This window comes from Pseudomonas sp. B21-012, from assembly GCF_024749305.1.
In the GTDB taxonomy this organism is placed as follows: domain Bacteria; phylum Pseudomonadota; class Gammaproteobacteria; order Pseudomonadales; family Pseudomonadaceae; genus Aquipseudomonas.
Genome location: NZ_CP087197.1, coordinates 5025370 through 5137793, shown reverse-complemented (window position 1 = coordinate 5137793; position 112424 = coordinate 5025370). Strand labels below are relative to the sequence as shown.

106 protein-coding genes, 9 tRNA genes and 3 rRNA genes (2 of these 118 only partly in view) are annotated in these 112424 nt (G+C 61.3%); 85 read left to right on the top strand and 33 right to left on the bottom strand.

What is annotated here, in order from left to right; genetic code table 11:
* Window positions 1-252: the 3' portion of an RnfH family protein gene (locus LOY37_RS23525; protein WP_258715839.1), read on the top strand. It extends 66 nt beyond the left edge of the window; the window shows 252 of its 318 coding nt (coding positions 67-318); its start codon lies beyond the left edge, outside the window; it ends in the stop codon at window positions 250-252.
* 56 nt (window positions 253-308) lie between these two features.
* Here LOY37_RS23525 and LOY37_RS23520 read toward each other — a convergent pair whose 3' ends face one another.
* The gene (locus LOY37_RS23520) at window positions 309-833 is read right to left on the bottom strand and encodes an outer membrane protein assembly factor BamE (RefSeq protein WP_258715838.1); all 525 of its coding nucleotides are present in this window, start codon (window positions 831-833) and stop codon (window positions 309-311) included.
* 97 nt (window positions 834-930) lie between these two features.
* Here LOY37_RS23520 and fur point away from each other — a divergent pair, with 97 nt between their 5' ends.
* The gene (gene fur / locus LOY37_RS23515; RefSeq protein ID WP_045199750.1) at window positions 931-1335 is read left to right on the top strand and encodes a ferric iron uptake transcriptional regulator; all 405 of its coding nucleotides are present in this window, start codon (window positions 931-933) and stop codon (window positions 1333-1335) included.
* A gap of 89 nt (window positions 1336-1424) precedes the next feature.
* Here the strand turns inward: fur and recN are convergent, their stop codons facing one another.
* Window positions 1425-3098, bottom strand: coding sequence for a DNA repair protein RecN (recN, locus tag LOY37_RS23510; RefSeq protein ID WP_195885067.1), 1674 nt, complete (start codon window positions 3096-3098; stop codon window positions 1425-1427).
* A gap of 231 nt (window positions 3099-3329) precedes the next feature.
* Here recN and grpE point away from each other — a divergent pair, with 231 nt between their 5' ends.
* The 8 genes from grpE to LOY37_RS23470 all read left to right on the top strand — a co-directional run bounded on the left by grpE (window position 3330) and on the right by LOY37_RS23470 (window position 13727).
* Entirely contained in the window at window positions 3330-3884 is a 555-nt protein-coding gene (gene grpE / locus LOY37_RS23505) for a nucleotide exchange factor GrpE (RefSeq protein WP_045199745.1), read from the top strand.
* A gap of 101 nt (window positions 3885-3985) precedes the next feature.
* Complete coding sequence (dnaK, locus tag LOY37_RS23500; RefSeq protein WP_258715837.1) at window positions 3986-5905, top strand: molecular chaperone DnaK; 1920 nt, start codon at window positions 3986-3988, stop codon at window positions 5903-5905.
* A gap of 210 nt (window positions 5906-6115) precedes the next feature.
* Entirely contained in the window at window positions 6116-7240 is a 1125-nt protein-coding gene (dnaJ, locus tag LOY37_RS23495) for a molecular chaperone DnaJ (protein ID WP_045199742.1), read from the top strand.
* A 13-nt stretch (window positions 7241-7253) separates the two neighbouring features.
* Window positions 7254-8057, top strand: a complete 804-nt coding sequence (dapB, locus tag LOY37_RS23490) for a 4-hydroxy-tetrahydrodipicolinate reductase (RefSeq protein WP_038998653.1) — start codon at window positions 7254-7256, stop codon at window positions 8055-8057.
* Between the two features lie 302 nt (window positions 8058-8359).
* Window positions 8360-9496 carry a glutamine-hydrolyzing carbamoyl-phosphate synthase small subunit gene (gene carA, locus LOY37_RS23485; RefSeq protein WP_045199740.1) on the top strand — a complete coding sequence of 379 codons (1137 nt, stop codon included), beginning with the start codon at window positions 8360-8362 and terminating at the stop codon, window positions 9494-9496.
* Between the two features lie 106 nt (window positions 9497-9602).
* Window positions 9603-12824 carry a carbamoyl-phosphate synthase large subunit gene (gene carB / locus LOY37_RS23480; RefSeq protein WP_045199739.1) on the top strand — a complete coding sequence of 1074 codons (3222 nt, stop codon included), beginning with the start codon at window positions 9603-9605 and terminating at the stop codon, window positions 12822-12824.
* Window positions 12821-13303, top strand: coding sequence for a transcription elongation factor GreA (gene greA / locus LOY37_RS23475; RefSeq protein ID WP_176794211.1), 483 nt, complete (start codon window positions 12821-12823; stop codon window positions 13301-13303). Before carB ends, greA begins: the two co-directional genes overlap by 4 nt.
* A gap of 28 nt (window positions 13304-13331) precedes the next feature.
* Complete coding sequence (locus LOY37_RS23470; RefSeq protein ID WP_045199737.1) at window positions 13332-13727, top strand: hypothetical protein; 396 nt, start codon at window positions 13332-13334, stop codon at window positions 13725-13727.
* Window positions 13728-13739: 12 nt separating this feature from the next.
* On the opposite strand, the gene yhbY is transcribed toward LOY37_RS23470, so the two are convergent.
* The gene (gene yhbY, locus LOY37_RS23465) at window positions 13740-14048 is read right to left on the bottom strand and encodes a ribosome assembly RNA-binding protein YhbY (RefSeq protein WP_038606752.1); all 309 of its coding nucleotides are present in this window, start codon (window positions 14046-14048) and stop codon (window positions 13740-13742) included.
* 100 nt (window positions 14049-14148) lie between these two features.
* On the opposite strand from yhbY, the gene rlmE reads away from it, so the two are divergent.
* The 16 genes from rlmE (at window position 14149) to LOY37_RS23385 (ending at window position 30085) form a co-directional block, all read left to right on the top strand.
* Window positions 14149-14772, top strand: a complete 624-nt coding sequence (rlmE, locus tag LOY37_RS23460; RefSeq protein ID WP_010222974.1) for a 23S rRNA (uridine(2552)-2'-O)-methyltransferase RlmE — start codon at window positions 14149-14151, stop codon at window positions 14770-14772.
* Window positions 14773-14985: 213 nt separating this feature from the next.
* A complete protein-coding gene (gene ftsH, locus LOY37_RS23455) occupies window positions 14986-16884 on the top strand; it encodes an ATP-dependent zinc metalloprotease FtsH (protein WP_038998658.1) in 1899 nt (632 codons plus the stop codon).
* Window positions 16885-16892: 8 nt separating this feature from the next.
* Window positions 16893-17744 (top strand): dihydropteroate synthase, encoded by an 852-nt coding sequence (gene folP / locus LOY37_RS23450; protein WP_258715836.1) that lies wholly within the window; start codon window positions 16893-16895, stop codon window positions 17742-17744.
* A gap of 16 nt (window positions 17745-17760) precedes the next feature.
* Window positions 17761-19101 carry a phosphoglucosamine mutase gene (glmM, locus tag LOY37_RS23445; RefSeq protein WP_045199725.1) on the top strand — a complete coding sequence of 447 codons (1341 nt, stop codon included), beginning with the start codon at window positions 17761-17763 and terminating at the stop codon, window positions 19099-19101.
* Between the two features lie 66 nt (window positions 19102-19167).
* Window positions 19168-19923 carry a triose-phosphate isomerase gene (gene tpiA / locus LOY37_RS23440; RefSeq protein WP_045199723.1) on the top strand — a complete coding sequence of 252 codons (756 nt, stop codon included), beginning with the start codon at window positions 19168-19170 and terminating at the stop codon, window positions 19921-19923.
* A gap of 3 nt (window positions 19924-19926) precedes the next feature.
* Entirely contained in the window at window positions 19927-20313 is a 387-nt protein-coding gene (gene secG, locus LOY37_RS23435; protein ID WP_038998663.1) for a preprotein translocase subunit SecG, read from the top strand.
* A 19-nt stretch (window positions 20314-20332) separates the two neighbouring features.
* Window positions 20333-20418: transfer RNA gene (locus LOY37_RS23430), tRNA-Leu, on the top strand.
* 97 nt (window positions 20419-20515) lie between these two features.
* Window positions 20516-20592, top strand: a tRNA-Met gene (locus LOY37_RS23425).
* 129 nt (window positions 20593-20721) lie between these two features.
* Window positions 20722-21180 (top strand): ribosome maturation factor RimP, encoded by a 459-nt coding sequence (gene rimP, locus LOY37_RS23420; protein ID WP_045200046.1) that lies wholly within the window; start codon window positions 20722-20724, stop codon window positions 21178-21180.
* 59 nt (window positions 21181-21239) lie between these two features.
* On the top strand, window positions 21240-22721 hold the full coding sequence (nusA, locus tag LOY37_RS23415; protein WP_010222981.1) for a transcription termination factor NusA: 1482 nt from the start codon (window positions 21240-21242) through the stop codon (window positions 22719-22721).
* Between the two features lie 27 nt (window positions 22722-22748).
* Window positions 22749-25253, top strand: coding sequence for a translation initiation factor IF-2 (infB, locus tag LOY37_RS23410; protein ID WP_045199720.1), 2505 nt, complete (start codon window positions 22749-22751; stop codon window positions 25251-25253).
* A gap of 121 nt (window positions 25254-25374) precedes the next feature.
* A complete protein-coding gene (rbfA, locus tag LOY37_RS23405) occupies window positions 25375-25776 on the top strand; it encodes a 30S ribosome-binding factor RbfA (protein ID WP_045199718.1) in 402 nt (133 codons plus the stop codon).
* Window positions 25777-25779: 3 nt separating this feature from the next.
* A complete protein-coding gene (truB, locus tag LOY37_RS23400) occupies window positions 25780-26697 on the top strand; it encodes a tRNA pseudouridine(55) synthase TruB (protein WP_010222984.1) in 918 nt (305 codons plus the stop codon).
* A gap of 153 nt (window positions 26698-26850) precedes the next feature.
* Window positions 26851-27120: a 30S ribosomal protein S15 gene (gene rpsO / locus LOY37_RS23395; protein ID WP_010222985.1), complete on the top strand. Its 270-nt coding sequence runs from the start codon at window positions 26851-26853 to the stop codon at window positions 27118-27120.
* A gap of 250 nt (window positions 27121-27370) precedes the next feature.
* A complete protein-coding gene (gene pnp / locus LOY37_RS23390) occupies window positions 27371-29476 on the top strand; it encodes a polyribonucleotide nucleotidyltransferase (protein WP_038998668.1) in 2106 nt (701 codons plus the stop codon).
* A gap of 258 nt (window positions 29477-29734) precedes the next feature.
* Window positions 29735-30085: a BON domain-containing protein gene (locus LOY37_RS23385; RefSeq protein ID WP_045199715.1), complete on the top strand. Its 351-nt coding sequence runs from the start codon at window positions 29735-29737 to the stop codon at window positions 30083-30085.
* A 127-nt stretch (window positions 30086-30212) separates the two neighbouring features.
* Here LOY37_RS23385 and LOY37_RS23380 read toward each other — a convergent pair whose 3' ends face one another.
* The 15 genes from LOY37_RS23380 to dksA all read right to left on the bottom strand — a co-directional run bounded on the left by LOY37_RS23380 (window position 30213) and on the right by dksA (window position 50940).
* Window positions 30213-33149: a DUF748 domain-containing protein gene (locus LOY37_RS23380; RefSeq protein ID WP_258715835.1), complete on the bottom strand. Its 2937-nt coding sequence runs from the start codon at window positions 33147-33149 to the stop codon at window positions 30213-30215.
* Between the two features lie 91 nt (window positions 33150-33240).
* Window positions 33241-34257 carry a class I SAM-dependent rRNA methyltransferase gene (locus LOY37_RS23375; protein ID WP_258715834.1) on the bottom strand — a complete coding sequence of 339 codons (1017 nt, stop codon included), beginning with the start codon at window positions 34255-34257 and terminating at the stop codon, window positions 33241-33243.
* A gap of 79 nt (window positions 34258-34336) precedes the next feature.
* Window positions 34337-35515: an acetyl-CoA C-acetyltransferase gene (locus LOY37_RS23370; protein ID WP_258715833.1), complete on the bottom strand. Its 1179-nt coding sequence runs from the start codon at window positions 35513-35515 to the stop codon at window positions 34337-34339.
* Window positions 35516-35627: 112 nt separating this feature from the next.
* Window positions 35628-36497 carry an oxygenase MpaB family protein gene (locus tag LOY37_RS23365; RefSeq protein WP_045199709.1) on the bottom strand — a complete coding sequence of 290 codons (870 nt, stop codon included), beginning with the start codon at window positions 36495-36497 and terminating at the stop codon, window positions 35628-35630.
* Window positions 36498-36536: 39 nt separating this feature from the next.
* Complete coding sequence (gene acs / locus LOY37_RS23360; RefSeq protein ID WP_258608102.1) at window positions 36537-38471, bottom strand: acetate--CoA ligase; 1935 nt, start codon at window positions 38469-38471, stop codon at window positions 36537-36539.
* A gap of 90 nt (window positions 38472-38561) precedes the next feature.
* Window positions 38562-40226, bottom strand: a complete 1665-nt coding sequence (gene pgi / locus LOY37_RS23355) for a glucose-6-phosphate isomerase (protein WP_258715832.1) — start codon at window positions 40224-40226, stop codon at window positions 38562-38564.
* Between the two features lie 126 nt (window positions 40227-40352).
* The gene (gene panC / locus LOY37_RS23350; protein WP_258715831.1) at window positions 40353-41210 is read right to left on the bottom strand and encodes a pantoate--beta-alanine ligase; all 858 of its coding nucleotides are present in this window, start codon (window positions 41208-41210) and stop codon (window positions 40353-40355) included.
* Window positions 41207-42007 (bottom strand): 3-methyl-2-oxobutanoate hydroxymethyltransferase, encoded by an 801-nt coding sequence (gene panB / locus LOY37_RS23345; RefSeq protein ID WP_045199705.1) that lies wholly within the window; start codon window positions 42005-42007, stop codon window positions 41207-41209. The genes panC and panB overlap by 4 nt, the downstream gene beginning before the upstream one ends.
* A 252-nt stretch (window positions 42008-42259) precedes the next feature.
* A complete protein-coding gene (folK, locus tag LOY37_RS23340; RefSeq protein WP_258715830.1) occupies window positions 42260-42736 on the bottom strand; it encodes a 2-amino-4-hydroxy-6-hydroxymethyldihydropteridine diphosphokinase in 477 nt (158 codons plus the stop codon).
* A 3-nt stretch (window positions 42737-42739) separates the two neighbouring features.
* The gene (locus LOY37_RS23335) at window positions 42740-44128 is read right to left on the bottom strand and encodes a polynucleotide adenylyltransferase PcnB (protein ID WP_045199703.1); all 1389 of its coding nucleotides are present in this window, start codon (window positions 44126-44128) and stop codon (window positions 42740-42742) included.
* Between the two features lie 708 nt (window positions 44129-44836).
* Complete coding sequence (locus tag LOY37_RS23330) at window positions 44837-46273, bottom strand: sigma-54 dependent transcriptional regulator (RefSeq protein ID WP_258608100.1); 1437 nt, start codon at window positions 46271-46273, stop codon at window positions 44837-44839.
* A gap of 22 nt (window positions 46274-46295) precedes the next feature.
* Window positions 46296-49250 carry a sensor histidine kinase gene (locus tag LOY37_RS23325; protein WP_176794212.1) on the bottom strand — a complete coding sequence of 985 codons (2955 nt, stop codon included), beginning with the start codon at window positions 49248-49250 and terminating at the stop codon, window positions 46296-46298.
* Window positions 49234-49410 carry a hypothetical protein gene (locus tag LOY37_RS23320; RefSeq protein ID WP_003250005.1) on the bottom strand — a complete coding sequence of 59 codons (177 nt, stop codon included), beginning with the start codon at window positions 49408-49410 and terminating at the stop codon, window positions 49234-49236. Before LOY37_RS23320 ends, LOY37_RS23325 begins: the two co-directional genes overlap by 17 nt.
* A gap of 137 nt (window positions 49411-49547) precedes the next feature.
* Window positions 49548-50435, bottom strand: a complete 888-nt coding sequence (gluQRS, locus tag LOY37_RS23315; RefSeq protein WP_258715829.1) for a tRNA glutamyl-Q(34) synthetase GluQRS — start codon at window positions 50433-50435, stop codon at window positions 49548-49550.
* Window positions 50436-50496: 61 nt separating this feature from the next.
* Window positions 50497-50940 carry an RNA polymerase-binding protein DksA gene (gene dksA / locus LOY37_RS23310; RefSeq protein ID WP_195885061.1) on the bottom strand — a complete coding sequence of 148 codons (444 nt, stop codon included), beginning with the start codon at window positions 50938-50940 and terminating at the stop codon, window positions 50497-50499.
* Between the two features lie 245 nt (window positions 50941-51185).
* Between dksA and LOY37_RS23305 the strand changes: the two genes are divergently transcribed.
* Together LOY37_RS23305 and sfsA are read left to right on the top strand one after the other, a co-directional pair.
* A complete protein-coding gene (locus LOY37_RS23305; RefSeq protein WP_045199695.1) occupies window positions 51186-52358 on the top strand; it encodes a pyridoxal phosphate-dependent aminotransferase in 1173 nt (390 codons plus the stop codon).
* Window positions 52358-53071, top strand: a complete 714-nt coding sequence (gene sfsA, locus LOY37_RS23300; protein WP_258715828.1) for a DNA/RNA nuclease SfsA — start codon at window positions 52358-52360, stop codon at window positions 53069-53071. The genes LOY37_RS23305 and sfsA overlap by 1 nt, the downstream gene beginning before the upstream one ends.
* On the opposite strand, the gene LOY37_RS23295 is transcribed toward sfsA, so the two are convergent.
* Entirely contained in the window at window positions 53061-53378 is a 318-nt protein-coding gene (locus LOY37_RS23295; RefSeq protein WP_258715827.1) for a Rieske 2Fe-2S domain-containing protein, read from the bottom strand. The two genes, sfsA and LOY37_RS23295, sit on opposite strands and share 11 nt — an antisense overlap.
* Window positions 53379-53531: 153 nt before the next feature.
* Between LOY37_RS23295 and LOY37_RS23290 the strand changes: the two genes are divergently transcribed.
* Genes LOY37_RS23290 through LOY37_RS23275 form a run of 4 tightly spaced genes read left to right on the top strand, consistent with a single transcriptional unit; the run spans window position 53532 to window position 57107 of the window.
* Window positions 53532-54398, top strand: coding sequence for a hemin ABC transporter substrate-binding protein (locus LOY37_RS23290; protein ID WP_195885059.1), 867 nt, complete (start codon window positions 53532-53534; stop codon window positions 54396-54398).
* 50 nt (window positions 54399-54448) lie between these two features.
* Window positions 54449-55432: an iron ABC transporter permease gene (locus tag LOY37_RS23285; RefSeq protein ID WP_176794317.1), complete on the top strand. Its 984-nt coding sequence runs from the start codon at window positions 54449-54451 to the stop codon at window positions 55430-55432.
* Window positions 55432-56199, top strand: a complete 768-nt coding sequence (locus LOY37_RS23280; protein WP_045199685.1) for a heme ABC transporter ATP-binding protein — start codon at window positions 55432-55434, stop codon at window positions 56197-56199. The genes LOY37_RS23285 and LOY37_RS23280 overlap by 1 nt, the downstream gene beginning before the upstream one ends.
* 11 nt (window positions 56200-56210) lie before the next feature.
* Window positions 56211-57107 (top strand): ChaN family lipoprotein, encoded by an 897-nt coding sequence (locus tag LOY37_RS23275; protein WP_258715826.1) that lies wholly within the window; start codon window positions 56211-56213, stop codon window positions 57105-57107.
* 169 nt (window positions 57108-57276) lie between these two features.
* On the opposite strand, the gene LOY37_RS23270 is transcribed toward LOY37_RS23275, so the two are convergent.
* The 3 genes from LOY37_RS23270 to LOY37_RS23260 form a co-directional block, all read right to left on the bottom strand.
* A complete protein-coding gene (locus LOY37_RS23270; RefSeq protein ID WP_045199681.1) occupies window positions 57277-57561 on the bottom strand; it encodes a TfoX/Sxy family protein in 285 nt (94 codons plus the stop codon).
* Window positions 57562-57727: 166 nt separating this feature from the next.
* Window positions 57728-58072 (bottom strand): pentapeptide repeat-containing protein, encoded by a 345-nt coding sequence (locus LOY37_RS23265; RefSeq protein WP_258715825.1) that lies wholly within the window; start codon window positions 58070-58072, stop codon window positions 57728-57730.
* Between the two features lie 104 nt (window positions 58073-58176).
* Window positions 58177-59739, bottom strand: a complete 1563-nt coding sequence (locus LOY37_RS23260; RefSeq protein WP_258715824.1) for a bifunctional aminoglycoside phosphotransferase/ATP-binding protein — start codon at window positions 59737-59739, stop codon at window positions 58177-58179.
* A gap of 115 nt (window positions 59740-59854) precedes the next feature.
* Between LOY37_RS23260 and mrcB the strand changes: the two genes are divergently transcribed.
* From mrcB to LOY37_RS23175, 17 genes are all read left to right on the top strand, one after another.
* Window positions 59855-62176 carry a penicillin-binding protein 1B gene (mrcB, locus tag LOY37_RS23255; protein WP_093379365.1) on the top strand — a complete coding sequence of 774 codons (2322 nt, stop codon included), beginning with the start codon at window positions 59855-59857 and terminating at the stop codon, window positions 62174-62176.
* 24 nt (window positions 62177-62200) lie between these two features.
* Window positions 62201-62962, top strand: a complete 762-nt coding sequence (locus tag LOY37_RS23250; protein ID WP_258715823.1) for a hypothetical protein — start codon at window positions 62201-62203, stop codon at window positions 62960-62962.
* Window positions 62962-63291, top strand: coding sequence for a YqcC family protein (locus tag LOY37_RS23245; RefSeq protein ID WP_258715822.1), 330 nt, complete (start codon window positions 62962-62964; stop codon window positions 63289-63291). The genes LOY37_RS23250 and LOY37_RS23245 overlap by 1 nt, the downstream gene beginning before the upstream one ends.
* Window positions 63292-63713: 422 nt before the next feature.
* Window positions 63714-65438 (top strand): acetolactate synthase 3 large subunit, encoded by a 1725-nt coding sequence (locus tag LOY37_RS23240; protein WP_195885054.1) that lies wholly within the window; start codon window positions 63714-63716, stop codon window positions 65436-65438.
* Window positions 65439-65440: 2 nt separating this feature from the next.
* On the top strand, window positions 65441-65932 hold the full coding sequence (gene ilvN, locus LOY37_RS23235; RefSeq protein WP_010223016.1) for an acetolactate synthase small subunit: 492 nt from the start codon (window positions 65441-65443) through the stop codon (window positions 65930-65932).
* A gap of 50 nt (window positions 65933-65982) precedes the next feature.
* Window positions 65983-66999, top strand: coding sequence for a ketol-acid reductoisomerase (ilvC, locus tag LOY37_RS23230; RefSeq protein ID WP_045199667.1), 1017 nt, complete (start codon window positions 65983-65985; stop codon window positions 66997-66999).
* 146 nt (window positions 67000-67145) lie between these two features.
* Window positions 67146-68003, top strand: a complete 858-nt coding sequence (gene pssA / locus LOY37_RS23225; RefSeq protein WP_010223018.1) for a CDP-diacylglycerol--serine O-phosphatidyltransferase — start codon at window positions 67146-67148, stop codon at window positions 68001-68003.
* A gap of 63 nt (window positions 68004-68066) precedes the next feature.
* Window positions 68067-69080 (top strand): protein-methionine-sulfoxide reductase catalytic subunit MsrP, encoded by a 1014-nt coding sequence (msrP, locus tag LOY37_RS23220; protein WP_258715821.1) that lies wholly within the window; start codon window positions 68067-68069, stop codon window positions 69078-69080.
* On the top strand, window positions 69080-69691 hold the full coding sequence (gene msrQ, locus LOY37_RS23215) for a protein-methionine-sulfoxide reductase heme-binding subunit MsrQ (protein ID WP_258715820.1): 612 nt from the start codon (window positions 69080-69082) through the stop codon (window positions 69689-69691). The genes msrP and msrQ overlap by 1 nt, the downstream gene beginning before the upstream one ends.
* Before the next feature lie 499 nt (window positions 69692-70190).
* A 16S ribosomal RNA gene (locus tag LOY37_RS23210) occupies window positions 70191-71727 on the top strand.
* 124 nt (window positions 71728-71851) lie between these two features.
* A tRNA-Ile gene (locus LOY37_RS23205) sits at window positions 71852-71928 on the top strand.
* Window positions 71929-71938: 10 nt separating this feature from the next.
* Window positions 71939-72014: transfer RNA gene (locus LOY37_RS23200), tRNA-Ala, on the top strand.
* A 220-nt stretch (window positions 72015-72234) separates the two neighbouring features.
* A 23S ribosomal RNA gene (locus LOY37_RS23195) occupies window positions 72235-75125 on the top strand.
* 137 nt (window positions 75126-75262) lie between these two features.
* Window positions 75263-75378, top strand: a 5S ribosomal RNA gene (gene rrf, locus LOY37_RS23190).
* Together the 16S, 23S and 5S rRNA genes with 2 tRNA genes alongside form the textbook arrangement of a ribosomal RNA operon.
* Window positions 75379-75563: 185 nt before the next feature.
* A complete protein-coding gene (locus LOY37_RS23185) occupies window positions 75564-76223 on the top strand; it encodes a paraquat-inducible protein A (RefSeq protein WP_045200780.1) in 660 nt (219 codons plus the stop codon).
* Window positions 76210-76833, top strand: a complete 624-nt coding sequence (locus LOY37_RS23180) for a paraquat-inducible protein A (RefSeq protein ID WP_010220589.1) — start codon at window positions 76210-76212, stop codon at window positions 76831-76833. Before LOY37_RS23185 ends, LOY37_RS23180 begins: the two co-directional genes overlap by 14 nt.
* Window positions 76826-79126: a PqiB family protein gene (locus LOY37_RS23175; protein WP_123566550.1), complete on the top strand. Its 2301-nt coding sequence runs from the start codon at window positions 76826-76828 to the stop codon at window positions 79124-79126. Before LOY37_RS23180 ends, LOY37_RS23175 begins: the two co-directional genes overlap by 8 nt.
* A gap of 140 nt (window positions 79127-79266) precedes the next feature.
* Here LOY37_RS23175 and rpsT read toward each other — a convergent pair whose 3' ends face one another.
* Window positions 79267-79545, bottom strand: a complete 279-nt coding sequence (rpsT, locus tag LOY37_RS23170) for a 30S ribosomal protein S20 (RefSeq protein WP_010220592.1) — start codon at window positions 79543-79545, stop codon at window positions 79267-79269.
* A 251-nt stretch (window positions 79546-79796) separates the two neighbouring features.
* Here rpsT and murJ point away from each other — a divergent pair, with 251 nt between their 5' ends.
* From murJ to ispH, 6 genes are all read left to right on the top strand, one after another.
* Complete coding sequence (murJ, locus tag LOY37_RS23165) at window positions 79797-81335, top strand: murein biosynthesis integral membrane protein MurJ (RefSeq protein WP_213603220.1); 1539 nt, start codon at window positions 79797-79799, stop codon at window positions 81333-81335.
* A 118-nt stretch (window positions 81336-81453) separates the two neighbouring features.
* The gene (ribF, locus tag LOY37_RS23160) at window positions 81454-82404 is read left to right on the top strand and encodes a bifunctional riboflavin kinase/FAD synthetase (protein ID WP_258608077.1); all 951 of its coding nucleotides are present in this window, start codon (window positions 81454-81456) and stop codon (window positions 82402-82404) included.
* Window positions 82401-85232 carry an isoleucine--tRNA ligase gene (gene ileS / locus LOY37_RS23155; RefSeq protein WP_258715819.1) on the top strand — a complete coding sequence of 944 codons (2832 nt, stop codon included), beginning with the start codon at window positions 82401-82403 and terminating at the stop codon, window positions 85230-85232. The genes ribF and ileS overlap by 4 nt, the downstream gene beginning before the upstream one ends.
* Window positions 85225-85740: a signal peptidase II gene (gene lspA / locus LOY37_RS23150; RefSeq protein WP_045200792.1), complete on the top strand. Its 516-nt coding sequence runs from the start codon at window positions 85225-85227 to the stop codon at window positions 85738-85740. Before ileS ends, lspA begins: the two co-directional genes overlap by 8 nt.
* On the top strand, window positions 85733-86170 hold the full coding sequence (gene fkpB, locus LOY37_RS23145; protein WP_045200794.1) for an FKBP-type peptidyl-prolyl cis-trans isomerase: 438 nt from the start codon (window positions 85733-85735) through the stop codon (window positions 86168-86170). The genes lspA and fkpB overlap by 8 nt, the downstream gene beginning before the upstream one ends.
* Before the next feature lie 14 nt (window positions 86171-86184).
* Window positions 86185-87132 carry a 4-hydroxy-3-methylbut-2-enyl diphosphate reductase gene (gene ispH / locus LOY37_RS23140; RefSeq protein ID WP_093379392.1) on the top strand — a complete coding sequence of 316 codons (948 nt, stop codon included), beginning with the start codon at window positions 86185-86187 and terminating at the stop codon, window positions 87130-87132.
* Here ispH and LOY37_RS23135 read toward each other — a convergent pair.
* Window positions 87121-87597, bottom strand: coding sequence for a GspH/FimT family protein (locus tag LOY37_RS23135; RefSeq protein WP_258608075.1), 477 nt, complete (start codon window positions 87595-87597; stop codon window positions 87121-87123). The two genes, ispH and LOY37_RS23135, sit on opposite strands and share 12 nt — an antisense overlap.
* A gap of 142 nt (window positions 87598-87739) precedes the next feature.
* Here LOY37_RS23135 and LOY37_RS23130 point away from each other — a divergent pair, with 142 nt between their 5' ends.
* Genes LOY37_RS23130 through thiO form a run of 5 tightly spaced genes read left to right on the top strand, consistent with a single transcriptional unit; the run spans window position 87740 to window position 90651 of the window.
* Complete coding sequence (locus LOY37_RS23130; protein WP_258715818.1) at window positions 87740-87943, top strand: prepilin-type N-terminal cleavage/methylation domain-containing protein; 204 nt, start codon at window positions 87740-87742, stop codon at window positions 87941-87943.
* Window positions 87940-88599, top strand: coding sequence for a PilW family protein (locus LOY37_RS23125; protein ID WP_258715817.1), 660 nt, complete (start codon window positions 87940-87942; stop codon window positions 88597-88599). Before LOY37_RS23130 ends, LOY37_RS23125 begins: the two co-directional genes overlap by 4 nt.
* A complete protein-coding gene (locus tag LOY37_RS23120; RefSeq protein WP_258715816.1) occupies window positions 88592-89101 on the top strand; it encodes a PilX N-terminal domain-containing pilus assembly protein in 510 nt (169 codons plus the stop codon). The genes LOY37_RS23125 and LOY37_RS23120 overlap by 8 nt, the downstream gene beginning before the upstream one ends.
* 20 nt (window positions 89102-89121) lie before the next feature.
* A complete protein-coding gene (locus LOY37_RS23115; RefSeq protein ID WP_093387269.1) occupies window positions 89122-89520 on the top strand; it encodes a type IV pilin protein in 399 nt (132 codons plus the stop codon).
* A 27-nt stretch (window positions 89521-89547) separates the two neighbouring features.
* Window positions 89548-90651 carry a glycine oxidase ThiO gene (gene thiO / locus LOY37_RS23110; RefSeq protein WP_093379411.1) on the top strand — a complete coding sequence of 368 codons (1104 nt, stop codon included), beginning with the start codon at window positions 89548-89550 and terminating at the stop codon, window positions 90649-90651.
* A 74-nt stretch (window positions 90652-90725) separates the two neighbouring features.
* On the opposite strand, the gene LOY37_RS23105 is transcribed toward thiO, so the two are convergent.
* The gene (locus LOY37_RS23105) at window positions 90726-90956 is read right to left on the bottom strand and encodes a PP0621 family protein (protein WP_038998721.1); all 231 of its coding nucleotides are present in this window, start codon (window positions 90954-90956) and stop codon (window positions 90726-90728) included.
* A 93-nt stretch (window positions 90957-91049) separates the two neighbouring features.
* A complete protein-coding gene (locus tag LOY37_RS23100) occupies window positions 91050-92072 on the bottom strand; it encodes an outer membrane protein assembly factor BamD (protein WP_045200810.1) in 1023 nt (340 codons plus the stop codon).
* Window positions 92073-92222: 150 nt separating this feature from the next.
* Between LOY37_RS23100 and rluD the strand changes: the two genes are divergently transcribed.
* The 8 genes from rluD to LOY37_RS23060 all read left to right on the top strand — a co-directional run bounded on the left by rluD (window position 92223) and on the right by LOY37_RS23060 (window position 97962).
* A complete protein-coding gene (gene rluD, locus LOY37_RS23095; protein ID WP_038998723.1) occupies window positions 92223-93185 on the top strand; it encodes a 23S rRNA pseudouridine(1911/1915/1917) synthase RluD in 963 nt (320 codons plus the stop codon).
* Window positions 93182-93922, top strand: coding sequence for a peptidoglycan editing factor PgeF (pgeF, locus tag LOY37_RS23090; protein WP_258715815.1), 741 nt, complete (start codon window positions 93182-93184; stop codon window positions 93920-93922). Before rluD ends, pgeF begins: the two co-directional genes overlap by 4 nt.
* 124 nt (window positions 93923-94046) lie before the next feature.
* A complete protein-coding gene (clpB, locus tag LOY37_RS23085) occupies window positions 94047-96611 on the top strand; it encodes an ATP-dependent chaperone ClpB (protein ID WP_045200814.1) in 2565 nt (854 codons plus the stop codon).
* 303 nt (window positions 96612-96914) lie between these two features.
* Window positions 96915-96990, top strand: a tRNA-Asn gene (locus LOY37_RS23080).
* Window positions 96991-97000: 10 nt separating this feature from the next.
* A tRNA-Pro gene (locus LOY37_RS23075) sits at window positions 97001-97077 on the top strand.
* Window positions 97078-97082: 5 nt separating this feature from the next.
* Window positions 97083-97158: transfer RNA gene (locus tag LOY37_RS23070), tRNA-Lys, on the top strand.
* A gap of 100 nt (window positions 97159-97258) precedes the next feature.
* A tRNA-Pro gene (locus LOY37_RS23065) sits at window positions 97259-97335 on the top strand.
* Between the two features lie 96 nt (window positions 97336-97431).
* Window positions 97432-97962: a dihydrofolate reductase family protein gene (locus LOY37_RS23060; RefSeq protein WP_258715814.1), complete on the top strand. Its 531-nt coding sequence runs from the start codon at window positions 97432-97434 to the stop codon at window positions 97960-97962.
* 134 nt (window positions 97963-98096) lie between these two features.
* Here the strand turns inward: LOY37_RS23060 and LOY37_RS23055 are convergent, their stop codons facing one another.
* From LOY37_RS23055 to LOY37_RS23045, 3 genes are all read right to left on the bottom strand, one after another.
* Window positions 98097-99392 (bottom strand): NAD(P)/FAD-dependent oxidoreductase, encoded by a 1296-nt coding sequence (locus tag LOY37_RS23055; protein ID WP_045200816.1) that lies wholly within the window; start codon window positions 99390-99392, stop codon window positions 98097-98099.
* Between the two features lie 84 nt (window positions 99393-99476).
* A complete protein-coding gene (locus LOY37_RS23050) occupies window positions 99477-99650 on the bottom strand; it encodes a DUF3094 family protein (RefSeq protein WP_045200819.1) in 174 nt (57 codons plus the stop codon).
* A gap of 168 nt (window positions 99651-99818) precedes the next feature.
* Window positions 99819-100448, bottom strand: a complete 630-nt coding sequence (locus tag LOY37_RS23045; protein ID WP_010220617.1) for a DUF1780 domain-containing protein — start codon at window positions 100446-100448, stop codon at window positions 99819-99821.
* A gap of 122 nt (window positions 100449-100570) precedes the next feature.
* Here LOY37_RS23045 and LOY37_RS23040 point away from each other — a divergent pair, with 122 nt between their 5' ends.
* Together LOY37_RS23040 and LOY37_RS23035 are read left to right on the top strand one after the other, a co-directional pair.
* Complete coding sequence (locus tag LOY37_RS23040) at window positions 100571-101032, top strand: hypothetical protein (protein WP_213603237.1); 462 nt, start codon at window positions 100571-100573, stop codon at window positions 101030-101032.
* Window positions 101033-101077: 45 nt separating this feature from the next.
* The gene (locus LOY37_RS23035) at window positions 101078-101767 is read left to right on the top strand and encodes an energy-coupling factor ABC transporter permease (protein ID WP_258715813.1); all 690 of its coding nucleotides are present in this window, start codon (window positions 101078-101080) and stop codon (window positions 101765-101767) included.
* Between the two features lie 4 nt (window positions 101768-101771).
* Here the strand turns inward: LOY37_RS23035 and yacG are convergent, their stop codons facing one another.
* Genes yacG through LOY37_RS23015 form a run of 4 tightly spaced genes read right to left on the bottom strand, consistent with a single transcriptional unit; the run spans window position 101772 to window position 104672 of the window.
* Window positions 101772-101972, bottom strand: a complete 201-nt coding sequence (gene yacG, locus LOY37_RS23030; RefSeq protein ID WP_195885042.1) for a DNA gyrase inhibitor YacG — start codon at window positions 101970-101972, stop codon at window positions 101772-101774.
* Window positions 101969-102592 (bottom strand): dephospho-CoA kinase, encoded by a 624-nt coding sequence (gene coaE, locus LOY37_RS23025; RefSeq protein WP_258715812.1) that lies wholly within the window; start codon window positions 102590-102592, stop codon window positions 101969-101971. Before coaE ends, yacG begins: the two co-directional genes overlap by 4 nt.
* Window positions 102592-103461: an A24 family peptidase gene (locus LOY37_RS23020; RefSeq protein ID WP_258594917.1), complete on the bottom strand. Its 870-nt coding sequence runs from the start codon at window positions 103459-103461 to the stop codon at window positions 102592-102594. The genes coaE and LOY37_RS23020 overlap by 1 nt, the downstream gene beginning before the upstream one ends.
* A gap of 2 nt (window positions 103462-103463) precedes the next feature.
* A complete protein-coding gene (locus LOY37_RS23015; protein ID WP_258715811.1) occupies window positions 103464-104672 on the bottom strand; it encodes a type II secretion system F family protein in 1209 nt (402 codons plus the stop codon).
* 217 nt (window positions 104673-104889) lie between these two features.
* On the opposite strand from LOY37_RS23015, the gene LOY37_RS23010 reads away from it, so the two are divergent.
* From LOY37_RS23010 to LOY37_RS22940, 15 genes are all read left to right on the top strand, one after another.
* Window positions 104890-105300: a pilin gene (locus LOY37_RS23010; protein ID WP_258715810.1), complete on the top strand. Its 411-nt coding sequence runs from the start codon at window positions 104890-104892 to the stop codon at window positions 105298-105300.
* A gap of 70 nt (window positions 105301-105370) precedes the next feature.
* Window positions 105371-105446 (top strand) — tRNA-Thr (locus LOY37_RS23005).
* Window positions 105447-105607: 161 nt separating this feature from the next.
* Entirely contained in the window at window positions 105608-106921 is a 1314-nt protein-coding gene (locus tag LOY37_RS23000; protein WP_258715809.1) for a phage integrase central domain-containing protein, read from the top strand.
* A gap of 177 nt (window positions 106922-107098) precedes the next feature.
* Window positions 107099-107992, top strand: a complete 894-nt coding sequence (locus tag LOY37_RS22995) for a DUF6387 family protein (RefSeq protein WP_258715808.1) — start codon at window positions 107099-107101, stop codon at window positions 107990-107992.
* Window positions 107993-108156: 164 nt separating this feature from the next.
* A complete protein-coding gene (locus LOY37_RS22990; protein ID WP_258715807.1) occupies window positions 108157-108417 on the top strand; it encodes an AlpA family transcriptional regulator in 261 nt (86 codons plus the stop codon).
* Window positions 108417-108719, top strand: coding sequence for a helix-turn-helix domain-containing protein (locus LOY37_RS22985; RefSeq protein ID WP_258715806.1), 303 nt, complete (start codon window positions 108417-108419; stop codon window positions 108717-108719). The genes LOY37_RS22990 and LOY37_RS22985 overlap by 1 nt, the downstream gene beginning before the upstream one ends.
* A complete protein-coding gene (locus tag LOY37_RS22980; RefSeq protein ID WP_258715805.1) occupies window positions 108716-109363 on the top strand; it encodes a KilA-N domain-containing protein in 648 nt (215 codons plus the stop codon). The genes LOY37_RS22985 and LOY37_RS22980 overlap by 4 nt, the downstream gene beginning before the upstream one ends.
* Window positions 109364-109680: 317 nt before the next feature.
* Entirely contained in the window at window positions 109681-109908 is a 228-nt protein-coding gene (locus LOY37_RS22975) for a hypothetical protein (RefSeq protein ID WP_232531808.1), read from the top strand.
* A gap of 145 nt (window positions 109909-110053) precedes the next feature.
* Entirely contained in the window at window positions 110054-110386 is a 333-nt protein-coding gene (locus LOY37_RS22970) for a hypothetical protein (protein ID WP_258715804.1), read from the top strand.
* A gap of 68 nt (window positions 110387-110454) precedes the next feature.
* Window positions 110455-110688, top strand: coding sequence for a hypothetical protein (locus tag LOY37_RS22965; RefSeq protein WP_236066298.1), 234 nt, complete (start codon window positions 110455-110457; stop codon window positions 110686-110688).
* Window positions 110685-110900, top strand: coding sequence for a hypothetical protein (locus tag LOY37_RS22960; protein WP_210014866.1), 216 nt, complete (start codon window positions 110685-110687; stop codon window positions 110898-110900). The genes LOY37_RS22965 and LOY37_RS22960 overlap by 4 nt, the downstream gene beginning before the upstream one ends.
* Entirely contained in the window at window positions 110897-111241 is a 345-nt protein-coding gene (locus LOY37_RS22955; RefSeq protein ID WP_254285660.1) for a hypothetical protein, read from the top strand. Before LOY37_RS22960 ends, LOY37_RS22955 begins: the two co-directional genes overlap by 4 nt.
* 4 nt (window positions 111242-111245) lie before the next feature.
* Complete coding sequence (locus LOY37_RS22950; RefSeq protein WP_258715803.1) at window positions 111246-111533, top strand: hypothetical protein; 288 nt, start codon at window positions 111246-111248, stop codon at window positions 111531-111533.
* Entirely contained in the window at window positions 111526-111753 is a 228-nt protein-coding gene (locus LOY37_RS22945) for a hypothetical protein (RefSeq protein ID WP_258715802.1), read from the top strand. Before LOY37_RS22950 ends, LOY37_RS22945 begins: the two co-directional genes overlap by 8 nt.
* A protein-coding gene (locus tag LOY37_RS22940; RefSeq protein ID WP_258715801.1) for a toprim domain-containing protein crosses the window boundary here: on the top strand, window positions 111750-112424 show its 5' portion. The gene runs 216 nt beyond the window's last position; only the first 675 of its 891 coding nucleotides appear in the window; its start codon is at window positions 111750-111752; its stop codon lies off the right edge, out of view. The genes LOY37_RS22945 and LOY37_RS22940 overlap by 4 nt, the downstream gene beginning before the upstream one ends.

The following is a 112424-nucleotide window of genomic DNA, read 5'->3' as shown; positions in this document are numbered from 1 at the left end:
GTTGAGGTGCCGGCGGGTGCGACTATCAATGAAGCAGTAAAACTGTCGGGGATCGCCGCGCATTTTCCCGAGGCCGATTTTCAGGCCTGCCCGGTCGGGGTCTTTGGCCGGGTGATCGCCAATCCTGAAGCGCACAAGGTTGAGGCGGGTGATCGCATCGAGCTTTATCGGCCTTTGCTGGCGGACCCGAAAGAGGTGCGCAAGCAGCGCGCGGCCAAGGTTGCAAGGGTCTTCAAGAAAGCCAAGCGCTGAATTTCAGGCAATAAAAAGCCCGGACGGGTCCGGGCTTTTTTGTACGCGCTGCAGGCTTACTGCGGCGAGGTATCCAGCGGCTCTGGCACCGGCACCGGGATGACCTCAATGGTATCGACGTCTCTCTGGATGGTGTCTTCTAGCGAGCCTGGCTTGGCAGGTTTTTCCTGCACAGCGGGTTCGGTGCTGCCGGTCGGGCTGACAGTCGTATCGCCGCTGCCACCGAGGATTTCCTGGTCGCGGCTGACACCCGGCATGAAGTCGCCGGACAGGCTGCTGAGCTGATCGTTCTCGTTGAAGAAGATGCTCATGCGTTCCTGTTGGCGCTCACCGCCGCCAGGCTGCAGGCTGTACAGGTAATCCCAGCGATTGGTGTGGAACGTATCCTGGATCAGCGGGTTGCCCATGATAAACCGTACTTGCCGACGGGTCATTCCGGGGCGCAATTGGTCTATCATGTCTTGCGTGACGACATTGCCCTGCTGGATGTCGATTTTGTAAACCCCGGGGAACGAGCAACCGGCGAGTGCGAGCAGTCCCACGAAGGTGAGGCTGGTTAGCAAGAGCTTGGTGTTTTGCATCGGTGGGCGACTTCCACTATCTTGGCTGGACAACGTAAACCCCGATCATACCCGTATTCAGAGAAGCTGCGAAGCAGCATCGGCGAGAAAGCTGACCATGGTTGAAAATAGCGAACTGCGCAAAGCCGGTCTCAAGGTGACACTGCCTCGAGTGAAAATTCTACAGATGCTCGACTCTACCGAGCAGCGTCACATGAGTGCTGAGGATGTCTACAAAGCGCTGATGGAGGCAGGCGAGGACGTCGGTCTGGCCACGGTTTACCGTGTTCTGACCCAGTTCGAAGCCGCAGGCCTGGTCGTGCGCCACAACTTCGATGGCGGCCACGCCGTGTTCGAGCTGGCTGACGGTGGTCATCACGATCACATGGTCAACGTCGATTCCGGCGAAGTCATCGAGTTCTTCGACAGTGAAATCGAGAAGCGCCAGAAGCAAATCGTGGAAGAGCACGGTTTCGAGCTGGTGGACCACAATCTGGTCCTGTACGTACGCAAGAAAAAGTAAGCAATTATTACATTGCTGCATATGTACTGAAGGCGACCCTGGGGTCGCCTTCGTGCTTTCTGGCTGGCAGCTTTTTATAGCTGCGCGCTTCAGGCCTTGCTGGTGACCACCATCTTGCGGGCGTGGGCCAGGGACTCTTTGGTCAGGTCGATGCCGCCGAGCATGCGTGCAACCTCTTCAACGCGCTCGCGCTTGCCCAGGTTGGCCACTGCGGTGTGGGTGGCATCGCTGTCGCGCACCTTGTGCACGAACAGATGGTGATGGCCCTGGGCTGCTACTTGCGGCAAGTGAGTGACGGTCAGCACCTGGCCGCGTTCACCCAGGCGGCGCAGCAGCTGGCCGACGATCTCTGCCGTTGGCCCGCCGATGCCCACGTCGACTTCGTCGAACACCAGGGTCGGGATGCGCGAGGTCTGCGCAGTAATCACCTGGATTGCCAGGCTGATCCGCGACAGCTCGCCACCGGAAGCCACCTTGGCCAGGGCCTTGAGCGGCTGCCCGGGGTTGGCGCTGACCAGTAGCTCGACCTGCTCCAGGCCCTGGGGTTGCAGTTCGTCGCTGCTGTTGGGCCGCAGCTCGATGCTGAAACGTCCGCCCGGCATGCCCAGGCGCTGGATTTCCTGCTCCACTGCACTGGCCAGCTGGCTGGCGGCTTGCTGGCGCAGGGCGCTCAGTTCGCCGGCCTTGTCCTGGTAGTGGCGGGCATAGGCGGCCAGTTCTTCACCCAGGCGCTCGATCGATTCGTCGTTGGCGTTGAGGTTCTCCAGCTCTTCCATCAGGCGCTGCTGCAGGCCAGCCAGCTCGGTCGGGTGCACCCGGTGTTTGCGGGCGAGGGTATAGATGGTGTCGAGGCGCTCTTCGAGCTGTTGCAGGCGCGCCGGGTCGGCGTCGAAGTTGTCGAGGAAGCGGTTCAGCTCGCCAACTGCTTCTTCTACCTGGATCTGCGCACTGGCGATCATGCTGGCTGCCTCGCCCAGGGCCTTGGGCGCGTTGTGCACGGCGGTCAGGCGGTTGAGGCTGGCGGTCAGGGCATTTAGCACGTTGCCCGAGTCGTTCTCGCTGCAGTGGTCGATGACCTGGCGGCAGATCCCGAACAGTGCTTCGGCGTTGGTCAGGTTCTTGTGTTCCTGCTCCAGCAGTTCCAGCTCGTTCTCGCCCAGGCCAAGGTTGTCGAGTTCTTCGAGCTGATAGCTGAGCAATTGGTGCTGCGCGCGCTGCTCATCGCCGGAATTGGACAGCCGCTCCAGCTCCTGGCGGGTCTGGCGCCAGCGCTGGGCGGCAAGCTGGACCTGGCGGGCGAGGTCGGTGGCGCCGGCGTATTCATCGAGCAGGCGCCGATGCGTGTCGGTTTTCAGCAGTGACTGGTGTTCGTGCTGGCTGTGGATGTCGATCAGCAGCTCGCCCAGGGCCTTGAGGTCGCCGAGCGGGCAGGGCGTGCCGTTGATATAGCCACGGCTACGGCCTTCGGCGGTGATCACCCGGCGCAGGATGCAAGGGCCGTCGCTGTCGAGGTCGCGTTCGGCGAGCCAGCTGCGCGCCTCGGGGATGTCGACCAGGTCGAAGGTGGCAAGGATGTCGGCCTTGTCGGCCCCTGGGCGCACCACGCCACTGTCGGCGCGATCGCCCAGGGTCAGGCCCAGGGCGTCGAGCATGATCGATTTGCCGGCCCCGGTTTCACCGGTGATGACGCTCATCCCGCGGGCGAGCTCGAGGTCCAGGTGTTCGACGATGGCGTAGTTGTGTACGGACAGGTGCACCAGCATTGGGGCGGCTCCCAGGCGTTAGGTCTGGTTATTTATACAGTGTTTTTAAATCCACTGACAATGCTGATGTTTAGTTCAATTTGGTAATCGCGGCGCGGTTCTGATTGCGCTGGGTTATGAGCGAATGTGTACAAGCTGTGTTGCCGGCCCTTGAACCTGGGTTTTGCGACCCCATATAGCCGGCAGACGCGCGAGTAATGCTCGCAGACCTTATTCGAGAGGAGAGATTTTATGGCTGACGAACAGCTGGATGAACAGAATCTGAACGCCGAAGCGACTGGCGACCAAGAGCTGAGCGCCCGCGTGCAGGTGCTCGAAGAGCAGCTGGCGGCGGCCCAGGATCAATCCCTGCGCACCGCCGCCGACCTGCAGAACGTGCGCCGCCGCGCCGAGCAGGACGTAGAAAAGGCGCACAAGTTCGCCCTGGAAAAATTCGCCGGTGACCTGCTGCCGGTCATCGACAGCCTCGAGCGCGGCCTGGAACTGTCCAGCCCCGACGACGAGAGCATTCGCCCGATGCGCGAAGGTATCGAGCTGACCCTGAAGATGTTCCATGACACCCTCAAGCGCTACAACCTCGAGGCCATCGACCCGCACGGCGAACCGTTCAATGCCGAGCACCATCAGGCGATGGCCATGCAGGAAAGCGCCGAGGTCGAGCCCAACAGCGTGCTCAAGGTGTTCCAGAAGGGCTACCAGCTCAACGGTCGCCTGCTGCGCCCGGCCATGGTCGTGGTCAGCAAGGCCCCGGCAGCGGTTTCGCCGTCGATTGACGAGCAGGCTTGAAATCGTTTTCGGCGCCCCCATCTAGGTGTCAAGCATTCAAGTATTACCGCAGTTAGCCACCACTGCTGCGGCAACCAAATTCAAGTTTCGGGAGAGTTAACATGGGTAAAATCATCGGTATCGACCTGGGGACCACCAACTCCTGTGTCTCCATTCTGGAAAACGGCAACGTCAAGGTCATCGAGAACGCCGAAGGCGCTCGTACCACGCCGTCGATCATCGCCTACGCCAACGACGGCGAAATCCTGGTTGGCCAGTCGGCCAAGCGCCAGGCGGTCACCAACCCGCACAACACCCTGTACGCGGTAAAACGTCTGATCGGTCGTCGCTTCGAAGAAGAAGTGGTGCAGAAAGACATCCAGATGGTTCCGTACAAAATTGTCAAAGCTGACAACAACGACGCCTGGGTTGAAGTGAACGGCCAGAAAATGGCGCCGCCACAAATCTCGGCTGAAATCCTGAAAAAAATGAAGAAGACCGCCGAAGACTACCTCGGCGAGCCAGTGACCGAAGCGGTGATCACCGTTCCGGCCTACTTCAACGACAGCCAGCGCCAGGCCACCAAAGACGCCGGCCGTATCGCCGGTCTGGACGTCAAGCGGATCATCAACGAGCCGACCGCGGCTGCGCTGGCCTATGGCATGGACAAGGCCAAGGGCGATCACACCGTGATCGTTTATGACCTGGGTGGCGGTACCTTCGACGTTTCGGTAATCGAAATCGCCGAAGTCGATGGCGAGCACCAGTTCGAAGTTCTGGCCACCAACGGTGACACTTTCCTCGGTGGTGAAGACTTCGACATCCGCCTGATCGACTACCTCGTCGACGAGTTCAAGAAAGAAAGCGGCATGAACCTCAAAGGTGACCCGCTGGCCATGCAGCGCCTGAAAGAAGCCGCTGAAAAGGCCAAGATCGAGCTGTCTTCGAGCCAGATGACCGACGTCAACCTGCCGTACATCACTGCAGACGCCACCGGTCCTAAGCACCTGAACGTGAAGATCTCCCGCGCCAAGCTGGAATCGCTGGTAGAAGACCTGGTTCAGCGCACCATCGAGCCATGCCGCATCGCCATGAAAGACGCCGGTATCGACGTCAGCAAGATCGACGACGTGATCCTGGTCGGCGGTCAGACCCGTATGCCGCTGGTGCAAAAAGCGGTTACCGACTTCTTCGGCAAAGAAGCGCGTAAAGACGTCAACCCGGACGAAGCGGTTGCCATGGGTGCTGCCATCCAGGGTGCGGTACTGGCCGGTGACGTCAAGGACGTACTGCTGCTGGACGTCAGCCCGCTGACCCTGGGTATCGAAACCATGGGCGGCGTGATGACCGCGCTGATCGAGAAGAACACCACTATTCCGACCAAGAAGTCGCAAGTGTTCTCGACTGCCGATGACAACCAGGGCGCCGTGACCATTCACGTGCTGCAAGGTGAGCGTAAGCAGGCTGCTCAGAACAAGTCCCTGGGCAAGTTCGACCTGGCCGACATTCCACCTGCTCCACGTGGTGTGCCACAAATCGAAGTGACCTTCGACATCGACGCCAACGGCATCCTGCACGTCGGCGCCAAAGACAAGGCCACTGGCAAGACCCAGTCGATCGTGATCAAGGCCAACTCCGGCCTGTCTGATGAAGAAATTCAGCAGATGATCCGCGACGCTGAAGCGAACTCGGAAGAAGACCGCAAGTTCGAAGAGCTGGCCGCTGCCCGTAACCAGGGTGATGCACTGGTTCACTCGACTCGCAAGATGGTCGTTGACGCTGGTGACAAGGTCACTGCCGACGAGAAAACCGCCATCGAAGCGGCCGTGGTTGCCCTGGAAGCCGCCATCAAGGGCGACGACAAGGCTGCCATCGACGCTAAAGTCGAAGAGCTGTCGAAGGTCTCGGCTCCGGTTGCCCAGAAGATGTACGCCGAGCAGTCGGCTGAACAGCCTCAGGGTGGCGCTCAGCAAGCTGAGCCGCAAGACAAGCACGACGACGTCGTCGATGCCGAGTTTGAAGAAGTCAAAGACAACAAGTAATTGCTACAGGTTGTCGGCCAGTTGACTGTTTATTGATGGTTGGCTGGTAGGATGTCGCCGCGCGGGGGCTTGCTCCCGCGTTGGCGTGTCTGCAATACCCGAATTTTTACAGCATCTGTCAGCCGCCCGTGGGGCAGGTGAGGCGGGTGCTGGCGGCACAGCGCGGAATGCGCAGAGGTTTGCCGAACGTCCTCAAGAGTGCAAAGACTTATGGCAAAGCGTGACTATTACGAAGTTCTGGGAGTTGAGCGCGGCTCCAGTGAAGCGGACCTGAAGAAGGCCTATCGCCGCCTGGCGATGAAGCATCACCCGGACCGTAATCCTGATGACAAGGACTCGGAAGAGAAATTCAAGGAAGCCAACGAGGCTTACGAAGTGCTCTCCGATGCCAGCAAGCGTGCGGCCTATGACCAGTATGGTCATGCCGGCGTGGATCCGAGCATGGGTGGCGGCGGTGCCGGTTTCGGCGGCGCGAACTTCTCGGATATCTTCGGCGATGTGTTCAGCGATTTCTTCGGCGGTGGCCGTGGTGGTTCGCGCGGTGGCGCCCAGCGTGGCAGCGACCTGCGCTACACCCTGGAACTGAACCTGGAAGAAGCCGTGCGCGGCACCACGGTCAATATCCGTGTGCCGACGCTGGTCAACTGCAAGCCGTGCGACGGTTCCGGGGCCAAGAAAGGCTCGTCGCCGTCGACCTGCCCGACCTGCGGTGGTATCGGCCAGGTGCGCATGCAGCAGGGCTTCTTCTCGGTCCAGCAGACCTGCCCGCGCTGCCACGGCCAGGGCAAGATCATCACCGACCCGTGCGATTCGTGCCACGGCGAAGGGCGCATCGAAGAGTACAAGACGCTGTCGGTCAAGGTCCCGGCTGGCGTTGATACTGGCGACCGTATTCGTCTGTCCGGTGAAGGTGAAGCCGGTTCGCACGGCGGCCCGACTGGCGACCTGTACGTTGTCATCAACGTGCGTGAGCACCCGATTTTCCAGCGCGACGGCAAGCACCTGTACTGTGAAGTGCCGATCAGCTACACCGACGCTGCCCTGGGTGGCGAGCTGGAAGTGCCGACCCTCGATGGTCGGGTCAAGCTGAAGATCCCGGAAGGCACCCAGACCGGCAAGCAGTTCCGTCTGCGCGGCAAAGGTGTGGCACCGGTTCGCGGTGGTGGTGCCGGTGACCTGATGTGCCGGGTCGCGGTGGAAACCCCGGTCAACCTCAGCCGTCGCCAGCGTGAGCTGCTCGAAGAGCTGCGTGATTCGCTGGAAGGCGACAGTTCCCACTCGCCGAAAGCCAATGGCTGGTTCGAAGGCGTGAAACGCTTCTTCGGCGATCTGTAAGAAGGAATAGGGCATGCGACGTATAGCGGTAATGGGCGCTGCAGGGCGCATGGGCAAGACCCTGATCGAAGCGGTGCAGCAAACCCCGGGTGCCGGGCTGACCGCAGCGATCGATCGCCCGGACAGTTCGCTGGTCGGCGCTGATGCCGGTGAACTGGCGGCTCTGGGCCGAATCGGTGTGTTGCTGTCGGACGACCTGGCCAAGGTTGCCGACGAGTTCGACGTGCTGATCGACTTCACTCACCCCTCGGTGACCCTGAAGAACCTGGCGTTCTGCCGCAAGGCAGGCAAGGCGATGATCATCGGCACCACCGGTTTCTCGGTCGAAGAAAAGCAACTGCTGGCCGAGGCGGGCAAGGACATTCCTATCGTCTTCGCCGCCAACTTCAGCGTTGGCGTCAACCTCAGCCTCAAGTTGCTGGACATGGCGGCGCGGGTGCTGGGCGATGATGTCGATATCGAGATCATCGAGGCGCACCACCGGCACAAGGTCGATGCGCCGTCGGGTACCGCGCTGCGCATGGGTGAAGTGGTTGCCAATGCCCTGGGCCGTGACCTGCAGGAAGTGGCGGTATATGGCCGTGAAGGCCAGACCGGCGCCCGTGATCGCAAGACCATCGGTTTTGCCACTGTGCGCGCTGGCGACGTGGTCGGTGATCACACCGTGCTGTTCGCTGCCGAAGGTGAGCGCCTGGAGATCACCCACAAGGCCTCCAGTCGCATGACCTTCGCCAAGGGTGCGGTACGTGCCGCGCTGTGGCTGGACGGGCGCGAGCCTGGTTTGTACGACATGCAGGACGTGCTCGACCTGCGTTGACCTGCGCTGTATCCCCTGTGGGAGCGGGCTTGACCCGCGATTGCGGTTTGTCTGTCACGCCGCAATCGCGGGTCAAGCCCGCTCCCACAAGACCCTCCCAGTGCGCCCTGTCGCATTCCTGCGCCTTTCAGGCACATCAGTGGTAGACCAAAAAAGCGTTTTTCTGTAAGCTACAGCTTTAGTGTGTCCACTAAAAGCGCGCAGATAATTCGACGAAGAAAGCGGGGTGACGTGTCTATACGTCATTCCGCTTTTTTGCAACCTGCGATCGCCCCTTCAGGCTTGATTTACGGGAGGTCTTCTTGACTAAGCCAGCCATACTCGCCCTTGCCGATGGCAGCATTTTTCGCGGTGAAGCCATTGGAGCCGACGGACAAACCGTTGGTGAGGTGGTGTTTAACACCGCAATGACCGGCTATCAGGAAATCCTGACTGACCCTTCCTATGCGCAGCAAATCGTTACCCTGACTTACCCGCACATCGGCAACACCGGTACCACGCCGGAAGACGCCGAGTCCGACCGCGTCTGGTCGGCGGGCCTGGTGATTCGCGACCTGCCTCTGATCGCGAGCAACTGGCGCAACAAGCAATCCCTGCCTGATTACCTCAAGGCCAACAACGTAGTGGCGATCGCAGGTATCGACACCCGTCGCCTGACCCGCATCCTGCGTGAGAAGGGCGCGCAGAACGGCTGCATCCTCGCCGGCGACAACATCAGCGAAGAGGCTGCAATCGCCGCCGCTCGCGGTTTTCCGGGCCTGAAGGGCATGGACCTGGCGAAAGTCGTCAGCACCAAGAGCAGCTACGAATGGCGCTCCAGCGTCTGGGAGCTGAAGACCGACAGCCACGCCACAATCGAGGCGTCCGAGCTGCCTTACCACGTGGTTGCCTACGACTTCGGCGTCAAGCTGAACATCCTGCGCATGCTGGTTGCCCGCGGTTGCCGCCTGACCGTAGTGCCGGCGCAAACCCCGGCCAGCGAAGTTCTGGCACTCAACCCTGATGGCGTGTTCCTGTCCAACGGCCCTGGCGATCCGGAGCCTTGCGACTACGCGATCCAGGCGATCAAGGACATCCTCGAAACCGAGATCCCGGTATTCGGCATCTGCCTGGGCCACCAGTTGCTGGCCCTGGCCTCCGGTGCCAAGACCGTGAAAATGGGTCATGGTCACCACGGCGCCAACCACCCGGTCCAGGACCTGGACACCGGCGTGGTCATGATCACCAGCCAGAACCACGGCTTTGCGGTTGACGAAGCGACCCTGCCGGGCAACGTGCGCGCCATCCACAAGTCGCTGTTCGACGGTACCCTGCAGGGTATCGAGCGCACCGATAAGAGCGCGTTCAGCTTCCAGGGCCACCCTGAAGCCAGCCCGGGCCCGACCGACGTCGCGCCACTGTTCGACCGTTTCATCGATGCCATGGCCAAGCGCCGCTGAGCATCTGGCGAGAAGGCCCTGGACCGGTGCAAGCCGCGTTCAGGTGCCGCCCCCAAGATTGTTCAATGCGGCTTGCCGACTGACCTGCGGAATTGAGTGACAACCCATGCCAAAACGTACAGACATCAAAAGCATCCTGATTCTCGGCGCTGGCCCGATCGTGATCGGCCAGGCCTGCGAATTCGACTACTCCGGCGCCCAGGCCTGTAAAGCCCTGCGCGAAGAGGGCTACCGCGTCATCCTGGTGAACTCCAACCCGGCCACCATCATGACCGACCCGGCCATGGCCGACGCCACCTACATCGAGCCGATCAAGTGGCAGACCGTTGCCAAGATCATCGAGAAGGAGCGTCCTGACGCGCTGCTGCCGACCATGGGTGGCCAGACTGCCCTGAACTGCGCCCTGGACCTGGAGCGCGAAGGCGTTCTGGAAAAGTTCGGCGTAGAGATGATCGGCGCCAACGCCGACACCATCGACAAGGCTGAAGACCGTTCGCGCTTCGACACCGCCATGAAGGCCATTGGCCTTGAGTGCCCGCGCTCCGGCATCGCCCACAGCATGGAAGAGGCCAACGCGGTGCTCGAGAAGCTCGGCTTCCCGTGCATCATCCGTCCGTCCTTCACCATGGGCGGCACCGGTGGCGGCATCGCCTACAACCGTGAAGAATTCGAAGAAATCTGCGCCCGTGGTCTGGACCTGTCGCCAACCAAAGAGCTGCTGATCGACGAATCGCTGATCGGCTGGAAAGAGTACGAGATGGAAGTGGTCCGCGACAAAAAGGACAACTGCATCATCGTCTGCTCGATCGAGAACTTCGACCCGATGGGCGTGCACACCGGTGACTCGATCACCGTGGCGCCAGCTCAGACCCTGACCGACAAGGAATACCAGATCATGCGCAACGCCTCGCTGGCGGTGCTGCGTGAAATCGGTGTCGAGACTGGCGGGTCCAACGTGCAGTTCGGTATCTGCCCGGACACCGGCCGCATGGTCGTGATCGAGATGAACCCGCGGGTTTCCCGTTCCTCGGCGCTGGCCTCGAAAGCCACCGGCTTCCCGATCGCCAAGATCGCCGCCAAGCTGGCCGTCGGTTACACCCTCGACGAGCTGCAGAACGACATCACCGGCGGCCGTACCCCGGCGTCCTTCGAACCGTCGATCGACTACGTCGTCACCAAGCTGCCGCGTTTCGCCTTCGAGAAATTCCCGAAAGCCGACGCCCGCCTGACCACCCAGATGAAATCCGTGGGTGAAGTCATGGCCATCGGCCGGACCTTCCAGGAATCGCTGCAGAAAGCCCTGCGCGGCCTGGAAGTTGGCGTTTGCGGCCTGGACCCGAAAGTCGACCTGGCCAGCCCTGACGCTGCCAGCATCCTCAAGCGCGAGCTGACCGTGCCGGGCGCCGAGCGCATCTGGTACGTCGCCGACGCCATGCGTTCGGGCATGACCTGCGACGAAATCTTCGCCCTGACCGGTATCGATCACTGGTTCCTGGTGCAGATGGAAGACCTGATCAAGGAAGAAGAGAAGGTCAAGACCCTGGCCCTGTCGGCGATCGACAAGGACCTGATGCTGCGTCTGAAGCGCAAGGGCTTCTCTGACCAGCGTCTGGCCAAGCTGCTGGGTATCACCGACAAGAACCTGCGTCGTCACCGCCACAAGCTGGAAGTGTTCCCGGTCTACAAGCGCGTCGACACCTGCGCCGCCGAGTTCGCCACCGACACCGCCTACCTGTACTCGACCTATGAGGAAGAGTGCGAGGCCAAGCCGTCGACCCGTGACAAGATCATGATCCTCGGTGGCGGTCCTAACCGTATCGGCCAGGGTATCGAGTTCGACTACTGCTGCGTGCACGCGGCACTGGCCCTGCGTGAAGACGGTTACGAGACCATCATGGTCAACTGCAACCCGGAAACCGTCTCCACCGACTACGACACTTCCGACCGCCTGTACTTCGAGCCGCTGACCCTGGAAGACGTGCTGGAAGTGGTTCGCGTCGAGAAGCCCAAAGGCGTGATCGTCCATTACGGCGGCCAGACCCCGCTGAAACTGGCCCGCGCCCTGGAAGAAGCCGGCGTGCCGATCATCGGTACCAGCCCGGACGCCATCGACCGCGCCGAAGACCGCGAGCGTTTCCAGCAGATGGTTCAGCGCCTGAACCTGCTGCAGCCGCCAAACGCCACCGTGCGCAGCGAAGACGAAGCGATTCGTGCTGCTGGCGTGATCGGTTACCCGCTGGTGGTGCGCCCGTCCTACGTACTGGGCGGCCGCGCCATGGAGATCGTCTACGAGCTGGACGAGCTCAAGCGCTACCTGCGTGAAGCGGTGCAAGTGTCCAACGACAGCCCGGTGCTGCTCGACCACTTCCTCAACTGCGCCATCGAGATGGACGTGGATGCGGTCTGCGACGGCACCGATGTGGTGATCGGCGCGATCATGCAGCACATCGAACAAGCCGGCGTTCACTCCGGTGACTCGGCGTGCTCGCTGCCACCGTACTCGCTGCCGGCCCATGTGCAGGACGAAGTCCGCGAACAGGTCAAGAAAATGGCCCTGGAGCTGGGCGTTGTCGGCCTGATGAACGTGCAGCTGGCCCTGCAGGGCGACAAGATCTACGTGATCGAAGTCAACCCGCGCGCCTCGCGTACCGTACCGTTCGTCTCCAAGTGCATCGGCACCTCGCTGGCGATGATTGCCGCGCGCGTCATGGCTGGTAAATCGCTGAAGGAAATCGGCTTCACCAAGGAAATCATTCCTAACTTCTACAGCGTCAAGGAAGCGGTGTTCCCGTTCGCCAAGTTCCCGGGTGTTGACCCGATCCTCGGCCCTGAGATGAAATCCACCGGTGAAGTCATGGGTGTCGGCGACAGCTTCGGTGAAGCCTTCGCCAAGGCCCAGATGGGTGCCAGCGAAGTGCTGCCGACTGGCGGTACCGCGTTCATCAGCGTGCGTGACGACGACAAGCCACAAGTGGCCGGCGTTGCCCGCGACCTGATCGCCCTGGGCTTCGAAGTGGTTGCCACCGTCGGTACCGCCAAGGTCATCGAAGCGGCTGGCCTGAAAGTGCGTCGCGTGAACAAGGTGACCGAAGGTCGTCCGCACGTGGTCGACATGATCAAGAACGACGAAGTGTCGCTGATCATCAACACCACCGAAGGTCGTCAGTCGATCGCCGACTCCTACTCGATTCGTCGCAATGCGTTGCAGCACAAGATCTACTGCACCACCACCATTGCGGCCGGTGAAGCCATCTGCGAAGCGCTGAAATTTGGTCCGGAAAAGACCGTTCGCCGCTTGCAGGATCTGCATGCAGGACTCAAAGCATGAGCATTACCAAGTACCCGATGACCGTCCAGGGCGCTCGCGCCCTGGAGGAAGAGCACCTGTTCCTGAGCAAGACCGAGCGTCCGCGCCTGAGCCAGGCCATTGGTGAGGCCCGTGAGCTGGGCGACCTCAAGGAAAACGCTGAGTACCACGCTGCCCGTGAAGAGCAGGGTATGGTCGAGGCGCGTATCCGCGATATCGAAGGCCGTCTGCAGAACTCGGTGGTGATCGACGTCACCACCATTGCCCATACCGGCAAAGTGATTTTCGGCACCACCGTAGTGTTGGCCAACACCGAAACCGACGAAGAGGTGACCTACCAGATCGTTGGCGAGGACGAGGCGGACGTCAAGAACGGCAAGCTCTCGGTCGGTGCGCCGATCGCCCGCGCCATTATCGGCAAGGAAGAGGGCGATACCGTGGTGATCAAGACGCCAAGCGGTACGGTCGAGTACGAGATTGTCGAAGTCAAACACATCTGACCGACGCCGCGGCTTTGCCGCGGCCGCGGTGATCTGGCAACTGACCCAGGTGTTCTGGGTTGGCGGCCTGTGGATGTTGCATTTCGGTTTGCTGCCGGCGTTGGGCAAGATCGGCCTGGCGCCGCTGCTGATCGAGGATATCGGCAGCCTGATGGCATCGTTGCTGGTCGCGTTTGCGGCGTTTTGCGCAGGCGTGCAGGCATTGGTGCTGATGCAGGCTCAGGGCCTGGCCAGTCTGTGGCGGGATATGCGGGGGCAATTGCTGTCGATGGCGATGCTGGCGTGCGTGGTGTATTTCGCCTTGCGCGTGGGCATGCCGGAGGAGTTGCGCTGGCAGCTGTTCTGCTACCTGGTGCTGGGCCTGACCGGCCTGCTGCTGGTCATGCAACCCGTGCCGGGCAGGGCGCGCAAGGCGCGCCACTGACCGCGGCGAACATCACTTGTAACGGTGGATGTTCGACAGCTGTTTGTTCGGCTGTGGATTGCGGCGATAGATCAGCGCCTTCTTGCCGATGGTCTGTACCAGTTCGGCGCGGCCGGCCTTGCACAGCGCGGCGATTGCGGCGGCACGTTCTTCGCGGTCTTCGGAGCGAATTTCGACCTTGATCAGCTCGTGATCGGCCAGGGCGCGTTCGAGTTCGGCGATAACCCCTTCAGTCAGTCCATTGCCTGCCACAATCAGAACTGGTTTCAGATCGTGGCCAATGGATTTGTACTGTTTCTTCTGCTCGTTATTGAGCGGCATAATCTGACCCTTTGTCTGATTCTGTAAAAATGGCGGCCATTTTACCCGAGGGCCCGTGGATCCGCCCAGTTAATCACGACCCTTATCATCGAGGTGCCCAATGGCGCGTTCCAAGACAAGCCTTGGCTGGCTGAAAGAACACTTCAACGATCCTTACGTTAAAAAAGCGCAAAAGGATGGTTATCGCTCGCGTGCGAGCTATAAATTGCTGGAAATCCAGGAAAAGTACCGGATTATCCGCCCCGGCATGAGCGTCGTCGATCTCGGCGCGGCACCGGGTGGCTGGTCGCAGGTGACCAGTCGTCTGATCGGCGGTCAGGGCCGCTTGATCGCCTCCGACATCCTCGAAATGGACAGCATTCCCGACGTTACCTTCATCCAGGGCGACTTTACCCAGGATGAAGTGCTGGCGCAGATTCTCGAAGCAGTGGGTAATTCACACGTAGACCTTGTGATTTCCGATATGGCCCCCAATATGAGTGGTACGCCTGCCGTGGATATTCCCAAGGCCATGTTTCTCTGTGAGCTGGCCCTTGATCTGGCGACCCGGGTACTCAAGCCGGGTGGTGATTTTTTGATCAAAATTTTCCAGGGCGAAGGGTTTGACGTATACCTCAAGGACGCTCGTCAGAAATTCGACAAGGTCCAGATGCTCAAGCCTGATTCTTCGCGGGACCGCTCCCGCGAGCAGTACTTGCTGGCGCGGGGGTATCGCGGCGAGTAGGGGCGTCAGGCCGGCGGCTTCCAGGGTATCCGATAGTTTTTTCCAATCGGCTCTCCTGCCTGACCTGGATGTACTTCGTGTAGTCTAGGTTTCACAAAGGGTTACAGACGGCGCCTGCAGATGTGTAGGTTATGTAGTAAGTTAAGCCGGTGAATATCATGCGAGGCACGGCTGCGCCGTCAGCCGGCTTCAGAGGGTAGCTAATTGAACGATATGGCAAAGAACTTGATCCTGTGGTTGATCATCGCGGCTGTCCTGGTGACGGTGATGAACAACTTCTCCAGCCCGAATGAGCCGCAGACCCTCAACTATTCCGACTTCATTCAGCAGGTCAAGGATGGCAAGGTCGAGCGCGTTGCGGTCGACGGCTACGTCATTACCGGTAAACGCACCGATGGCGACAGCTTCAAGACCATCCGTCCGGCCATTCAGGACAACGGCCTGATCGGTGATCTGGTCGACAACCACGTCGTGGTTGAAGGCAAGCAGCCAGAGCAACAGAGCATCTGGACCCAGCTGCTGGTCGCCAGCTTCCCGATCCTGGTCATCATTGCCGTATTCATGTTCTTCATGCGCCAGATGCAGGGCGGCGCCGGTGGCAAGGGCGGGCCGATGAGCTTCGGCAAGAGCAAGGCGCGCCTGCTCTCCGAAGACCAGGTAAAAACTACCCTGGCCGATGTTGCCGGTTGCGACGAAGCTAAAGAAGAAGTCGGCGAGCTGGTTGAGTTCCTGCGCGATCCGGGCAAATTCCAGCGCCTGGGCGGGCGTATTCCGCGCGGCGTGCTGATGGTCGGCCCGCCAGGTACCGGTAAAACCCTGCTGGCCAAGGCCATTGCCGGCGAAGCCAAGGTGCCGTTCTTCACCATCTCCGGTTCCGACTTCGTCGAGATGTTCGTCGGTGTCGGTGCCAGCCGTGTTCGCGACATGTTCGAGCAGGCCAAGAAACACGCACCGTGCATCATCTTCATCGACGAAATCGACGCCGTCGGTCGCCATCGTGGCGCCGGCATGGGTGGCGGTCACGACGAGCGCGAGCAGACCCTCAACCAGTTGCTGGTAGAGATGGACGGCTTCGAAATGAACGACGGCATCATCGTCATCGCCGCGACCAACCGTCCGGACGTACTCGACCCGGCGCTGCTGCGTCCAGGCCGTTTCGACCGCCAGGTTGTCGTTGGCCTGCCGGATATCCGCGGTCGTGAGCAGATCCTCAAGGTGCACATGCGCAAGGTGCCGATTGGCGACAACGTCAATCCAGCCGTTATTGCCCGTGGTACCCCGGGCTTCTCCGGTGCCGACCTCGCCAACCTGGTCAACGAAGCCTCGTTGTTCGCTGCCCGTGGCGGCAAGCGCGTGGTCGAGATGAAAGAGTTCGAGCTGGCCAAAGACAAGATCATGATGGGCGCCGAGCGCAAGACCATGGTCATGTCCGAGAAAGAGAAGCAGAACACTGCTTATCACGAAGCTGGCCATGCCATTGTCGGTCGCGTCGTGCCCGAGCACGATCCGGTCTACAAGGTGTCGATCATCCCTCGCGGCCGGGCACTGGGTGTAACCATGTTCCTGCCTGAGGAAGACCGTTACAGCCTGTCCAAGCGCGCGCTGATCAGCCAGATCTGCTCGCTGTACGGCGGTCGTATCGCCGAAGAGATGACCCTGGGCTTCGATGGCGTCACCACCGGTGCCTCGAACGACATCATGCGGGCCAGCCAGATTGCCCGCAACATGGTCACCAAGTGGGGGCTGTCGGAAAAACTGGGTCCTTTGATGTATGCCGAAGAAGAGGGCGAGGTGTTCCTCGGTCGCAGTGCCGGTTCCCAGCACGCCAGTGTCTCCGGTGAAACCGCCAAGCTGATCGACTCCGAAGTGCGCAGCATCATTGACCAGTGCTATGCCACGGCCAAGCAGATCCTCACCGAGAACCGCGACAAGCTCGACGCCATGGCCGACGCGCTGATGAAGTACGAGACCATCGATGCCGATCAGATCGACGACATCATGGCCGGTCGCGAGCCACGCGAGCCGCGTGACTGGGAAGGTGGATCAGGCACTCCAGATGCCTCGGCTCCACGCCCAGAGTCGCCGATCGGCGGTCCAGCGGCGCAAGTCTAAGGGCATATATGACCTCACAGCAGTACCCGACCCGGTTGCCTTGCGGCAACCGGGTTCTTGATTTGTCCCGTACCCATGTCATGGGTATCCTCAATATCACCCCCGATTCCTTCTCAGATGGCGGTCGCTTCACCCAGCGTGATGCGGCCTTGCGCCACGCCGAGGCGATGGTGGCTGCCGGCGCAACCCTGGTCGATGTCGGTGGCGAGTCCACTCGCCCAGGCGCTCGCGCGGTGTCGGCACTGGAAGAGCTGGAGCGTGTCGCGCCTATCGTCGAAGCGATCAATCGCGAACTCGATGTGATCATCTCGGTCGATACCTCGACGCCAGCCGTAATCCGCGAGTCGGCCAGGCTTGGTGCCGGGTTGATCAACGATGTGCGCTCGCTCAGTCGTGATGGCGCCCTGGATGCTGCGGCAGCCACTGGTTTGCCGGTGTGCCTGATGCACATGCGCGGTGAGCCCGGCGACATGCAGGACGATCCTCAATACCAGGATGTCACCGCCGAGGTGGCGAGCTATCTTGAAGAGCGAATGGCGGCGTGTGCGACCGTGGGCATCGAGGCCGAACGGATCATCCTTGATCCGGGTTTCGGCTTTGCCAAGACCCTCGGGCACAACCTCAGCCTGTTCAAGCACATGGACGCGCTCTACCGCTTGGGGCGTCCGTTGCTGGTGGGCGTTTCACGCAAGAGCATGATCGGTCTGGCCTTGGGCCGTCCGGTCGGTGAGCGGCTCTATGGCAGCCTGGCCCTGGCTGCGCTGGCGATGACCAAGGGTGCGAGCATACTGCGCGTTCACGATGTCGCCGAAACCGCCGATGTAGTGCGGATGATTGCTGCGGTGCAAGCCGCCGAATAAGAGTGATGGAGCATCTATGAGCAGAAAATATTTTGGTACCGACGGTATTCGTGGCCGTGTCGGCGAATACCCCATCACCCCTGACTTCATGCTCAAGCTCGGCTGGGCGGCTGGCATGGCCTTTCGCAAGCAGGGTGCCTGCCGGGTGTTGGTGGGTAAAGACACGCGCATTTCCGGCTACATGTTCGAGTCGGCTCTGGAAGCAGGCCTTTCCGCCGCCGGCGCCGATGTGATGCTGCTGGGGCCGATGCCGACCCCGGCCATCGCCTACCTGACCCGTACCTTCCATGCCGAAGCGGGCATCGTCATCAGTGCCTCGCACAACCCCCATGACGACAACGGCATCAAGTTCTTCTCCGGCCAAGGCACCAAGCTGCCGGATGAAGTCGAGCTGATGATCGAAGAGTTACTCGACCAGCCGATGACCGTGGTCGAATCGAGCAAGCTGGGCAAGGTCTCGCGCATCAACGATGCGGCCGGTCGCTACATCGAGTTCTGCAAGAGCAGCGTGCCGAGCAGCACCGATTTCGCCGGCCTCAAGCTGGTGGTCGACTGCGCCCATGGCGCTACCTACAAGGTGGCGCCAAGCGTGTTCCGCGAGCTGGGTGCCGATGTCACCGTGCTATCGGCGCAGCCTGACGGCCTGAACATCAACGAGAACTGCGGCTCGACCCATATCGAGTCGCTGCAGGCGGCGGTGCTGGTTGGTCATGCCGATCTGGGTATTGCCTTCGATGGCGACGGCGATCGGGTGCTGATGGTGGACCACACGGGCACCATCGTCGATGGTGACGAACTGCTGTTCATCATCGCCCGTGACCTGCACGAGCGCGGCAAGCTGCAGGGCGGGGTGGTGGGTACCCTGATGAGTAATCTTGGCCTGGAGCTGGCCCTGAAGGACCTGGACATTCCGTTCGTGCGCGCCAAGGTCGGTGACCGCTACGTGATGGCCGAGCTGCTGGAGCGCGATTGGGTGATCGGTGGCGAGAACTCCGGGCACGTGGTGTGCTGCAACCACACCACCACCGGTGATGCGATCATCGCCGCGCTGCAGGTGCTGATGGCCCTTAAACGCCGTGAGGAAACCCTCGCCCAGGCTCGCCAGGCCCTGCGCAAATGCCCGCAGGTGCTGATCAATGTGCGCTTCGGTGCGAGCAAGGTCGACCCGCTTGAGCATCCGGCCGTTCAGGAGGCCAGTGCCAAGGTTACCGAGGCCCTGGCCGGTCGTGGCCGTGTGCTGCTGCGCAAGTCCGGGACAGAGCCTCTGGTGCGGGTAATGGTCGAAGGCGAGGACGAAAGTCAGGTGCGCGGCCACGCCGAAGCCCTGGCAAAACTGGTAAGTGAAGTTTGCGTTTGAAATAGGCTTGCCAGAGGTGATCGGGTTGGGTAACATCTGCGCCCTCTTTGACCGACGAGGTACAGCATGCGTCGCCCTATGGTAGCTGGTAACTGGAAGATGCACGGTACCCGCGCCAGCGTCGCTGAGCTGATCAAGGGCTTGAGTAATCTCGCCCTGCCGAGCGGTGTCGAGGTCGCGGTGTTTCCCCCCGCCCTGTACATCAATCAGGTAATTGATGGCGTACAAGGCAAGGCGATCGCCGTCGGCGCTCAGAATTCTGCGGTACAGCCTGAGCAAGGCGCACTGACCGGTGAGATTGCACCGAGTCAACTGGCCGAGGCAGGTTGCGAGCTGGTACTGATTGGGCACTCCGAACGCCGCCAGATCATTGGCGAGAACGACGAAGTCCTCAATCGCAAGTTCGCTGCGGCACAGGCTTGCGGTTTGAAGCCGGTGCTCTGTGTAGGGGAAACCCTCGAAGAGCGCGAAGCGGGTAAAACGCTTGAGATTGTCGGGCGTCAGCTGGACAGCGTCATCGAAGCGTTCGGTGTCGAAGTCTTCGCCAGTGCGGTGATTGCCTATGAGCCTGTATGGGCCATCGGTACAGGGCTGACGGCCTCGCCACAGCAGGCTCAGGATGTGCATAAAGCCATTCGCGAGCAGCTGGCGGCAAAGAACCCGGAAGTCGCGGCGAATGTGCGGCTTCTATACGGCGGCAGCGTGAAGGCGGCCAATGCGGCTGAACTGTTCGGCATGCCGGATATCGATGGGGGCCTGATTGGTGGGGCTTCCCTGAACGCAGACGAATTCGGTGCAATTTGTCGCGCCGCAGGAAACTGAAAAATGCTGGAAACAGTGATCGTTGTTTTGCATCTGTTGGGCGCGCTGGGTTTGGTAGTGCTGGTGTTGCTGCAACAGGGTAAAGGTGCGGAAGCGGGTGCATCTTTCGGCGCAGGTGCTTCAAATACTGTGTTCGGAAGCCAAGGTTCTGCTACCTTTCTGAGTAAGTTTACTGCTATACTAGCTGCCTCTTTCTTCTTAACTGCTCTTGGGTTAGGATACTTTGCTAAGGAGAAAGCTCACGAGCTGACTCAAGTAGGGTTGCCAGATCCAGCGGTCTTGGAAGTGAAGCAGCAAAAGCCGGCAACAGATGATGTACCGGTGCTCCAGGAGCAGAAGAGCGAAGCCACTAACACTGGCGATGTTCCTCCCGCTCAAGAGCAGAAGTAACGGGTTTCAAAGTAGTATTGCCGAGGTGGTGGAATTGGTAGACACGCAACCTTGAGGTGGTTGTGCCCATAGGGTGTAGGGGTTCGAGTCCCCTTCTCGGTACCAATTGAAACAAGACAGCCCGCTACAGCGGGCTTTCTTGTAGGTGGAGGTTAGATTGACCCTGTCGGGGTTCGGTCGTATACTTTCGCCCCAGCTTTGTCGCGGGGTGGAGCAGTCTGGTAGCTCGTCGGGCTCATAACCCGAAGGTCGTTGGTTCAAATCCAGCCCCCGCAACCAGTTTCAGCGGAGCCCCTTTTGCAGGGGCTTTTTCTTGGCTGAACAGTCATAACGCCGGTATTCAACGGCGTATCAGGGATGGGCGCTTTGCCCATTTTTTATTTGCATAGCATGCACGAGGGGGTTCAGGTGTCGAGCAAGCTAGAACAGTTGCAGGCCTTGTTGGCCCCGGTGGTCGAGGCTCTTGGCTATCAATGCTGGGGGATCGAATTCATCTCTCAAGGCAAACATTCGGTACTGCGTATCTATATCGATAAAGAGGATGGAATCCTGGTTGATGACTGCGCGATTGTCAGTCGTCAAATCAGCGGTGTTCTCGATGTCGAAGATCCGATCAGTTCCGAGTACACCCTTGAAGTGTCCTCTCCTGGCATGGAACGCCCACTGTTCACCTTGGAACAGTTCGCTTCGCATGCCGGTGAACAAGTGAAGATCAAGCTGCGTACGCCCTTTGAAGGTCGTCGTAACTTTCAGGGCCTTCTCCGTGGCGTGGAGGAGCAGGATGTTGTGGTCCAGGTGGATAACAACGAATTCCTGTTGCCGATCGACTCGATCGACAAGGCCAACATTATTCCCAGTTTTGACTGAGACGTGCCGGATCCCGCGGACCGCGCGGATCCAATGGCTTGCGAAAGGCGAGGCGTACGATGAGCAAAGAAGTACTGCTGGTTGTTGAGTCGGTATCCAACGAAAAGGGCGTACCGGCCGGCGTAATTTTTGAAGCGCTGGAAGTGGCCCTGGCCACTGCAACCAAAAAACGTTTTGACGACGAAGTCGACCTGCGTGTGGAAATCAACCGCCACACCGGTAGCTACGAAACCTTCCGTCGCTGGACTGTCGTCGAAGAAAAGGATCTGGACGATCCGGCGATCGAAGTGTGGCCAGCGAAGATTCAGGACACCCATCCTGAAGCCAAGGTCGGTGACGTGATCGAAGAGAAGATCGAGTCGATCGAGTTCGGCCGCATTGCCGCCCAGACCGCCAAGCAAGTCATCGTCCAGAAGGTCCGTGAAGCCGAGCGCGCTCAAGTGGTAGATGCCTACCGCGAGCGTCTGGGCGAGATCATCTCCGGCACCGTCAAGAAGGTCACCCGTGACAACGTCATCGTTGACCTGGGCAACAACGCCGAAGCGTTGCTGGCCCGTGAAGACATCATCTCCCGCGAGACTTTCCGTGTCGGTGTGCGCCTGCGTGCACTGCTCAAGGAAATCCGCACCGAGAACCGCGGCCCGCAGTTGATCCTGTCGCGTACCGCGCCACAGATGCTGATCGAACTGTTCCGCATCGAAGTGCCGGAAATCGCCGAGGGCCTGATCGAAGTCATGGCCGCGTCCCGTGATCCGGGTTCGCGCGCCAAGATCGCCGTGCGCTCCAAGGACAAACGCATCGACCCGCAAGGTGCCTGTATCGGCATGCGCGGTTCGCGTGTCCAGGCGGTGTCCGGTGAACTGGGTGGCGAGCGTGTGGACATCGTCCTCTGGGACGACAACCCTGCACAGTTCGTCATCAACGCCATGTCGCCGGCTGAAGTCGCGGCGATCATCGTCGATGAAGACGCCCACGCCATGGACATCGCCGTGGGTGCCGACAACCTGGCCCAGGCGATTGGCCGTGGTGGCCAGAACGTGCGCCTGGCCAGTCAGTTGACCGGCTGGACCCTGAACGTGATGACCGAATCGGACATCCAGGCCAAGCAGCAAGCTGAAACCGGTGACATCCTGCGCAACTTCATCGACGAGCTGGAAGTCGACGAAGAGCTGGCACAGGTGCTGGTCGATGAAGGCTTCACCAGCCTGGAAGAGATTGCCTACGTACCGCTGGAAGAAATGCTCAACATCGACGGCTTTGACGAAGACATCGTCAACGAGCTTCGTGCTCGCGCCAAGGATCGCCTGTTGACCAAAGCCATCGCTACTGAGGAAAAGCTGGCAGACGCCCATCCGGCCGAAGACCTGCTCTCGCTTGAGGGTATGGACAAGGATTTGGCGATGGAACTGGCGGTGCGCGGCGTAGTTACCCGCGAAGACCTGGCCGAGCAGTCGATTGATGACCTGCTCGACATCGACGGCATCGACCAAGAGCGTGCCGGCAAGTTGATCATGGCCGCCCGAGCCCACTGGTTCGAGTAATTAGGCGCGGCCTGAGGAGAGAAGTGCATGACGCAAGTCACGGTGAAAGAATTGGCCCAAGAGGTCGCTGCACCGGTAGAGCGCCTGCTGCAGCAGATGCGTGAGGCAGGTCTGCCGCACACCGACGCCGGTCAGGTAGTGACCGACAATGAGAAGCAGGCATTGCTGGCTCATTTGAAGAGCAGCCACAAGGCAAAAGTGGAAGAGCCGCGCAAGATCACCTTGCAGCGCAAAACCACCAGCACCCTGCGTGTCGCCGGTAGCAAGAGCATCAGCGTAGAAGTACGCAAGAAGAAAGTATTCGTTCAGCGCAGCCCGGAAGAAATCCAGGCCGAGCAGAAGCGCGAGCTGGAAGAGCGCCGTGCAGCGGAAAACGCTGCCCGCGAAAAGGCCGATGCCGAAGCACGTCAGCGTGCCGAGGAAGAGTCCCGTCGCCAGCCAGCCGCTGCCAACGCCGCACCGGCTGCTGCCGCTGCGCCGGCTCCAGCGCCTGTAATCGAAGCCGCAGCCGCCGATGCTCCGGCACCGGTTGCCGAGCGCAAGAAAGACGACGTGCGTCGCAGCGACAAGTCGCGTGACGACGAGCGTCGTGGCGGCGAGCGCCGTAACGAAGCGCCGCGTGTTTCGGTCAAGGTCAAGGAAAAGGAAAAGGCGCCTACCCCGCGTGCCGCTCCGCGTACCACCGACGAAGAAAGCGATGGCTTCCGTCGTGGTGGCCGTGGCAAGGGCAAGCCGAAGAAGCGTAACGCCCACGGTTTCCAGAACCCGACCGGTCCGGTTATCCGCGACGTGCAGATCGGCGAGACCATCACGGTTTCCGACCTGGCCAACCAGATGTCCGTCAAGGGCGCTGAAGTGGTCAAGTTCATGTTCAAACTGGGCACTCCGGTGACCATCAACCAGGTGCTCGACCAGGAGACAGCTCAGCTGATCGCCGAAGAGCTGGGCCACAAGGTCACCCTGGTCAGCGACACCGCCCTGGAAGATTCCCTGGCCGAGTCGTTGAAGTTCGAAGGCGAGACCTTCTCCCGTGCACCAGTCGTGACCGTAATGGGCCACGTTGACCACGGTAAGACCTCGCTGCTCGACTACATCCGTCGTGCCAAGGTTGCTGCTGGCGAAGCCGGTGGTATTACCCAGCACATCGGTGCGTACCACGTGGAAACCGACCGCGGCATGGTCACCTTCCTCGACACCCCTGGCCACGCCGCGTTTACCGCCATGCGTGCCCGTGGTGCCAAGGCGACCGACATCGTGATCCTGGTGGTTGCGGCGGACGACGGCGTGATGCCGCAAACCCGCGAAGCGGTCCAGCACGCCAAGGCTGCCGGTGTTCCGCTGGTGGTTGCGGTGAACAAGATCGACAAGCCAGGTGCCGACCTCGATCGCATCCGTAACGAACTGGCCGTCGAAGGCGTCACTTCCGAGGACTGGGGTGGAGATACCCCGTTCGTCAAGGTGTCGGCGAAGATGGGTACCGGTGTCGACGAACTGCTCGAAGCGGTCCTGCTGCAAGCCGAGATCCTCGAACTCAAGGCCACTCCATCGGCCCCGGGTCGTGGTGTGGTGGTTGAATCGCGTCTGGACAAGGGCCGCGGCCCGGTGGCTACCGTGCTGGTTCAGGACGGTACCCTGCGTCAGGGCGACATGGTCCTGTGCGGTTCGAACTACGGTCGCGTACGGGCCATGCTCGACGAGAACGGCAAGCCTGTTAAGGAAGCCGGCCCGTCGATCCCGGTCGAGATCCTCGGCCTGGATGGCACCCCGGACGCCGGTGACGAGCTGTCGGTAGTGGCTGACGAGAAGAAAGCCCGTGAAGTTGCCCTGTTCCGTCAAGGCAAGTTCCGCGAGGTCAAACTGGCTCGCGCTCACGCCGGCAAACTCGAGAACATCTTCGAGAACATGGGCCAGGAAGAGAAGAAGACTCTCAACATCGTGCTCAAGTCCGATGTTCGTGGTTCTCTCGAGGCCCTGCAGGGCTCCCTGAGCGGCCTGGGCAACGACGAAGTGCAGGTTCGCGTGATTGGCGGCGGTGTCGGTGGTATCACCGAGAGCGATGCCAACCTGGCCCTGGCGTCCAATGCAGTACTGTTCGGCTTCAACGTGCGTGCCGATGCCGGCGCGCGCAAGATCGTCGAGCAGGAAGGTCTGGATATGCGTTACTACAACGTGATCTACGACATCATTGAAGACGTCAAGAAAGCCCTGACCGGCATGCTCGGCAGCGATGTTCGCGAGAACATCCTGGGTATCGCCGAAGTGCGTGACGTGTTCCGTTCGCCGAAGTTCGGCGCCATCGCCGGCTGCATGGTCGTCGAGGGTGTGGTCTACCGCAACCGTCCGATCCGCGTACTGCGCGAGGACGTGGTGATCTTCGAAGGCGAGCTGGAATCGCTGCGTCGCTTCAAGGACGATGCGTCCGAAGTACGTGCCGGCATGGAATGCGGTATCGGCGTCAAGAGCTACAACGACGTCAAGGTCGGCGACAAGATCGAAGTCTTCGAGAAAGTCCAAGTGGCTCGTACGCTCTAAGCCGCGAGCATGGGAGCCGCCAATCGCCCGCCCCAGGGCGCCGCTTGGCGGCTCTGAACGCAACGCCCGGTCCGGCTCTAGCCTGGCCGGGCGTTTGCCGCTTTAGTTACAGGTAGCAAAAATGGCAAAAGAATATAGCCGTACCCAACGCATCGGCGATCAGATCCAGCGCGAGCTGGCCCAGTTGATCCGTCGTGAAGTCAAGGACCCGCGCGTCGGCGTGGTCACCATTACCGCTGTGGATGTCAGCCGCGATGTCGGCCATGCCAAGGTGTTCATCACCTCGATGGGCCAGGAAGGCGCGGAAGACATCAAGCAGACCCTCAAGGTGCTCAACGGCGCGGCCAGTTTCCTGCGCGTGCACCTGGGCAAGGAAATGCAACTGCGCAGTGTGCCGCAACTGCATTTCCACTATGACGAAAGCATCAGTCGCGGTGCCCACCTGTCGGCCCTGATCGAGCGCGCCGTCGCCGAAGACAAGCTGCACCAGGCTGCCGACACGCCCCTGGACACCAAGGAGTAAGCGGTGGCTCAGGTCAAGCGTATCCGTCGTAACGTCAGCGGCATCATCCTGCTCGACAAGCCGTTGGGGTTCACCTCCAACGCTGCCCTGCAGAAGGTCCGCTGGCTGCTCAATGCCGAAAAGGCCGGGCACACCGGCAGCCTCGATCCACTGGCCAGCGGCGTGCTGCCGCTGTGCTTCGGTGAGGCGACCAAGTTCTCGCAATACCTGCTCGATTCCGACAAGGGCTACGAGACGGTCATGCAACTGGGTCAGACCACCACCACGGGCGACGCCGAAGGTGAAGTGCTGAAAACCCGTGACGTGACCGTTGGTCGCGCCGATATCGAAGCGGTTTTGCCACAATTTCGTGGTCAAATCAGTCAGATACCGCCGATGTACTCGGCCCTCAAGCGTGACGGCCAGCCGCTGTACAAGCTTGCCCGTGCAGGTGAAGTAGTGGAGCGCGAGGCGCGTTCTGTTACTATTAACCGCTTGGAATTGCTCGAGTGCGAAGGCACCCGTGTCCGGTTGTCGGTCGGCTGCAGCAAAGGCACCTACATCCGCACCCTGGTCGAGGACATCGGCGAGGTGCTCGGTTGCGGAGCCTATGTCGCTGAACTGCGTCGTACGCACGCCGGTCCTTTCGAGCTGGCCCAGACCGTGACCCTCGAAGAACTCGAAGCGGTCCACGCCGAAGGTGGCAACGAAGCGGTCGATCGTTTCCTGATGCCATCGGACAGCGGTCTGCTGGACTGGCCACTGTTGCAGTTCTCCGAGCACAGTGCGTTCTACTGGCTCAATGGTCAGCCGGTCAGAGCCCCCGACGCGCCGAAGTTCGGCATGGTCCGGGTACAGGATCACAACGGTCGCTTCATCGGCATCGGTGAAGTGAGCGAAGACGGGCGCATCGCGCCGCGTCGCTTGATTCGGTCAGAATGATCGAAACCTTCAGTGTCAGGCCCAGGCCTGGCACTGGTGGTAAAGAGGATGGCTGTTAATAGGCACGGTCACGCCTCACTTTATGAATACAGGGAGCAGTCCCTGGCCTATTGGAAGCCGTTTGTTCGGTTTCCCTTGATTTGGAGAAGCCAGATGGCACTCAGCGTTGAAGAAAAAGCAAAGATCGTTGGCGAATACCAGCAAGCCGCCGGTGACACCGGTAGCCCGGAAGTACAGGTTGCTCTGCTGACCGCCAACATCAACAAGCTGCAAGGCCACTTCAAGGCCAACGGCAAAGACCACCACTCCCGTCGTGGTCTGATCCGCATGGTTAACCAGCGTCGCAAGCTGCTGGACTACCTGAAAGGCAAGGACACCACCCGTTACAGCGCCCTGATCGGTCGTCTGGGTCTGCGTCGCTAATAGCGGCCTGGCCAGTGGTGTGCACGGCGTGCTGCAGTCACCGCACGGAGCCTTTGGCCCCCGTGTCGGTGAGCACGCCTTGCCTATCTATGAGGTTGGCTGTCTGTCTCGCCTGAGCGGTTTACCGCGAGGGCAGGGCAGGCTCCCAACCTCTAGTTTTATCTGGACTGCCAACAGGGCCGATTCCCTGTTCTGCCCAAGAATTCGCAAGAACCCGTTCCCCCAGAGCCACTGAAAAAGGTAGGAAACCGTGAACCCGGTAATCAAGAAATTCCAGTTCGGTCAATCGACCGTTACCCTCGAGACGGGCCGTATTGCTCGTCAAGCGTCCGGCGCCGTATTGGTCACCGTCGACAACGATGTCACCGTACTGGTGACCGTGGTCGGTGCCAAACAGGCCGATCCAGGCAAAGGCTTCTTCCCCCTGTCCGTTCACTATCAGGAAAAGACCTACGCCGCCGGCAAGATCCCTGGTGGTTTCTTCAAGCGTGAAGGCCGTCCTTCCGAGAAAGAGACCCTGACCTCGCGTCTGATCGACCGTCCGATCCGTCCGCTGTTCCCGGAAGGCTTCATGAACGAAGTGCAGGTTGTCTGCACCGTCGTTTCCACCAGCAAGAAGACCGATCCGGACATCGCTGCGATGATCGGTACCTCGGCTGCCCTGGCCATCTCCGGCATTCCGTTCGAAGGCCCGATCGGCGCCGCCCGCGTTGCTTTCCACGAAAGCACCGGCTACCTGCTGAACCCGACCTACGAGCAACTGGCTGCCTCGAGCCTGGACATGGTCGTTGCCGGTACCTCCGACGCCGTACTGATGGTTGAATCGGAAGCCAAAGAGCTGACCGAAGACCAGATGCTGGGCGCCGTACTGTTCGCCCACGATGAATTCCAGGCTGTGATCCAGGCTGTCAAAGAGCTGGCCGCCGAAGCTGCCAAGCCGACCTGGGACTGGACTGCCAAGGCCGAGAACACTCCTCTGCTGAGCGCCATCCGTGGCGAATTCGGTGCTGCGGTTTCCGACGCCTACACCATCACCGTCAAGGCTGACCGTTACGCTCGCCTGGGCGAACTGCGCGAGCAAGTGATCGCCAAGTTCTCCGGTGAAGAAGGCCAACCTTCGGCTTCCGAAGTCAAAGAAATCTTCGGCGAAATCGAATACCGCACCGTTCGCGAAAACATCGTCAACGGCAAGCCACGTATCGACGGCCGCGACACCAAGACCGTACGTCCGCTGAACATCGAAGTCGGCGTACTGCCAAAGACCCACGGTTCGGCGCTGTTCACCCGTGGCGAAACCCAGGCCCTGGTCGTTGCGACCCTGGGTACTGCCCGTGACGCCCAGCTGCTGGATACCCTCGAAGGCGAGAAGAAAGACCCCTTCATGCTGCACTACAACTTCCCGCCGTTCTCGGTCGGCGAGTGTGGTCGCATGGGCGGTGCTGGCCGTCGCGAAATCGGTCACGGCCGTCTGGCCCGCCGTTCGGTCCAGGCCATGCTGCCTGCTGCCGACGTGTTCCCGTACACCATCCGCGTTGTTTCGGAAATCACCGAATCCAACGGTTCCAGCTCGATGGCTTCGGTCTGTGGTGCATCCCTGGCACTGATGGACGCTGGTGTGCCGATGAAGGCGCCGGTTGCCGGTATCGCCATGGGCCTGGTTAAAGAAGGCGAGAAATTCGCCATTCTGACCGACATCCTCGGTGACGAAGACCACCTGGGCGACATGGACTTCAAAGTGGCCGGTACCGCCAAAGGTGTTACCGCGCTGCAGATGGACATCAAGATCAACGGCATCACCGAAGAGATCATGGAAATCGCCCTGGGCCAGGCCCTGGAAGCGCGCCTGAACATCCTCGGCCAGATGAACCAGATCATTGGTCAGTCCCGTAGCGAACTGTCGGAAAACGCTCCGACCATGATCGCCATGAAGATCGATACCGACAAGATCCGTGACGTCATCGGTAAAGGCGGCGCGACCATCCGTGCCATCTGCGAAGAAACCAAGGCTTCGATCGACATCGAAGACGACGGTTCGATCAAGATCTTCGGTGAGACCAAAGACGCCGCTGAAGCTGCTCGCCAGCGCGTTCTGAGCATCACTGCCGAGGCCGAGATCGGCAAGATCTACGTCGGTAAGGTTGAGCGCATCGTCGACTTCGGTGCCTTCGTCAACATCCTGCCTGGCAAGGACGGTCTGGTTCACATCTCGATGCTGAGCGATGCTCGCGTCGAGAAAGTGACCGACATCCTCAAAGAAGGCCAGGAAGTTGAAGTACTGGTACTGGACGTGGACAACCGCGGCCGTATCAAGCTGTCGATCAAGGACGTTGCCGCTGCCAAGGCATCGGGCGTCTAAGACCGCCGCTTAAGAAAAAGGACCCTTCGGGGTCCTTTTTTTATGCCTGCAGAAATTGTCTTGCGGACTTGCATCTTGCATGCAGGATTTTGCCACTGCTTGCAAAATGCACGATCCAGTTTTTTGCTTGATTAGATAAGTTATTGTTTTATAAAGAGAAAATTATTAACAAAAGCTGGCACAGGCCCTGCAATAGTATTCATACCCCTGCTGCCAGGACTTACGGCGCAGACTTTTCGAAAAACAGGAGTGTCTCGTATGAAGAAGTTCGCTATTGCTGCCGCTACTGCCACCGCCCTGACCCTGACCCTGGCTAACGCGGCGTTTGCCCAACAGCCTTCCCAGGCTCCGCTGACCGTTGCTGCTGGTGAAGTTACCAAAGCAAAAGAAGCGACCTCCGACACCTGGATCACCACCAAGGTCAAAGCTGACCTGATGACCGAGAAAGGCATTCCGGGTACTGACATCAAGGTCGAAACCAACAAAGGCGTGGTCTCCCTGTCTTCCGAGGTTGCCGTGACCGATTCGCAGAAAGACATGGCGGTCGCTATCGCCAAAAAAATCAAAGGCGTTCAAGCCGTCTCGGCTGATGGCCTGAAAAGCAACTAAGGCGTTTGTCCCGACTCGCTGACCCTTACAGGTTCATGCGAAAGACCAAAAGGACTTGGTCACTCAAAGCCCCGGCACTGGTTGCCGGGGCTTCTTTTTTGGGGGAAAGGAGGGGAAGAAGAGGTGGTTATTCCGCGTCCAGATGCAGCGGCGAGATCACTCGGCCATCCGCCTCGGCCTGGCCCAGGCTGGCATCGACGAAGTACACCCGGTCATCCGCCAGCTGGCCTTTATCTACCAGGTAGTCCTTGATACTGCTGGCCCGGGCCTGACCCAACTGGCGCAGCAGCAGGGCGCTTTCGCCCCAGGACTTGAGCACGGCATCGCGCAACTGGGTGGTGCGCTGTTCGCGATCGAGTTGTTCCCACTCCGCTGGAGGCTGTTTCTTCATGCGGGTACGGTAGATGCCTTCAAGCATCGCCGGCTTGTCGCCATCCGGCACCTTCAGCTCGGAGGCCTGGGCTGGCACCTTGTCGCCGCGGCGCTGGAGGATCTTGTAGTAGGTACTCTGGTACTCACGCTCCAGGCGCTGCTGGGCAATCAACGGTCCGTCGCTGCTCTGGGCGCTGGTGCCTTCGATCTCCAGGCGCAAGGCAGGGCGCTCTTTGAGCGCCGTCGCCAGCTTGTCCAGGGCGCTTTGCGCATCTGGGCCCAGGTCGCTTGAGCCAGCGGCAAAGGCGACGTTGCCCAGGTCCTGGGAATCGCCGCCGCTGACCAGCCCGCCGATGAACTTGAAGGGCGCCTGGGCCGCGCGCAGCACCAGGTTGCGCAGGGTCTGCCAGACAATCGGCATGACGCTGAACTGCGGGTCATTGAGGTCGCCAGTCACCGGTAGCTCGATGGAGATCTTGCCGTCGGTGTCCTTGAGCAAGGCCACTGCCAGGCGAATCGGCAGGTCCACCGCATCCGGGCTGTCGACCTTCTCACCCAGCTGCAGTTGCTCGACCACTACCTTGTTCTCGGCCTTGAGCTTGCCTTGGGTGATCACGTAGTGCAGGTCGATGTTCAGCCGGCCCTTACGGATGCGAAAGCCGGCGAACTTGCCCGAGTAAGGCGTCAGGGTGGTCAGCTCGACGCGTTTGAAGCTGGTGGCGATGTCCAGGGCGGCCATCGGGTCAAAGGGGTTCAGCGAGCCTTTGATGGTCACCGGTGCATAGCGATCGACCTTGCCCTTGATATCGACCTTGGCCGGTTTTGGCTGACGGTTGTCGATGGTGCCGATCTGGCCGTTGAGCTGCTGGATGGCGGTGGCGAAGTTCGGGGTCAGGCTGAAGTCGGCAAAGTTGGCCGAACCGTCATTGATATCGATTTCACCGATACGGATGCCCAGTGGTTTTTCCGCAGGCGCCTTGGCTGTGGCCGGCGCCTTGGACTGCGCGGTAGCCGGTTGCGGGATCAGCAGGTCATCGACGTTGGTGGTGCGGTCTTCGTTGATCATGAAGCGCGCGTAGGGCTGCTTGAGGGTCACCTTGGCGATGCTCAGGGCGTCACCGTGACGGTACGACACGCCGTCGAGGTTCAGCTGCTGCCATTTGACGAAGTCGCGGTCCTTGATGGTGTCCAGGGTATGCAACTGGTTGACCTGGGCCTTGCCGTCAATGCTGAAGGCCAGTGGCTCGGTGCTCTTGAGGTCGACGTTGAGGTCGCTGCCAAGCATGCCGCTGCGCAGTTCCAGGCGGATGTACGGGCTGATGTAGGCCTGGGCGACACGCAGGTCGATGTCCTGGGTGTTGACCTTGAGCCTGGCGGTCACCGGCGCCAGGTTTACTTCGCCGGCGGCCTGCAGCTTGCCTTGCTTGCCGACACCGGTATCGAGCTTGAGGGTGAAGGGCGACTGGTTGAGGCTGTCGAAATTCTGCAGGTCGAGGTTCAGCGGGCCAACCTCGAGGGCGACCGGTTGTTTCTGCGAGCGGTCGGCCAGGTGTACCTGGTAATTGCGCAGTTGCACGTCTTTGAGCAGCACTTGCCATGGCTTGCTCGGTGCCTCGGCGGCGGCCTTTTCCTTGGCATCCGGCTCGGCGGCGGCAGGTTCGGCTTTCTCTTTGGCCGTGGCTTTGGCCGGCTGGCTGGCGAACAGCTTCTGCCAGTCGAGCTGGCCATCGGACTCTACTGCCGCCCAGGTTTCGAGCTTTTCGCTGCGGATCTTGCCAACGGTGACCAGTTGCTTGGCCAGGTCAATCGAGGTTTCGCTGACATCCAGACGCGCCAGGCGTGCCAGCGGGCGGCCATCCGGTGCCTTGATGGCAAAGGGGGCAATGCTCACCGAGGTGTTGTCCAGCAGCAGCTCGGTTTCCTTGGACAGGTTCAGCTTGTAGTGGGTATCGAGGCTGACCACACCTTCTTCCAGCACCAGCGGCACGGCATCGCGCACATAAGGCCAGAAGGCTTTCATCTTGCCGTCGGTGACCTTCAGGGTGCCTTCGGAGGCGATCGGTACCAGGCTGAAGTTGCCGGCCCAGTCGATGCGCCCGCCCGCCGGACCATTGGCCACCAGGGTCATTTCGGTACTGTCTTCGGGCAGGGTGCTGAGGTTCTTCAGTTCCAGGTTCATCGAGTCGTAGAGAAACTCGATCGGCTCGCTCGGGCGCAGGTCCTGGAAATGCAGGTAGCCTTCGCTGAGCTTGATACTGCCGATGCGCAGCGGGAACGGATCGCCGGCAGGTTCTTGCGGCTTGGGCTCGCTCGGCGGCAGCTTGAACAGTTGCGTCAGGTTGAGGCTGCCGTCCTTGGCGAACAGCAGCTCGGTACGCGCCTTGTCCAGCTCGACACTGTCCAGGTGCAGGGCACCGCTCCACAGGCTGTTGATTTGCAGGTTGGCGTACAGGCGTTCGAAGCCGACCTGCTCTTTGCCCGGCTCGCCAATCTGCAGGCCCCAGAGGGTCAGTTCGAGGCTGAACGGGTTGAGCTCGATCCGCTGCAGGTGCGCCGGCACCGTGGCGTAACTGGCCAGTTGCTGGTTGGCGATACGCAGGGCAACCCCTGGGAGAATCAGAAAGCCTAGCAGGCTGTACAAGGCCACTGCGGCCAGCATGGCGCCGAGGGCGCGTTTCAATCCTTTGGGCATGTGTGGCGTCGTCTGTCTCGAACGGGAGTGCTTGGAGTATGGCACGTAAAAACGGTTCCGAAGCTACTCCGAAAATTAACGAAATTTTGTTTCAGAGCTGAAGAATCAAGGTCTTCAGTGGCGGCTGGCCATCCTGCGACGGAAAGTCGCCGGCGGGTTTGAGCACTTGCCAGTCGCGTACCGGGCGTCCGGCTTTCTCGGCGCAGCGCAGCACTTGCTCGCGCCAGTCGTCGACATTGACCTTGGCCAGGTTGTTACAGCAGATCAGTACGCCGTCGTCGGCGGTGCTCAACAGGGCCGGCTTGAGCAGGCTCTGGTAGTCGCGCAGCAGGTCGACGGTGCCGAAGGCGCTCTTGGCCCAGGCCGGCGGGTCGAGGAACACCAGGTCGAACTGGCGCTGCTCCAGGCGCGGATACGGCGGCAGCTTGTGGCCGCGACGCTGGCTGACCGGCAAGCCGGCGAACTGGCGGATCGCCGGAAAGTAATCGGACTGGATAAAGCTCATCGGCAACAGTTGCGGGTTGAGTGCGCCGTTCTCCTTGCCGACCGCCAGGTTGCCTTCGGCGAAGTCCAGGTTGCACACCTCGCGCGCGCCGCCCGCTGCGGCGCTGAGGCCGACGCCGCAGGTATAGGCAAAGAGGTTGAGCACGCTTTTGCCGGCACTGTGCTGCTTGACCCAGCCACGGGCATTGCGCAGGTCGAGGAACAGTAGCGGATCCTGCCCGGCATGGCGGCCACGTACCCGGTAGTTCAGGCCCCATTCGTGACCGACATGATCGGCCAGCGCGGCCTCGCTCGCCTGATACACCGGGTCGCGACGATCGATGCGGCTGTTGCCCTGGGAACGGTCGTTGTAGACCAACAGCAGTTCCAGGCCCAGGTGCGCCTGCACCGCCGCGTGCAGCTCCAGCAAGGCGCCGGTCTCAAGGCTTTGGTGGAAGCTTTGCACCAGCAACTGCGGGCCGTAGCGGTCGATGGTCAGGCCGCTGGCGCCTTCCTGGCTGCCATGGAACAGTCGATAGCAGTCGGTGCCCTGGGCATGCAGTTCGGCGAGAAGGCCCTGGCGGGCGTCGAGGGCGGCGCGCAGCGCCTGATTCAAGAGGGACATGCACGTGGCCTTGGTTTGCGGACGTGCAGTTTATCAGTTCAGGGCAGGGGAGGGGCCGTTGCAGCCCCTCCCGCAGTGATCAGCGCTCGATCGCCAGGGCCACGCCCTGACCACCGCCGATGCACAGGGTGGCCAGGCCTTTGCTGACGTCACGCTTGATCATTTCGTGCAGCAAAGTTACCAGCACCCGGCAACCCGAGGCGCCAATCGGGTGCCCCAGGGCAATCGCGCCGCCATTGACGTTGACCTTGCTGGCGTCCCAGCCCAGCTCCTTGCCCACCGACAGGGCCTGGGCGGCAAAGGCTTCGTTGGCCTCGATCAGATCAAGGTCGCTCAACTGCCAGCCGGCCTTGTCCAGGCAGCGGCGGGTGGCGCTGACCGGGCCGATGCCCATGATCGCCGGATCAACCCCGGCGTTGGCATAGGCCTTGATCCGCGCCAGGATCGGCAGGCCCAGCTGTTGCGCCTTGGCCGCACTCATCAGCAGTACCGCTGCCGCACCGTCGTTGAGCGACGAGGCGTTACCGGCTGTTACCGTGCCGTCTTTCTTGAATGCCGGCTTGAGCTTGCCCAGCGACTCGGCGGTAGTGCCGGCGCGGGGTTGCTCGTCGGTGGCGAAGGCCACCGGCTCGCCCTTGCGCTGCGGAATCAGGATCGGGGTGATTTCGTCGACGAAGTGCCGGGCTTCGATGGCTGCGGCGGCTTTCTGCTGCGAGGCGGCGGCGAAGGCGTCCTGTTCTTCCCGGCTGATGCCGTATTTTTCCACCAGGTTCTCGGCGGTGATGCCCATGTGGTAGTCGTTGAACGCATCCCACAGGCCATCGCTGATCATGCTGTCGATCAGTGTGCTGTGGCCCATGCGCAGGCCGGTACGGGCACCCGGCATGACGTAGTTGGCCAGGCTCATGTTCTCCTGGCCGCCGGCGATGATCACCTCGGCATCGCCGCAGCGAATTGCCTGGGTCGCCAGGTGCAGGGCCTTGAGGCCCGAGCCGCAGACCTTGTTCAGGGTCATGGCCGGTACCGCGTGGGGCAGGCCGGCCTTGATCGCGGCCTGACGCGCCGGGTTCTGCCCGGCACCGGCGGTCAGTACCTGGCCGAGGATGACTTCATCGACCAGTTCGGCATCGATGCCGGTCTGGGTCAGCAACTGGCGGATCACCGCAGCGCCGAGGTCGACGGCAGGAATGTTGGCCAGCGCCCCCTGGTAGCTCCCGACAGCAGTACGGGTGGCGGCAACGATTACGACATCTTGCATGGCGCGGGTCCTCACTCTTATTGGATTTGGCGTCAGAACGGTTCAGGCCCCAGGGCCTGGATAGACCGGCATGGTGGCATAGATGAGCGGGCGAGGGCTATTGGCGTACCGCTCAGGCGATTCCCATACGCCGCCGGGCGCGATGGGCCGAGCCGTCGCGCATGGCCCAGCGCAGCACCGGAGCAGTGCTGTGGATGCCCAGGCGAATCAATCGGCGTTGCAGCGGGTTCTGGCCCAGCTCGAGCATCGCGCTGGCCCATTCCGGCAGCAGGTCGATACCGGCGCGCAGCATCAAGGCGCCGACCGGTTGCGCCAGGCGGCTGGGCGCCGGCGCGTCGAGCAGCACCTGCACCACTTCATGGCTGCGCGCGTCGCACAGCAGTTGCGGGCGCATGGCCTGCAGGTAGTCGGCAATTTGCTGGCGTGAGCGCGGCACGTTGCGCGCGCCCAGGCGCTCGGCGATCAGGGCGATCTCGGCGTAGTAGGCGTCCTGTTCGGTGACCGGCATCTGCGGGTTGCGGTAGCGCATGTGGGCGGCAAGAAAGCTGCTGACCTCGGCCACATGCACCCAGGTCAGCAGGTCCGGGTCGCTGGCGGCATAGGGCCGGCCATCGGCGGCGCTGCCGACCACCTGCAGGTGAATGGTGCGCACTTTTTCGATCAGCCAGTTGGCATCCCGGCTCGAACCGAAGGTGGTGCCGGAGATGAACTGGCTGGTGCGGCGCAAGCGGCCGAGCAGGTCCTGGCGAAAGTTGGAATGATCCCACACGCCAGCCAGCGCCAGCGGGTGCAGCAACTGCAGGAGCAGGGCACTGATGCCGCCGATCAGCATGCTCGGGAAGTCGCCGTGCACACGCCAGCTGAGGCTGTCCGGGCCGAACAGGCCGGGGTCGCCCTTGGGGTTTTCCAGGTCCAGCTGACCCAGGGACAAGCCGGTCAGGCTCATCACCTGGGTTTCGATACGGCGGCGAATCGCTTCCATGGTTACCTTGTGTTCAAGGCAGCCGATCAGCGCTGCCGCTTAAGTGTTCAGGCGTTTGTCGATCAGGCCCTGGACCACGCTCGGGTCGGCCAGGGTCGAGGTATCGCCGAGGCTGTCGAGCTCGTTGCAGGCGATCTTGCGCAGGATGCGCCGCATGATCTTGCCCGAACGGGTCTTGGGCAGTGCCGGCGCCCACTGGATCAGCTCGGGTTTGGCGAAGCTGCCAATCTCTTTGCTGACCAGGGCCAGCAGCTGCTGCTTGAGGCTGTCGTCCGGGGTCACACCGTTCATGGGCGTGACAAAGGCATAGATGCCTTGGCCCTTGAGATCGTGAGGGTACCCGACAACGGCCGCTTCGGCGATGCTGTCGTGCAGTACCAGGGCGCTTTCCACCTCGGCGGTGCCGATCCGGTGCCCGGAGACGTTGATCACGTCATCGATGCGCCCGGTTATCCACAGGTCGCCGTCTGCGTCGCGGCGCGCACCGTCGCCGGTGAAGTAATAGCCCGGCAGCGGCTTGAAGTAGGTATCGATCATCCGCTGCGGATCGCCGTACACGCCGCGGATCTGCCCAGGCCAGCTGGCCTTGATCGCCAGCATGCCGCTGCCGGGGCCTTCGATCAGCTTGCCTTTTTCGTCCAGCAACACCGGTTGCACGCCGAACAGCGGCTGGGTGGCGCACCCGGGCTTGATTCGCCGGGTGCCCACCAACGGGCTGATCATGATGCCGCCGGTTTCGGTCTGCCACCAGGTGTCGACGATCGGGCAGCGTTTTTCGCCTACGGCCTCGAAATACCATTCCCAGGCTTCCGGGTTGATTGGCTCTCCGACGCTGCCGAGCAGGCGCAGGCTCTTGCGCGAGGTGCCCGCCAACGGGCCCTGGCCTTCGCGCATCAGCGCGCGCAGGGCGGTGGGCGCGGTGTAGAAGATATTGACCTGGTGCTTGTCGACCACCTGCCAGAAGCGCGAGGCATCGGGGTAGTTGGGCACGCCTTCGAACATCAGGGTAATTGCACCGTTGGCCAGCGGCCCGTAGACGATATAGCTGTGGCCGGTCACCCAGCCGACATCGGCGGTGCACCAGAACACCTCGCCCTCGCGGTAATCGAACACGGTCTTGAAGGTCAGCGCCGCCTGCAGCAGGTAGCCGGCGGTGGTGTGCAGTACGCCCTTGGGTTTGCCAGTGCTGCCGGAGGTATAGAGGATGAACAGCGGGTCTTCGGCGTCCATCGGCTCGGGTGGGCAGTCATCACTGACCTGCTTGATCGCTTCGTGGTACCAGAGATCGCGGCCTTCGCGCCAGTCGATCTTGCCGCCAGTACGCTTGATCACCACCACCGTACTGACATCCGGGCAACTGAGCAGGGCCTTGTCGACGTTGTGCTTCAGCGCCACGCTCTTGCCGCCGCGCACGCCTTCATCGGCGGTGATCAGCGTGCGACAGTCGGCGTCGAGAATCCGGTCACGCAGGGCATCCGGCGAGAAGCCACCGAACACCACCGAGTGAATGGCGCCAATGCGGCTGCAGGCGAGCATGGCGTAGGCCGCCTCCGGGACCATGGGCATGTAGATGCACACCCGGTCGCCTTTTTTTACCCCGCGCTGCTTGAGTACGTTGGCCAGGCGGCAGACCTGCTGGTGCAGTTCGCGGTAGGTGATGACGCTGGAGTCGGCAGGGTTGTCGCCTTCGCGAATGATCGCCGGTCGATCGCCCCGGGTGGCCAGGTGACGATCGATGCAGTTGTAGCTGACATTGAGTTGCGCGCCCTTGAACCAGGCGGCCTGGCCGGTCTTCATGTCGCTCTGCTGGACCTGGCTCCAGGGCTTGATCCAGTCCAGGGCCTTGGCCTGTTCGCACCAGAAGGTGTCCGGGTCGTCGATGGACTGGCGGTACAGGCGCTGGTAGTCGGCCTGGCTCAGTTGCGCCGCTCTGCTGACGGCATCGGCTTGGGGAAAGTCGCTGATATCGAACATGGCGGGGTCCTGTTCTGACGGATTGTTTTTGTCAGGACAGTGTAGCCGCTGCCCCGGCCGTGTTCGTTCGGCCAGGGGCAGCGCGGGCGGTCAACCGCGGTGACGGCTGCGGAAGAAGTTGATCAGGCCCTGGGTCGAGGCGTCTTCGGCAGGCTCTTCAATGCCGCCGGTCAGGCGCTGGTAGACGCCCTTGCCGAGCTCCTTGCCCAGCTCCACGCCCCACTGGTCGAAGGCGTTGATACCCCAGATGACGCTTTGCACGAATACCTTGTGCTCGTACATCGCCACCAGTGCGCCAAGACGCCGTGGGCTGATGCGCTCGACCACCAGGGTATTGCTCGGGCGGTTGCCCGGAATCACCTTGTGCGGTGCCAGCTTCTGGATCTCGGCTTCGGCCATGCCTTTGTCACGCAGCTCGGCTTCGGCTTCGCTGCGGGTCTTGCCCAGCATCAGTGCCTGGCTCTGCGACAGGCAGTTGGCGTACAGCCACTGGTGATGGTCGGCGACCGGGTTGAAGCTGACCACCGGGACGATGAAGTCGGCCGGAATCAGCTGGGTGCCCTGGTGCAGCAACTGGTGGTAGGCATGCTGGCCGTTGCAACCCACGCCGCCCCAGATGACCGGGCCGGTGTCGTGGTTGACCGGCGTGCCGTCCTGGCGGACGCTCTTGCCGTTGGATTCCATGTCCAGCTGTTGCAGGTGCTTGGTGATGTTACGCAGGTAGTGGTCGTACGGCAGGATCGCGTGGCTTTGCGCGCCCCAGAAGTTGCCGTACCACACGCCGAGCAAGGCCAGCAGCACCGGCATGTTCTGTTCGAACGGCGCGTTCTGGAAGTGCTGGTCCATGGTGTAGGCACCGGACAGCAGTTCCTTGAAGTTGGCGGTACCGATGGCCAGCGCAATCGGCAAGCCGATGGCTGACCACAGCGAGTAACGCCCGCCGACCCAGTCCCACATCGGGAAGATGTTTTCTTCACGGATGCCGAAGGCCACGGCGGCGGCCTTGTTGCTGGAAACGGCGATGAAATGCTTGTACAGCTCGGCTTCCGAACCACCCTGGGCCAGGTACCAGGCGCGGGCGGCCTGGGCGTTCTTCAGGGTTTCAAGGGTATTGAACGATTTCGACGAGACGATGAACAGCGTGGTTTCGGCGCGCAGCTTGGCCGACAGCTCGTGGAACTCGCTGCCGTCGATGTTTGCCAGGTAATGGCAGCGCACGCCGCGCTGGGCGTAAGGCAGCAGGGCTTCGGAGACCAGCTCGGGGCCGAGGAACGAGCCACCGATGCCGATGTTGACCACGTCGGTGATCGGCTTCTCGCTGTAGCCGCGCCACAGGCCATCATGGATGCGGCCAACCAGCTCGGTCACCTGGTTGAGGACCTTGTGCACCTCGGGCATCACGTTGACGCCGTTGACGCTCAGCTTGTCGCCCACCGGGCGGCGCAGGGCGGTATGCAGGGCCGGGCGGCCTTCGGAGGCGTTAAGGATTTCGCCGGCGAACAGGCCCTTGATGGCCTCTTGCAGACCGACCTCGTTGGCCAGGCCCACCAGCAGGTCGCGGGTCTGGGCGTTGATCAGGTTTTTCGAGTAGTCGAGGAACAGCCCGCAGGTGCTCAGGGAGAATTCTTCGAAGCGCTTTGGCTCGGCAGTGAATGCGTCGCGCATGCTGAAGTCCTGCATGGCTTCGCGGTGTTGCTGGAGCGCCTGCCAGGCGGGCAGGGCGGTAACATCATGAGGGGTGCGGTAATACGCCATCGCTGCAGGTTTCCTTATTGCGTGAACTGCCTTGGACACTGAAAACAGCGCCCCGTTTGCAGGCTGATGCCAATTATAGGCATGCAGCCTGCGTTACAGGGAGAGGCAGCTCCGCGGGCGACCGGGTTACTTGTCGTCAAGGTTCAGGTGCAGGTTGTCGATCAGGCGGGTAGCGCCGAGGAAGGCGGCTACCAGGATCACCAGATCGCGGTCTTCAGGCTTTGCCGGGCGCAGGCTCAGGGCCTGGCGGACTTCCAGGTAGTCCGGGCGAAAGCCTGCTGCAGCCAGTTGCTGCTGGCCGTTGGCGATAAGCGCCGGGTAGTCGCGTTCGCCTTGCTCGATGGCGGCGGCCATCTGGCTCAGCAGGCGATACAGCGCTGGCGCCGTGGCGCGCTGCTCGTCGCTCAGGTAACCGTTGCGCGACGACAGCGCCAGGCCGTCTTCGGCGCGCACGGTCGGCTCGCCGATGATCTGGATCGGCATGTTCAGGTCGCGCACCAGCGCGCGGATTACCGCCAGTTGCTGGAAGTCTTTCTGGCCAAATACCGCCAGGTCCGGCTGGACCATGTTGAACAGCTTGCTGACCACCGTCGCCACGCCTTCGAAATGGCCCGGACGGCTGGCACCACAGAGCCCGTCTGACAACTGCGGGACGCTGACCCGGGTCTGCCCGGCCATGCCGTCGGGGTACATTTCTTCGACCGTGGGGGCGAACAGCAGGTGGCAGCCGGCCTGGAGCAGTTTCTCCTGGTCGGCGGCGAGGGTCCGCGGGTACTTGTCGAGGTCTTCGCTGGGGCCGAACTGCAGCGGGTTGACGAAGATGCTGGCGACGACGAAGTCGACCCGTTGCGCGGCCTTGGTCACCAGCGCGGCATGGCCGCTGTGCAGGTTGCCCATGGTCGGCACGAAGCCGATGCGTTTGCCCTCACTGCGCGCCCGCGCCACGGCGGCGCGCAGTTCGAGGACGGTCTTGACTGTATTCATGCACTGAACCCGTGTTCGCTGGCGGGGAAGCTGACTTCCTTGACGGCGGTTACATAAGCCTTGAGCGCACCTTGAATGTCGCTCTGGCCGGCCATGAAGTTCTTCACGAACTTCGGTACCCGGCCGGTCAGCGACAGGCCGAGCATGTCGTGCAGCACCAGGACCTGGCCGTCGGTGGCGCTACCGGCACCAATACCGATGACCGGAATGCTCACCGCCTGGGTGATTTCGGCGGCAAGTTCGGTCGGCACGCACTCGAGCAGCAACATGGCCGCGCCGGCTTGCTCCAGGGCGATGGCGTCGGCACGCATCTGCCGGGCCTGGTTTTCCTGGCGGCCCTGGACCTTGTAGCCACCGAGGATGTTCACGGTTTGCGGGGTCAGGCCCATGTGCGCGCACACCGGCACGCCACGTTCGGCCAGCAGGCGGATGGTCTCCGCCAGCCAGGCGGCGCCTTCGACCTTGACCATGTGCGCGCCGGCTTGCATCAGCGCGCCGCTGTTGGCGAACGCCTGCTCGGTGGTGGCGCAGGCCATGAACGGCAGGTCGGCAAGAATCAGCGCACCTTCGTTGCCGCGTTTGACGCAGGCAGTGTGATAGGCCATCTCGGCATTGGTTACTGGCAAGGTGCTGTCATGGCCCTGGAGGACCATGCCCAGGGAGTCACCCACCAGCAATACTTCCACGCCGGCACGGCTGGCGGCCTGGGCAAAGGTCGCGTCGTAGCAGGTCAGCATGGTTATTTTCTCACCCTTGGCCTTGAGGCTCTGCAGGGTGGTCAGGGTTACTTCTGGCATGAAAAGGAATCCTCGTTCAGGCGCTGTGAAAAACGACTGCGTACAACGCGTGTATTCATCTTCTGGAACAGCACATCATCGATCGTGGTGTTTGAATTACGACCTGTTCCAGGCCTATATACGCCTTTTTGCGACGCTCGGGGCGCCACGGGACGCCTATAGTCGTGAGCGAGGGGGCTGAAGTCAATTACCCTGTTACCGCATTGTTACTAATGCGCTGTTACGGGCGTTACCGGCTGGGGGAGCGCCCGGCTACAGGCGCTCGAGGCCGACGAACGGGCAATCTGCCAGTAATTGGGACAGGGGCCTTTGATCGGCCAGGCAGAAGTCTTCGGGTACCAGCTCGGCCAGCGGGTAGAGGACGAACGGTCGCGCCTGCATGTGGTAATGCGGCACTTTCAGGCGTGGCACATCGATGACCTGGTTGCCGTACAGCAGGATATCCAGGTCGAGGGTGCGCGGGCCCCAGCGCTCTTTGCGCTCGCGGCCCTGATCGGCCTCAATGGCCTGCAGCGCATCGAGCAGCTCAAGCGGCGCGAGGGCGGTATCCAGCGCTGCCACGGCGTTGGTGTAGCGCGGCTGCCCGGGCGATAGCGATTCGCTGCTGTAGAAAGCCGAAACCCCGGCCAGGGCGCTTTCATGCAACTGCCCCAGCGCCTCGACGGCGCTGCGCAATTGCTGCTCGGGATCGGCCAGGTTGCTGCCCAGGCCAATGAAGGCGCGGACCATCGGTTACTCGCCTGCAGCGCCGTCGGCGCGCTTGCGTTTGCTCGGGCTGCGCTTGCGTTTGCGCGGGCCGGCACCGGCGCCTTCGTCACGGCTGCCGAGCTCACGAATCATGTCGCGGCGCTCGCTGTCGTTGCAGTCCTGGTAGTCAGTCCACCATTGGCCGAGGCCATCGGTTTCTTCGCCCGCGCTTTCACGCAGCAGCAGGAAGTCGTAACCGGCGCGGAAACGCGGGTTGTCGAGCAACAGGTCGGCACGCTTGCCGCTGCGTCGTGGCAGGCGCTCCTGCATGTCCCAGATCTCGCGGATCGGCATGGTGAAGCGCTTGGGGATCGCAATGCGCTGGCATTGTTCGGCGATCAGCTCGTGGGCGGCTTCGTTCATCGCCGGGATCGGCGGCATGCCACGGCTCTGCAGGCGCAGGGCGCGACCCGGCAGGGCTGGCCAGAGCATCGCGGCGAACAGGAAGGCCGGAGTCACCGGCTTGCCCTGCTTGACGCGCAGGTCGGTGTTGATCAAAGCCTGGCTGATCAGGGTGTGGGTGTAGGTCGGGTGTTCTTCGAGCGCTTCGGCACTGGCCGGGAACAGCGGGTTGAACAACTCCAGGTCGACGAGCATTTCAAAGGTGTCGGCAGCCTGCCCGGAGAGGAACAGCTTGAGCGATTCTTCGAACAGGCGCGCCGCCGGGATCTCGCGCAGCATCGGTGCCAGTTGGCGAATCGGCTGCACGGTGTGCTTCTCGATACCGAAGTTGAGCTTGGCGGCGAAACGCACAGCACGCAGCATGCGCACCGGGTCTTCCTGGTAGCGCTGGGTCGGGTCGCCGATCAGGCGAATCAGGCGGTTGCGGATGTCGTGTACGCCGTTGGCGTAGTCGAGGATGCGCTCGCTGACCGGATCGTAATACAGGGCGTTGATGGTGAAGTCGCGGCGTTGGGCGTCTTCTTCCAGGGTGCCGTAGACGTTGTCGCGCAAAATTCGCCCACTCTCGTTACGCGACGAGGTGTGGCTGTTCTCTTCTTCGCTTTCCGGGTGGTTGGCGCGGAAGGTGGCGACTTCGATGATTTCACGGCCGAAATGGATGTGAACCAGCTTGAAACGGCGACCGATGATGCGGGCGTTACGAAATTCGCCGCGGACCTGTTCAGGGGTGGCGCTGGTGGCGACGTCGAAGTCCTTGGGGGTGATGCCCAGGAGCTGGTCGCGTACGCAGCCACCCACCAGGTAGGCCTGGTAGCCAGCGTTTTGCAGGCGCTCGACGATGTTCACCGCGTGGCGGCTGAACTGGCCACGTTGCAGCGAATGTTGACCACTATTGATCACTTCGGGCGTGGTGCGGATATGGTGCTGGCCACGCACGGTAGGACGGAATGACTGGAACAGCTTCTTCAGCATGGGATGCACTGTTTGAAGGAATGTTCGGCCAAAAACGAAGAATGGCCGCATGATGGGCGGGGATTCTAGCATTTACTCGGTGGATGGTGTAGGCGGTCGCGTCGGACGACGCGCGGGCAGGCTGGGGCGGGCAGAAACTACAAGGGGAGCCGAAGCTCCCCAAGAAGTAGTTGCATGCTCTTATTGTTTTTTTGCTGGGCTTCTTGTTTTTGTTGAGTGCCCTGCCCACAAAAAAAGCTTGTGGGCGGTCTCCCTAACCGGGATCAAGAGCAAACGGATTGCTTTGGTCGCTGAGGTTGCAATGATCATGCGATCCAACCAGTTCAGGCCCTGCTTGAGTGCAGTTTTTATTGTTCTCTGCCTGGTTGTGGGGCAAGCCCCAAATACAACTCCTCTCCAAAAGAATCAGTTAGCTGCGCCTCCGCCGTCTTGTTCTTATTGTGCGTGAGCCGATTCGTCTTATTTTTATTGTCTTTTGCAGTGCTTGTTATTGTTCTTGTACCAAACATATAGCAGGTGCCGTGCCAACTTTTGCAAAGCCCAGTAAAACAAGGGCTTGGAGTGGTTTTGCGGGGTTCGCGGGGCGAAAAAAAACCGGGGCTTCGTTACCGTAAGCCCCGGTTTTTGTTACGACTTCGTGCTGCGGTAACAGTTTGTCGCAAGGTGACAGTGTTACCGCCGCCCACCGTCGAAAACTGCTGAAACGCCTCAGCCTTCGCTGGTGGCCCCGCTCTTGCGCCGCGGGATACCCAGGCGCTGACGACGTTCCCACAGGCACTTGCGACTGACTCCGAGTTTGCGTGCGAGCTCGGTCTCGGTCATGTGGTCCTGGTGCTCGAGGACGAAATGCTGGAAGTAGTCCTCCAGCGACAGGTCTTCAGTCGGCTCGTGGCTGGTGTTGCTGGCATTGCTGCCGGTACCCGGCAGGCCGGCAAACGGATCGTCGTCTTCCAGGTCGCTCAGTTCGATGTCGATGCCCAGCAGGTCGGCGGAAATTTCCGGGCTCTCGCAGAGGATTACCGCACGCTCCACGGCGTTTTCCAGCTCGCGCACGTTACCTGGCCAGGAGTAATGCCGGATCGCCTGCTCGGCGTCGTGGCCAAAGCGCAGGTCGTTACGCCCCACGCGCGCACTCTGGCGAGCGAGGAAGGCATTGGCGATCTCGTTGACGTCGGCGCCCCGCTCGCGCAGGGCGGGCAACTTGAGGGCGATGACGTGCAGGCGGTAGTAAAGGTCTTCGCGGAACTGGCCGACCTTGGCCAGGTTCTTAAGGTCGCGGTGGGTCGCGGCAATCAGGCGCACATCGACCTTTTGCGATTGCACCGAGCCGACCCGGCGAATCTCGCCTTCCTGCAGCACGCGCAACAGGCGGGCCTGGGCTTCGAGCGGCAGTTCGCCGATTTCGTCGAGGAACAGCGTACCGCCATCGGCGGCTTCGACCAGGCCGGCACGACCGGCGCTGGCACCGGTAAAGGCGCCTTTCTCGTGGCCGAACAGTTCCGATTCGATCAGGGTCTCGGGAATCGCCGCGCAGTTCACCGAGATCATCGGCGCCTTGGCGCGCCGCGAGAGGTTGTGCAGGGCGCGGGCCACCAGCTCTTTACCGGTACCCGACTCGCCCTGGATCAATACATTGGAATCGGTTGGCGCAACCTTGCGGATCTTGCCGTACAGGTCCTGCATCGGCGGGCAGGAACCGATGATGCCGATCTCGCCGTTGGCTGCAGTGCTGGCCGCCTTGTCGCCGGGCACCGCCTTGCCGTTGCCGCGCTCGGCCGGGGCGGCCGGCGCGTTCTGCCGGTCACGCAGGATGCGCGCCACGGCCTGGAGCATTTCGTCGTGATCGAACGGCTTGGCGATGTAGTCCACCGCGCCCATTTTCATCGAGTCGACGGCAGAGCGCAGGCTGGCGTAGCTGGTCATGATCAGCACCGGCGTGCCCTGGCCGAGCTTGATCAGTTCGGTGCCCGGTGCGCCGGGCAGGCGCAGGTCGCTGACAATCAGGTCGAAGGTCGCAATGCTGAAGCGTTCCTGGGCTTCCTGCACCGAGCCGGCCTCGCTGACCTGGTACTGGTTGCGCTCGAGCAATCGGCGCAACGCCGAGCGGATGATGGTTTCGTCTTCGACGATCAGAATATGCGGCATTGATTCAATTCTCTCGACGGTCTCAGTTCACAGCGGACGTCGCTACGACATGGCGCGGCAGGGTCACTCGGATCCGGGTGCCGCGTTGGCTCTGGCTATCGGCCGGGCTGTCGATGGTGATTTGTCCATAATGCTCTTCCACGATGGAATAGACCAGAGCAAGCCCCAGTCCGGTGCCTTCGCCCGGGTCCTTGGTGGTGAAGAAGGGTTCGAACAGACGATCCATGATGTTTTTCGGGATGCCGCTGCCTTCGTCCTCGACGATCAGGTCGACGGTATGCTCGCTGGCTTCGCTCTTGACCCGCACGGCACTGCCGGGCGGGGAGGCGTCGCGGGCGTTGGACAGCAGGTTGATCAGCACCTGGGCCAGGCGTTGCGGGTCGCCCTCGACCCAGTGGTCCGGGTCGCACAGGTTGAAGAACTGTACTTCGAAATTGCGCCGGTTCAAGGCCAGCAGACCGATGGCGTCCTGGGCCACTTCGGCCAGGCACACCGGCTCGTCGCTGTGCTGGTGGCTGCCGGCATGGGCAAAGCTCATCAGCGACTGGACGATGCGCGAGATGCGTTTGGTCTGCTCCAGGATCTGGCTGCTCAGCTCGGTGATCTCGCCGTCCTCTTCGCGCTCTTCGCGCAGGTTCTGCGCAAGGCAGGCGATACCGGTGACCGGGTTGCCGATCTCGTGGGCCACCCCGGCAGCCAGGCGGCCAATGCTGGCCAGGCGCTCGGAGTGCACCAGCTTGTCTTCCAGAGCCTGGGTTTCGGTGAGGTCTTCAACCAGCAGCACCAGGCCGCTGTTACCCGGTGCCAGTGGCTCGTCGATGGCCGCCTTGTGCAGGTTCAGCCAGCGGGTCTGGCCATCGAGGCCCAGGCGTTGTTTGTGCAAGTGTTCGTCGGGCACGTTGATGAAGCCCAAAAGCAGGCCGCGCCAGGGGTCGGCAATGGTGGTCAGGCGCGAGCCGACCACGCGCTTGGCGGGGATGCCGGTGAGCTCTTCCATGGCCTTGTTCCACATCAGGATCTCCTGGTCCTTGGCCAGCGAGCAGACGCCCATCGGCAACTCCTGCAGGGTCTGGCGGTGGTAACGGCGCAGGGCATCGAGCTCGGCGGCAAGGCCGGTCAGGCGCGAGTGGTAGTCTTCCAGGCGGCTTTCGATGAAGTGGATGTCTTCGGTCACGTAGTTTTCGTTACCGGACTTGTAGGGCAGGAAGGTCTCGACCATGTCCTGGGCCACACTCGGGCCCATCAGCCCCGACAGGTTGGCCTCGATGCGGTCGCGCAGGCGGCGCAGGGCATACGGGCGGCGCTCGTCGAACGGCAGGTAGAGGTCGCGCAGGGCTTGTTCCACTTCCTTCTGCGCAGCCTTGGCACCCAGCGGCTTGGCCAGTTGCGTGGCGAATTCCTGCGGCGAGGCCGCGTGCAGCTCACGGCGCTGCGGGCGGCGCACGTTATCCACCGCACAGGCCTCGGCGGCGCTGACTTCTTCACTGCTGGCGTTGGTGAACAGCGAGATCAGGGTAAACAGCAGCACGTTGGCGGCCAGCGAGGCGATCGCGGCCATGTGCCAACTGGTGTCGTCGAGCACATAGATCATGTTCAGCAGCGGGATGTAGAAGCCTTGCAGGTTGCCCACCAGCGGCAACAGCATGGTCACCATCCACACCAGGATCCCCGCCAGCAGGCCGGCAATGAAGCCGCGGCGGTTGGCGGTCGGCCAGTACAGCACCGAGAGCACGCCCGGCAGGAACTGCAAGGTGGCGACGAAGGCGACGATGCCGAGGTTGGCCAGGTCCTGCTGGCTGCCCAGGGTCAGGTAGAAGCCGAAACCGGCGGCGATGATGGCGACGATCAGCGCCCGCCGGGTCCATTTCAGCCAGCGGTAGATGTTGCCCTCGGCCGGTGGCTGGTACAGCGGCAGCACCAGGTGGTTGAGGGCCATGCCCGAAAGCGCCAGGGTGGTGACGATGATCAGCCCGCTGGAAGCCGAGAGCCCGCCGATATAGGCCAATAGCGCCAGCGCCTGGTTGTTGGCGGCGATGCCCAGGCCCAGGGTGAAGTATTCCGGGCTGGTGCTGGCGCCCATTTTCAGGCCGGCCCAGAGAATCAATGGCACCGCCAGGCTCATCAGCAGCAGGAACAGCGGCAGGCCCCAACTGGCGCTGACCAGCGAGCGCGGGTTGAGGTTTTCGGTAAAGGCCATGTGGTACATGTGCGGCATGACGATGGCCGAGGCGAAGAACACCAGCAGCAGGGTGCGCCATGGGCCTTCCTGCAACGGGGTGTGCAGGGCGGCGAGGGCGGTCTGGTTCTGCAGCAGCCAGACTTCCAGCTCATGCGGGCCGCCAAACACGCCGTACAGCGCATACAGGCCAATGCCGCCGAGGGCCAGCAGCTTGATCACCGATTCGAAGGCAATGGCGAACACCAGGCCCTCGTGTTTCTCCCGGGTAGCGATGTGCCGCGAACCAAAGAAAATGGTGAACAGGGTGATCAATGCGCAAAAGGCAAAGGCGACCCGCGCCTTGACCGGTTCGCCGGTCAGAATGCTGATCGAGTCGGCCACCGCCTGGATCTGCAGGGCCAGCAGCGGCAGCACGCCGATCAACATGAAGATGGTGGTCAGCGCCCCGGCCCAGGTACTGCGAAAGCGGAAGGCGATCAGGTCGGCCAGCGACGACAATTGGTAAGTGCGGGTGATCTTCAGGATCGGGTACAGCAGCACCGGTGCCAGCAGAAAGGCCCCGGACACCCCCAGGTAACAGGCGAGAAAGCCGTAGCCGTATTGGTAGGCCAGGCCCACCGAGCCATAAAAGGCCCAGGCACTGGCATAGACGCCCAGCGACAGGGTGTAGGTCAGCGGGTGGCGGATGATCGAGCGCGGGATCATCCCGCGTTCGCTGACCCAGGCCACGCCGAACAGCACCAGCAGGTAGGCGGCGCTGATCAGGATCATCTGGGTCAGGCTAAAGCTCATCGGCATCACGTTGGCTCTGCAGGATAAAGGTCACGACGATCAGGATCAGCCAGAGCAGGTAAGGGCGATACCAGGCTCCGGTTGGCTCGATCCACCAGTCCATGATGGCCGGGGAGAACAGGTAGATCCCCACGACCAGAAGCAGGACCAAACGATAGATATACATGCTGGCCTCAAAGGTTAGGGCGCTGCGGCTTGGACTTATTATTGGCGCAAATGGCTGCGGCGATGGTAACGGGCTTGTGGGTTTTTGCCAAAGAATTGAATTTACTGGGCTTTCTGTGGGGTCGGGCCCCCCAGGGATCAGTGCAGATCGGCCTCGGGCACGCTCAGGCACCGGGGCAGGGCGTCGGGGTTCCAGTGCAATGCGGCATGCGCCAGCACTTCGCCCGGGGTACCGTGCTCCATGCCTGCTTCGGTCTTTTGCCCCAGTGCGCGCAGGGCGCGCAGCAGCAGGGGCGTGGCCTGGTCGGCGGCGAGTGGCGGCGAGCGGTAGGACTTGCCCAGCTTGTGCCCGTCAGGCTGCACGATCAGCGGCACGTGCAGGTAACGCGGCTGCGACAGGCCCAGCAGTTCCTGCAGGTACAGCTGGCGCGGGGTGTTATCCAGCAGGTCGGCGCCGCGCACGATATCGGTCACACCCTGCCAGGCATCATCGAGCACCACCGCCAGTTGATAGGCGTACAGGCCATCGCGACGGCGAATGACAAAGTCACCCACCTCACGGCCCAGGTGCTGTTCGAAACGGCCCTGCACGCGGTCATCGAAATGGTAGGCCAGCTCCGGCACCCGCACGCGGATGGCGGCGCCTTCGCAGGCATGCCCGGCATTGCGGCACAGGCCCGGGTAAACGCCGTTGTAGCCTTCGAGTTGCTTGCGCGAGCAGGTGCAGGCGTAGGCCAGGCCCTGGCGGAACAGGCGCTCGAGCACTTCGGCATAGGCCGCGTGGCGCTGGCTTTGGTAGACCACCTCGCCGTCCCATTCCAGGCCGTAGCTTTCCAGGGTTTGCAGAATGGCGGCCTGGGCGCCGGGAGCTTCGCGGGGCGGGTCGATGTCTTCCATGCGCACCAGCCAGGTGCCGCCGACTGCCCGGGCATCCAGCCACGAGGCCAGGGCGGCGACCAGCGAACCAAAGTGCAGAAATCCACTGGGCGTGGGGGCGAAGCGTCCGATGTAGCGGGAGTCGTTCATGGCGAGCAGGTATGAAAATGAAACGGGGCGCCTGATGCGCCCCGTTCGGATGGGAGAAGGATCAGCCTTTGCCGACCGTTTTTTCTTTCTTCTCCGCGATTTCCTTGCAGTCAAAGCACAGGTCCGCGGTAGGGCGGGCTTCCAGTCGGCGAAGACCGATTTCAACGCCGCAGGCGTCGCACCAGCCGTATTCTTCGTCCTGGATCTTCTGCAGGGTCTTGTCGATTTTCTTGATCAGCTTACGCTCGCGATCGCGGTTGCGCAGTTCAAGGGCAAATTCTTCTTCCTGGCTGGCGCGGTCGGCGGGGTCCGGGAAATTGGCCGCCTCGTCCTTCATGTGGTCCACAGTCCGGTCCACACTGGTCATCAGCTCCTGCTTCCAGGCACCCAGGAGTTTGATGAAGTGCTTGCGCATGGGATCGCCCATGTACTCTTCACCCTTGGTTACCTGATAGGGCTCGACACCGTACATGGTCTGAGTTTTTTGCTTTTCTAGGGTGGACATGAATAGACCGCCTCTCACTTTTCTAATCCATTGCGCAGGCTGCTCCATCTCCGGCGCCCGCCGGCCCTGCGACTGCGAGCCGCCGAACTTACCAGATCGAATCGGGGTGCGCTACTCCCGGTTGTCAAGGCCAGGGCAACGCTACCTGGCCTTGATGATCTTTGCAGTGGACCGCAGCTTTTGCCACACGTTCGACCCCGCGCGTGGGTAGAATCATTATTCTAGACCCTTTTGAGAGAAGGCTAATGGCCCAGCCCTACAGTGCGCGCAGCCGCGCCATCGAACCTTTCCACGTGATGGCCCTGCTGGCCCGCGCCAACGAGCTGCAAGCGAGCGGCTGCGACGTGATCCACCTGGAAATCGGCGAACCGGATTTCACCACCGCCGCGCCGATCATCGAGGCCGGCCAGGCCGCACTGGCCCAGGGGCATACCCGTTATACCGCTGCCCGCGGGCTGCCGGCGCTGCGCGAAGCGATTGCCGGGTTCTACCAGCAGCGCTACGGGCTGAGCATCGACCCGCAGCGCATCCTCATCACCCCGGGCGGTTCCGGCGCCTTGCTGCTGGCCGCCAGCCTGTTGGTCGACCCGGGCAAGCACTGGCTGCTGGCCGACCCTGGCTACCCGTGCAACCGGCATTTTTTGCGCCTGGTCGAAGGCGCCGCACAACTGGTGCCGGTCGGCCCCGAGGCCAATTACCAACTCACCGCCGACCTGGTCGAGCGCTACTGGGACCAGGACACCGTCGGCGCCCTGGTGGCGTCACCTGCCAACCCCACCGGCACGGTGCTCGATCGCGATGAGCTGGCAAGCCTCTCGGCTGCCACCCGCGCGCGTAACGGCCATTTGGTGGTGGACGAGATCTACCACGGCCTGACCTACGGCATGGATGCACCGAGCGTGCTGGAAGTCGACGACGAAGCCTTCGTCCTGAATAGTTTTTCCAAGTATTTCGGCATGACCGGCTGGCGCCTGGGCTGGCTGGTGGCGCCACCGGCTGCGGTGGCTGACCTCGAAAAGCTGGCGCAGAACCTCTACATCAGTGCCCCGAGCATGGCCCAGCATGCCGCCCTGGCGTGTTTCCAGCCTGGCACCCTGGCGATTCTCGAAGAACGTCGGGCCGAGTTCGCCCGCCGCCGCGATTTCCTCTTGCCGGCCTTGCGTGAGCTGGGCTTCAAGATAGCCGTAGAGCCACAGGGTGCCTTTTATCTGTACGCCGACATCAGCGCCTTTGGCGGCGATGCCTTTGCCTTCTGCCGGCACTTCCTTGAAACCGAGCACGTGGCCTTCACCCCGGGCCTGGACTTCGGTCGCCACCAGGCCGGGCACCATGTGCGCTTTGCCTACACCCAGAGCTTGCCGCGCCTGCAGGAGGCGGTCGAGCGGATTGCCCGCGGACTACGGAGCTGGCAAGGCTGATGCGCTTTTCTCCACCCCTTGAAACCGCACGTTTGCTGCGCCGCTACAAGCGCTTTCTGGCCGACATCGAACTGGCCAATGGCGAGCAAATGACCATCCATTGCCCCAATACCGGCTCGATGTTCAATTGCATGGTCGAGGGCGGCCAGGTCTGGTTCAGCCGCTCCAACGACCCCAAGCGCAAGCTGCCCGGCACCTGGGAAATCAGTGAAACCCCGCAGGGGCGCCTGGCCTGTGTCAACACCGGGCGCGCCAACGCGCTGGTGGAAGAAGCCTTGCGTGCTGGCGTCATCAGCGAATTGGCCGGGTTTACCGGGCTCAAGCGCGAAGTGGCTTACGGCGAGGAGAGCAGCCGGGTGGATTTTCGCCTGGAGTTTGCCGAAGGGCCGGCCTATGTCGAGGTCAAGAGCGTCACCCTGGGCTTTGACGACTCGGCAGTCGCCGCCTTCCCTGACGCCGTCACCCAGCGCGGTGCCAAGCACCTGCGCGAGCTGGCGACCCTGGCCCGCCAGGGTGTGCGCGCGGTGCAGCTATATTGTGTGAACCTCAGCGGGGTCGAAGCCGTACGCCCTGCCGACGAGATCGACAGCGCCTATGCCGATGCCCTGCGCGCAGCGGTGGCCGATGGCGTCGAAGTGCTTGCCTACGGCACGCGGATCGATGGCGAACAGGTTTATATCGATCGGCCTTTGCCGGTGTTGCTCAGTCGATAAGCCAGATGCCCTGGCGGTCTTCGCGGCAGTTCAGGGCCGTTAGTTGCTCGCCCTCGCAAGGGCCGGCCACGCATTCGCCGGACTCGATCAGAAACAGCGCGCCGTGGCGCCCGCAGGCAATCAGGCTGGCGCTGCTGTCGAGAAAGGCGTCAGGTTCCCAATTCAGGGGGATGCCACGATGAGGGCAGTGATTGCGGTACAGGTAGACTGTACCCGCACGCCGGACCGCGAAAATCCCCAGGTCATTGACACTGAAGCCTCGGCTCTGGCCTTCGCCCAGGTGCTTGGAATGACAAAGAAAATGCATGGTGAGGGTTACTCGAAGTCACAGTGACGGCTTGACGTGCAAATGCAAATAATTATCAAATTGCCTGCATCAGCCGTATCGGACGCTTTATACCGTGCGTCCCCGGCATTATCCACCCGGATTGCCGCTCCTCCTCATTCAAGGAAGCCTGTTATGCGCCCACGTGCCCGCCTGATCGCCCTGTGTGCCGGTCTTGTGTTCAACACCCTGGCCCAGGCCGACACCTTGCCGCAGCGCTGGGTCAGCGCCGGTGGGGCACTGAGCGAGTGGGTGGCGGCGCTGGGCGGCGAGCAGAAGCTGGTCGGGGTCGATACCACCAGTCAGCATCCGCAATCGCTCAAGGCCTTGCCGAGTATCGGTTATCAGCGCCAGCTGTCCGCCGAAGGGGTGCTGAGCCTGCGTCCGGATGTGCTGGTGGGCACCGAAGAAATGGGCCCGCCGCCGGTGCTCGCGCAAATCCGCGGCGCCGGGGTCAAGGTCGAACTGCTGTCGAGCAAGGCCGACCTGGGTGCGGTGGAAAGCAACTTGCAGCAACTGGGGCGCTTGCTCGGCAATGAGCAACAAGCCCGGCAACTGTTCGCCGACTACCGCCAGCAACTCGATGAGCTGCAGGGCAAGATCAAGCAACTGCAAACCACCCAGGCCGCTCCCGGAGTGATTCTGCTGGTCGGTCATGCCGGCTCCAAACCGATGATCGCCGGCAAAGGCACTGCTGGCGACTGGCTGCTCAAACAGGCCGGTGCGCGCAACCTGGCAGATAACGAAGGCTACAAGAACTTCTCTGTCGAGGCCTTGGCAGCCCTTGACCCGGATGTGCTGGTGTTCGCCGACCGCAGCCTCAGCGGTGAGCAGGCCTTGCAGGCGCTGCTCAAGGAAAACCCGGCCCTGAATGCTTCGCGCGCCGCCCGTAACAAACGCCTGATCGAACTGGACCCGACCTTGCTGGTGGGGGGGCTCGGCCCGCGTCTGCCGGTTACCTTGCAGAACCTTTCCCACGCCTTTTACCCGACCGCGCAATGAACCGGCTGGTCAAGCCGCGCACGCTGTTCGTCACCCTGACGCTGCTGTGCCTGTTGGCGATCTGGTTGTCGCTGGCGCTGGGGCCGGTCAGCCTGCCGTTGTTCGATACCCTGCGCGCCGGAGCCCGGTTGATCGGGCTGCCGGTGGCCGGCGACGGGCTGGAGCAGGCTGAGCTGATCCTCGGCCAGATCCGCTTGCCACGGACCCTGCTGGGGTTGGCCGTGGGTGCCGTGCTGGCGCTGTCCGGGGTGGCGATGCAGGGGCTGTTTCGCAACCCGCTGGCCGACCCCGGCCTGGTCGGGGTGTCTGCGGGGGCCGCGCTCGGTGCGGCGGTGGCGATTGTCGGCGGCTCGTGGATGGGCGGTATTCCCGAGGCCTTCGGCCCTTATCTGTTATCGCTGTGTGCATTTCTTGGTGGCCTGGGGGTGACGGCGCTGGTGTATCGCCTGGGCCGGCGCGATGGCCAGACCAATGTGGCGACCATGCTCCTTGCCGGCATCGCCTTGACCGCCCTTGCCGGCGCGGCGGTAGGGCTGTTCACTTACCTGGCCGATGACGCCACCTTGCGCACCCTGACGTTCTGGAACCTGGGCAGCCTCAATGGCGCCAGTTACCAGCGCCTGTGGCCGCTGGTGCTGGTGACCGTGGGGGTCTCGCTGTGGCTGCCACGCCGGGCCCAGGCCTTGAATGCCTTGTTGCTGGGCGAGTCCGAAGCCCGTCACCTGGGCATCGAGGTCGAGAAGCTCAAGCGCGAACTGGTGTTCTGCACGGCGCTGGGGGTGGGCGCGGCAGTGGCGGCGGCGGGGCTGATCGGCTTTATTGGCCTGGTGGTGCCGCACCTGGTGCGTTTGCTGGCCGGGCCGGACCACCGCGTATTGCTGCCGGCATCTTTGTTGGCCGGTGCCTCGCTGTTGCTGTTCGCCGACCTGATCGCGCGCTTGGCGCTGGCACCTGCGGAACTGCCGATCGGTATCGTTACCGCGTTCATCGGTGCGCCGTTCTTCCTCTATCTGCTGTTGCGGGGGCGTGCCTGATGCTGTGTGTCGAAAACCTGTCGCTGCGCCGTGGCGAAAACCAGGTCCTCAGCGATATCAGCCTGGCCCTGCAGCCCGGCCAGGTATTGGGCGTGCTGGGCCCCAACGGTGCCGGTAAAAGCAGCCTGCTCGGGGTGATGTGCGGTGAGTTGAATCCCAGCCACGGACGGGTGAGCCTGGATGACCGCGGGCTGTGCGACTGGCCCGGGCAGCAGCGGGCCCAGCGCCTGGCGGTGCTGCCGCAGGTGTCCAGTCTGGGCTTTGCCTTCAAGGTCGAAGAAGTGGTCGGCATGGGTCGCTTGCCGCATAAAACCGGTCTTGAGCGCGACCAGCAGATCATCGACGCGGCCCTACAGGCGGCCGATGCCGGCCACCTGCTCGGGCGCAGCTATCTGGCGCTCTCTGGTGGCGAGCGTCAGCGCGTGCACCTGGCGCGGGTACTGGCGCAGCTGTGGCCAGGCGAAGACGGGCGCATCCTGCTGCTCGACGAGCCGACCTCGATGCTCGACCCGCTGCACCAGCACACCACCTTGCAAGCGGTGCGCGAATTCGCCGATCGCGGCGCCGCGGTGATGGTCATCCTTCATGACCTGAACCTGGCGGCACGCTACTGTGATCGTATCCTCTTGCTCGAACAGGGTCGCAGCCATGCCCTGGATACCCCGCAGCAGGTATTGCGCCCCGATTCGCTCAAGGCGGTGTTCGGCATCGATGTGCTGGTCCAGCCTCACCCCGAGCGGGGGCACCCGCTGATCATCGCCCGTTAGGAGTACCGCCCATGCGTTGTCCCCGCTTGCCCGCATTGTTGCTGTTGCTGGTCTGGGGGCTCGCCGGCTGCCAGTCCCGGGCCGAAGTACCTCCATTGCCCGCCTGGCAAAGCCCCGAAGGCCGCGAGCATGCCGAGCTTGGGCAGATTCGTGAGCTGAGCAGCGGGCGCCTGTTGACGCCCGCGCAACTGCTGGAGCGGCTGGCGCAGGCGCCGCGGCTGCTGGTAGGCGAGAAACACGACAACCCCGACCACCATGCCCTGCAGTTGTGGCTGCTGCGCGCCCTGCAGGGGCAACGGCCGCAGGGCAGCCTGCTGCTGGAGATGCTGCAGCCGGTGCAGCAAGCCAAGGTCGATGCGCTGAAGCAGCAGGCCTTGCCGGCCGATCTGCCGCTGGCGCTTGGCTGGCAGCAAGGCTGGGATTGGGCCCTGTACGGACCGATCGTCCGCGTGGCCCTGGGCCAGCCTTACCCGTTGCTGGCCGCCAACCTCGACACCGACGAGGTGCGCAGCCTCTATCGCCAGCCGCCACCATTGAAAGGTGAGCGCTCGACCGCCGCCAAGGTCCGGGCCGTGCTGCTGAAGCAAGTCCGGGAGTCCCATTGCGGCCTGCTGCCCGAAAGCCAGTTGCCGGCGATGCTGGCGGTTCAGCAACAGCGCGACCGGCGTATGGCCGAGCGCCTGCTGGCCGCGCCACAGCCAGCGTTGCTGTTAGCCGGTGGCTATCACGTGCGCAAGGACATCGGCGTGCCCTTGCATTTGGCCGACCTGGGCGCCGAAGCCGGCACGCAGGTGCTGATGCTCGCCGAAGTGGGGCAGGGGGTTGATGCGCAGATGGCTGATTATGTCTGGTACACCCCGGCCTTGCCGGAGCAGGACTACTGCGCGCAGATGCGTAAGGGCGAGTAAAAAGCCCAGGCAAAAAAAGACCCGGCAAAGTGCCGGGTCAATAACCGTGATTAGCCTGATGAGGAGATAATCTGAGAGTCCGAACCAGGGGCTTTCAGGTTACCCAACCAGTCTCGCGACCAGTTGTGATAATCATAACGATTCTCATTTCGTAGTCAAGCGTCGTGATTCAAAATTCCCGATTATTTTTCTGTACGGCAATTTTGCCGTCGAGTTGCTGGTTCAGGGCTTCCTTGCGTTCAGCCGGAATATCGTTCCAGTGCACATCAAGCAAGGCGCCTTCAATCGCGTACAGCAGCACCTTCGAGGCCCGGAAACCCCGGGTACGGACGGCCTTGTAGGCGTTGACCGCACCCAGCCGGCGTAGATCCGAAGCACTGTGGATGCCGACCGCATGCAGCCACTGCGCAGAAGTCTTGCCAAGGTTTTTCAGATGCTGGAGTTCATCGTTCATCAAGCCTCCTTGCGACGGCTGAACGGGTCTTGATTTAGTAATCGCGGCAGGTCAATGAGCAGTGTAGCGGCACTTGGGAAATACGCGGCGTTTTGCCATCCATGTGCCGACGGGTAGCCGAAAGCCCCCGCCAGGCCACGGCCGGCGGGGGTTTCGAAGGTTGCTGTCAGCGTGTGCGGTAGCGCAGGCGGGTGCCGAAGTTGACCGACATGAGAATCTCGTCGGCGCTCAGTTCGCTGGGAAAGTAGGTGCCGGAAATCTGCGCATGGGCCAGGCTTGCGCCTTCCAGGCCGTTGTGACGCAGGTCCAGGCCGCGCAGGTCGGAGGCGCGAAAGTAAGCATCGGTGAAGTCGATGCCGGTGGTGTCCAGCTCGCGCAGGTCGAGCCCGCGAAAATCGCCGCCACGAAAGTCGATGGTGCCATCCTTGGGTTTCTCGCGATTGAAGCTGGCGATCTGTTCGTCATGCACCAGCGCATACAGCGCGCTGTCCAGTTGCCGTGGCTGATTCATGAGGCGCCTCCTTGTTTGCACTTGTGGTGACACTATAGTGCCATCATCAAGGGGGCGCCCGGAATCAGGCGTGAACTGTCGACTGCTTCACGTCCTGGGTGGTATCAGAGCCCGGGCAGGCGCTGGCGGATCTGCTTGACCAACAGGTCGAGGCTGCCACTTTCGTTGGTTTCCACGCGCTTGCTTTGCAGCAGCTCTTCGGCGCTGAGCGGATCACGGCTGGCCTGTTGGGCCTTGACCACGTCCAGGGTGGCATCCGACGGATCGTTCTGATCGGCCTGACGCTGGGCCAGCCAGCTGGCGATCACCGCATCTGGGGCGTTGCAGTCGAGGATCAGGAACGGCACACCGGTTTCGCTAGCAACGCCGGCGGCGGCCTGGCGCTGGTCGTGCTTGAGGTAGGTGGCGTCGATAACTACCGGGAAACCAGCACGCAGGATGGTTTCAGCCAGCTGGTGCAGACGCTGGTAGGTGGCCTGGCTGGCGTCTTCGCTATAGATGCCGGCTTGCAACTGACCGGCATTGGCGCTGGCTTGCTCCCCGAACATGCGCTTGCGCTCGACGTCCGAACGCAGGCGAATGGCGCCCAGGGCGTCGACCAGGCGCATGGCCACGTGGCTCTTGCCGACTGCAGACACACCATGGGTGATGGCCAAAAAGCGCGAAGGGATGGCGCTGTAGCTTTCCGCCAGGTTGGCATAGTTGCGGTAGGTGCGCAGGGTAGTGGCGCGCTGCACCGCATCGGCGTTGGCCGGCATGCTGAACAGGGCGACCTTGGCCCGCACCAGGGCACGGTAGGCCTTGTAGAAGTTCAGCAGTTCCAGGCCGGCGTAGTCACCGGTCAGTTCCAGGTACTGGCTGACGAAGCGGCGCGACAGCGATTTCAGCCCGCGGTCTTCGAGGTCCATGGCCAGGAACGCGGCATCGGCGTAGACGTCGGTCAGGCGGAACGGCTCGTTGAATTCAATGCAGTCGAAAATCACCACCTTGCCATCGATCAGGGTGGCGTTGCCCAGATGGATGTCACCGTGGCATTCGCGAATGAAACCTTCGGCCTTGCGCTGCTCGAGCAGGCCATGCAGGCGCTTGAAGCTGTCCTGGGCCCAGGCTTGCAGGGCATCGAGTTGCTGCAGGTCGGCCTTGTCGGAAAGGAACGGGCGAATCTGCTCGAAGTTCTGCTCGACCGGGGCCATGACGCTGTCCGGCGTGCCCAGCGGATGCTCGACGGCAACTTTTGGCGCGGCCAGGTGGAAGCGGGCGATCTGCTCGGCCATCTGGTCGATGTGCGCGGCGGTCAGTTCGCTGTTGGCCTGCAGGGTGCTGAGCATCTGGCTCTGGGGGAACTGGCGCATTTTCAGCGCGTATTCGATCGGCTCGCCTTCGCCGCCCAGTTGGGGCGCTTCGGCGCTGCCGGTGATCGGCAGTACTTCCAGGTACAGGCCTTCGGTCAGGCGCTGGTTCAGGCGCAGCTCTTCGGCGCAGAAGTGGGCACGCTGGGACAGCTCGGTAAAATCGAGGAAACCGAAGTTCATCGGCTTCTTGATCTTGTAGGCATAGTCACCGGTGAGCAGCACCCAGGAGATATGCGTCTCGATGACCTGAAATGCCTTCACCGGGTGAGGGAACAGGGCGGGATTCTGCAGGGCTGTGATCAAGGCTTGGCTCACGGGCGATCCTTCTGGGTCGGAGATTCGAATCGGCCATTATGGCCGCAAGCGGGGCTGGTGCAAACCGCCGGAGGGCGCCTGTCGATGATTGATAAAGTGCGTATAATCCGCCGCCATGACTCGATCCCGATCCCCCCGTACCGCTAAAAAACGCCCGTCTGGCCGCTCGCGTGCCTGGCTGGGCTGGGCCTTGAAGCTCAGCCTGGTCGGCCTTGTGCTGGTGGCGGGCTATGCCATTTACCTCGATGCCGTGGTCCAGGAGAAATTCTCCGGCAAGCGCTGGACCATCCCGGCCAAGGTGTATGCCCGGCCGCTGGAGCTGTTCGTCGGCCAGAAGCTGAGCAAGGCCGACTTCCTCATCGAGCTCGATGCCCTCGGCTATCGCCGCGAAAGCGTCGCCAATGGCCCGGGTGCGGCGGCGGTCAACGGCAATACCGTCGATCTCAATACCCGTGGCTTTCAGTTCTATGAAGGCATGGAAAGCGCACAAGCGGTGCGCGTGCGCTTCTCTGGCGACTATGTTGCCGGGCTCAGTGGCGCCAACGGCTCGAAACTCGACGTGGTGCGCCTCGAGCCGCTGCTGATCGGCGGCCTGTACCCGAAAAACCTCGAAGACCGCATCCTGATCAAGATCGACCAGGTGCCGCCGTACCTGCTGGAAACCCTGGTAGCCGTGGAAGATCGCGACTTCTATCACCACTTCGGCGTGTCGCCCAAGTCGATTGCCCGGGCAGTGTGGGTCAACACCTCGTCCGGTGCCATGCGCCAGGGCGGCAGTACCCTGACCCAGCAGTTGGTGAAGAACTTCTACCTGACCAACGAACGCAGCCTCAGCCGCAAGCTCAATGAAGCGATGATGGCCCTGCTGCTTGAGCTGCATTACGACAAGCGCGAAATCCTCGAGGCCTACCTCAACGAAGTGTTCGTTGGTCAGGACGGCCAGCGTGCGGTGCACGGCTTCGGCCTGGCCAGCCAGTTCTTCTTCAGCCAGCCGCTGTCGGAGCTCAAGCTGCACCAGATCGCCTTGCTGGTCGGCATGGTCAAGGGCCCTTCCTATTACAACCCGCGGCGCTACCCGGAGCGGGCGACGGTGCGGCGTAACCTGGTGCTCGACCTGCTGGCCGAACAGGGCGTGGCCACCCCGGAAGCGGTGGAAGCAGCGAAGAAAATGCCACTGGGTGTGACCAAGCGCGGCAGCCTGGCCGACAGCTCCTACCCGGGCTTCCTCGACCTGGTCAAACGCCAGCTGCGCCAGGACTATCGTGACGAAGACTTGACCGAAGAAGGCCTGCGCATCTTCACCAGCTTCGATCCGATCCTGCAGATGAAATCCGAAGCGGCCATGGCCGAGACCTTCAAGCGTCTGGCCGGGCGCAAGGGCGCCGATGAAGTCGAAGCGGCGATGGTTGTGACCAACCCGGAGACTGGCGAAGTCCAGGCCCTGATCGGTAGCCGCCAGGCAGGTTTTGCTGGCTTCAACCGCGCGATCGACGCGGTACGGCCGATCGGCTCGCTGGTCAAGCCGGCGGTGTACCTGACCGCCCTGGAAAAACCGAGCAAATACACCCTGACCACGTGGGTGCAGGACGAGCCGTTCTCGGTCAAAGGCGCCGATGGCCAGGTGTGGAAGCCGCAGAACTACGACCGTCGTTCCCACGGCACCATTTATCTGTATCAGGGCCTGGCCAACTCCTACAACCTGTCGACCGCCAAGCTCGGCCTGGAACTGGGCGTGCCGAACGTACTGAAAACCATCGGCCGGCTGGGCGTCAACGTCGACTGGCCGGCGTTCCCGTCGATGATGCTCGGCGCCGGCGGCATGTCGCCGATGCAGGTCGCGACCATGTACCAGACCCTGGCCAATGGCGGCTTCAACACGCCGATGCGCGGTATTCGCAGCGTGCTCACCGCCGAAGGCGAGCCGCTCAAGCGCTATCCGTTCCAGATCCAGCAAACCTTCGATCCGGGCGCCATTTATCTGGTGCAAAACGCCATGCAGCGGGTCATGCGCGAAGGTACCGGGCGTTCGGTCTACAGTGTGCTGCCAAGCTCGTTGAACCTGGCGGGCAAGACCGGTACCAGTAACGATTCCCGTGACAGCTGGTTCGCAGGCTTCAGCCAGGATTTGCTGGCAGTGGTGTGGCTGGGGCGTGACGACAACGGTAAAACGCCATTTACCGGAGCCACCGGTGCGCTGCAGGTCTGGACCAGTTTCATGCGCAAGGCCGACCCGCTGCCACTGGACATGCCGCTGCCCGACAACGTGGTGCAGGCCTGGATCGATCCGCATAGCGGCCAGGGCTCGGACGCCAGTTGCCCGGGCGCCGTGCAGATGCCGTATATTCGCGGAAGTGAACCGCCGGCCGGAGCCGCCTGTGGTGGTGAGCCGGATCCTGCCGAGTCCGTCATGGACTGGGTCAAGGGTTGGATGAATTAAGCATTAGCCTAGAGAGGGTGTGCAGTGAACAAGTGGTGGTTTCCAGCCTTGACGGCGCTGGCTTTGCTCAATGGCTGCGCCAGCAATCCGCGCGGCTCCATTCCCGTGGTCGACTCCAGTACCCGGGTCTCCAACAGCGAGCGGGTTACGGCCAACCGTGGCGCGCCGGCGCAGGTCAATAACGGTACGCGCCAGGCGCAAGCCGTGCCGCAGGACTCCGGGGTGATGGTCATGGTCCCGCAGGGTTCCGGCGCCGCACCGATCCAGACTTTCCCGGCGTCCACCGGCGCCGCGCCGATCAGCACTGGCCCCATTACCCCGGGCCCGAGCAGTTCGACGCCGTTCGACAGCAGCTCGACCAACGCCGGCAGCTACACCATGCCGAGCACCAGCGCGCCGAGTGCGCCGAGCGGCATTCCGCGCTCCAGCGCTGCCAGCGGTGGCCTGTCGGCTGACGAACAGCTCGACGGCCCGGTGCTGGCGCTGCTGACCACCGCCCAGCAACAGCAGAGCGGCGGCGACTACAACGGCGCTTCGTCGAGCCTGGAGCGTGCCCAGCGCATTGCCCCGCGTGAGCCGCAGGTGCTTTACCGTCTGGCCCAGGTACGCCTGGCCCAGGGCGATGCTGCGCAGTCCGAGCAACTGGCGCGCCGCGCCCTGACCTACGCCAACGGTCGCCCCGACCTGCAGGCCGGGCTGTGGAACATCATTGCCCAGTCGCGCGAGAAGCAGGGTGACTCGGCCGGTGCAGCGCTGGCCCGGCAGAAAGCCCAGGTCAACCTGTAATGGATCAACGCATCCTCGATATCGCCGATCACCTGCTGTTGATCGAGCATGAACTCCGTGCCCAAGGTTGGTGGAGTGACGTTTCGCCGACGCCTCAAGCGTTGGCGAGCAGCGTGCCTTTCGCAGTCGACAGCATGAGCTTCGATCTGTGGCTGCAGTGGATCTTCCTGCCAAAAATGAAAGAGATTCTCGAAAAGGGTCTGCCGTTGCCAAATGCCTCCGGGATTCTGGTCATGGCTGAAACGGTATACGTCGACCGTCCGGAGCAAAGCCGCGAGCTACGCAGGCTGCTAGCAGAGTTTGACCGTTTGATCAGTCCTTCTGCCTGAATTTCCCTCTTTTCACCCTTGGAGCCACAGATTGTGGCTCTTTTTGTTTGTATTGTTTGGTTTTCTGCTGCTGTCACAGGTAATAGTGGTGACTGTGGATCGTCCTTGCGCGAAATTGGCAATAATTTTTCTTGACTTGCGCGCGCCGAAAAAGAAGAATCCAGATTCCGCTGTAGAGGGACTGCCAGAAGCAGACCCGCTAAGCAGATCATGAGGCGCACACCCGCGCCGACCTGTTACACCCCGCAACGCGTTACCTCGCGCTGGGTGGGAAAACCCCGCAACACTTTGGGGCGCTCCCAATACTTGCTCAGTCAGTGCTGACGTAGTCGGCGATTTCGTCGCTCATGCTCTGCTTGGCAGTAAACCTATTAAGACCCGTCCACCGTGGACGGTATTCTGGCGTTTTAGAGGTGAACAACGTGGAGCTTTTATCTGGCGCTGAGATGGTCGTCCGCTTTTTGCGTGACGAAGGCGTTAAGCACATCTACGGGTACCCTGGTGGTGCTCTCCTTCATGTTTACGATGCCCTGTTCAAAGAACCGGAAGTAAGCCACATCCTGGTTCGTCACGAGCAGGCAGCTACCCATATGGCGGACGGTTACGCCCGTGCCACCGGCAAGGCCGGCGTGGTACTGGTGACCTCGGGTCCAGGCGCGACCAATGCCATCACCGGTATTGCCACCGCGTACATGGACTCCATTCCGATGGTCATCCTCTCCGGTCAGGTGCCAAGCACCATGGTCGGTACCGATGCCTTCCAGGAAACCGACATGATCGGAATTTCCCGGCCGATCGTGAAGCACAGCTTCATGATCAAACACGCTTCGGAAATTCCTGAGATCCTGAAAAAAGCTTTCTATCTGGCGCAATCCGGTCGCCCGGGCCCGGTCGTGGTCGATATCCCCAAAGACATGACCAACCCTGCGGAAAAGTTCGAATACGTCTACCCCAAAAAGGTCAAGATGCGTTCCTACAGCCCGGCTGTGCGTGGCCACTCGGGGCAGATCCGCAAGGCTGCCGAGATGTTGCTGGCTGCCAAGCGTCCAGTGGTTTACGCCGGTGGCGGCGTGATCCTCGGCGGCGGCTCTGCAGCCCTGACCGAAGTTGCGCAGATGCTCAACCTGCCGGTCACCAATACCTTGATGGGCCTGGGCGGCTATCCGGGTACCGATCGCCAGTTCCTCGGCATGCTCGGCATGCACGGCAGCTACACCGCCAACCTGGCCATGCACCACGCTGACGTGATTTTCGCCGTCGGTGCGCGCTTTGACGACCGCGTGGTCAACGGCCCGGCCAAGTTCTGCCCGAACGCCAAGGTTATCCACATCGACATCGACCCGGCGTCGATCTCCAAGACCATCAAGGCCGACGTGCCGATTGTTGGCCCGGTCGAGAGCGTGCTGAGCGAAATGGTCGCGACCTTGCGCGAAATCGGCGAGCAGCCAGACAAAGCCGCCATGGACGCCTGGTGGAAGCAGATCGAAGAATGGCGTGGCGATCGCGACATGTTCCCTTACGACAAGGGCGACGGCAGCGTGATCAAGCCGCAGACCGTGATCGAGACCCTCTGCGAAGTGACCAAGGGCGATGCCTTTGTTACCTCCGACGTGGGTCAGCACCAGATGTTCGCGGCGCAGTACTACCGCTTCAACAAACCCAATCGCTGGATCAACTCCGGCGGCCTGGGCACCATGGGCTTCGGTTTCCCGGCGGCCATGGGCGTGAAGTTGAACTTCCCGGACCAGGACGTTGCCTGCGTTACCGGCGAGGGCAGCATCCAGATGAACATCCAGGAGCTGTCGACCTGCCTGCAGTACGACCTGCCGGTGAAGATCGTCAACCTGAACAACGGCGTCTTGGGCATGGTCCGCCAATGGCAGGACATGGCCTACAACAGCCGTCACTCGCACTCCTACATGGAATCGCTGCCTGACTTCGTCAAGCTGGCCGAGGCCTATGGTCACGTGGGTATCCGCATCACCAGCCTGAAAGACCTCAAGCCCAAGCTCGAGGAAGCGTTCGCCATGAAAGACCGCCTGGTGTTCATCGATATCCAGGTCGACAACAGCGAGCACGTCTACCCGATGCAGATCAAAGACGGCTCCATGCGCGACATGTGGCTGAGCAAGACGGAGCGTACCTAATCATGCGGCACATTATTTCCCTGCTGTTGGAAAACGAACCCGGTGCCTTGTCTCGCGTGGTCGGTCTGTTCTCGCAGCGTAACTACAACATCGAAAGCCTGACGGTGGCGCCAACCGAAGACCCGACCCTGTCGCGTCTGACGTTGACCACGGTCGGTCATGATGAGGTGATCGAGCAGATCACCAAAAACCTGAACAAGCTGGTTGAAGTCGTCAAGCTGGTCGACCTCTCGGAAAGCGCGCACATCGAACGTGAACTGATGCTGGTCAAGATCAAGGCCACGGGCGCCCAGCGCGCGGAGATCAAACGCACCACCGATATCTATCGTGGGCAGATCGTCGACGTCAGCAGCAGCGTCTATACCGTTCAGCTGACTGGCGCCAGCGACAAGCTTGACAGCTTCATTCAGGCCATCGGTACCGCGTCCATTCTCGAAACAGTGCGCAGCGGCGTTACCGGCATTGCCCGTGGCGACAAAGTGCTCAGCATCTAACTCAAAAAATTAGCGATGGCCCTATGGGCCGAGATAACAGGGGTATTTTCATGAAAGTTTATTACGACAAAGACTGTGACCTTTCCATCATCCAGGGCAAGAAAGTTGCCATCATCGGTTACGGCTCCCAGGGCCACGCTCAGGCGTGCAACCTGAAGGACTCCGGTGTGGACGTCACTGTCGGTCTGCGTAAAGGTTCGAACACCGTTGCCAAAGCCGAAGCTCACGGCCTGAAAGTTGCCGATGTAGCGACCGCTGTTGCCGGTGCCGACCTGGTCATGATCCTGACCCCGGACGAGTTCCAGTCCCAGCTGTACAAGAACGAAGTCGAGCCGAACATCAAGAAGGGCGCCACCCTGGCCTTCTCCCACGGTTTCGCCATCCACTACAACCAGGTCGTTCCACGCGCCGACCTGGACGTGATCATGATCGCGCCAAAAGCGCCAGGTCACACCGTACGTTCCGAGTTCGTCAAAGGCGGCGGCATCCCTGACCTGATTGCGATCTACCAGGACGCTTCCGGCAATGCCAAAAACGTTGCCCTGTCGTACGCCGCGGGCGTCGGTGGCGGCCGTACCGGCATCATCGAAACCACCTTCAAGGACGAGACTGAAACCGACCTGTTCGGTGAACAAGCCGTTCTCTGCGGCGGTACCGTCGAGCTGGTCAAAGCCGGTTTCGAAACCCTGGTTGAAGCGGGCTACGCGCCAGAAATGGCCTACTTCGAGTGCCTGCACGAACTGAAGCTGATCGTTGACCTCATGTACGAAGGCGGTATCGCCAACATGAACTACTCGATCTCCAACAACGCCGAGTACGGCGAGTACGTGACCGGCCCAGAAGTCATCAACGCCGAATCCCGCCAGGCCATGCGCAACGCTCTGAAGCGCATCCAGGACGGCGAATACGCCAAGATGTTCATCAGCGAAGGCGCCACCGGCTACCCTTCGATGACCGCCAAGCGTCGTAACAACGCTGCCCACGGCATCGAAGTCATCGGCGAGCAACTGCGCTCGATGATGCCTTGGATCGCAGCGAACAAAATCGTCGACAAGGCCAAGAACTGATCTTGTCCTGATGCGATGAAAACGCGGCTTCGGCCGCGTTTTTTCGTTTAGGCGGTCAGCTTCTGGTATAAAGCTTCATCGTTTGTCGGCGAACCCTCGTCGCAGACGTCTGTCGAAACTTTCCACACCGTTGCAAGGTAATGTCCATGAGCGAACGTCCCGAAGAGCCGAACAAGGCCTCTGACGCCGAAAGCCTGCTACCGATCGATGAGCATGTTGAAGAAGGGCATGACGCCGAAGGACGCAAGGTTCGGCATCGCGGCATCTATCTGCTGCCCAACCTGTTCACCACTGCGAACCTGTTCGCCGGTTTCTATTCGATCATCAACTCCATGAGTGCCCAGGCGGCCCTCAGTGCGGGTGATCCACGCGAGGCGAGCAAGTATTTCGCCTTCGCCGCCATCGCCATTTTTGTCGCCATGGTCCTTGATGGCCTGGACGGCCGCGTGGCACGCATGACCAACACCCAGAGCGCCTTCGGTGCCGAGTACGACTCGCTGTCGGACATGGTTGCCTTCGGTGTCGCCCCGGCATTGCTGGCCTTCGGCTGGGCCTTGGGTGACATGGGCAAGGTCGGCTGGATGGTCGCTTTCATCTATGTCGCTGGCGCCGCGCTGCGTCTGGCGCGCTTCAACACCCAGGTCGGCAAGGCCGACAAGCGCTACTTCATCGGCCTGGCCAGCCCGGCGGCAGCCGGCGTGGTGGCCGGTACCGTCTGGGCTTTCAGCGACTACGGCATCCAGGGCTCGAAGCTGTCGTTCCTGGTGGCGCTGCTGGTGGCGGCGGCCGGTATGCTGATGGTCAGCAACATCAAGTACAACAGCTTCAAGGAGCTGGACCTCAAGGGGCGCGTGCCGTTCGTAGCGATCCTCGCCGTGGTGCTGGTGTTCGCGGTAGTCTTCAGTGACCCGCCGCGCATCCTGCTGCTGGTGTTCCTTGGCTATGCGGCCTCCGGTCCTGTGCAATACCTGTTGCGCATGCGTCGGCGGAAAAACATCGAGTGATGTAATTTCGCTAGGGCTCCGTAGTCTACTGGTGCATCAGTCCTCCAGTTCTACGGAGCCATCATGCTCATCAAGCTGCCCAAAGCCTCCGATTGCAAAGAATCGGACGTCACCCCCGAATCTCTCTATGTCTCTCGCCGCGCCATGCTTGGTGGGTCGCTGGCTGCCCTGGCGGCAACCGCGCTGCCACGCTGGGCCAGTGCTGCCGATCCATCGCGCTATGCCGATGTCGAGGCGGGCAGGGTGCCAGGCTGGTTCAATGACAAGCTCGCCGCTACCCAGTGGCAAGCCGTAACCGCGCCGGGGGAGGCGACCACGCCTTTCAAGGACGCCACCCACTACAACAATTTCTATGAGTTCGGTACCGACAAGGGTGATCCGGCGGCCAATGCCGGCAGCCTGAAAACCGAACCCTGGACCGTGGTGGTGGATGGCGAGGTCGGCAAGCCCGGGCGTTATGCCCTCGAAGACTTCATGAAGCCCTACCAGCTGGAGGAGCGCATCTATCGTCTGCGCTGCGTGGAGGCCTGGTCGATGGTCATCCCCTGGTTGGGCTTTCCGATTTCGGCACTGCTCAAGCAGGTCGAGCCAACCTCCAAGGCCCGCTACATTCGCTTCGAAACGTTGCAGGACCCGAAGACCATGCCTGGTCAGCGCTCAAGCTTTGCCCTGATTGACTGGCCTTATATAGAAGGCTTGCGCCTGGATGAGGCGATGAACCCGCTGGCAATCCTTGCGGTGGGCATGTACGGGCGCGAACTGCCCAACCAGAACGGCGCGCCGTTGCGTTTGGTGGTGCCATGGAAGTATGGCTTCAAGAGCATCAAGTCGATCGTGCGCATCAGCCTGGTCGAGGAGCAGCCACGTACCACCTGGCAGGCGATTGCCCCGGATGAATATGGCTTCTATGCCAACGTCAACCCCGAGGTCGATCACCCGCGCTGGACCCAGGCACGTGAGCGGCGCCTGCCCAGCGGCCTGTTCAGCCCCAATGTGCGGCCTACGCAGATGTTCAATGGCTATGCCGAAGAAGTGGCAGGGCTTTACAGCGGCCTCGACCTGCGGAAGAACTACTGATGCGCTATCCACTGTTCAGGCTTGGCATCTTTATCCTGGCCAGTATCTGGCCGCTGTGGTGGTTATATGAAGCGGCCATGGAGGCCCTTGGGCCGGACCCGGGCAAGATCCTCGTTGATCGCCTGGGGCTAGGGGCTTTGATCTTCCTGTTGATAACCCTGAGCATGACGCCCTTGCAGCGACTTACGGGGTGGTCGGGCTGGATCGTCTCGCGGCGCCAGCTGGGATTGTGGTGCTTTGCTTATATAGTGCTGCACCTGAGTGCCTACATGTTCTTCGTGCTTGGCCTGGACTGGGGGCAGTTGGGCGTAGAGCTGAGCAAGCGTCCCTACATTATTGTCGGCATGCTGGGATTTGTCGGTTTGCTGATATTGGCGGTGACATCCAACCGCTACAGCCAGCGTCGCCTGGGTGCTCGCTGGAAGAAGTTGCACAAGCTGGTGTATGTCATCCTCGGGTTGGGCTTGCTGCACTTTCTCTGGGTGGTGCGGGCTGATCTTAAAGAGTGGTCCATATACGCCGTTATTGGTTTGTTCCTGCTGGCCCTGCGCATTCCCGCGCTTGAGCGGCGAATTCCGCGGTTGGTAACGCGTAAAACACCGCCTTTTTGAAACAAAGTTGAAATAAGTCCTTGACGCCCCCTCAGATCTCTCTATAATTCGCTCCACTTCCGGCGCAGTCGGAACTGAAAACTCCTTGAGTTTCAAAGAGTTAGCGGTTCCAGGGTCATCCGGAGGTGCTTCGATCGAAAGATCGGCAGCGGTGAAAAAGGCAGTTGACAGCGATTTGAAACGCTGTAGAATTCGCCTCCCGCTACGAGAGATCGCAGCGAGTCAAGTGTTTGAAGTGAAACGAAAAACTTCAAAATAAACGCTTGACAGGCTCTGAGGAAAGCGTAGAATGCGCGCCTCGGTTGAGACGAAAAGCTCTTAACCAACCGCTCTTTAACAACTGAATCAAGCAATTCGTGTGGGTGCTTGTGAGCTCAGACTGATAGTCAAAAAGATTATCAGCATCACAAGTGGCTACACGAAAATCGAAAGATTTGAAAGTAAGTCATTTGAGATTGCTGAGCCAAGTTTAGGGTTTTCTCAAAACCCAAGCAGTATTGAACTGAAGAGTTTGATCATGGCTCAGATTGAACGCTGGCGGCAGGCCTAACACATGCAAGTCGAGCGGATGAGAAGAGCTTGCTCTTCGATTCAGCGGCGGACGGGTGAGTAATACCTAGGAATCTGCCTGGTAGTGGGGGACAACGTTTCGAAAGGAACGCTAATACCGCATACGTCCTACGGGAGAAAGCAGGGGACCTTCGGGCCTTGCGCTATCAGATGAGCCTAGGTCGGATTAGCTAGTTGGTGAGGTAATGGCTCACCAAGGCGACGATCCGTAACTGGTCTGAGAGGATGATCAGTCACACTGGAACTGAGACACGGTCCAGACTCCTACGGGAGGCAGCAGTGGGGAATATTGGACAATGGGCGAAAGCCTGATCCAGCCATGCCGCGTGTGTGAAGAAGGTCTTCGGATTGTAAAGCACTTTAAGTTGGGAGGAAGGGTACTTACCTAATACGTGAGTATTTTGACGTTACCGACAGAATAAGCACCGGCTAACTCTGTGCCAGCAGCCGCGGTAATACAGAGGGTGCAAGCGTTAATCGGAATTACTGGGCGTAAAGCGCGCGTAGGTGGTTCGTTAAGTTGGATGTGAAATCCCCGGGCTCAACCTGGGAACTGCATCCAAAACTGGCGAGCTAGAGTAGGGCAGAGGGTGGTGGAATTTCCTGTGTAGCGGTGAAATGCGTAGATATAGGAAGGAACACCAGTGGCGAAGGCGACCACCTGGGCTCATACTGACACTGAGGTGCGAAAGCGTGGGGAGCAAACAGGATTAGATACCCTGGTAGTCCACGCCGTAAACGATGTCAACTAGCCGTTGGAATCCTTGAGATTTTAGTGGCGCAGCTAACGCATTAAGTTGACCGCCTGGGGAGTACGGCCGCAAGGTTAAAACTCAAATGAATTGACGGGGGCCCGCACAAGCGGTGGAGCATGTGGTTTAATTCGAAGCAACGCGAAGAACCTTACCAGGCCTTGACATGCAGAGAACTTTCCAGAGATGGATTGGTGCCTTCGGGAACTCTGACACAGGTGCTGCATGGCTGTCGTCAGCTCGTGTCGTGAGATGTTGGGTTAAGTCCCGTAACGAGCGCAACCCTTGTCCTTAGTTACCAGCACGTTATGGTGGGCACTCTAAGGAGACTGCCGGTGACAAACCGGAGGAAGGTGGGGATGACGTCAAGTCATCATGGCCCTTACGGCCTGGGCTACACACGTGCTACAATGGTCGGTACAGAGGGTTGCCAAGCCGCGAGGTGGAGCTAATCTCACAAAACCGATCGTAGTCCGGATCGCAGTCTGCAACTCGACTGCGTGAAGTCGGAATCGCTAGTAATCGCGAATCAGAATGTCGCGGTGAATACGTTCCCGGGCCTTGTACACACCGCCCGTCACACCATGGGAGTGGGTTGCACCAGAAGTAGCTAGTCTAACCTTCGGGAGGACGGTTACCACGGTGTGATTCATGACTGGGGTGAAGTCGTAACAAGGTAGCCGTAGGGGAACCTGCGGCTGGATCACCTCCTTAATCGACAGACATCAGCTGTCTTATGAGCTCCCACACGAATTGCTTGATTCATTGAAGAAGACGATAGAAGCAGCTTTAAGCTCCAAGCTGATAGCTCCAAGCTAACAGTTACGCGCTCGAAATTGGGTCTGTAGCTCAGTTGGTTAGAGCGCACCCCTGATAAGGGTGAGGTCGGCAGTTCGAATCTGCCCAGACCCACCAATTTTGTTATGGGGCCATAGCTCAGCTGGGAGAGCGCCTGCCTTGCACGCAGGAGGTCAGCGGTTCGATCCCGCTTGGCTCCACCATTAATACTGCTTCGTAAAGCTTAGAAATGAATATTCGTATCGAATATTGATTTCTGAACTTTTTCAGAATCGTTCTTTAAAAATTTGGGTATGTGATAGAAAGATAGACTGGACAGCACTTTCACTGGTGTGTGTTCAGGCTAAGGTAAAATTTGTGAGTAATTACAAGTTTTCGGCGAATGTTGTCTTCACAGTATAACCAGATTGCTTGGGGTTATATGGTCAAGTGAAGAAGCGCATACGGTGGATGCCTTGGCAGTCAGAGGCGATGAAAGACGTGGTAGCCTGCGATAAGCTTCGGGGAGTCGGCAAACAGACTTTGATCCGGAGATCTCTGAATGGGGGAACCCACTCAGCATAAGCTGAGTATCTTGTACTGAATACATAGGTGCAAGAGGCGAACCAGGGGAACTGAAACATCTAAGTACCCTGAGGAAAAGAAATCAACCGAGATTCCCTTAGTAGTGGCGAGCGAACGGGGACTAGCCCTTAAGTGGCTTTGAGATTAGCGGAACGCTCTGGAAAGTGCGGCCATAGTGGGTGATAGCCCTGTACGCGAAAATCTCTTAGTCATGAAATCGAGTAGGACGGAGCACGAGAAACTTTGTCTGAATATGGGGGGACCATCCTCCAAGGCTAAATACTACTGACTGACCGATAGTGAACCAGTACCGTGAGGGAAAGGCGAAAAGAACCCCGGAGAGGGGAGTGAAATAGATCCTGAAACCGTATGCGTACAAGCAGTGGGAGCCTACTTTGTTAGGTGACTGCGTACCTTTTGTATAATGGGTCAGCGACTTATATTCAGTGGCGAGCTTAACCGAATAGGGGAGGCGTAGCGAAAGCGAGTCTTAATAGGGCGTTTAGTCGCTGGGTATAGACCCGAAACCGGGCGATCTATCCATGGGCAGGTTGAAGGTTAGGTAACACTGACTGGAGGACCGAACCGACTACCGTTGAAAAGTTAGCGGATGACCTGTGGATCGGAGTGAAAGGCTAATCAAGCTCGGAGATAGCTGGTTCTCCTCGAAAGCTATTTAGGTAGCGCCTCATGTATCACTGTAGGGGGTAGAGCACTGTTTCGGCTAGGGGGTCATCCCGACTTACCAAACCGATGCAAACTCCGAATACCTACAAGTGCCGAGCATGGGAGACACACGGCGGGTGCTAACGTCCGTCGTGAAAAGGGAAACAACCCAGACCGTCAGCTAAGGTCCCAAAGTTATGGTTAAGTGGGAAACGATGTGGGAAGGCTTAGACAGCTAGGAGGTTGGCTTAGAAGCAGCCACCCTTTAAAGAAAGCGTAATAGCTCACTAGTCGAGTCGGCCTGCGCGGAAGATGTAACGGGGCTCAAACCATACACCGAAGCTACGGGTATCACTTAGGTGATGCGGTAGAGGAGCGTTCTGTAAGCCTGTGAAGGTGAGTTGAGAAGCTTGCTGGAGGTATCAGAAGTGCGAATGCTGACATGAGTAACGACAATGGGAGTGAAAAACTCCCACGCCGAAAGACCAAGGTTTCCTGCGCAACGTTAATCGACGCAGGGTTAGTCGGTCCCTAAGGCGAGGCTGAAAAGCGTAGTCGATGGAAAACAGGTTAATATTCCTGTACTTCTGGTTATTGCGATGGAGGGACGGAGAAGGCTAGGCCAGCTTGGCGTTGGTTGTCCAAGTTTAAGGTGGTAGGCTGAGATCTTAGGTAAATCCGGGATCTTAAGGCCGAGAGCTGATGACGAGTTGCCATTAGGCGACGAAGTGGTTGATGCCATGCTTCCAAGAAAAGCTTCTAAGCTTCAGATAACCAGGAACCGTACCCCAAACCGACACAGGTGGTTGGGTAGAGAATACCAAGGCGCTTGAGAGAACTCGGGTGAAGGAACTAGGCAAAATGGCACCGTAACTTCGGGAGAAGGTGCGCCGGTGAGGGTGAAGGACTTGCTCCGTAAGCCCATGCCGGTCGAAGATACCAGGCCGCTGCGACTGTTTATTAAAAACACAGCACTCTGCAAACACGAAAGTGGACGTATAGGGTGTGACGCCTGCCCGGTGCCGGAAGGTTAATTGATGGGGTTAGCTAACGCGAAGCTCTTGATCGAAGCCCCGGTAAACGGCGGCCGTAACTATAACGGTCCTAAGGTAGCGAAATTCCTTGTCGGGTAAGTTCCGACCTGCACGAATGGCGTAACGATGGCGGCGCTGTCTCCACCCGAGACTCAGTGAAATTGAAATCGCTGTGAAGATGCAGTGTATCCGCGGCTAGACGGAAAGACCCCGTGAACCTTTACTATAGCTTTGCACTGGACTTTGAATTTGCTTGTGTAGGATAGGTGGGAGGCTTTGAAGCGTGGACGCCAGTTCGCGTGGAGCCATCCTTGAAATACCACCCTGGCAACTTTGAGGTTCTAACTCAGGTCCGTTATCCGGATCGAGGACAGTGTATGGTGGGTAGTTTGACTGGGGCGGTCTCCTCCTAAAGAGTAACGGAGGAGTACGAAGGTGCGCTCAGACCGGTCGGAAATCGGTCGTAGAGTATAAAGGCAAAAGCGCGCTTGACTGCGAGACAGACACGTCGAGCAGGTACGAAAGTAGGTCTTAGTGATCCGGTGGTTCTGTATGGAAGGGCCATCGCTCAACGGATAAAAGGTACTCCGGGGATAACAGGCTGATACCGCCCAAGAGTTCATATCGACGGCGGTGTTTGGCACCTCGATGTCGGCTCATCACATCCTGGGGCTGAAGCCGGTCCCAAGGGTATGGCTGTTCGCCATTTAAAGTGGTACGCGAGCTGGGTTTAGAACGTCGTGAGACAGTTCGGTCCCTATCTGCCGTGGACGTTTGAGATTTGAGAGGGGCTGCTCCTAGTACGAGAGGACCGGAGTGGACGAACCTCTGGTGTTCCGGTTGTCACGCCAGTGGCATTGCCGGGTAGCTATGTTCGGAAGAGATAACCGCTGAAAGCATCTAAGCGGGAAACTTGCCTCAAGATGAGATCTCACTGGAGCCTTGAGCTCCCTGAAGGGCCGTCGAAGACTACGACGTTGATAGGTTGGGTGTGTAAGCGCTGTGAGGCGTTGAGCTAACCAATACTAATTGCCCGTGAGGCTTGACCATATAACACCCAAGCAATTTGAGCGAAAGCCAGATTGCGGTGTTGTGAAGACTGCACAGCCGAAGATTTGTAACTCACAAAACATCACATACCCGATTCGCTGGAGTGTCTTAAACAAGACTTTCTGGCAACAGAATTTCTTGACGACCATAGAGCATTGGAACCACCTGATCCCATCCCGAACTCAGCAGTGAAACGATGCATCGCCGATGGTAGTGTGGGGTTTCCCCATGTGAGAGTAGGTCATCGTCAAGATTAAATTCCGAAACCCCTATCTGCATATGCAGGTAGGGGTTTTGTCTTTCTGGCGTCTGTGGGAACGGCGGTGCGACGCCTCGACTTGCCCCGCGATGCGATGTGGCTGACAGAAGGGTATCGCGGGGCAAGCCCGCTCCTACATCGGTTAGAATAGCGCCCTCGCGTTGACTCAGAAGTTCACTATGTCAGAACCTGCCGACCCCCATCAGCTCGCCGACCTGCCCCTGGAAGACCTGGTGGCCTGTCACGAATGCGACCTGCTGATGCGCAAGCCTGTGCTCAAGCAAGACGAAAAGGCCCACTGCCCGCGCTGTGGCTACGAGCTCTACGCCCATCGACACAATGTGGTCCAGCGCAGCCTGGCTCTGGTGCTGGCCGCCTTGCTGCTTTACGTACCGGCCAACTTCCTGCCGATCATGCAACTGCACCTGCTGGGGCAAACCTCCAACGATACGGTCTGGAGCGGCGTGGTCGGGCTGTACAACACCGGTATGCGCGGCGTAGCGGTGGTGGTGTTTCTCTGCAGCATGGCGATTCCGTTGCTCAAACTGTTGTGCCAGCTGGCAGTGCTATTGAGCATTCGCCTGAACGTCGGTCGCAGTTACGGTTTATTGCTTTATCGGATTTATCACCATCTACGCGATTGGGGCATGCTCGAGGTCTATTTCATGGGCGTGCTGGTGGCGATGGTCAAGCTGGTCGACCTGGCTGAGCTCAGCCTCGGCCTGGGCCTGGCCTGCTTTATCAGTTTGTTGTTGGTGCAGGTGTGGCTGGAGGTGGTGATGTCGCCCCACCAGATATGGAGTGCTTTATCGGGGGAAGACCTGCATGCGTGCGATTGATGCCGGGATTCTGGTTTGTGGCGAATGCCATGAACTGAATCGCCAGGAGCCGGACAGTGACGCGCAAACCTGCACCCGCTGTGGTGCGGTGGTGCACGCCCGGCGGCCAAACAGCCTGGTGCGAACCTGGGCGTTGCTGATTACTTCGGCAATCTTGTACATCCCGGCCAACGTGTTGCCGATCATGACCGTCAGCGCTCTGGGGCAGGGTAGCCCGGACACAATAATGTCCGGCGTCATCACCCTGATGAAGCACGGCATGCTGCCGATCGCCGCAGTGGTGTTCATCGCCAGTATCCTGGTGCCGACCTTCAAGCTGGTCGGCATTGCCCTGCTGCTCTATTCGGTGCAGCGCCACCAACCGTTGTCGGCCCGGCAACGGATCCTGATGTACCGCTTCATCGAATTCATCGGACGCTGGTCGATGCTGGATATTTTCGTGATCGCCATTCTGGTGGCGGTGGTGAATTTCGGCAGGATCGCCAGTGTCGAAGCCAATCTGGGCGCCGTCGCCTTCGCCAGTGTGGTGATTCTGACGATGCTCGCTGCAGTAACCTTCGATCCCCGACTGATTTGGGATAACACGGAGTCGGATGACGACCATGAGTGATTTGCCTACGGCTAAAACCCGCCCAGCTTCGAACTGGTCGGCCATATGGATATTGCCCCTGATCGCCCTGGTGATTGGTGGCTGGCTTGGCTGGCAGGCCTATCGCGAGTCAGGTGTGAACATCCAGGTCCGCTTTGAGAGCGGTGAAGGTATCGTTGCCAACAAGACCGAAGTGGTCTTCAAGGGTATGTCGGTCGGTAAGGTGAAAGAGCTGGTACTGGATGCCAAGGGCAGCAATACCGGGGTCATCGCCACCATCGAAATGAACAAGGAGGCCGAGCCGCACCTGAACACCGGTACGCGCTTCTGGCTGGTCAAACCGAGCGTCAGCCTGGCCGGGATCACCGGCCTGGAAACCCTGGTATCGGGCAACTACATCGCCGTTAGCCCGGGGCAGGGCGAGCCGACCAAGCGCTTCAAGGCGCTGGATGAAGCGCCGCCCCTGTCCGACAGCGAGCCGGGCCTGCACCTGACCCTCAAGGCCGACCGCCTGGGATCGCTCAACCGCGACAGCCCGGTGTTCTACAAGCAGATCCAGGTTGGCCGGGTGAAGAGCTATCGCCTCGCCGAAGACCAGGGCACGGTCGAGATCAAGGTGTTCATCGAGCCGGCCTACGCCGACCTGGTGCGCAAACACACGCGCTTCTGGAATGCCAGCGGCATCAGCATCGACGCCAACCTCTCCGGGGTGAAGGTACGCAGCGAGTCGCTGGCCAGCATCGTCGCTGGCGGTATTGCCTTCGCCACCCCCGAGCACCGCAAGGACAGCCCGCCCACCGATCCGAACCTGCCGTTTCGCTTGTACGAAGACTTTGATGCGGCCCAGGCCGGGATTCGCGTCAAGGTCAAGCTGAGCGACTTCGAGGGCCTGCAGGCCGGGCGTACCCCGGTGATGTACAAAGGCATCCAGGTCGGCTCGCTGAAGACCCTCAAGGTCGATCCCGACCTGGCCAGTGCCATGGCCGAGCTGACCCTTGATCCGCTGGCCGAAGACTACCTGGTCGACGGTACGCAGTTCTGGGTGGTCAAGCCATCGATCTCCCTCGCCGGTATTACCGGCCTGGAAGCGCTGGTCAAGGGTAACTACATTGCCATCCGCCCGGGCGACAAGGGCGCGACGCCGCAGCGCGAGTTCGAGGCGCGGGCCAAGGCACCGCCGCTGGACCTCAAGGCGCCCGGCCTGCACCTGGTGCTGTACAGCGACAACCTTGGCTCGCTGGAAGTCGGCAGCCCGATCCTCTACCGCCAGGTCAAGGTCGGTACGGTGCAGAGCTACCAGTTCTCGAAGAAGAGCAAGCGCCTGCTGATCGGTGTGCATATCGAGAAAGAGTACGCCGGCCTGGTCAACGGTTCGACGCGCTTCTGGAATGCCAGCGGCATCACCCTGAGTGGCGGCCTGTCGGGCATCCAGATCAAGAGTGAATCGCTGCAGAGCCTGATGGCTGGCGGTATCGCCTTCGACACACCGATCCCGAATGTGAAGCTCAAGCGCCGCATTCCGTTCTTCCGCCTCAATGAAAGCCAGGAAGCGGCCAACCGCAGCGGTACCACGGTGACCATCCGCGTCGATCGCGCAGACGGCCTCAAGGTTGGCACGCCGGTTCGCTTCAAGGGCCTGGATGTCGGCAAAGTCGAACAGGTCGACCTGACCAATGATTTGCAGGCGGTGCTACTCAAGGCGCGGATCACCGAAGTGCCGGAGCGCATCGCCCGCGAAGGTACGCAGTTCTGGGTGGTCAAGCCGGCCCTGGGCATCGTCAAGACCGCCAACCTGGAAACCCTGGTCACCGGCCAGTACCTGGAAGTGCAGCCGGCAGTCAGAAGCACCGGGCCGCAGCTCAACTTCAATGCCTTGCCTCAGGCGCCGGATTTCTCTGAGCGCGAAGCTGGCCTGTCGCTGGTGCTCAGTGCTGCGCGGCGGGGTTCGATCAAGCCGGGCGTACCGGTTACCTACCGCGAGATTCCGGTCGGCAAGGTCACCGGATTCGAATTGGGCCAGACCGCCGACCGGGTACTGATCCATATCCTGATCGAGCCCAGGTATGCAGCGCTGGTGCGTGGCGGTAGCCGTTTCTGGAACAGCAGCGGCTTTGGCTTCGATATCGGCCTGTTCAAGGGCGCGACGGTGCGTACCGAATCGCTGGAGACCCTGATAGAAGGCGGCATCGCCTTCGCCACGCCAGACGGCGAGAAGATGGGCAATCCGGCGCGGCCGCAGCAGACCTTCGCCCTGTTCGACAAGGCCGAGGATGAATGGCTGCAGTGGGCACCGAAGATTCAGATTGGTAAGTAGTCGCTAGCTATCGCGGGTCAAGCTCGCTCCTACACAAACCTGTAGGGGCGGGCTTGACCCGCGATGCTTTTCTGCCCGCAACACAAATCACAGGCAATAAAAAACCGACCCTAAGGTCGGTTTTTCAACAAGCATGTCGCTTAGGCAGCTGCAGCTTCTTTCAGCGCCTTGATGTGGCCATTCAGACGGCCTTTATGGCGAGCAGCCTTGTTCTTGTGGATGATACCTTTATCGGCCATACGGTCGATAACTGGAACAGCCAGAGTGTAAGCAGCTTGCGCTTTTTCGGCGTCTTTTGCGTCGATGGCTTTAACTACATTCTTGATGTAGGTACGAACCATGGAACGCAGGCTGGCGTTGTGGCTGCGACGCTTCTCAGCCTGTTTTGCACGTTTTTTGGCGGAAGGTGAGTTGGCCACCGTCGAGCTCCTCGAAAGACTTGGTAAATAGCAAACAAAATAGGCCGCGAATCATGCCGATGAGTTGATCGGTTGTCAAGGGCACTTGCATGGTTCCGCTGAGTGGTCGTTCTGTACAAGGGAGTGATTCCCTTCTGCGGTACGACCTGTAAACTCGGGAGCTTTTGCTCTGCTTGCGTTGCGGCGCGGAGTATCGCACAACTGGGCGCGTTGCGGCACAGCCCTTTATCCTCAGGCGTGAAAAACTTTCGATGAATCTTCTTAAATCCCTGGCCGCGGTCAGCTCCATCACCATGATCTCGCGGGTGCTGGGCTTTGTCCGCGACACCATCCTGGCGCGGGTATTCGGTGCCGGCGTGGCCACAGACGCCTTCTTCATTGCCTTCAAGCTGCCCAACCTGCTGCGGCGCATCTTTGCCGAAGGCGCGTTCTCCCAGGCGTTCGTGCCGATTCTGGCCGAATACAAGACCCAGCAAGGCGAGGAGGCGACCCGCACCTTCATCGCCTATGTCAGTGGCCTGCTGACCCTGGTGCTGGCCCTGGTCACCGCCCTGGGTATCCTCGCCGCGCCCTGGGTGGTGTGGGTCACCGCCCCAGGCTTTGTCGACAGCACTGAAAAATACCAGCTGACCACCGACCTGCTGCGGGTGACCTTTCCTTATATATTGCTGATCTCGTTGTCATCGCTGGCCGGCGCCATCCTCAATACCTGGAACCGCTTTTCGGTGCCGGCCTTCGTGCCGACCCTGCTCAACGTGGCGATGATCGGCTTTACCCTGTTCCTCACGCCATATTTCGACCCGCCGATCATGGCCCTGGCCTGGGGCGTGCTGGCTGGCGGCCTGGCGCAGCTTGTGTACCAGCTGCCGCACCTGAAGAAGATCGGCATGCTCGTGCTGCCGCGCCTGAACCTGCGCGACAGCGGTGTATGGCGAGTGCTCAAGCAGATGCTGCCGGCGATCCTCGGGGTTTCGGTAAGCCAGATCTCGCTGATCATCAACACCATCTTCGCCTCGTTCCTGGTCGCAGGTTCGGTGTCGTGGATGTACTACGCCGACCGCCTGATGGAGCTGCCTTCCGGAGTGCTGGGTGTAGCCCTGGGTACCATCCTGCTGCCCACCCTGGCCAAGACCTACGCCAACCGCGACCGGCACGAATACTCGCGGATCCTCGACTGGGGCCTGCGCCTGTGCTTTTTGCTGGTGCTGCCGTGCACCCTGGCCATGGCGATCCTGGCCGAGCCGCTGACCGTGGCGTTGTTCCAATACGGTAAATTCAGCGCCTTCGATGCGGCCATGACCCAGCGTGCACTGATTGCCTATTCCCTCGGGCTGCTGGCGATTATCCTGGTCAAGGTCCTGGCCCCTGGCTTCTACGCCCAGCAGAACATTCGTACTCCAGTGAAGATCGCCATCTTCACCCTGGTCTGCACCCAGCTGTTCAACCTGGCCTTCATCAGCCACCTGCAGCACGCCGGCCTGGCCCTGGCCATCAGCCTCGGCGCCTGCCTGAACGCCGGCCTGCTGTACTGGAAGCTACGCCAGCAGCAGTTGTTCCAGCCACAACCGGGCTGGGCCAAGTTCCTCGCCAAGCTGGTGGTGGCAGTGCTGCTGATGTCGGCGGTGTTGCTGGTGGGCATGCACTACATGCCGGCCTGGGCCGAAGGGCAGATGCTTGAGCGCTTTCTGCGCCTTGGCGCACTGATCCTGGCCGGAGTCGTGACCTATTTCGGCTGTCTGCTGCTGTTCGGATTCCGCCCGCGTGACTTCGCCCGCAAGGCGTTGCATTAAGGCGTAACGGCGGTCAGACGTCGGTTTTACACATTCCACGCCACGGGGTGACGCTGCTGCCTGTCGTCAGCGCCCGGGTGTGGTTATAATCGACCACTTTATGAGCAAGAAGCGCGTTATGCAGCTGGTTCGAGGCCTCCACAACCTGCGCCCCCAGCACCGGGGCTGTGTCGCCACTATTGGCAACTTCGACGGTGTTCACCGCGGCCACCAGGCAATCCTGGCGCGCCTGCGTGAGCGAGCGGACGCGTTGGGCGTGCCCAGCTGCGTGGTGATTTTCGAGCCACAGCCGCGTGAATACTTTGCCCCCGACACTGCGCCCGCACGCCTGGCGCGCCTGCGCGACAAGGTCGCCCTGCTGGCCGCCGCCGGTGTCGACCGGGTGCTGTGCCTGGCGTTCAACCAGCGCCTGAGCAAGCTCAGCGCCGCCGAGTTCGTCGACACCATCCTGGTCGATGGCCTGGGCGTGAAGCACCTGGAAGTGGGCGACGATTTCCGCTTTGGCTGCGACCGGGTTGGCGACTTCGACTTCCTCGAGCAGGCCGGTATCCTTCAGGGCTTTACCGTCGAAGCGGCGCAAACCGTCGAACTCGATGGCCTGCGGGTCAGCAGCACGCAAGTGCGCGATGCCCTGGCCAATGCCGATTTCGCCCTGGCCGAGCGTTTGCTGGGGCGGCCGTTCCGCATCCGCGGGCGCGTGCTGCACGGGCAGAAGCTGGCACGCCAGCTGGGTACCCCGACAGCCAACATCCAGCTCAAGCGCCATCGGGTACCGCTTACCGGGGTTTACCTGGTCAGCGTCGAGGTCGATGGCAAGAACTGGCCGGGCGTCGCCAACATTGGTGTACGGCCAACTGTTTCAGGTGATGGCAAAGCCCACCTGGAAGTACATCTTCTGGATTTTGCCGGCGATCTCTATGGCCGGCGTCTGACGGTGGAATTCCACCACAAGCTGCGTGAAGAGCAGCGATTCGCCTCCCTGGAGGCGCTGAAGTCGGCGATCGATGCGGATATCGCCGCCGCACGTGCCCATTGGCACGGTCAACCGCTAACGAAGAGCCTGAAATGACCGACTATAAAGCCACGCTAAACCTTCCGGACACCGCCTTCCCGATGAAGGCCGGCCTGCCACAGCGCGAACCGCAGATCCTGCAGCGCTGGGACAGCATTGGCCTGTACCAGAAGCTGCGCGAAATTGGCAAGGATCGTCCGAAGTTCGTGCTGCACGACGGCCCGCCCTACGCCAACGGCAAGATCCACATCGGTCATGCGCTGAACAAGATTCTCAAGGACATGATTGTCCGCTCCAAGACCCTGTCCGGTTTCGACGCCCCGTACGTCCCGGGCTGGGACTGCCATGGCCTGCCGATCGAGCACAAGGTCGAAGTGACCCACGGCAAGCACCTGAGCGCCGACCAGACCCGCGAGCTGTGCCGCGCCTACGCCGCCGAGCAGATCGAAGGGCAGAAGACCGAGTTCATCCGCCTGGGTGTGCTGGGCGACTGGGACAACCCATACAAGACCATGAACTTCGCCAACGAAGCCGGTGAAATCCGCGCGCTGGCCGAAATGGTCAAGCACGGCTTCGTGTTCAAGGGCCTGAAACCGGTCAACTGGTGTTTCGATTGCGGTTCGGCCCTGGCCGAAGCCGAGGTCGAGTACGCCGATAAAAAATCGCAGACCATCGACGTCGCCTTCCCGGTGGTCGATGAGGCCAAGCTGGCCGCCGCGTTCGGCCTGGCTTCGCTGGCCAAGCCTGCCTCGATCGTGATCTGGACCACCACGCCGTGGACCATCCCGGCCAACCAGGCGCTGAACGTCCACCCGGAGTTCAAGTACGCCCTGGTCGATACCGGTGACAAGCTGCTGGTGCTGGCCGAAGAGCTGGTCGAGTCGTGCCTGAAGCGTTATGCGCTGGAAGGTTCGGTGATCGCCACCGCGCCAGGCTCGGCGCTTGAGCTGATCAACTTCCGTCACCCGTTCTACGATCGCCTGTCGCCGGTATACCTGGCCGACTACGTCGAGCTGGGCGCCGGTACCGGTGTGGTGCACTCCGCGCCAGCCTACGGTGAAGACGACTTCGTCACCTGCAAGCGCTACGGCATGGTCAACGACGACATCCTCACCCCGGTGCAGAGCAACGGCGTGTACGTGCCGTCGCTGGAATTTTTTGGCGGCCAGTTCATCTGGAAGGCCAACCCGGCCATCGTCGAAAAACTCTCGGAAGTCGGTGCGCTGATGCACACCGAAACCATCAGCCACAGCTACATGCACTGCTGGCGCCACAAGACCCCGCTGATCTATCGCGCCACCGCGCAATGGTTCGTCGGCATGGACAAGCAGCCCGACAACGGCGAAACCCTGCGCAAGCGTGCGGTCAAGGCCATCGAAGAGACCAAGTTCGTCCCGGCCTGGGGCCAGGCGCGCCTGCACTCGATGATCGCCAACCGTCCGGACTGGTGCATCTCGCGTCAGCGCAACTGGGGCGTGCCGATCCCGTTCTTCCTCAACAAGCAAACCGGCGAGCTGCACCCGCGCACCGTCGAGCTGATGGAAGAAGTGGCCAAGCGTGTCGAGAAGGAAGGCATCGAAGCCTGGTTCAAGCTCGACGCCGCCGAACTGCTCGGTGACGAGGCCGGCCAGTACGACAAGATCGCCGACACCCTCGACGTCTGGTTCGACTCCGGTACCACCCACTGGCACGTGCTGCGTGGCTCGCACAGCATCGGCCACGAAACCGGCCCGCGCGCCGACCTGTACCTGGAAGGTTCCGACCAGCACCGCGGCTGGTTCCATTCCTCGCTGCTGACCGGTTGTGCCATCGACAACCACGCACCGTACCGCGAGCTGCTGACCCACGGCTTCACCGTCGACGAGAACGGTCGCAAGATGTCCAAGTCGCTGGGTAACACCATCGAGCCGCAGAAGGTCAACGACACCCTGGGTGCCGACATCCTGCGCCTGTGGGTTTCGGCCACCGACTACTCCGGCGAGATGGCGGTTTCCGAGCAGATCCTGCAGCGCAGCGCCGACGCCTACCGGCGTATCCGCAACACCGCGCGCTTCCTGCTCTCCAACCTGTCCGGCTTCGACCCGGCCCGCGACCTGTTGCCGGCCGAAGACATGCTGGCGCTGGACCGCTGGGCGGTCGACCGTACCCTGCTGCTGCAGCGCGAGCTGGAAGAGCACTACGGCGAATACCGCTTCTGGAACGTCTACTCGAAGATCCACAACTTCTGCGTGCAGGAGCTGGGCGGCTTCTACCTGGACATCATCAAGGACCGTCAGTACACCACTGGCGCCAACAGTGTTGCCCGTCGTTCCTGCCAGACCGCGCTGTACCACATCAGCGAAGCGCTGGTGCGCTGGATCGCGCCGATCCTGGCGTTCACCGCCGACGAGCTGTGGCAGTATCTGCCGGGCGAGCGCAACGAGTCGGTGATGCTCAACACCTGGTATGAAGGCCTGAGCGAGCTGCCGGAAGGCTTCGAGCTGGGGCGTGCCTACTGGGAACGCATCATGGCCGCCAAAACCGCGGTCAACAAGGAACTGGAAAACCAGCGTGCGGCCAAGGCCATCGGTGGCAACCTGCAAGCCGAAGTCACCCTGTTCGCCGACGACGCCCTGAGCGCCGACCTGAACAAGCTGGGCGACGAGCTGCGCTTCGTGCTGATCACCTCGGCGGCCAGCGTTGCGCCATTCGCCCAGGCGCCAGCCGATGCGGTCGAGACCGAAGTCCCGGGCCTGAAGCTGAAAGTGGTCAAGTCCGGCCACGCCAAGTGCGGTCGTTGCTGGCACTTCCGCGCGGACGTCGGCGCGAACCCGGAGCACCCGGAAATCTGCGCCCGTTGCGCCGACAACATCGGCGGCAAAGGCGAGGTGCGCCACTATGCCTAACCCTGGTGTGGGGCGCTTCGGGCGCCTCAGCTGGCTGTGGCTGAGCGTGCTGGTCCTGGTCCTCGACCAGGCCAGCAAGTTCTACTTCGAGGGCGCGCTGAGCCTGTACCAGCAGATCGTGGTCATTCCCGACTACTTCAGCTGGACCCTGGCCTACAACACCGGTGCCGCCTTCAGCTTCCTGGCTGACAGCTCCGGCTGGCAGCGCTGGCTGTTCGCCCTGATCGCCATAGTGGTCAGTGCCGTGCTGGTGGTCTGGCTCAAGCGCCTGGGGCGCAACGAGACCTGGCTGGCCGTCGCCCTGGCACTGGTGCTGGGGGGGGCGCTGGGCAACCTGTACGACCGCATCGTGCTCGGCCACGTAGTCGACTTCATCCTCGTGCACTGGCAGAACCGCTGGTACTTCCCGGCCTTCAACCTGGCCGACAGCGCCATTACCGTGGGTGCGGTGATGCTGGCGCTGGATATGTTCAAGAGCAAAAAGTCCGGAGAACCCGTCCATGACTGAGACCCGTATCGGCCAGAACACCGAAGTGACCCTGCACTTCGCACTGCACCTGGAAAACGGCGACACCGTCGACAGCACCTTCGACAAGGCGCCGGCGGTGTTCAAGGTCGGCGACGGCAACCTGCTGCCGGGCTTCGAAGCGGCGCTGTTCGGCTTCAAGAGCGGCGACAAGCGCACCGTGACCGTCAACCCGGAAAACGCCTTCGGCCAGCCAAACCCACAGAACGTGCAGGTCATGCCGCGTTCGCAGTTCCAGGACATGGAGTTGTCCGAGGGCCTGCTGGTGATCTTCAACGACGCCGCCAACGCCGAATTGCCCGGTGTGGTGAAAGCCTTCGATGATGCCCAGGTGACCATCGACTTCAACCATCCACTGGCCGGCAAGACCCTGAACTTCGAGGTGGAAATCCTCGCGGTCAAGGCCCTGTGAGCCTGGAGCCTGCCATGCAAATCAAACTCGCCAACCCCCGTGGCTTCTGTGCCGGTGTGGACCGGGCGATCGAGATCGTCAATCGTGCCCTCGAAGTGTTTGGCCCGCCGATCTACGTGCGTCACGAAGTGGTGCACAACAAGTTCGTGGTCGAAGACCTGCGCGCGCGCGGGGCGATTTTTGTCGAAGAACTCGACCAGGTGCCGGACGACGTCATCGTCATCTTCAGCGCCCACGGTGTTTCCCAGGCCGTGCGCCAGGAAGCGGCGGGGCGCGGCCTGAAGGTATTCGACGCGACCTGCCCACTGGTCACCAAGGTGCATATCGAGGTGGCGCGCTACAGCCGTGACGGCCGCGAGTGCATCCTGATCGGCCACGAAGGCCACCCGGAAGTCGAAGGCACCATGGGCCAGTACGACACCAGCAACGGTGGCGCCATCTACCTGGTCGAAGACGAGGACGATGTTGCCAGCCTGCAGGTCAACGACCCGGACAAACTGGCCTTCGTCACCCAGACCACGCTGTCGATGGACGACACCAGCCGGGTGATCGATGCCCTGCGCGCGCGCTTCCCGAATATCGGCGGGCCGCGCAAGGACGACATCTGCTACGCCACCCAGAACCGTCAGGACGCGGTCAAGCAACTGGCCAACGAATGCGACGTGGTCCTGGTGGTCGGCAGCCCGAACAGCTCCAACTCCAACCGCCTGCGTGAACTGGCCGAGCGCATGTCGACCCCGGCCTACCTGATCGACGGCGCCGAAGACCTGCAAAAAAGCTGGTTCGATGGCGTTGAGCGCATTGGTATCACCGCCGGTGCTTCGGCCCCCGAGGTGCTGGTGCGTGGCGTGATCGAACAACTGCGTGCCTGGGGTGCCACGGGCGCCGAAGAGCTTGATGGCCGCGAAGAGAACATCACCTTCTCGATGCCCAAAGAGCTGCGCGTACGTTCACTGATCTGACCCGCCGGCCGCGCACAGCGGCTGCTCGCCGGGCTCTTCGCGCAGGCTGACCCGGCCTGTGTGTGCCAGTACCACCCGGTACTGGCTGAAGGGCTCGGGGCGCTGGCAAATGAACAGCGTCCCGGCCTGAAACGCTCCCCCCGCGTGCAACGGCACCCCCAGCCCACTGAAGCGCACCTGCCGGGCCACCGGTTGATTGCCGACGATGCTTGCCCGCTCAAGCCGCTGCTCGTACAGCAACTGTAGGCCATCCTGCTCGACGACCATGCGCCAGCCATTGCTCCAGTTGTCTTCCAGCGCCTGCAGGCGAACCACCTGGTTGCGCAGCAAGGCCTCGCTGCGTGCGGTGCGCAGGGCCTGGGCCAGGTCCTTGGCGGCGGCGTGCTGTTGTAGCCCGCTGCTCATGGTGTTGTAGGCCGGCAGGCTGATGTGCGTGAGCATCCCCACCAGCGCTAGCGCGAACATCATTTGTATCAGTGTTACGCCCTGTTGCTTCACCGTGCATTCCTCCCTGGAAGTGCTTCTATAGAGTCAGGCCGGCGCACCGCAGCGTCCAGTCGGGCGGGTTGGCAAAGTGCTGGGGAAAAGTCGCAGGAGGGATGGCGCCATGGATGGCGGACGGCAACAAGGAATGAGCTTGCTCGAGGTGCTGCTGGCCATGCTGGTGCTGGGGCTGGGGGTGTTTGCTGCAGCGGCTGCGCAAGTGCGGGCGCTGCAGGCCACCGACAGTGCCTTGCACAGTACTCAGGCGGCGTATCTGCAGCATGGCGAGCTTGAACAAGCGCGCATCAACGCAGGGCCAGGCCGATGAACCGGCAAGCTGGCGTCGGCCTGGTCGAAGTGTTGCTGGCCCTCAGCCTCGGCTTGGTGCTGCTACTCGGCGCCAGCCGCCTGTTTCTGGCGGCTACTCAGAGCTGGCAGGCTCAGGGCATCGCCGCACAACTGCAGGAAGACGCGCGCCTGGCGTTGCAGCGCATGGCCCAGGATATACGCATGAGCGGCATGTTCGGCTGCTTGCGTGCGGATGCAATCAGCCATGTGAACCCGTCCTCGGCACAGGCGTTTGCCCAACCGCTGGAGGTAATCCGCGCAGCGGACGGCCAATTGCAGCAATTGAGCCTGATCAGCGCCGAAGTCGCTGGCGCCGGTGGGCGGCCGAACTGGACGCTGGTCACCGATTGCATAAGCCAGGCGCGGGTCTATCTCGATGTCCAGGCGGCGCCGGCCGGGCACTTCGCGATACCGATACGACGCCAGACCTATCGCGTTGATGGCACCAGCCTGATGCTCGGCAGCGGCGCCAGCTATGCGCCGCTGATCGACAACCTCGGTGAGCTGCGCGTCGACATTATCAGCCGGAGTGCCACCCGCATCGCCGGACTGCGCCTGAGCCTGACCTTGCTTGACCCGCTGGCGCGGGTAAGGCCGCAGCAGTATCAACTGACAGTGGCCCTGCGCAATGGCTAGGCCCGGCGGCCAGCGTGGGGTGATCCTGCTGGTCAGCCTGGTGTTGCTGGGGATGTTGGGTGTGCTCGGCGTCTCGGCGATGGTCAGCGCCACCCTGCAGGAACGCATGGCCGGCAACCTGCAGGCAACCCTGCAAGGCTTCGAGCACGCGGAGCAGACCTTGTTGCTAGGTGAGTCGAGCGTGTCGGGCGTGTTGCCGTGCAGTTACTGTTTACCGCCGCCGGAAGCTGCACGGGTGCGGGCGGCTGGCGTCTACCGCGGCGAAGGGCCGACCTCCGGCCTGAGCTGGCAAGGCGGCGCCAGCGGCTTTTACCTGGTACAGAACCTTGGCCAGAGTACCCACGCCGCGCACTGGCCCGCCAACCTGTCCGCTACCTTGTACCGGATCACCGCCGTCAGCCACGCCGGGGCAGGGCGCAGCGTGCTCGAAAGCGTTTATGCACAGGCGGTCGAAGAGGGCGCCCAGCCACCCAGGCGCATTCTCTGGCGCCAGCTTCACTAGGAGTTCGACTTATGTCCACCCTGCAGAAAGGTTTGAGCCTGATTGAACTGTTGCTTGTCGTCGCCGTGGTCGGCATTCTGGCGGGCATTGCCTATCCCAGCTACAGCGAACAGGTCCGCAAGGCCGCACGCACGGAAATCGCCGGGTTGCTGTTCGAAAGCGCGCAACTGCTCGAACGTCACTATGCCCGCAGCGGCCAGTACGCCGACAGCGAAGCCCTGGTCACCCCATTGGCGCCCGGGACCGAGCACTACCGGCTGCAGGCCGTTCGTCTTTCGACGTCATTCACCCTTACCGCCCGGCGCATTGGCGGTGGTTTGATGAACAGTGACCGCTGCGCCGATTTCGAACTCGACCAGGCCGGTGTGCGCCGCAATCCCGGCGCCGTTGATGGCGGCCGCGGCTGTTGGGGTGGCTGAGGTTTACTTCAGACGTTGGATCAATACATGACCAAGCAAGTAGTGATTGTCGGTGGCGGGGTAATCGGCCTGCTGACAGCGTTCAACCTGGCGGCCGAGGTCGAGCAGGTGGTGCTGTGTGACCGTGGCGCGCTCGGCCAGGAGTCTTCCTGGGCTGGCGGCGGCATCGTCTCGCCGCTGTACCCGTGGCGCTATAGCCCGGCGGTAACGGCCCTGGCGCATTGGTCGCAGGATTTTTATCCACAGCTGGGCGAGCGCCTGTTCGCCAGCACCGGGGTTGACCCTGAAGTGCACACCACCGGCCTGTACTGGCTGGACCTCGACGACGAAGCCGAGGCCCTGGCCTGGGCCAAGCGCGAAGGACGGCCGTTAAGTGCTGTGGATATCTCGGCGGCCTATGACGCGGTGCCGGTGCTGGGTGGCGGTTTCCGCCGCGCCATCTATATGGCCGGGGTTGCCAACGTGCGTAACCCTCGCCTGGTCAAATCACTCAAGGCCGCCTTGCTGGCGCTGCCGAACGTGAGCATTCGCGAGCAGTGCGAAATCACCGGCTTCAGCCGTGAGGGCGAGCGCATCACCGGGGTCGAGACTGCAACCGGGCCGATTCCGGCCGATCGCGTGGTGCTGACGGCTGGCGCCTGGAGCGGCGACTTGCTGCGGCCATTGGGCCTGGAGCTGCCGGTGGAGCCGGTGAAGGGGCAGATGATCCTGTACAAGTGCGCCGAAGACTTTTTGCCGAGCATGGTGCTGGCCAAGGGGCGTTATGCGATCCCGCGGCGCGACGGGCATATTCTGGTGGGCAGTACCCTGGAGCATGCCGGTTACGACAAGACCCCGACCGACGAAGCGCTGGAAAGCCTCAAGGCATCGGCGGTGGAGCTGCTGCCGGCGCTGGCCGACGCCACCCCGGTGGCCCATTGGGCGGGGCTGCGGCCGGGTTCGCCTGAGGGCATTCCGTACATCGGCGAGGTGCCGGGCTATGCCGGGCTGTGGCTGAACTGCGGGCATTACCGCAATGGCCTGGTGCTGGCGCCGGCGTCCTGCCAGTTGTTTGCGGATTTGTTGCTGGGGCGTGAGCCAATCATTGATCCGGCGCCATATGCACCGGCTGGGCGGGTGGCTGCTCTTTAGGGCTCATCGCGGGGCAAGCCCGCTCCTACAATCTGGCAGGAGCGGGCTTGCCCCGCGATGCAGGCGCCGCGCAATCAGCGCTGCGCCCCAGGCCCCTGCTCCAGGTGCGCCTGGCTGCAATACCACTGTGCCCCGCGATGCAGCGCCCGGTCACTGGGCAAATGCACGCCGCAATGGGCGCAGCGGACCATCTTCAGCGGGTCTTCGAGGCTGTTGTTTTGCCCAGCAGCATTGCTGGCCTTGAACTTGCGCCACAGCCAGAAGGCAGCAGCAATCAGGGCAATCCAGAAAAGTAGGCGAACCATGGTGTCCAGCTTTGTCAGTGAAGAGCCTTCAGTCTAGGGCTCGGGCATGAAAAAAGGGAGGCCTTGGCCTCCCTTTATCTTTTACACGATGGCTCAGTCGAACACACCGAAGGTCATGTAGCTGAACCAGGAGCGGTCTTCGTTGTTACCTTCCGCTTCGTGGTTTTCTTCTTCGATGACGTCACCGTTGGCATCTTTAGGCAGCAGCTCTTGCGGGATCGCGTCCTTGGCGTCCTGGTACTGCTTCACCACGTCCTGGTTGGCGCGGGTTTCACCCGGTGGCAGCGGCGGGGCGGTATTGATCAGGCCCAGGGTGGCCTTGGACAGCCACGAGCGGTTGTCGGCTTCGTTCTGCTGCGGCACGAACTGGCCATCGACCAGGCTCGGGTGGTCCGGGTAGTTGAGCTTGAGGGTTTCCAGGCTGGTGGCCGCCAGTTCGTCCAGGTGCAGACGCATGTAGGCTTCGGTCATCACCGCCAGGCCGTCGCCGACCGATGGGGTTTCCTGGAAGTTCTCTACTACATAGCGGCCACGGTTGGCGGCAGCGACATAGGCCTGACGGGTCAGGTAGTAGTCGGCCACGTGGATTTCGTAGGAAGCCAGCAGGTTGCGCAGGTAGATCATGCGCTGCTTGGCGTCAGGCGAATAGCGGCTGTTGGGGAAGCGGCTGGTCAGCTGGGCGAATTCGTTGTACGAGTCGCGGGCAGCGCCCGGGTCACGCTTGGTCATGTCCAGCGGCAGGAAGCGCGCCAGCAGGCCGCGGTCCTGGTCGAACGAGGTCAGACCCTTGAGGTAGTAGGCGTAGTCGACGTTCGGATGCTGCGGATGCAAGCGAATGAAGCGCTCGGCGGCAGACTTGGCAGCCTCCGGTTCGGCGTTTTTATAGTTCGCGTAGATCAGCTCGAGCTGGGCCTGGTCGGCGTAGCGGCCGAACGGATAGCGCGATTCCAGAGCCTTCAGCTTGCTTGTGGCGCTGGTATAGCTGTGGTTGTCCAGGTCGGCCTGCGCCTGCTGGTACAGCTCGGCTTCGCTCAGGTTTTCGTCGACGACTTCCTTCGAAGAACAAGCAGCGGTCAGTCCGAGGATGGCGATCAGCAGCAGGTGTTTCACTTGCATGGCGGCTTGCGTCCCTATGACGGCCGCTGTCTTGGGCGTGGCCGTCCTGTTATGATGAGCACCCCGATGCAACCCTCGGGGCAAAAGACGTCGTATTTAACCACAAGCGCGCAGTCGAAACCAAAGGCTGTGCCGCCCGCTGATTCGAGCATGTCCGAGATCATTCAACTTCGCGCAGAGGTGCCGTCCGAATTGGGCGGGCAACGCCTCGACCAAGTCGCCGCCCAATTGTTCGCTGAGCACTCGCGCTCGCGCCTGTCCACCTGGATCAAGGAGGGGCGCCTGACGGTCGATGGCGCTGTCCTGCGTCCGCGCGATATCGTCCACGGCGGTGCGCTGCTGGCGCTCGATGCCGAGCAGGAAGCCCAGGGCGAGTGGGTGGCCCAGGACATCGAGCTGGATATCGTCTATGAAGACGACCACATCCTGGTGATCAACAAGCCTGCCGGGCTTGTGGTCCACCCGGCTGCGGGCCACGCCGATGGCACCCTGCTCAATGCCCTGCTGCACCACGTGCCGGACATCATCAACGTGCCGCGCGCCGGTATCGTCCACCGCCTGGACAAGGACACCACCGGTCTGATGGTGGTGGCCAAGACCATCCAGGCGCAGACCCAGCTGGTTGCCCAGTTGCAAAGCCGCAGCGTCAGCCGCATCTATGAATGCATCGTGATCGGTGTGGTCACGGCCGGCGGCAAGATCAACGCGCCGATCGGTCGCCACGGCGGTCAGCGCCAGCGCATGGCGGTCACCGAAGGCGGCAAGCCTGCGGTCAGCCACTATCGCGTACTGGAGCGCTTCCGCTCGCACACCCACGTGCGGGTCAAGCTCGAAACCGGGCGTACCCACCAGATTCGCGTGCACATGGCCCACGTCAACTTCCCGTTGGTCGGCGACCCGGTCTACGGCGGGCGCTTCCGCATTCCGCCAGCGGCCAGCTTGACCATGGTCGACGCGCTCAAGACCTTCCCGCGCCAGGCCCTGCATGCACGCTTCCTGGAGCTCGATCACCCGGTGACCGGCGAGCGCATGGGTTGGGAATCGGCGCTGCCGGACGACTTCGTCTGGCTGCTGTCGCTGCTCAAGCAGGACCGCGAGGCGTTCGTCGGATGAGCGAGTTGACGCAAGCGCTGCTGTTCCCGGACTGGCCTGCGCCAGCCCGGGTGCGCGCCTGTGTCACTACGCGCAGCGGCGGGGTCAGCCTGCCGCCCTATGAGAGTTTCAACCTCGGTGATCATGTTGGCGATGCGCCAGCAGCGGTGGCCGAGAACCGCCGGCGCCTGACCGCCGAGTTCGGCATCCAGCCGGCCTGGCTCAAGCAGGTGCATGGCGTAGTTGTAGCCGAAGCCGACCCTGGCGTTATTGCCGAGGCTGATGCCAGCTACAGCGATACCCCCGGCATTGCCTGCACGGTCATGACCGCCGACTGCTTGCCGGTGCTGTTCTGCGACCGCGCCGGCACCCGCGTAGCCGCCGCCCACGCGGGCTGGCGCGGGCTGGCCAACGGTGTGCTGGAGGCGACCCTGAAGCGCTTGGCACTGCCGCCCGAAGAGGTGCTGGTGTGGCTGGGCCCGGCGATTGGCCCGCAAGCCTTTGAAGTCGGCCTTGAGGTTCGTGACGCGTTCACGACCGTTCATCCGGAAACTGCCCAGGCCTTCGTGCCCGGTGCCCAGCCCGGCAAGCTGATGGCCGATATCTACCAGCTGGCCCGCCTGCGCCTTGCAGCGCGCGGCGTCAATGCCGTCTATGGTGGTGGCTTGTGCACCGTCAGCGACCCGCGCTTCTATTCTTATCGGCGCACCCCGCAGGGTGGCCGCTTCGCGTCGCTGGTCTGGCTGGCACCGCGCTGACCTGGATCAAGCCCGCCTAGCTTGAATCTTCCAGAATCACCCTTATCTACAGTGGTATCTCTGGCAGGTTTTTCTTCATCAGGTGTGTCCATCGCTCCGACCTGCCCATAAAGGAAGGTAACCCATGCGAATAGACCGTTTGACCAGCAAGCTGCAATTAGCATTATCCGATTCCCAATCCCTGGCCGTGGGTATGGACCATCCGGCCATCGAGCCTGCGCACCTGGTGCAGGCCCTGATCGATCAGCAGGGCGGTTCGATCAAGCCGTTGCTGATGCAGGTCGGCTTTGACGTCAACAGCCTGCGCAAGGCGTTGAGCAAAGAGCTCGACCAGTTGCCGAAAATCCAGAACCCGACCGGCGACGTCAACATGTCCCAGGACCTGGCGCGCCTGCTCAACCAGGCCGACCGCCTGGCCCAGCAGAAGGGCGACCAGTTCATCTCCAGCGAGCTTGTGCTGCTGGCGGCCATGGACGAGAACAGCAAGCTTGGCAAGTTGCTGCTCAGCCAGGGCGTGAGCAAAAAGGCCCTGGAAAATGCCATCAGCAACCTGCGCGGCGGCGAGGCGGTCAATGACCCCAACGCCGAAGAGTCGCGCCAGGCCCTGGACAAATACACCGTCGACCTGACCAAGCGCGCCGAAGACGGCAAGCTTGACCCGGTGATCGGCCGTGACGATGAAATCCGCCGGACCATCCAGGTGCTGCAACGCCGGACCAAGAACAACCCGGTGCTGATCGGTGAGCCTGGCGTCGGTAAGACCGCCATCGCCGAAGGCCTGGCCCAGCGCATCATTAATGGTGAAGTGCCGGACGGCCTTAAAGGCAAGCGCCTGCTGTCGCTGGACATGGGCGCGCTGATTGCCGGTGCCAAGTTTCGCGGTGAGTTCGAAGAGCGCCTCAAAGGCTTGCTCAACGAGCTGTCCAAGCAGGAAGGGCAGATCATTCTGTTCATCGACGAGCTGCACACCATGGTCGGCGCCGGTAAAGGCGAAGGCTCGATGGATGCCGGCAACATGCTCAAGCCGGCCCTGGCCCGTGGTGAACTGCACTGCGTCGGCGCCACTACGCTGAACGAGTACCGCCAGTACATTGAAAAAGACGCAGCGCTTGAGCGGCGTTTCCAGAAGGTGCTGGTAGAAGAGCCGAGCGAAGAAGACACCATCGCCATCCTGCGTGGCCTCAAAGAACGTTACGAGGTGCACCACAAGGTGGCGATCACCGACGGCGCGATCATCGCCGCGGCCAAGCTCAGCCATCGCTACATCACTGACCGGCAGCTGCCGGATAAGGCCATCGACCTGATCGACGAAGCGGCCAGCCGCATCCGCATGGAGATCGACTCCAAGCCGGAAGTGCTCGACCGCCTGGAGCGCCGCCTGATTCAACTGAAGGTTGAGTCCCAGGCGCTGAAGAAAGAGGACGACGAGGCCGCGCTCAAACGCCTGGAGAAACTCACCGAAGAGATCGCCCGGCTCGAGCGCGAGTACGCTGACCTGGAAGAGATCTGGACCTCGGAAAAAGCCGAAGTACAGGGCTCGGCGCAGATCCAGCAGAAAATCGAGCAATCGCGTCAGGAGCTCGAAGCGGCCCGGCGCAAGGGCGACCTCAGCCGCATGGCCGAGCTGCAGTACGGGGTGATCCCGGACCTGGAGCGCAGCCTGCAGATGGTCGACCAGCACGGCAAGGCGGAAAACCAGTTGCTGCGTAACAAGGTGACTGAAGAAGAGATCGCCGAAGTCGTGTCGAAGTGGACCGGCATCCCGGTGTCGAAGATGCTCGAAGGCGAGCGGGAAAAACTGCTGAAGATGGAAAGCCTGCTGCACGAGCGGGTGATCGGCCAGGAAGAAGCCGTGGTGGCCGTGTCCAACGCCGTGCGCCGTTCGCGTGCCGGCCTTTCGGACCCGAACCGCCCAAGCGGCTCGTTCCTGTTCCTCGGCCCGACCGGTGTCGGTAAAACCGAGCTGTGCAAGGCGCTGGCGGAGTTTCTCTTCGACACTGAAGAGGCCATGGTGCGCATCGACATGTCCGAGTTCATGGAGAAACACTCCGTGGCTCGCCTGATCGGTGCTCCACCAGGCTACGTAGGGTATGAAGAGGGCGGCTACCTGACCGAAGCCGTGCGGCGCAAACCTTATGCGGTGGTGCTGCTGGACGAGGTCGAGAAGGCCCACCCGGATGTGTTCAACGTGTTGCTGCAGGTGCTGGAAGACGGTCGCCTGACTGACAGCCACGGGCGGACGGTGGATTTCCGCAATACCGTGATCGTCATGACCTCCAACCTGGGCTCTTCGCAGATCCAGGAACTGGTGGGCGATCGTGAAGCGCAGCGTGCGGCGGTGATGGATGCCGTGGGTTCGCACTTTCGGCCGGAGTTCATCAACCGGATCGACGAAGTGGTGGTGTTCGAACCGCTGGGCCGCGAGCAGATTGCTGGCATCACCCAGATCCAGCTCGGCCGCCTGCGCAGCCGTCTGGCCGAACGTGAGCTGAGCCTTGAGCTGAGCCCAGAGGCGCTGGATAAACTGATCGCCGTCGGTTACGACCCGGTCTATGGCGCACGGCCGCTGAAACGGGCGATCCAGCGCTGGATCGAGAACCCGTTGGCGCAGCTGATCCTGTCGGGCCAGTTCCTGCCAGGCAGCGCCATCACGGCGAAGGTCGAGGGCGAAGAGATCGTCTTCGCCTGAGTTTTCGGCGGGTTACGCTAAGGCCTCGAATTTCGAGGCCTTTTTTCTTTGCATTTTTTCTCGAGTGCTTGTAAAGTGCGCCCCGCTGTATGTCGCCCCGCAGCTTCCCGGCAAAATTGGGAATCTGAAAAAAAGTTGCAAATCAGTAAGTTGAATGCAAATTAGGGGTTGACAAGGGTTTTGAAGGTTGTAGAATAGCGCGCCTCAGAGACATGAACGCAGCGATGCACAAGGTCGAAGAGTTCGAAGCGGTAGTCATACAGCACTCGAAATTGCAGCACTGTTGTAATTGAAATTGATAGTTCCGCGATAGCTCAGTCGGTAGAGCAAATGACTGTTAATCATTGGGTCCCAGGTTCGAGTCCTGGTCGCGGAGCCAAATTTCAAGCCGGGGTATAGCGCAGTCCGGTAGCGCGCCTGCTTTGGGAGCAGGATGTCAGGAGTTCGAATCCCCTTACCCCGACCATCTTAGGGTCGTTAGCTCAGTTGGTAGAGCAGTTGGCTTTTAACCAATTGGTCGTAGGTTCGAATCCTACACGACCCACCATTTTTGAATCCGGTACGCTGGGTTCAAATCTTAAAAGGTTGGTTTGCCATTAGCAGCCAGCCATAAAAAAAGGCGCCTTAATCGGAGCCTTTTTTTTTACCGGGGTATAGCGCAGTCCGGTAGCGCGCCTGCTTTGGGAGCAGGATGTCAGGAGTTCGAATCCCCTTACCCCGACCATCTTCAGAAAGAAGGGCACCTTGCAAAAGGTGCCCTTTTTTCGTTTCTGCGCCCTGGCTGATACTATCCGGCTATTTCCTGCAAAGGAGTTGCGCCGTGCCACTGAAAATCTCCGTGTACATCGCCACCAGCCTCGATGGCTTCATCGCCCGTGAGAGCGGTGAGCTGGACTGGCTGATGGTTGCCACCAGCTCCAGTGACGATCACGGCTATGCGGCGTACATGGCCACCATCGACACTCTGGTCATGGGCCGCAACACCTTCGAGAAGGTCCTGACCTTTGGCGAGTGGCCGTATCCGCACAAGCGCGTGGTGGTGCTGAGCAGCACCTTGCAGCAGGCCGATATGCAGCATGGCGTTGAAGTGCACCCGGGGCCGGTCGCCGACCTGGTCGAGCACCTGAATGAAACAGGCGCCAAGGGTCTGTACCTCGATGGCGGGCAGGTGATTCAGAGCTTTTTGCGCGAAGGCCGGCTGGATGAACTGACCATCACCCGCATACCGGTGTTGCTGGGCAGCGGCATCCCGCTGTTCGGGGCCCTGGGGAAGGACGTGACGCTGCAGCATATGCGCAGCACCACCTTTGAAAGCGGCTTTGTGCAGAGTACTTATAGGGTACTGAAATAAACAATGCCGACGCCATCGCGGGTCAAGTCGGGTCGCCGCACCGCCGCTCCCACAGAAACACCGCCATACCTGTGGGAGCGGCGGTGCGACGCCTCGACTTGACCCGCGATGAGGCCCTCAAAGCCAATACAAACTCAGTGCAGCTTCAACCGCGGCTCAGTCCCGCGACCAATCCGGCTGCCGAGCATAAGCATCAGCGTACGGAAAGTCCCATACAGCGCCATCTGGTGCATGCGATACAGCGACACATAAAACATCCGCGCCAACCAGCCCTCGAGCATCACGCTACCGGTCAGGTTGCCCATCAGGTTACCCACCGCCGAGAAGCGCGACAGCGACACCAGCGAGCCGTAATCCCGGTACGCATAAGTCGGTAACGGCTTGCCTTCCAGGCGCGCCTTGAGCCCCTTGGCCAGCAACGACGCCTGCTGATGCGCAGCCTGTGCCCGTGGCGGCACGTTACGGTCGCTACCCGGTTGCGGGCAGGCAGCACAGTCGCCAAAGGCGAAAATGTTGTCGTCCAGAGTAGTCTGCAGGGTAGGGCGCACCACTAGCTGGTTGATGCGGTTGGTTTCCAGGCCGTCGATGTCCTTGAGGAACCCCGGCGCCCGAATACCTGCTGCCCACACCTTGAGGCTGGCCTGAATCACCTCGCCATTGCTGGTGCGCAGCTCATCGGCCGTCACTTCGCTGACCGCCGCGTTGGTCATCACTGTCACCCCGAGTTTTTCCAGGGTCTTGTGCACCGGCACGCTGATGCGCTCCGGCAGGGCTGGCAGCACCCGCGGGCCGGCTTCGATCAGGGTGATGTGCATGTCTTTTGGCTGGATACGATCCAGGCCATACGCCGCCAGCTCGTGGGCCGCGTGATGCAGCTCGGCGGCAAGCTCGACACCGGTGGCACCAGCACCAACGATGGCCACGCTGATTTTTTCATGGGCCTGATCACCTGCGTGGGCACGCAGGTAATGGTTGAGCAGTTGCTGGTGGAAACGCTCGGCCTGCTTGCGGGTGTCGAGGAACAGGCAATGCTGCGCCGCGCCCAGGGTGCCGAAGTCGTTGGTGTTGCTGCCCACCGCGATCACCAGGGTGTCGTAGCCCAGGGTGCGCGCAGGCAGCAGCTCGCGGCCGTCTTCATCGAGGGTCGCGGCCAGCTGGATCTGCTTGGTTTCGCGGTCCAGGCCGCTCATGCGCCCGAGCTGGAACTGGAAGTGATTCCACTTGGCCTGGGCCACGTAGTTCAGTTCGTCTTCGGAAGAGTTGAGCGAGCCGGCCGCCACTTCGTGCAGCAGCGGCTTCCAGATGTGCGTCAGGTTGGCGTCGACCAGGGTGATGCTGGCGCTACCCTTTTTGCCCAGGGTCTTACCCAGGCGGGTCGCCAGTTCCAGGCCGCCGGCGCCGCCGCCGACAATCACTATACGGTGAGTCATGGAGATATCTCATAAGGTTTACGGAATTCGGGTCTTGAGTGGTAGGCCGCACGGGGCGGGCGTTGTGGGCGAGCGCAAGGCAGCTCATAGCACCAGTTGACTCAAGAGGCGGCTCAACAAGCCGAGCGCAACCGTCACGGCCACCACCAGCACAAGGAGCAGCCAGGGCCGGAAAGGCTTGCGCTCGACTTGGTGCTGAGGGGCTTGCAGGTATTCATCGACACGACGCTGGTCATCGGGATTCAGGCGGCTGGTCATGAGGGCCTCGTCAGATAGACGCTTGTGACTGTGGGAAAGCTACAGTGTTCACTGTAGTAGCTCGAAGGTCGCCCATCTTTCAGTCACTTGGCTGTCTTTATAACGAATGATTGCGCTTTGTATCACCGGCGCAGAATTTATGCCATCGGGCTTTGGCAGGGGGCCAGCTCAGAGGCTGATTCCGACATCAAAAACGATGCTGCGCCCCAGATTGCCACGCAAGAAATCCGGCGCATCGGGGTGGGCGAACAGCACCCGGGCGAAGGTCGGGCCCACCAGCGACAACGAGCGCCAGCCCTGGCGCAGGTATTCGGTGGGTGGCGGGAAGTGGCTATTGAGGTCGAGCACTTCGCGCTTGAGGCTGGCGAAGGCAATGATGTCCAGCTCGCTCAGGTCGAGGCCGCGTTCCTGATAGTTGTGCGATTTTTTCCGTAGGGTCGGCGCCAGGCGCTGCAGCAGTTCCTGGGCGCTGATCCGCCGTGGCCGGGCCTCGCGGCGCACCAGCTGGCTCAACGAAAAGGCACTGCGCCGGCGCTGCAGCTCTTCGCGCCATTCGTCGTTCAGGCGCCGGCCCTCATCGAGGACAAAAAACACCTCGAAGGCGGCATCGCGAAACAGCACGTCAGGCGGCTCTTGCCCGGCGGCGGCAAAATCTTCGCTGCGGTAAGGAATATTCAGGCCTTGCAGCAGGCGCTGGCAGACCCAACGCTCACGTTCCCATTTACGGGCATTGGATAGAAACGCATTGGCTTGTTCGGCCTGAATGGTGAGCAGGCGCAAGTAGTCTGAGTCGTCCATGGGCACAAGCTTAGCGTTCAATTGAGCTTTGCAGGAAATGTCTGCAAGGCCATTGCTGCAACGCCGGGCCAGCGCCTAGACTGCGCACCCGTTGTGGGCTCAGTGAATATCAGGGAAGAAACATGAGCGTAGTGAAGATGGGCGGCATATTCGGTTCCGGCACGGTGGTCTGTGCCCTGGTGGTGTACGGCGTGGGCTTTTTGTTCTGGACGCCTACCGTGCCTTACGACACCCCGGATGGCCGCTATGTAGTGCTCAAGGAGGGCGACTCAGCGCCCTACAGCGTCAAACTCATCGACCATCGCGGCGCAGAAGATGAAATCGTGCGCAGCTACGCCGAGTTCAACCCCAAGGTGCTCAGCGTCATGCCCGGCGATTACCGCTTGCGTCTGACCCTGAACGAGTTCGCTTGCTACGGCGCCTGGGCCGATGTGCAGGTGTCGGCGACCACCGTCAGCGTGGTCGAGCTGCAGCGCAACCCGAGCTGCCAGCCAGCAGACTGGCTGGTTGAAGGCGCAGTGTTCCGCCTGTTCGAGGCACCCAAAGCACCGGCGGAGGCTGATCAAGCCAGCCCCGAGGTGTAGACTGCCCCCAGGTCTATTGCCTTACTCGCACAAGGGTTATTTGCCGTGATCAGTGCTGCCGTACTTTCCAGCCAGACCTTGACTATCGCCTGGGTCGCCTATGTGCCCGTGCTGATCTGGGCGGTGGCGCGTACCCGCTGGCTGGAACTGTTCGCTGACAGCCGGCGCCAGCACTTGCTGTTTGGCACGGTGTTCGCCTTGTTTGCCCTGTGGCTGGTACGCCGCGACTTCGACACCGGGGTGTCGTATCACTTTATCGGCATGACCGCCGTCACCCTGCTGCTGGACTGGCCGCTGGCGATTGTCGGTGGCTTGCTGGCGCAGCTCGGCCTGCTGGCGCTGGGGCGTCAGGACCTGGCGGCGATGGGGGTCAATGGCCTGCTGTTGATCGGCCTGCCGGTGCTGGTCACCGAGGTGTGCGCGATCCTGGTGGAGCGAGCCCAGCCGCGCAACCTGTTCGTCTATATCTTCTGTTCAGGCTTTTTTGCCGCGGCGCTGTCGGCACTCTTGTGCCTGCTCGGTGGGCTGGGGTTGCTGTGGATGGACGGGCGGTTCGTCATGCCGGAGTGGATCGAGGACTTTATCGGCTACCTGTGGCTGATCATCTTCCCCGAAGCCTTCATCAACGGCATGGTGGTCAGCGCCCTGGTGGTGTTCTGCCCGGAGTGGCTGGAGACCTTCAACCGGACCCGCTACCTGCAGGCCCCGTGGAAGGAGGACGACCCCGAGCGCTGAGGCCTCAGTGACGCGGGTCGAGCTCGCCGGAGAACAGCTCGTCTTCGGCATCCGGTGCAACCGGAATCTTGTGCTCTTCCGCTGCCCAGGCACCCAGGTCGATCAGCTTGCAGCGGTCGGAACAGAACGGCCTAAACGCGCTGGCCGCGCTCCATTCCACAGGGGCGCCACAGGTCGGGCAATCTACGGTCGTTGGTTGGCTCATGCTTGGCCTCCTCGCAAAGTCAGGTAAAAGTGGTGCAGGCGGTCGACCTCCGAATGCAGCCAGGCCAGGTCGCGGTCGTTGACGATCACGTCGTGGGCGTGGCCAAGGCGTTGTTCACGGCTGGCCTGGGCCTTGAGGATGGACTGCACCTGCTCAGTGCTGGTCTGGTCGCGCAGCAGGGTACGTTGCACCTGCAGTGCCTGCGGCGCATCGATCACCAGCAGGCGGTCGGTGCGTTTGTACTGGCCAGACTCGACCATCAACGGCGAAACAAACACCGCATAGGGCGACTCGGCCTTGGCCAGGTAGCTGAAGATCTCCTGGCCGATCAACGGATGCAGCAGCGCTTCGAGCCACAGCCGTTGCTGCGGGTCGGCGAAGATCAGCTCGCGCAGGGCCGCGCGGTTGAGCTGGCCGTCTTCGAGCAGCACCCCCGGGCCGAAACGCTCGACGATACTCGCCAGCGCCGGGCGGCCCGGCTCGACCACCCAGCGCGCGGCCTGGTCGGCGTCGACCAGGTGCACACCCAGCTCGACAAAGCGCTGCGCGGCGGCGCTCTTGCCACTGCCGATGCCGCCGGTGAGGCCGAGAATCCAGGGGGTGAAAGCAGCGGTGGTCATCAGAATCCGGAATATTTCAGATAGGAAGTGGTTATTTGACCACCCCAGAGCAGCGCGATCCAGCCCGCAATGGCCAGATAGGGACCAAAGGGGATCGGCGTGCTCGCCTGCTTGCGCTGCAGGCGCAGCATAACCAGGCCGATCACCGCCCCCAGCAGCGACGACAACAGCAAGGTCAGCGGCAAAATCTGCCAGCCGCCCCAGGCGCCAAGCATGGCCAGCAACTTGAAATCGCCATAGCCCATGCCCTCTTTGCCAGTGACCAGCTTGAACACCCAGAACACCGACCACAGGCTCAGGTAACCGGCCACCGTGCCCCACAAGGCATCCTCCAGCGGCACGAACAGTTCAAAGGCATTGGCGATCAGCCCCAACCACAACAACGGCAGCACCAGGGCATCGGGCAACAGATGGTGCTCGATATCGATCAAGCTCATGGCCAGCAGGCCCCAACTCAGCACCATCAACGCCAGGGCCGCGACGGTAAAACCCAGATGCCAGGCGGCAAACAGCGTCAGCGCCCCGCAGGCAAGCTCCACCAGCGGATAGCGCGGGCTGATGCGCGCCTGGCAAGCGGAACAGCGCCCGCGCAAGGCCAGGTAACTCACCACCGGTATGTTTTCCCACGGGCGAATGCGATGTGCGCAATGCGGGCATTGCGAGGGCGGTAAAAACAGATCGAAGCGCGGCGCTTGTGCCTCGCTGGGCAACGCCAGCACCTCACGGGCCTCGGCCTGCCATTGGCGTTCGAGCATGATCGGCAGGCGATGCACCAGCACATTGAGAAAACTGCCGACAATCAGCCCGAGCAACAGGGCGAAGCTCAGGTACATCAGTGGCTGGCTGGCCAGGGTGTTCAACAGGTTCATGGTCAGATCACATTGCCCAGCTGGAAGATTGGCAGGTACATGGCGATCACCAGGCTGCCCACCAGCAACCCCAGAATCAGCACGATCAACGGCTCAATCAGGGCCGTGAGGGTGTCGAGCAGGTGGTCGATGGCCTGTTCATAGTGGCTGGCGATCCTGGCGAGCATATCGTCCAGCGTGCCGGCTGTCTCGCCAATGGCGCACATCTGCACCACCAGCGCCGGGAACAGCCCGCTGGTGCGCAACGCCACGTTCAAGGCCAGGCCACTGGCAAGGTCGTCGCGCACCTTGTGCACCGCCTGCTCATACAGCGGATTGCCACAGGCCCCGGCAACCGGCCCCAGCGCCTCCACCAGCGGCACCCCGGCGGCAAACGAGGTCGACAGGGTGCGGGCAAAGCGGGCGAGGGCGGCGTGCCGGAGCAGGCTGCCCAGCACCGGCAAGCGCAGGGCCACGCGCACCAGCCACAAACGCACCCCAGGCTTGTGCCGATAAGCCCAAACCAGCGCACCACAAGCGCCGCCGAACGTTATCAACAGCCACCCAAGGTGCGCGCCCAACCACTGCGACAAGCCGATCACCTGTTGAGTAAACGCCGGCAGCTCGGCACCAAAACCGCCGAACAACGACTGAAAGCGCGGCACCACCTCCAGCAATAACAACGCCGACACCCCAAAGCCCACCAGCAACACCAGCAGAGGATAGGTCATGGCTTTTTTCAGCCGCATGCGCAGGGCCTGGCGTTGCTCCTGCAGCGCCGCCACCTGGGCCAGCACCGTCTCCAGGCTGCCGGACTGCTCACCGGCGTCCACCAGGTTGCAGTACAGCCGATCGAAGTACTGCGGGTGGCGGCGCAGCGCAGTGGCCAGGCTGCTGCCAGCGGCGATATCGGCCTTGATCGCCCCCAGCAGGCTGGCCAGCGCCGGGTTGGCGCTGCTCTGGGCCACTACATCCAGCGCCTGCAACAGCGCCACCCCGGCCTTGACCAGGGTGGCCAGCTGGCGGCTGAACTGGCTCAACGCCTTGCCATCCAGTGGCCGCCGCCATTGCCACAACGGCGGGCGCACACTGGCGATACGCCCCGGGCGAATCCCGCGCTGGCGCAACTGCGCCCTGATCAACGCCGGGCTGCGCGCCGCACTCTGGCCGCTGATCAAGGCACCTTGGGCGTTGGTGCCTTGCCAGCTGTACATCCGGTTGCTTTCGGTCATCGCCACATCCTTGTTGCGCTGCCTTGCACAAGCCTGGTAACAGCTCCAGGCCCCGAGTGGCGAGCAGGGTTGCCCGCCGCCCACTAGAGTAGTCGAGCCAGAGCGACCGAATGACTGTCACGGGGTGACAAAAGGTGTCTGTTCGGGCCTACTGGCGCGCCTGCTGGCGCCGCACCACTGCGGCCGGCATGAACTGATTTTGTGAGGGAGAGTGTCCATGAAAGGGCAACGCGGTATTACCTTGATCGAACTGATGATCGTGGTGGCGATCATCGGCATTCTGGCGACCATCGCCTTACCGATTTACACCAACAGCCAGGTCCGCACCAAAGCCACGGCGGCCCTGGTAGAAATTTCTGCGCTCAAGACCGCCTTCGACCTGCGCCTGAACGAAGGTAAAGATATCGCCAACGTCGCCGCCCTGGGCGGCCAGGAGCGCACCGCCCACTGCGCCATTGCCGCCAGCGGCACCGCGGCCACGGGCGTGGGCCGCATCGTCTGCACCCTGATCGACGCCCCGGCCATCGCCACCGACAAAACCATCACCCTGACCCGCGCCGCAAGCGGCTGGGCCTGCACCAGCACCCTCAACGAAGACCTCGCCCCGGCAGGCTGCAAAGCCCTCTGAAACAGAAGCAATTGCTGTTAATAAACAGTGATTTGCGTAAGCGATCCTGCAGTGGTAGCGTTATCGCCACGCCGGTGTAGCTCAGTCGGTAGAGCAGCGCACTCGTAACGCGAAGGTCGCAGGTTCGATTCCTGTCTCCGGCACCATCTAGCTGTTCCGATACGTCTCCTCATGTATACGGAAACCCCTGAAAAGCCCGCCAAGTGCGGGCTTTCTCGTTTCTGCCTGTCTCGTTCTGTCTCTAGGCATATACCTGTTTTAGGTATACGTTAGGGTATACGCCGGTTCGACGAGAAAACGTATACCTATGGCACGCACCGTTACCCCCCTGTCAGACCCCAAATGCGAGGCCGCCAGGCCGCGGGACAAGGACTACACCTTGTTCGATGGCCAGGGTCTGTTCCTGCTGGTCAAGAAGAACGGCAGCAAGATCTGGCGCATGAAGTTCAAGCGGCCGGATGGCAGGGAAGGACTTGCCACCTTCGGCAACTATCCAGCGTTAACCCTAAAGGCCGCACGGGAGCGCCGTGCCGAAGCGCTGGAGTTGCTGGCGCACGGTAGAGACCCGATCGAGAACGCCAGGCAAGGAAAGATCGAGGCGGCGAATGCAAGGGCCAACACCTTTGGCGTGCTGGCCAAGGATTGGCACGAGGCATGTTCGAAGAAATGGTCTCCAGGCCATGCCGCGACGGTTTGGCGGCGGATCGAAACTTACTTGCTTCCGGCTCTGGGCCAGCGCCCGGTGGCTGGACTGAAGACCCGCGACCTTCTAGCGCCGCTCAAGGCCGTGGAGAAGCGTGAAGTTCTGGATACTGCCAGCCGGCTGCGGCAGTACATGACAGGGATCATGCGCATGGCCGTCCAGCATGGCCATATAGACACGAACCCGGCCGTGGACCTGCAGGGCGCCACCGCAACGCGCAAAACAATCCACCGACCTGCGCTGGCGCTGGATCGTCTGCCTGAGCTGCTGCAAAGAATCGATAGCGATACCGGTCGCCCGCTGACCCGGCTGGCAACACAGCTCACCCTGCTGGTCTTCATCCGGTCCAGTGAGCTGCGGTTTGCTCGCTGGCCAGAGATCGACACCGGCCGCTCCATGTGGGAGATCCCTGGCGAGCGCCAGCAGATCGAGGGCGTGAAGAACTCGCATCGCGGCTCCAAGATGAGCACGCCGCACCTAGTGCCGCTGAGTCGCCAGGCTTTGTCCACGCTCGAGCAGGTGCGACAGCTCACTGGGCGCTTTGACCTGGTGTTCGCTGGCGACAGCAACCACTGGAAGCCCATGAGTGAGAACACGGTGAACAAGGCGTTGCGGCGCATGGGCTATGACACCAAAACCGAGGTGTGCGGCCACGGGTTCAGGGCCATGGCCTGTTCCGCACTTGTCGAGTCGGGACTGTGGAGCAAGGACGCGGTAGAGCGCCAGATGAGCCACCAGGAGCGCAACAGCGTGCGTGCCGCCTACATCCACAAGGCCGAATACATCGAGGAGCGCCGACTGATGGTTCAGTGGTGGGCTGATTACCTCGAAGCGAACCGCGAGAAGCACGTTACGCCATACGACTATGCGCATAGTGCTGACACGACTGCCAACGTAGTGCCGATTAAGAGGGCCTGATGCGGGCCTTCCATTGTATTCGTAGACAGATATAGACTGAATGCCACCACTGTTCGGATACACAGTATCTATGTAGGCAACGGTGTCGGATGGTCTAGCTCGGTGGAGCGAAAAGTGGAGTTCCCATCCGCTTGACCAGCCAATTTATTTATGGGGTGCTCGCCATGGGAGGCGAAAGTGGCCAAAGCTGAAATACCTGATTGGTTTGACATAAAGGTCTATCAAGAACCTCTCTCCCGCGACCAATGGGGAGTATGCATTTCTATGCGTGCCGACTACTTGAGTGTTAAGCCGCTTTTCCGTGACCTAGCAGAACAGGAAGAGATGTTCCGTTATTTTGGAGGGAGAATCCCGGAGCAGTTTGGCCTGGCCGAGAGGCATACCGACCCATTTCCTGTGAGGCCTATGATTGCTGCCGATTTGGCCGTGATTTCAGCGTCTTGGTCTCAGGATGAGTCATGGCAAGCCCTATTTCAGAAAGTGTGTTCGGTCGTAGGGAAACAAGTTCCTAGGTCGGTATTTGATGAAGCATTAGGAATCTATGAGAGCGGAGACTCATTGAAGGCAGGTGCGCTGGAGAAAGTAGGATGGTTTGCGCCTCACTTTTGTCATGGTGTTCCAATTACGGTAGACCTTGATAATGATGATGAGACACTTAAGCTGGCCTTCAGCGTGTGGCTCGCAGGTGTCCGCAGTGAGATGAGTGAAAGATTCAAGAAGCCTATTGGCGATGAGGATTTTCAAAAGTGGCAAAAGTATAAAATTTTGGCCGCTTTCGATTTATGCCAGTGGGCAGAAATTAAAGGGTTTCGTTATACAAACAACCAACTTGCCAATGCGCTGTTTCCGCCCGAGTCAATTGAACTTGAGGATAGGGATGTTGACATGGCTGAACGCGTGCGAAAATCTGTGAAACCATTGGTTAGTCAGTGTGTTACGCAAGAAACGGTTCGCTTGCTAAGCGCGACTGCCAGACTTGAGAAATACATAGGACAGATCGTAGAGGAGGCGAAGAGTGGCCGGGAGAAAGGTACATCGGCATTGATATTGGACGAAACCATTCCGGATTAAGGATATGTCATATCGGTTCCGGCGGACGAGGCGAGTGATGTGATACCGGGAACGATTTTTCGGGTCATCGATCCGGAAGAAAAATAGCTATTTCCAGTGACTTCAGTTTAGTCCGTTCAGCCCATTAAATTTGCTCATGTCGCCACCAACAACGGGATACAGACATGAGCAACATCAGCCCAATTCCAGGTACTACCACTCTCCAGTTCGATCCAGCCAACACCATAATTCGCTTTCCCGAGGTCGAATCCATCACCGGTCTGGCCCGTGCCACCGTCTACAAGCGTCTCAAGGATGACCCGACCTTTCCACGTCCGGTATCGCTGAGCAACAGTAAGTCGCGTGGTTCACCGGTGGGCTTTGTGCTCGCCGAGGTTCAGACCTGGGTTCGCCAGCGCATCGCATTGCGCGAGGTGGCCGCCTAATGAGCAAAAAAAAGGCCGACCAACAGGCCAGCCACGAAAATATCCAGGTACATGATACCAGCGGCAGCGCACAACGCATCCGTCTTCTCGCACACCTGCGCCAGCATGGTTCGATCAACACCTTTCAGGCCATCACACTGCTGAACATCCTGCGCCCAGGAGCGCGCATCGCCGAACTTCGGGCCAAGGGTCACAATATCGTCACCAACCTCAGCACGCTGAAGGACGACCACGGCCGCGAGCACCAGAACGTGGCCACCTACTTCCTGAGCGCTGACCCTGCTCAGAAGGTGGCAGCATGACAGCCAAGATCATTCCGTTCGATTACCAGGGCCGCGCCGTGCGCTTCGACGTGGATGGCTGGCTGCATGCCACCGAGATCGCAGAGCGGTTCGGCAAGGAGCCACATGAGTGGCTGCGCCTGCCCGACACGGCCTCTTACCTGGCAGCCATTTCTAAAACCGGGAAATTCCCGGAATTGGTCAGAACCAAGCGCGGCCGCTACGGCGGCACTTGGCTTCACCCGAAGCTGGCGGTTGTCTTTGCCCGGTGGCTCTCTGTGGACTTTGCCGTCTGGTGTGACGAGCAGATCGATGCGCTGCTGCGCAGTGGTCAAGGCAACTGGCAGCAGGCCCGCCTGCAGTCCGCGGTTGGCTATCGCGGGTTGTGTGACGCCCTGGCCATCTCCTGTGAGGAGCACGGCAAAACGCCACAGCGCCACCACTTCATCAACGAAGCCCGGTTGATCAACCAAGTGATCACAGGGCAGTTCGCCGGCCGTAATCGTGATCAGCTCAGCGCTGAGGAGCTTCTGCTGGTCTCGCTCATCGAGATCCGCGACGTGCTGCTGATCGGCCAGGGGAAAGACTTCAAAGCCCGTAAAAAGGCTCTGCTGGGCTACGTCCAGAGCCTGCGCGCTAAACACCTCAGGAGTGAAGTCGCATGATGCTGGCGCTCAAGACAGAAGATGACCGGTCGATATTTTCTATTGCAGGCAGTCGTGTTGCTCGGTATGGTTTGCCCGTCGCTGCAAATTCAGCGGCCGGGCGTAGGAACCCGATGAGCAAAAGGCGCAACAGCGCCCAGATCACTACTGCCGGCGTTTTTTTTCGCCTGCAGTTCCGTGTTATGGCGGCTGTGTGCGGGCAGGCTTCGGCCTGGCCGGGTTCCTTTTGCCCCGGTATTCCTACCCCGTGCACAGCTGCCACCCAATCCCGTAGGAAGGATCGTGGCAGCTCCTCGACAGCAGAAGGAGCTCCACCCATGCACGCCCTCAATCCGTCCGCAATTTCCCCAGAACATCAGAAAGCCTACTGCTCGCGTCTATTGAAGACGTTACTGCGCTATTCCTCCGCAAACGAGCTGGGCCGTATCACTGCAACTCTTGAGGGCGAAGTCAGCAAGACGCTGGCCACGCGATTCGTCCCTGGTCTCAACGATGCAAGCTATGACGTTTATCGCAGCTTCTGGCTGAAGGGTGGTGCCAAATGAGTATTCCTGCCCGCCTCCGCGCCCTTACTCACCGCCGTATGGCCCTGAGCGCCCTCCGTGCAAATTCGTCCCTTTCCGTCCGCCTCGCACGCTACAGCCATCACGTAGAGATTGCCCGCGCCCTTGAAGCGCAAGGTGGTGCCAGATGACTCATGCTCTCCGCGCAGCCGGTGCCGTTCCAGGCTTTATCGAATGCTGGGTCGTGATCAACGTACCGGGCCAGGAGCCATTTCGTCTTCCAGCAATTATTGGCCGCAGCTCAGCCTCCGCCATAGCCAGCTTGCTGCATTCAGATTTCCCCGACGCTTCAATCAGCATTCAAGAGCGTTGCCAGTGCTCTTTGGACGGTCTGGATGAAGCCTTGCGTGTATCGGATGACGTCAGAGCCATGCTGGTGGAGTGCCAACACCAATCGCGCCCAGGTGCCGCGCTGCTGAAGCACTTCAAGAACGCGGCTTGTGTCGGGGGTGTCCAATGAGCTGCTTCCCAAACGCTGCAATCCTTGAAGGTGAGGTGCTACCTAAAGCGGTCCTCGACGCCCACGCAATGAGTTCAATGAACTTTGCCCGCGAAGAGTTCGACAGGCTGGAGCGCATCCTCTTGCCGCTGCTAGACCCGCTGCTGTGTCGGGAGGAAAACACCATCGCCTCTGACGTTGCCCGCCACCTTGAGCAGATCCGCATCTTCAGCGCCAACTTCTGCTGGAAGCACCGCCACTTGGGCGCCTCGTATGGCGTCGTAGGCAAGTGCGCTGACATGGACGGGAGGGCTACCGCATGAATCCCCCTATCCAGATGCCCGACGACACCCACGACGATCTGCGCGAGGTGCAAGGCATCCTTGTACTGCTGAGCCTGGCGCTTGCCGTCATTGCCTCGCCCGCCACCCCCGTCATCGTGGCCCGTGTCACCGCCGCGATAGCGCAGCACACCGCCATGGCCTGGGCCGAAATGCTGGAAGGTGTGATCGCTGAGAAAGGGGGTGACCTGTGAATGCCGTGATTAAAGCTCCCATCGTTTGTCGCGAAGATCTCACTTTCACAAGCCGGGACGATTGCGGGCGGATGGTCAACTGGCCGCGCAACAACCCTGGTGTCGCAGCTGACTGGGAAAAGGGCATCGCCTTTTTCGACAGTGAAATTGCCGAACTGGCGGCCAACGATGAGACCGCAGCATATGAGGCCATCAGGTTTGCTATTGCTGGCATGGGCGGGCGTACGACCAATCTAGAGCTGGGCTTTGCAGACGCCCTGGCGAGGGCTGCCGCACTTGGCCTGCGAGTAGTACGCAACGGCGCCGAACGCTTCACGCCTAAAGACTTCGACGGGGAGTAACACTATGAAACTTCAAAACGGTGCTTCAGCGCCGCCGGGATCGGCTTGCCTGAAGAAAGCCACCGAGCTGTTTTACGTGACTCATTTCAAGGCTTCTAGGGCTTTGCTCGGGCCGTTCCTCAGCCAGGCCGATGCCGAGTGCGGGCGCGTTGTTTTGCGTAGCGCTGACGCCATGGTGACGGCTTGCCTCGTCGATTCGCTGGACGAACTGACCTACTGGCACGCGGTGAACAATGGCCAGGTATGCCGGGCCTTTGCTGGCGCTGATCGGGAGGGTGGGAGCCATGAGTAAGGTCACGCCTATTCGCCGCAAGGGTGCCGGTGGCCCACCTACTGCTGGCGCTCACATCGACAGCGCCAGCTATGCGCTGTTGGTGGAAACCCTGGTGGGCTTCCTGGAGCTGCGTCTTGCCGAGGGTGACGCAGGCCGTCACTGCCCTGAGCTGGAGCGCCTGACCCAGCAACTGGAACGGCTGGCCCAGCGTTTCACGCCGCCGCAGGGGGCCGCATGACCGACGCCACGATCCTTTTCCGTGAAGCGCTCCAGTCGGTCTATGGGCTGCTCGACTGGCTGCCCCTGGGCGATGGCGACATTCACCGCTTCCACGTCCCCGGCGACAAGTCTGGCACCCTAAACGGCTGGTACTGCCTGTTTGCCGATGGCATCGCCTCGGGTGCGTTCGGGAGCTGGAAGACGGGCGGCACCAGCACCTGGTGTAGCCGTGAGCCGGTGGACGCCCGCGAAGCCGAGCAGGTGCGCCAGCGCATCGAGCAAGCCCGGCGCCAGCGGGAGGCCGAACGGCAGCGGCGCCAGCTCAAAGCGGCGAATCTGGCTCACCGTTGGTGGCGTGACGCCCGCCGCGCTGATCCTGACCACCCGTACCTGGTCGCCAAGGACATTCGTTCCCATGGCCTGCGCCAGCGTGGTCACGACCTGCTGATCCCACTGTATGCCCGGGGCGTGCTAGTCAACCTCCAACGGATCGCCCCGGACGGCGAAAAGCGCTTTCTGTTCGGCGGTCGGATTAAGGGCACCTATTCGCCACTGGGACGCATCACACCGGGCAAGCCTTTGTGCATCTGCGAAGGCTGGGCCACGGGTGCCACGCTTCACGAAAGCGGCTACACCGTCGCCTGTGCGATGAACGCCGGAAACCTGAAACCGGTGGCGCTGGCGCTACGG

Bases quoted from the DNA above. Each gene is read 5' to 3' on its own strand.
- LOY37_RS23520 (WP_258715838.1), bottom strand. From the start codon at position 833: ATGCAAAACACCAAGCTCTTGCTAACCAGCCTCACCTTCGTGGGACTG.
- fur (WP_045199750.1), top strand. From the start codon at position 931: ATGGTTGAAAATAGCGAACTGCGCAAAGCCGGTCTCAAGGTGACACTG.
- recN (WP_195885067.1), bottom strand. From the start codon at position 3,098: ATGCTGGTGCACCTGTCCGTACACAACTACGCCATCGTCGAACACCTG.
- grpE (WP_045199745.1), top strand. From the start codon at position 3,330: ATGGCTGACGAACAGCTGGATGAACAGAATCTGAACGCCGAAGCGACT.
- dnaK (WP_258715837.1), top strand. From the start codon at position 3,986: ATGGGTAAAATCATCGGTATCGACCTGGGGACCACCAACTCCTGTGTC.
- dnaJ (WP_045199742.1), top strand. From the start codon at position 6,116: ATGGCAAAGCGTGACTATTACGAAGTTCTGGGAGTTGAGCGCGGCTCC.
- dapB (WP_038998653.1), top strand. From the start codon at position 7,254: ATGCGACGTATAGCGGTAATGGGCGCTGCAGGGCGCATGGGCAAGACC.
- carB (WP_045199739.1), top strand. From the start codon at position 9,603: ATGCCAAAACGTACAGACATCAAAAGCATCCTGATTCTCGGCGCTGGC.
- greA (WP_176794211.1), top strand. From the start codon at position 12,821: ATGAGCATTACCAAGTACCCGATGACCGTCCAGGGCGCTCGCGCCCTG.
- yhbY (WP_038606752.1), bottom strand. From the start codon at position 14,048: ATGCCGCTCAATAACGAGCAGAAGAAACAGTACAAATCCATTGGCCAC.
- rlmE (WP_010222974.1), top strand. From the start codon at position 14,149: ATGGCGCGTTCCAAGACAAGCCTTGGCTGGCTGAAAGAACACTTCAAC.
- ftsH (WP_038998658.1), top strand. From the start codon at position 14,986: ATGGCAAAGAACTTGATCCTGTGGTTGATCATCGCGGCTGTCCTGGTG.
- folP (WP_258715836.1), top strand. From the start codon at position 16,893: ATGACCTCACAGCAGTACCCGACCCGGTTGCCTTGCGGCAACCGGGTT.
- glmM (WP_045199725.1), top strand. From the start codon at position 17,761: ATGAGCAGAAAATATTTTGGTACCGACGGTATTCGTGGCCGTGTCGGC.
- tpiA (WP_045199723.1), top strand. From the start codon at position 19,168: ATGCGTCGCCCTATGGTAGCTGGTAACTGGAAGATGCACGGTACCCGC.
- secG (WP_038998663.1), top strand. From the start codon at position 19,927: ATGCTGGAAACAGTGATCGTTGTTTTGCATCTGTTGGGCGCGCTGGGT.
- nusA (WP_010222981.1), top strand. From the start codon at position 21,240: ATGAGCAAAGAAGTACTGCTGGTTGTTGAGTCGGTATCCAACGAAAAG.
- infB (WP_045199720.1), top strand. From the start codon at position 22,749: ATGACGCAAGTCACGGTGAAAGAATTGGCCCAAGAGGTCGCTGCACCG.
- rbfA (WP_045199718.1), top strand. From the start codon at position 25,375: ATGGCAAAAGAATATAGCCGTACCCAACGCATCGGCGATCAGATCCAG.
- rpsO (WP_010222985.1), top strand. From the start codon at position 26,851: ATGGCACTCAGCGTTGAAGAAAAAGCAAAGATCGTTGGCGAATACCAG.
- LOY37_RS23385 (WP_045199715.1), top strand. From the start codon at position 29,735: ATGAAGAAGTTCGCTATTGCTGCCGCTACTGCCACCGCCCTGACCCTG.
- LOY37_RS23380 (WP_258715835.1), bottom strand. From the start codon at position 33,149: ATGCCCAAAGGATTGAAACGCGCCCTCGGCGCCATGCTGGCCGCAGTG.
- LOY37_RS23375 (WP_258715834.1), bottom strand. From the start codon at position 34,257: ATGTCCCTCTTGAATCAGGCGCTGCGCGCCGCCCTCGACGCCCGCCAG.
- LOY37_RS23370 (WP_258715833.1), bottom strand. From the start codon at position 35,515: ATGCAAGATGTCGTAATCGTTGCCGCCACCCGTACTGCTGTCGGGAGC.
- LOY37_RS23365 (WP_045199709.1), bottom strand. From the start codon at position 36,497: ATGGAAGCGATTCGCCGCCGTATCGAAACCCAGGTGATGAGCCTGACC.
- acs (WP_258608102.1), bottom strand. From the start codon at position 38,471: ATGTTCGATATCAGCGACTTTCCCCAAGCCGATGCCGTCAGCAGAGCG.
- pgi (WP_258715832.1), bottom strand. From the start codon at position 40,226: ATGGCGTATTACCGCACCCCTCATGATGTTACCGCCCTGCCCGCCTGG.
- panC (WP_258715831.1), bottom strand. From the start codon at position 41,210: ATGAATACAGTCAAGACCGTCCTCGAACTGCGCGCCGCCGTGGCGCGG.
- panB (WP_045199705.1), bottom strand. From the start codon at position 42,007: ATGCCAGAAGTAACCCTGACCACCCTGCAGAGCCTCAAGGCCAAGGGT.
- folK (WP_258715830.1), bottom strand. From the start codon at position 42,736: ATGGTCCGCGCCTTCATTGGCCTGGGCAGCAACCTGGCCGATCCCGAG.
- LOY37_RS23335 (WP_045199703.1), bottom strand. From the start codon at position 44,128: ATGCTGAAGAAGCTGTTCCAGTCATTCCGTCCTACCGTGCGTGGCCAG.
- LOY37_RS23330 (WP_258608100.1), bottom strand. From the start codon at position 46,273: ATGCCGCATATTCTGATCGTCGAAGACGAAACCATCATCCGCTCGGCG.
- LOY37_RS23325 (WP_176794212.1), bottom strand. From the start codon at position 49,250: ATGCCGATGAGCTTTAGCCTGACCCAGATGATCCTGATCAGCGCCGCC.
- LOY37_RS23320 (WP_003250005.1), bottom strand. From the start codon at position 49,410: ATGTATATCTATCGTTTGGTCCTGCTTCTGGTCGTGGGGATCTACCTG.
- gluQRS (WP_258715829.1), bottom strand. From the start codon at position 50,435: ATGAACGACTCCCGCTACATCGGACGCTTCGCCCCCACGCCCAGTGGA.
- dksA (WP_195885061.1), bottom strand. From the start codon at position 50,940: ATGTCCACCCTAGAAAAGCAAAAAACTCAGACCATGTACGGTGTCGAG.
- LOY37_RS23305 (WP_045199695.1), top strand. From the start codon at position 51,186: ATGGCCCAGCCCTACAGTGCGCGCAGCCGCGCCATCGAACCTTTCCAC.
- sfsA (WP_258715828.1), top strand. From the start codon at position 52,358: ATGCGCTTTTCTCCACCCCTTGAAACCGCACGTTTGCTGCGCCGCTAC.
- LOY37_RS23295 (WP_258715827.1), bottom strand. From the start codon at position 53,378: ATGCATTTTCTTTGTCATTCCAAGCACCTGGGCGAAGGCCAGAGCCGA.
- LOY37_RS23290 (WP_195885059.1), top strand. From the start codon at position 53,532: ATGCGCCCACGTGCCCGCCTGATCGCCCTGTGTGCCGGTCTTGTGTTC.
- LOY37_RS23280 (WP_045199685.1), top strand. From the start codon at position 55,432: ATGCTGTGTGTCGAAAACCTGTCGCTGCGCCGTGGCGAAAACCAGGTC.
- LOY37_RS23275 (WP_258715826.1), top strand. From the start codon at position 56,211: ATGCGTTGTCCCCGCTTGCCCGCATTGTTGCTGTTGCTGGTCTGGGGG.
- LOY37_RS23270 (WP_045199681.1), bottom strand. From the start codon at position 57,561: ATGAACGATGAACTCCAGCATCTGAAAAACCTTGGCAAGACTTCTGCG.
- LOY37_RS23265 (WP_258715825.1), bottom strand. From the start codon at position 58,072: ATGAATCAGCCACGGCAACTGGACAGCGCGCTGTATGCGCTGGTGCAT.
- mrcB (WP_093379365.1), top strand. From the start codon at position 59,855: ATGACTCGATCCCGATCCCCCCGTACCGCTAAAAAACGCCCGTCTGGC.
- LOY37_RS23245 (WP_258715822.1), top strand. From the start codon at position 62,962: ATGGATCAACGCATCCTCGATATCGCCGATCACCTGCTGTTGATCGAG.
- ilvN (WP_010223016.1), top strand. From the start codon at position 65,441: ATGCGGCACATTATTTCCCTGCTGTTGGAAAACGAACCCGGTGCCTTG.
- ilvC (WP_045199667.1), top strand. From the start codon at position 65,983: ATGAAAGTTTATTACGACAAAGACTGTGACCTTTCCATCATCCAGGGC.
- pssA (WP_010223018.1), top strand. From the start codon at position 67,146: ATGAGCGAACGTCCCGAAGAGCCGAACAAGGCCTCTGACGCCGAAAGC.
- msrP (WP_258715821.1), top strand. From the start codon at position 68,067: ATGCTCATCAAGCTGCCCAAAGCCTCCGATTGCAAAGAATCGGACGTC.
- msrQ (WP_258715820.1), top strand. From the start codon at position 69,080: ATGCGCTATCCACTGTTCAGGCTTGGCATCTTTATCCTGGCCAGTATC.
- LOY37_RS23185 (WP_045200780.1), top strand. From the start codon at position 75,564: ATGTCAGAACCTGCCGACCCCCATCAGCTCGCCGACCTGCCCCTGGAA.
- LOY37_RS23180 (WP_010220589.1), top strand. From the start codon at position 76,210: ATGCGTGCGATTGATGCCGGGATTCTGGTTTGTGGCGAATGCCATGAA.
- LOY37_RS23175 (WP_123566550.1), top strand. From the start codon at position 76,826: ATGAGTGATTTGCCTACGGCTAAAACCCGCCCAGCTTCGAACTGGTCG.
- murJ (WP_213603220.1), top strand. From the start codon at position 79,797: ATGAATCTTCTTAAATCCCTGGCCGCGGTCAGCTCCATCACCATGATC.
- ribF (WP_258608077.1), top strand. From the start codon at position 81,454: ATGCAGCTGGTTCGAGGCCTCCACAACCTGCGCCCCCAGCACCGGGGC.
- ileS (WP_258715819.1), top strand. From the start codon at position 82,401: ATGACCGACTATAAAGCCACGCTAAACCTTCCGGACACCGCCTTCCCG.
- lspA (WP_045200792.1), top strand. From the start codon at position 85,225: ATGCCTAACCCTGGTGTGGGGCGCTTCGGGCGCCTCAGCTGGCTGTGG.
- fkpB (WP_045200794.1), top strand. From the start codon at position 85,733: ATGACTGAGACCCGTATCGGCCAGAACACCGAAGTGACCCTGCACTTC.
- ispH (WP_093379392.1), top strand. From the start codon at position 86,185: ATGCAAATCAAACTCGCCAACCCCCGTGGCTTCTGTGCCGGTGTGGAC.
- LOY37_RS23135 (WP_258608075.1), bottom strand. From the start codon at position 87,597: ATGTTCGCGCTAGCGCTGGTGGGGATGCTCACGCACATCAGCCTGCCG.
- LOY37_RS23130 (WP_258715818.1), top strand. From the start codon at position 87,740: ATGGATGGCGGACGGCAACAAGGAATGAGCTTGCTCGAGGTGCTGCTG.
- LOY37_RS23125 (WP_258715817.1), top strand. From the start codon at position 87,940: ATGAACCGGCAAGCTGGCGTCGGCCTGGTCGAAGTGTTGCTGGCCCTC.
- LOY37_RS23120 (WP_258715816.1), top strand. From the start codon at position 88,592: ATGGCTAGGCCCGGCGGCCAGCGTGGGGTGATCCTGCTGGTCAGCCTG.
- thiO (WP_093379411.1), top strand. From the start codon at position 89,548: ATGACCAAGCAAGTAGTGATTGTCGGTGGCGGGGTAATCGGCCTGCTG.
- LOY37_RS23105 (WP_038998721.1), bottom strand. From the start codon at position 90,956: ATGGTTCGCCTACTTTTCTGGATTGCCCTGATTGCTGCTGCCTTCTGG.
- LOY37_RS23100 (WP_045200810.1), bottom strand. From the start codon at position 92,072: ATGCAAGTGAAACACCTGCTGCTGATCGCCATCCTCGGACTGACCGCT.
- rluD (WP_038998723.1), top strand. From the start codon at position 92,223: ATGTCCGAGATCATTCAACTTCGCGCAGAGGTGCCGTCCGAATTGGGC.
- pgeF (WP_258715815.1), top strand. From the start codon at position 93,182: ATGAGCGAGTTGACGCAAGCGCTGCTGTTCCCGGACTGGCCTGCGCCA.
- clpB (WP_045200814.1), top strand. From the start codon at position 94,047: ATGCGAATAGACCGTTTGACCAGCAAGCTGCAATTAGCATTATCCGAT.
- LOY37_RS23055 (WP_045200816.1), bottom strand. From the start codon at position 99,392: ATGACTCACCGTATAGTGATTGTCGGCGGCGGCGCCGGCGGCCTGGAA.
- LOY37_RS23050 (WP_045200819.1), bottom strand. From the start codon at position 99,650: ATGACCAGCCGCCTGAATCCCGATGACCAGCGTCGTGTCGATGAATAC.
- LOY37_RS23045 (WP_010220617.1), bottom strand. From the start codon at position 100,448: ATGGACGACTCAGACTACTTGCGCCTGCTCACCATTCAGGCCGAACAA.
- LOY37_RS23040 (WP_213603237.1), top strand. From the start codon at position 100,571: ATGAGCGTAGTGAAGATGGGCGGCATATTCGGTTCCGGCACGGTGGTC.
- yacG (WP_195885042.1), bottom strand. From the start codon at position 101,972: ATGAGCCAACCAACGACCGTAGATTGCCCGACCTGTGGCGCCCCTGTG.
- coaE (WP_258715812.1), bottom strand. From the start codon at position 102,592: ATGACCACCGCTGCTTTCACCCCCTGGATTCTCGGCCTCACCGGCGGC.
- LOY37_RS23020 (WP_258594917.1), bottom strand. From the start codon at position 103,461: ATGAACCTGTTGAACACCCTGGCCAGCCAGCCACTGATGTACCTGAGC.
- LOY37_RS23015 (WP_258715811.1), bottom strand. From the start codon at position 104,672: ATGACCGAAAGCAACCGGATGTACAGCTGGCAAGGCACCAACGCCCAA.
- LOY37_RS23010 (WP_258715810.1), top strand. From the start codon at position 104,890: ATGAAAGGGCAACGCGGTATTACCTTGATCGAACTGATGATCGTGGTG.
- LOY37_RS23000 (WP_258715809.1), top strand. From the start codon at position 105,608: ATGGCACGCACCGTTACCCCCCTGTCAGACCCCAAATGCGAGGCCGCC.
- LOY37_RS22990 (WP_258715807.1), top strand. From the start codon at position 108,157: ATGAGCAACATCAGCCCAATTCCAGGTACTACCACTCTCCAGTTCGAT.
- LOY37_RS22985 (WP_258715806.1), top strand. From the start codon at position 108,417: ATGAGCAAAAAAAAGGCCGACCAACAGGCCAGCCACGAAAATATCCAG.
- LOY37_RS22980 (WP_258715805.1), top strand. From the start codon at position 108,716: ATGACAGCCAAGATCATTCCGTTCGATTACCAGGGCCGCGCCGTGCGC.
- LOY37_RS22975 (WP_232531808.1), top strand. From the start codon at position 109,681: ATGCACGCCCTCAATCCGTCCGCAATTTCCCCAGAACATCAGAAAGCC.
- LOY37_RS22970 (WP_258715804.1), top strand. From the start codon at position 110,054: ATGACTCATGCTCTCCGCGCAGCCGGTGCCGTTCCAGGCTTTATCGAA.
- LOY37_RS22965 (WP_236066298.1), top strand. From the start codon at position 110,455: ATGAGTTCAATGAACTTTGCCCGCGAAGAGTTCGACAGGCTGGAGCGC.
- LOY37_RS22960 (WP_210014866.1), top strand. From the start codon at position 110,685: ATGAATCCCCCTATCCAGATGCCCGACGACACCCACGACGATCTGCGC.
- LOY37_RS22950 (WP_258715803.1), top strand. From the start codon at position 111,246: ATGAAACTTCAAAACGGTGCTTCAGCGCCGCCGGGATCGGCTTGCCTG.
- LOY37_RS22945 (WP_258715802.1), top strand. From the start codon at position 111,526: ATGAGTAAGGTCACGCCTATTCGCCGCAAGGGTGCCGGTGGCCCACCT.